Below are 101,987 nucleotides of genomic sequence, written 5' to 3'. Positions count from 1 at the left end.
CAGCGCTTCAACCTGCCCAAGGGTAGATCACCAGGTTTCGCGTCTACTACTACCAACTATTTGCGCCCTATTCAGACTCTCTTTCGATGCGGATTCGTATCTGAAATACTTATCCTCGCTGGTAACAGTAACTCGTAGGCTCATTATGCAAAAGGCACGCCGTCACAGCCTAAAGCTGCTCCGACCGCTTGTAAGCGTATGGTTTCAGGGTCTATTTCACTCCGTTATTCACGGTTCTTTTCACCTTTCCCTCACGGTACTAGTTCACTATCGGTCTCTCAGGAGTATTTAGCCTTACCGGATGGTCCCGGTAGATTCAGTCAAGGTTCCTCGTGCCCCGACCTACTCAGGATAACCATAAGATTTATAAAACTGTGCCTATACGAGACTTTCACTCTCTATGGTGTGCCTTTCCAAACACTTCTAATCCAGCTTTACAACCTATATCTGGGTCCTACAACCCCCACCCTGCCGTAACAAAGTGGGTTTGGGCTAATCCCATTTCGCTCGCCACTACTTTGGGAATCACTTTTGTTTTCTTCTCCTCCGCCTACTTAGATGTTTCAGTTCAGCGGGTTTGCCCACCTTTACGGTGTAGTACATCTTCAATGTACTGGGTTGCCCCATTCGGAGATTTGCGTATCATATCGTATGTGCCAATACACGCAACTTTTCGCAGCTTATCACGTCCTTCTTCGCCTCTGAGAGCCTAGGCATCCCCCATACGCCCTTACATAACTTTTCGCGCTTGTAGTTTTATTCAATTAACAATTATCTATTATCAATTAAATAAATACCTCGTTCTCTTTGATTCTTTTTAATTCTTTCGTTAGATTATCAATAATCTATTATTGATCTCTTATGCTTTTTATCCCAATATGTCAATGTACGTTTGTTGTGGAGAATAAGGGATTCGAACCCTTGACCCCCTGCGTGCAAGGCAGGTGCTCTAGCCAGCTGAGCTAATTCCCCCTGTCTCTAGGTAAGAGATTGTGGTAAGAGGTAAGAGGATCCTTCCTCTAGCTCACTCCTAGAAATTTCCTTCTTTTGCTTGTAGTCCCAGGCAGACTCGAACTGCCGACCTCTACATTATCAGTGTAGCGCTCTAACCAGCTGAGCTATGAGACTTTGTTCTTTTAGGTAAGAGGTAAGAGATAAGAGGTATTTTTCTCTCTATCAATTACTCTGTACCTTAATTTTATTGTTGTCAGCAAGATTTAAAGAACCAAGTCCTTATTAATTACAAATTTAATCGATAAACTAACTGTTCGTCATTTGTAATTCGTAATTCGTCATTAACTTTCGGTCTTCTCTAGAAAGGAGGTGTTCCAGCCGCACCTTCCGGTACGGCTACCTTGTTACGACTTAGCCCCAGTCACTAGTTTTACCCTAAACAGCTCCTCGCGGTAACCGTCTTCAGGTACCCCCAGCTTCCATGGCTTGACGGGCGGTGTGTACAAGGCCCGGGAACGTATTCACCGGATCATGGCTGATATCCGATTACTAGCGATTCCAGCTTCACGGAGTCGAGTTGCAGACTCCGATCCGAACTGTGACCGTCTTTATAGATTCGCGCCTGCTCACGCAGTGGCTGCTCTCTGTAACGGCCATTGTAGCACGTGTGTAGCCCAAGATGTAAGGGCCGTGATGATTTGACGTCATCCCCACCTTCCTCTCGGTTTGCACCGGCAGTCCCATTAGAGGGCTCGACTCAACTCGTTAGCAACTAATGGCAGGGGTTGCGCTCGTTATAGGACTTAACCTGACACCTCACGGCACGAGCTGACGACAACCATGCAGCACCTTGAAAACTGTCCGAAGAAGGGCGTATCTCTACACCTGTCAGTCTCCATTTAAACCTTGGTAAGGTTCCTCGCGTATCATCGAATTAAACCACATGCTCCACCGCTTGTGCGGGCCCCCGTCAATTCCTTTGAGTTTCATTCTTGCGAACGTACTCCCCAGGTGGGATACTTATCACTTTCGCTTAGCCACTCAGATTACTCCAAACAGCTAGTATCCATCGTTTACAGCGTGGACTACCAGGGTATCTAATCCTGTTCGCTCCCCACGCTTTCGTCCATCAGCGTCAATTAATTGTTAGTAATATGCCTTCGCTATCGGTGTTCTGTGTAATATCTAAGCATTTCACCGCTACACTACACATTCCAACTACTTCACAACCATTCAAGACCAACAGTTTCAAAGGCAGTTGCTTAGTTGAGCTAAGCGCTTTCACCTCTGACTTACCAGCCCGCCTACAGACCCTTTAAACCCAATGATTCCGGATAACGCTCGCATCCTCCGTATTACCGCGGCTGCTGGCACGGAGTTAGCCGATGCTTATTCGTAAGGTACCGTCATCAAAGTACACGTACTCCTTATTCTTCCCTTACAAAAGCAGTTTACAATCCATAAGACCTTCATCCTGCACGCGGCATGGCTGGATCAGTCTTCCGACCATTGTCCAATATTCCTCACTGCTGCCTCCCGTAGGAGTCTGGTCCGTATCTCAGTACCAGTGTGGGGGACATCCCTCTCAGAACCCCTATCTATCATCGCCTTGGGGAGCCGTTACCTCTCCAACTAGCTAATAGAACGCATACTCATCTTTCACCACCAAGGCTTTAATAGTCGTGTGATGCCACACTACTATACTATGGGGTATTAATCCAAATTTCTTCGGGCTATCCCCCAGTGAAAGGCAGATTGTATACGCGTTACGCACCCGTACGCCGGTCTCAGTTACCCGAAAGTAACCTCCCCCTCGACTTGCATGTGTTAGGCCTGCCGCTAGCGTTCATCCTGAGCCAGGATCAAACTCTTCATCGTTAAATTCTTTTATATCTTCTAACCGATCTTCAAGTTATTGACTTCAGGTTTCACTCAATCCTTTAAATCTTTTTTTGTGCTGTACAACATTATGTCAAGGTACGTGTTGTTTCTTTCTTTTGGGCGTATGCTATAGCCCCTACAAATGTGCCTTATCGTCTCATTTGCGGGTGCAAAGGTATAACCTTTTTATTTACCTACAAAATTTTTATACATTTTTTTTGAAGAAAGTTTCATATGTTTTGGTAAGTGGTTGATTATAAAGTTTATAAAATTTTATATATTTTATTTTCTTATTATCAATGTAACACTTTTTTATATTTTCTAAGCATTAATACTTTTCAAATACATCATTACTACAACAGTTTATGTGCGATGAGATACTCAGCAATCTGTATGGTATTAGTAGCAGCTCCTTTGCGCAGGTTATCAGCTACTACCCATAAGTTAAGAGTATTAGGTTGCGACTCATCGCGACGGATACGTCCTACAAATACGTCATCTTTGCCGTGAGCGTACAGTGGCATAGGGTAAGTATTCGTATCAGTATTATCCTGCACCTTAATTCCAGGTGATTGTGCTAAGAGCGCACGCACTTCATCAATATTAAAATCCTTTTTCAATTCTACATTCACCGCTTCACTATGTCCGCCTACTACCGGTATGCGCACCGCTGTAGCCGTTACTGCAATACTGTCGTCTCGGAGTATCTTTTTAGTTTCACGCACCAATTTCATTTCTTCCTTGGTATAACCATTATCTTCAAACACGTCACAATGAGGAATCGCATTGCGGTGTATTTGGTAATGATAAGCCATCTCGCCTTTTTCTCCTTTGTATTCGTTTTCTAACTGGCGTACGGCTTTCACTCCTGTACCTGTAATCGACTGGTAAGTAGAAACTACCACACGCTTGATACCATATTTCTTTTGTAAAGGGGCTAAAGCTACGAGCATCTGTATCGTAGAACAATTAGGGTTTGCAATAATCTTATCTTCTTTGGTAAGCACATCGGCATTAATTTCAGGGATTACCAATTTTTTAGTGTCGTCCATACGCCACGCCGATGAGTTATCTACCACTGTTGTCCCTACTTGGGCAAACTTAGGTGCCCATTCTTTAGAGACGGTAGCTCCTGCTGAAAAAAGAGCTAAATCGGGTTTGAGCGATACGGCTTGTTGTAAGCCTATCACAGTATATTCAGTTCCTTGAAAAGTAATTTTCTTCCCTACTGACTTCTCTGATGCTACGGGAATTAATTCGGTTACAGGAAATTTGTGTTCTGCAAGTACTTCTAACATCACGTTACCTACCATTCCGGTAACGCCTACTACTGCTACTCTCATTTTTAATTATAATTTTGTTTTATTTTAATTCTTTTACTTCCATATTGTCATACTGTACAATATATACGCCTTGGTTTTCATAGCCACCACCTTTATAGAAATTTTTTAGGTAAGCAAATTTATTCTCTAAGTAAGAAGTCTCTCCTATACGTGTATTGGCACTAGTAAGATTACCCGATACTCCCAAACGCAATACAGCATCCATAGTAAGGTCAAATCCGCGAATAGCATACTTATTAGGTAGAATACCATAAGTCTTTAAATATCGTGCAGAAAAACTATCTGTACCATTAGAATATTTATTTACAGTAGGATAAGTAAAACGTAAATCGGATAGCTGGTTGTTAGAAAGGTTATTAGAATCGTATACTGAACCTCTATCCACAGTCGCCAAGATAATCTTAGGGAAGGTGTTGTTCCTTTTAGATTTAAGCGCATTGTGCAACAAACGCACTGCCATCGACACGTAACCTATATCATTCGACTGTAATAACACTACATTTTCCTTGTTGTAGTTTAGAGCATTAACAAATCCATTAGCCGACATTTCGGTTACTACCTTAGCATTAGGGAATGAACGCTCTAATTTCTCACGCAAAGAACTATTCTTGCTATCAGCTAAGATAATCATATTCTCATCTGAATAGTTTTTGTTCAGATAGTCAATCATTTGCGTTTGCAACACCTCATCGTTCGGTAAGGTCTGATACACATTAGGATTGAGAGTTATATTCTTATTAGATAAGGGGGCTAATAATATCGTATTATTACTTGTAACCAATGATGCTAAAGTATTAAACGATTTGGTGGTAAAAGGACCTATTACCACTTGTGAGTTCTGTACTGAGGCGTTAGAAGCTATCTTCTTTAAGTCACCTTCACTATCGTATACATTCACTTTAAACTTATATCCCATTTTTTGAAGGGAGTCCAAAGCTATTAGGGCTCCTGAATAGAAATCGGTAGCCACAGGCGTTAGTTTATTTTCAGTAAGTCGAGATTTTATAATAGCAATTTGTCCAGTGCTAACATCCGATAGTTTAAAAGGTAAAATATAAGATATCTCCTTCACATTGGCTGGTGAAGATGCTGAACGCAAGGTATTGTTAGAATTCTGGAAGTTGTAGTTTGCTGTATTATTCAGTGAAGCACTTTTATATTGTTCATAATTCTCTTTGGGTATCCATATTTGTGCATCGCTTTTCAATCCATCTTTAAGACTAGGATTTAGTTTTACAAGCTCAGCTTCCGATAAACCGAACTTGCGTTCTAAGCTGTAAAATCCTTCCCCTCTCTCCACAAGGTAAAGCACCACTTCTTTCTTAGTATTAGGGCGAGCTGGTGGTTCAAGCTCTGTACTATCGGTAGAAGAGGCTGGCACCCAGATTTCTTGCCCCTCTCTTATACTATTAGGGTTGAAACCTTTTTCGTTTTTGTTCAGCTTTTCCAATTCCTCTACACTCACATTGTGGTTTTTAGCAATACGCCAAAGTGTTTCTTGTGGTTTTACTACGTACCGTTTTTGTCCTTGTACGCTTTTTTGTACCATTTCAGCTGTTTTGCTAAATAGCGGAATAGTAATGCGCTCACCCTCTTGTAACTCTCTTATATAGAGGTCTAAATTATAGCGCTTTAAATCATCAATAGTGATGTTGTATTTTTGCGACAGACCAAAAAAAGTCTCACCTCCTTTTACCAAGTGAGTCGTAAAACCTACAGGACGTTGGGTATTGTAATGCTTCACTTTACTGATAGGAATATTGATAGTCATTCCCTTTTGTACTCCATCTTTAAGCCCTGGGTTGAGTTTTAAGATGTCAGCAGGCGAAAAGCGATAGGTCTTAGCTATATTTTCAATACTTTCATAGTTATTTGCTGTGTACGTTTGCGGTTGTGCATAGGCAACTCCTAAGCACAATAACAAAGCTAATGTAAAAAGTTGTTTCATAATATTGTCTTATGATTTAATTTTTTAGTGTTAATTGATAATTCTAAATTGTTACTTGTCTATTCCCATTCTATCGTGGCAGGCGGTTTACTACTGATATCGTACACCACACGGTTTACACCTTTCACCTTATTGATAATATCGTTAGACACTTTTTGCAGAAATTTATAAGGTAAGTCTACCCAATCTGCCGTCATACCGTCTATGCTTTCCACAGCGCGCAAGGCTACCACACGCTCGTAGGTGCGTTCGTCTCCCATTACTCCCACACTGTTGATAGGTAGTAAGATAGCCCCTGCTTGCCACACTTTGTCGTATAGATTATTTTCTTTCAGTGCGTTGATGAATATGGCATCTACTTCTTGCAAAATGGCTACCTTTTCGGCAGTGATATCTCCCAAAATGCGGATAGCCAATCCAGGTCCTGGAAAAGGGTGTCTGCCTAATAGTTCATCACTGATGCCCAAACTGCGTCCTACTCTGCGCACTTCATCTTTGAAGAGCATACGCAAAGGCTCTACTACTTTCAATTTCATATAGTCGGGTAAGCCTCCTACGTTATGATGTGATTTGATAGTCGCTGAAGGTCCCTTTACTGATAGTGATTCAATCACGTCAGGATAGATAGTGCCTTGTGCCAACCATTGAGCATCGGTAATTTTATGAGCCTCATCATCAAATACTTCAATAAAAACGCGCCCTATGGTTTTGCGTTTTTCCTCGGGGTCGGTTTTGCTTGCTAAGGCAGCAAGGAAACGCGCTGAGGCATCTACACCCTTCACATTCAGTCCCATACCCTCATATTGTTTCAGTACGTTTTCGAACTCGTTCTTGCGCAAGAGTCCATTATTTACAAAAATACAATGTAATTGCTTGCCAATCGCTTTGTTAAGTAATACAGCAGCTACCGTAGAGTCTACTCCTCCCGATAAGCCTAATATCACTTTCTCATTACCCACTTGTGCTTTTAGCTGGGCAACCGTCATCTCTACAAAGTTGTCGGACGTCCAATTAGGGGTAAGTTTCGCTATTTTGAAAAGGAAGTTAGCTAATAGCTTCATTCCATCGGCTGAGTGGGTCACTTCGGGGTGAAACTGAATCGCGTAGGTTTCTTCTCCTTCTATGCGATAAGCCGCGTTCACTACATCAGGAGTGCTCGCCAAACAAACCGCCCCAGTAGGCAATTGTTTGATAGTGTCACTATGGCTCATCCATACTATACTCCCTTCTGCAATCCCTTCAAAAAGAGGTTCATTAGGCTTAATATAGGTGAGGTGAGCTCGCCCGTACTCTCGTATGTTCGAAGGGGCTACTTCACCACCGCCAAAGTGTGCCAAATACTGTGCTCCGTAACATACTGCCAAAAGGGGCATTTTACCTTTCAGTGCTGATAGGTCTGGGTGTAAGGCTTCTGCACTACGCACCGAATAAGGCGAACCTGAGAGTATCACTGCCGAAAAGTCTTCTAAGTTCTCAGGCAAATGGTTGTAGGGATGCATTTCGCAATACACGTTCAATTCGCGCACACGGCGTGCAATAAGTTGGGTGTATTGCGAGCCAAAGTCTAATAATAAAAGACGTGAGCCCTGAAAAGTATCTTTATTCATCGTCGAGGGTTGCTGCGGCAGTAAGCACCGCTTGTTTCAAATTTTCTTTATAATCAATCATTTTTTGCAAGAGCTCAGCGTCGGCACTTGCCAATATTTGCACGGCTAATAAACCTGCGTTCTTAGCAGCATTTAAAGCTACGGTAGCCACAGGCACTCCGCCAGGCATTTGTAGGATAGAAAGGATAGAATCCCAACCGTCAATAGAGTTACTGCTTTTCACCGGCACACCTATCACAGGCAAAGGCGACATCGAAGCGACCATACCAGGTAAATGGGCTGCACCTCCCGCTCCCGCAATGATTACCTGAATGCCTTTTTTATGAGCGTTCTGACTGAACTCCATCAGCTTTTCAGGCGTGCGATGCGCCGATACGATATCTACCACAGTTGTGATACCAAAGGACTTGAGAATATCAATAGCGTCCTGCATCACAGGCAAATCACTCTTGCTTCCCATTACCACAGCTACTTTCATTTTGTCTATATTTTGGTGCAAAGGTACAAAAAAATATCAATTCGCAATATAAAGGCTTTATATTTTGTTCCCCCGTGCTACTTCCCTGCAACCTTGTCATTCGCCATTCACAACTCGTCTTTAATTTGGTATTATTAGTATTTGGGGTATTGTAATATTAAATTCGTCTTCGCACTTTCTTCTAGTAAGCCTTGTCTTTTAGTCTAATAGCTATCTATATTTTTTTCTCTTGAAGAATGTTTATTTTTCTATTTACCTTTGCTCATCTCACATTTTTGTATCGCCACACTCTCCTTTTAAAAAGATTAATTCTTTCTCTTATTTTCGTTTTTCTTCTACTTTAAATCCGCTTAAATCTCTTTTTTCTACTCATTCTTAACCCCTCATTATTAACTACTTATATACCCTTTCTATATCTATCTTCCAAGATTCGTATAAGCTTCCTATAAGCTCTCTATAAGCTACCACCACCCTCTCAACAGCTACTTTACCTCTTGTTTTTTACCTTTTACCTAAATTTTCCCTTCCGAATCCCTCCGTTATCTTTCGAAACCTCCAACCTGCCAAGTAACTTTTTTCATTCCACCTCATATTTTCGGTAAGTGTTTTGGAGCAGATGATCTATTACTTTTTAGCTTCAAAAATAGATAGGTATCAGTACCTACTCGTTAATGAACAGAGATTCAATTAGTCACCGACATTTTGTCACTTGCTACACATTTCTTATCAAGTAGTTATTATTAAATGCTAATCACATTGTTAATTATTTTTAGATTTCTGTTTAATATTCTATTTGGTATAAAAATCCTTTTAAAAAACTGTCTTTTTGTCAGTTAAAAGCTGTTGGCACAACTCTTGCCCTATTGGGAGTGAACAAATCATAAAATGTTGAACACACTAAATTGAAAATATATGAATTTTAATAACTTTACTATCAAAGCGCAAGAAGCGGTACAAACCGCTCAGCAAATAGCCCAACAGTATGGGCACCAGGAATTGCAAAACGAACATTTCTTCAAAGCTATTGAGCAGGTAGATGAGAACGTATTGCCTTTCCTATTCAAAAAATTGAATATCAACCGCGAGCAATTAAATAAACAGTTAGAAACTGCTTTGCAAGGCTTTGCCAAAGTAAGCGGTGGCGATATGGGGCTCTCACGCGAAGCAAACACTATGCTCAACGAAGCTGCTAACATCGCTAAAAAATGGAACGACGAATATGTATCCTTAGAACACCTTATATTGGCTATCTTCAAATCAAACAGTAAAATCGCCCAAGCCCTCAAAAACCAAGGCGTGAGTGAAAAAGAGTTGGAGAAAGCCATTCAAGAATTGCGCAAAGGCGAACGCGTAACTTCGGCTTCAGCTGAAGATACTTATAATTCGCTCAACAAATACGCCAAAAACCTCAATCAGTTAGCTGATAGCGGGAAACTCGACCCTGTGATTGGTCGTGATGAGGAAATACGTCGTGTATTGCAAATTCTTTCACGTCGTACTAAGAACAACCCTATGTTGGTGGGTGAACCTGGGGTAGGTAAAACGGCTATAGCCGAAGGCTTAGCACACCGTATTGTGAAGGGTGACGTACCTGAAAACCTAAAAGACAAGATAATTTACTCTCTCGATATGGGTGCCCTTATCGCTGGTGCGAAGTACAAAGGTGAGTTTGAAGAAAGACTCAAATCAGTAGTGAAAGAGGTTACCTCTTCCGATGGCAATATCATTCTGTTTATAGATGAAATTCACACCCTTGTGGGAGCAGGAGGAGGCGAAGGTGCTATGGACGCTGCTAATATCTTAAAACCAGCCTTAGCACGTGGTGAACTCCGTGCCATTGGTGCCACTACTCTCGATGAGTACCAAAAGTACTTTGAGAAAGACAAAGCTCTGGAACGTCGTTTTCAAAAGGTAATGGTAGACGAACCAGATACCGAAAGTGCAATTTCTATCCTTCGGGGTATCAAAGAAAAGTACGAAACCCACCACAAAGTACGTATCAAAGACGAGGCGATTATCGCAGCAGTAGAGCTTTCTGAACGCTATATCACTAATCGTTTCTTGCCCGATAAGGCAATAGACTTAATGGACGAGGCAGCTGCCAAGCTCCGTATGGAAATCAATTCTAAACCCGAAGAGTTAGACGTACTCGACCGTAAGATAATGCAACTCGAAATAGAAATTGAGGCTATCAAACGTGAGAAAGACGAAGATAAGCTCAAAATGCTATATGTAGATTTGGCAAATCTTAAAGAAGAACGTAACGCTATCAATGCTAAATGGCAGAGTGAAAAAAGCGTAATTGATGAAGTACAAACCACTAAGGAAGCTATTGAGAAATACCGTTTGGAAGCCGATAGAGCTGAACGTGAAGGCGACTACGGTAAAGTAGCGGAATTGCGTTATGGCAAAATCAAAGAAGCGGAAGACAAGTTAGTGGAATTGCAAAAGAATTTAGACAGCAAGTCACACGAAAATGCTCTTGTAAAAGAAGAAGTAACCGCCGAAGACATCGCTGAAGTAGTAGCAAAATGGACAGGTATACCTGTAGCTAAAATGTTACAAGGCGAACGCGAAAAACTCTTAAACTTAGAAAAAGAATTGCATCGTCGTGTAGTAGGTCAAGAAGAAGCCATCGAGGCAGTTTCCGATGCCATACGCCGTAGTCGTGCTGGTTTGCAAGACCCACGTCGTCCTATAGGTTCTTTTCTTTTCTTAGGAACTACGGGGGTAGGTAAAACCGAACTTGCCAAAGCCTTAGCCGAGTATCTATTCGACGATGAAAATGCAATGACGCGTATAGATATGAGCGAATACCAAGAGAAACACGCTGTTAGCCGATTAGTAGGTGCGCCTCCAGGATATGTGGGTTATGACGAAGGTGGTCAGCTTACTGAAGCTGTGCGTCGCCGTCCATATTCCGTAATACTTTTAGACGAAATCGAAAAAGCTCACCCCGATACTTTCAACATCTTGTTGCAAGTACTCGACGAAGGTAGGCTTACTGACAACAAAGGTCGTACCGCCGACTTTAAGAATACGATTATCATTATGACCTCCAATATGGGTAGCCATATCATTCAAGAAACTTTTGAGAAGTATCCTAAGGATACCGAGCGCGCTATCGACGAGTCACGTGACGAGGTGTTACAACTCCTCAAACAAACTGTACGCCCTGAGTTTTTGAACCGTATAGACGACATTATAATGTTCACACCGCTCAACGCCAAGGATATCCGTAGTATTGTGCGTTTGCAATTGCAATCAGTGTTCCGTATGGTTGCCAAAGAAGGCATCTTGCTCGATGCCACCGATGAGGCTATTGATTACTTAGCACAAAAAGGTTTTGACCCTCAGTTTGGTGCTCGTCCAGTGAAACGTATCATTCAGAAAGAAGTGCTTAACAAGCTTTCTAAAGAAATTTTGAGTGGCACAGTACAACGCGATGCTGTCATCTTATTAGATGCTTTTGATAACCAATTGGTATTTAGAAATCAAACATCAGAAGATAAAAAATAGAAATTAGTTGTTAGTCGCTTACTAACAACTAATGACTAAAAATGACAATTTGTCAGTTTTTATCCCTTTGGCACAATCATTGACTGCTACTAGCTACGTAAGCGTAAGGCTTACAAAAATAATGTTGAACTTAAAAAAACGATAATATTAATATGAGTAAGATTATAGGTATTGACTTAGGAACCACAAACTCTTGTGTTTCTGTAATGGAAGGTAATGACCCCGTGGTGATTACCAATGCCGAAGGTAAACGCACAACCCCTTCAGTGGTAGCTTTTACCGAAGGTGGCGAAATAAAAGTAGGTGACGCTGCCAAACGTCAGGCAGTTACCAACCCTAAAAACACGGTATATTCTATCAAGCGTTTTATGGGGAACAAGTTTTCTGAATTGGAAAAAGAAATCGCTCGTGTGCCTTATAAAGTAGTACGTGGCGACAACGATACTCCTCGTGTGGACATAGACGGACGTTTGTATACTCCACAAGAAATCTCAGCTATGATTCTTCAAAAGATGAAGAAAACTGCAGAAGACTTCTTAGGACAACCCGTAACAAGCGCGGTAATTACTGTACCAGCTTACTTTAACGACGCTCAACGTCAAGCTACTAAAGAAGCAGGTGAAATCGCAGGCTTAAAAGTAGAACGTATCATCAACGAACCTACTGCCGCTGCATTGGCTTATGGCTTGGATAAAGACCATAGCGACCATAAGATTGTTGTATTCGACTTTGGTGGTGGTACTCACGATGTGTCTATCTTGGAACTTGGCGACGGTGTGTTTGAAGTACTCGCTACTGATGGTGATACCCACTTAGGAGGTGATGATGTTGATGAAAAAATCATCAACTGGCTTGCTGAAGAGTTTGAAAAAGAAGAACAAATCGACCTTCGTAAAGACCCTATGGCGTTGCAACGTCTTAAAGAAGCTGCTGAAAAGGCTAAGATTGAACTCTCTTCAACTACTGAAACCGAAATCAACTTGCCTTATATCACTGCTACAGCTTCAGGTCCTAAACACTTGGTGCGCAAGCTCAGCCGTGCTAAATTCGAACAACTCATCGACGACCTAGTAAAACGCACAATTGAACCTTGCAAAAAAGCGTTAGAAAATGCAGGTCTCAGCGTAAGTGATATCAACGAAGTAATCTTAGTAGGTGGTTCTACTCGTATTCCTGCCGTACAAGAAGCCGTTGAAAAATTCTTTGGCAAAAAACCTAATAAGAGCGTAAACCCTGATGAGGTAGTAGCCATTGGAGCCGCTATTCAAGGGGGCGTACTTACTGGTGATGTGAAAGATGTATTGCTTTTGGACGTTACTCCTCTTTCTTTGGGTATCGAAACTATGGGAGGTGTGATGACTAAACTGATAGAAGCCAATACTACTATCCCTACTAAAAAATCGCAAGTGTTCTCAACTGCTGCCGACAATCAGCCGAGTGTGGAAATTCACGTATTGCAAGGTGAAAGACCTATGGCAAACGACAACAAGACTATCGGTCGTTTCCATTTAGATGACATTCCACCTGCCCCACGTGGCGTACCACAAATTGAGGTTACCTTCGATATCGATGCTAACGGTATTATCAACGTATCGGCAACTGATAAAGGTACAGGCAAGTCTCACAATATCCGTATAGAAGCATCTTCTGGACTTTCAAAAGAAGATATTGAGAAGATGAAACGCGAAGCCGAAGCCAATGCCGAAGCTGATAAGAAAGCCAAAGAAAAAGTAGATAAGCTCAACGAAGCTGACGCGATGATATTCCAAACTGAAAAACAACTCAAAGAGTTTGGCGATAAAATCCCATCCGACAAGAAAGGCGCTATTGAGACTGCTCTTAGCGAACTTAAAACAGCTTACGACGGCAAAGACCTCAGCTCTATTGAGACTGCTTTGGGCAAAATCAATACTGCTTGGCAACAAGCCTCTGAGGACATCTACAAAGCCCAACAGGGAGGCGGTAGCTCTACCGCACAAGAGCAACCTAACACTGGTGGGGCACAAGACGTCAATACAGACAACGTTCAAGACGTAGATTTCGAAGAAGTAAAATAGCGGAGAGCCTCCGCAGGCAAATAATAACAGCCCCATCTAATAAATAATTAGGTGGGGCTCTTTATATAGCTTTTGCAGAAAGAATACTATACAATAGTTTTATTCGTGTAATATTCTTGTAATTCTACAATAATCCTATCCCCCACTCTGTTTTCTCTTTATCATCAATTGATAATTATCTGTTACACCAGCGGAACTAGTTGTTATCAAATGATAATTACTTATTATCGCTAAGAGTTCATTATCAACGAATATCCATTAAAAAACAAAATTATTTTTTTGTCATTAAAAATTAATTACTACCTTTGTCCTGCAAATTAATCATTTCTTTTTCAATTTTAAAATTTTTCAGATATGAAAACATTAAGAACAAATTAATGTCGTACTTTTGCACCCTATGAATATTTATGATATAGAAAACGTTAAGCTACTACTTAAAAAACAACTGAAAATAAGTATCATTCCTCACAAAAGCCCTGATGGAGATGCCATAGGGAGTTGCTTGGGACTATACTTGTATTTAAAGCAATTGCATCAAGATGTAACGGTGGTGTCGCCCAATGATTTTCCTGATTATTTAAAATGGTTACCCTCAGCTGATGAGATTCTCATCTATGACAATGCTCCTGAAAAGGCAAAAAAACAAATAGAAAACTCTACACTCATCTTTACGCTTGATTTTAATTCGCTTAAACGCGCTGATGGGCTCACACCTTTATTAGAAAGCTCGGTAGCTACGTTTGTGATGATTGACCATCATCAAGCGCCTGAGGCTTATGCCAAAGTAACTTTCTCTAACCCCAATGCCAGCTCTACCTGTGCAATGGTATATTCGTTTATTGATGCAATGGGCGATAAAAACCAAATAGATAGAGAAATAGCTACTTGTTTGTACACAGGAATAATGACCGATACGGGAAATTTTAAATACCCCACCACTACTAGCAATACGCTAAAAATAGCAGCTTTTCTTATCGAAAAAGGAGCTAAAAACAGTCTGATTAACAGTAATGTGTTTGATAATAATTCATTTAACAAATTGCAATTACTGAGTGTAGTTCTGAAAAATATGATGTATTTAAAAGAGTACGACACGGCTTACACAACGCTTAGTTCTGAAGAACTACAACAATACGACTGCCAAAAAGGAGATACTGACGGTTTCGTAAATTATGGGCTTACCATTAAGAACACTAAGCTGGCAGTAATCTTCATTCAAGAAGGCGATTTTATAAAAATGTCGTTGCGTTCCAAAGGTAATAACGATGTAAATCTGTTTGCACGCAAGTATTTCAACGGTGGAGGGCACATCAATGCTGCAGGAGGTAGATTTGACGGTACAATGGAAGAAGCCGTAACTTATTTTAAACAAGTTTTGCCAGATTTTATTCACAAGAATATTTAAAATACAATGAATATACTCAAAAAAATAGCAATAATAATGGTTGCTGGCATAGTTTTCATAAGCTGTGCCGACCGACAAGCACGCCACCCTGTAACCAAGAAAACAAGTACCTTTTTAAAGGAATCGGCTAAGAAAAATAAAGCACTATTAGCTTCAGAAGAAGCTCTTATTGATTCTATTATCAAAAAAGATACGCTCCACACCTTTGTAGATTCACAACACGGTTTTAAATTCTATTACCTAAACCAAAATCCTAATACTGACTACACAGCACAGTTTGGCGATATCGTAACCTATGATTACAGTCTTTCGGATTTGCGGGGTAACGAACTCTACCAAGAGAAACCTGATGGTGATTATAAGTATAATGTAGATAAAGAAGAGGTATTCCAAGGGTTGCGTTCAGCACTAAAATTGCTAAAAGAGAAAGAAAGTGGTGTTTTCTTTTTCCCCTCGAGCGTAGCCTATGGTTATCGTGGTGATAAAGATAAAATAACTTTCAACCAGCCTATTATTGCCAAGATAGAGGTTTTTAAAATTGAAAAGAACAAAGAGAAAATAGAACCACGACCTGAATAAGTAGAAATTTTAATTAATTTTATATATGAGACGACTCAATTTTATCGCATTGCTTTCTGCAATGTTTGTATTTTTCAGTTGCAATTCGCAAAAGAAAGCCTATAAAGATTTAGGCGATGGCTTATTTGCGGATATCGAAACTACTCAAGGAAATATTATTGTAAAACTAAACTACAAAGAAACTCCTGTAACAGTAGCCAACTTTGTTACTTTGGCAGAAGGTAAAAACACTTTTGTAAAAGCTGAATACAAAGGTAAACCGTTTTACAACGGAACAATTTTCCACCGAGTAATTAAGGATTTTATGATACAAGGAGGTGACCCTACCGGCACCGGAATGGGAGAACCCGGTTACCGATTTGAAGATGAGATAGTGCCTACTTTAAAACACGATAAAAAAGGAATCTTGTCAATGGCAAACGCAGGACCAGCTACCAATGGCAGTCAGTTTTTTATTACCCAAGTGCCTACTCCTCATTTAGATGGTCGCCACACAGTATTCGGCGAAACGGTGAAAGGTTTAGAAGTAATAGATGCTATTGCTAATACTAAAACAGTAATGAACGACAAGCCTGAAAAGGATATCAAAATCAATAAGATTACTATTATTGCCAATGGTAAAGATGCTAAAAACTTCAATGCTGTAAAAGTTTTTGAAGATTACTTCAAAGAAATTAACAAGAGAGAGCGAGAAAAAGAAGCTAAGACTAAAGCCGCTGCAGCTAAGTTCTTAGAAGAAGTAAAAGTACAGGAACCACAAGCTAAAGCACTTCCTTCAGGAGTAAAAATCTTTAAGTTAGTTGATGGCAAAGGCAAACAACCTAATCACACACATCAAGTAATGGTAAACTACGCAGGTTATTTGAGAAACGGAACCCTTTTCGATTCTAACGTAAAAGAAATTGAAGAGGCTTATGGTAAGTACAACTCATTACGTGAACAACAAGGAGGATACCAAGCCTTCCCTATGCCTTACAACACTTCTGCACAACTTATACCAGGCTTCAGAGATGCTTTACTTACAATGAAAGTAGGTGATAAAATACGCGTATTTATTCCTGCTGCTTTAGGATATGGCGAAAGAGGTGCTGGCGATGTGATTCCACCTAATAGCGACCTTATTTTCGATATTGAAATTACAGATATAGCTAAATAAGTATAGAAAATAAGAATATACAAACTTTGTCAAAGTCTCTAACAGCCTGTCGTGCTACGACCTTTGACAAAGTTTTTTACTGACAACTAAAATAACTAAAAACTAAAAATGGTATACAAATTCAGAGTGATACTCGACGTTAAAGAAGACGTTTTTAGAGATATTATCATTCAGGGAGAAGCTACTTTAGAAGATTTACACAATGTAATCAACCAATCATTTGGCTTTGCCGGTGACGAAATGGCTTCTTTCTATCTTACCGATGAGGATTGGAATCAGGGAGAGGAAATCACCCTTTTTGATGTATCAGAAAGTGGAGAAATGCGCTTGATGGAAGAGACAACCATCGAATCGGTAGTAAGTGAAGAAGAGCCTAAACTGTTGTACGTATACGACTTTATGTCGATGTGGACGTTCTTCGTAGAATTAGTAGAGATTGATGAAGAAGAAACAGGCGCCTCTTATCCTGCTTTGATATACGCTCACGGTTCTATTCCTGCTGAAGCTCCCGAGAAATCATTTGTAGCTGATGATTTTGATGAGTTTGAAGATGAATTTAACGATTTTGACCTCGATGAAGACGATTATGGAAGTTTCAGTGAAGAAGAATACTACTAATTACGTAATAGTAACAGATAACAAGTAACTATGCTAAATTTATATACAACAAACATTGAAACACTTTCTATTCACAGGGTAGGTAATCTAAGCAAAGGAGAACCTCTATTCCTTTCAGAAAAACCATATGCACTAAACGATGAGATTATAGGGCTACTGAAAGAATACTTCTTTAAACCTTTCCGTGAAAAAGAAGAAAACTACTTTCACTTAGTACACGATACCGATGTTGAGTTCAATGAACTTTACCAGCTGGTAACTCCTATTTTTGAGGACGAGAGCTCTATTCACGAGCAATCTAAGAAGATTGCGCAACACTTGTACAATCAGTCTAATCACCCACATATCAAAAGTGGAGAGGTGTATGTAGCGCTTCTTCACGATAGTTATTTAGATAATGAAAAGGTAAAAGCAGTAGGTATCTTCAAATCGGAGATGAGGAACAGCTTTTTGCAGTTTGAAGAACAGGCTAACCAGTTGGAGATGATTATCCAAGAGGGAGTGAACATTCACCGATTGGATAAAGGTTGTATTATCTTTAATGTGAATAAAGAGGACGGATACAAAATACTTTCCATCGATAGCAATCGTTACGACACTAAGTATTGGTTGGAGAACTTTCTAAATGTCGATGCGTTAATAGACGATAATTTCTATACTAAAAAGTACTTAAAATTCAGCCAAGACTTTGCCAAAGATGTAATCTTGCCTGCTGAAGATAAAAAAGAAGAGGTTTTGTTTATGAACCGTGCTATTAATTACTTCGCTAAGAATGATGATTTTGAAGAAACCTCGTTTATGAATGAAGTGTTTGAAAATCCTGAATTGATACCAGAGTTTAAGCACTACAAAGTAGAGAAAGGACCTAAGTACCAAATAGAAGATGTATCAACCTTTCCGATTGTTAATAAGGCTGTATCGGATGTGCGCAAAAAAATTAAAAATGTGATTGATTTAGACACTAATATCCAAATACGTATGGACTTTATCAATCCTGAATCAGCTGATAAGTTTATTGAGAAAGGTTGGGACGAAGAAAAACAAATGTATTACTATTTGGTGTACTTCAATAAAGAACAAAAAAGCTAGATTTTAAATGGTAATAGTATAAAAAAGAGTCTGATGTACAGACTCTTTTTTTATGCTTCTATCTATGTATCTTATATTCCTTCTACGAAAGGTGTATAAACTTAAATTCAGTAAAGAAATTGTATTCTTCTTTAGGTCTTAACACTACATTATTGAACTGTGGATGTTTTGTAGCATCGGCATAACCTTGTGCTTCAAAACAAATCCCTCTGCTTTGCCCTATAGTTTTGCGATGAGGTGGTTGCAACTCAGGCAAATAATATCCTGCATAGATATGCAACACAGGATGATTGGTACGCACTTCCATTGCCAATGAACCTTCTCCGTTAGTAAGTGTAGCCATTACTTCCTCAGAGGGAATCTCACGTACAAACGAATTATCAGTATGAGCATATACCTTTTGCCCTTTTCGGTAATCCAAACGTGTGCCAGCCACAGGAGGACGTTCACCTGTAGGAGTAAAGAACCCTTCTTCTAACGGTACGTACTTATCGGCTTTTATTTGTAAGGTATTGTTAAGCACATCGGTATTGCTTTCATTGACGTTAAAATACGTATGCTGAGTGAGATTTAAAATAGTAGGTGCATCGGTGGTGCCGTGATAATCAATGCGCAAACGGTTATCGGAAGTAAGCGTATAGGTTACACGCACCGTTACCTCACCTGGGTAACCCTCTTCGCCATCTTTAGAAACATATTGTAAGGTTACTGAAGAATCATCATCTCCCCTATTTACTGCCACTACGTCCCAAAAGACACTATCAAAGCCTACTGAGCCTCCGTGTATTTGATTTTCTCCTAAATTGCAGTTCAATTGTATTTCCTTGCCATCGATAATAGCTTTTCCATACTTTATACGCCCTGCATTACGCCCTATAATCGCACCAAGATACGGATACTCTTTGCGGTAAGCCTCACTTACGTACTCTTCAAACGTGTCGAATCCCAATACACACTCTACTTTTTTCGCCTTTATAGGCACTTTAATAGAGCTAATCACACCACCAAAATTAAGTACGGTTACTTCCATACCTCCCTTATTAGAAAGTACAATAGTTTGTAATTTTTCTTTATGATATTCTTTTTTCATCAATAATTATTTTTTTAGATAAAGATATTGAAATAATGCGAATCAAGAGTTGAATTGAGTTGTATGTAAATAAAGTATATCCATTAAAATATATTCACTTCAAACTCCAAGGCAATACCAAACTTTTCTTGCACTTGAGCTTTTACATAATTAGCCACCGCTAAAATTTCCTCACCCGTAGCTTCACCATAATTCACCAATACCAATGCTTGATGCTTGTGCACTCCTGCATCTCCTTTCCGATAACCTTTGAGCCCTGAGCGATCTATAAGCCAACCTGCTGGCACTTTCACTTCGGTTTCATTCACTGGATAACAAGGAATTTCAGGATATTGCTGTTGTAGCTTTTCGTAATCAGTTTTTAGAATAATTGGGTTTTTAAAGAAACTGCCACAATTACCCAAAACATTAGGGTTAGGCAATTTACTTTCGCGAATGGTAATAATCGCATCGGACAACTCTTCGGGGGTAGGTTTAGTAATTCCTCGCTCTGAAAGGACTTGCTGAATAGCTCCGTATTGCGTATGCAATTGGTGGTTCTTTTTAGTAAGTTTAAAAGTAACCGAAGTAATGATGTAATTGCCCTTCTCTTTCCCCTTAAAAATAGATTCTCGATAAGCAAAAGCACATTCTGCATTTGTAAATATGCGTTTTTGCAGTGTATGAACCTCAATAGTCTCACAACTCTCCATCACATCTTTTATTTCCACCCCATAAGCCCCTATGTTCTGTACAGGAGTGGTACCTACATTGCCGTAGATCAGTGAAAGATTTTCAAGTCCGCCATAGCCCTGTTGTAAGGTATAACGCACAAATTGGTGCCAATTCTCTCCAGCTTGTGCTTTAAGCCATATGTATTCATCAGTTTCTTTTACAGTGCTAATGCCTTTAAGCAAAATGTGAAACACAGGTTGCGTAATATTCTTAGTGAGAAGCATATTGCTTCCACCCCCTAAAACAAATGGATTGTGATACTCTTGTAACGCACTGATGAGTTCCTTTTCGCTATGGATAGGAATATATTTTTCAGCTTGAACTTTAAGGTTAAAAGTGTTAGGTATTTGCATAACTTACGGTCTACTTACAAGTGCAAAGGTATGCAAAAAAAATGAATTAGCAAATGTGAAAAATTAGTAAATTAGCAAATGGAGATTGATGGCTTAGTGATAGGGTCACGAAGAAACGGAAGATAACGGAGAGGTTCGGAAGATGGTTGAAGGGGATTTTGGTGAAAAAAGGTTATTAGGAGGGTATACTTAGCTTATAGGAAGCTTATAGGAAGCTTATACGAATCTTGGAAGATTGGTATACAATAGCTATGTAAATAATTAAAAATGAGGAGTTAAGAGTTAATGAAAAACCGTAGTTTTGAGGGAAATAAAGCGATGTAAAACGAAAGGAAAGACCGTTATTTGCTCTTAGTCTGTAAATCTCATAAGGTTATTAACAAACCCTTTTATTGCACTAAAAATAAATTTGTTACCTAATAAATTTTGGCTTTTCAACTTTTTTTTCTACCTTTGTGCCTTGAAAATGCCAACTACCTATCGAATAAGTAAAACACTACTAACAGCTTAAAACTAATAACAAATGGCTAAAATAGATTCTTTTAAAGAAACAATGCTCGCCGGATACTCCTTTAAAGGTGATTACATTACCTTAGGAGGGGCTATCTACGAAGGGCAACCTATTGAAAACGTATTGGTAAATTTACCTTTAAAAACACTTAACCGCCACGGGCTTATCGCAGGAGCTACGGGTACAGGTAAAACTAAAACTCTGCAAGTTATCGCCGAAAACCTTTCTAAAAAAGGTGTTCCTGTATTGCTAATGGACTTGAAAGGTGACCTCAGTGGTATTGCTGAATCTGGTGAAGTAAAACCTTTTATCTTAGAGCGTTTAGGTAAGATAGGCTTAGACTTTCAACCACAGGCATTCCCCACCGAACTACTGACCATTTCGGAGCAAAAGGGTGTGCGTATGCGTGCTACTGTATCAGAATTTGGCTCTGTGTTACTTTCACGTATCTTAGACCTAAGTGATGTACAAGAAGGTGTTTTGGCAGTGGTTTTTAAATACTGCGATGACCACGCACTACCCTTGTTAGACCTGAAAGATTTAAAGAAAATACTTCAATATGCCACTGATGAAGGAAAGACCGACTTCGAGAAAGAGTACGGAGCGGTTTCTAAGTCCTCAACAAGTGCTATCTTGCGTAAAATTGTGGAATTAGAGCATCAAGGTGCTGAACTTTTCTTCGGCGAGCGCAGTTTTGAACCAGCTGACTTAATGAGAACCAATGCTCAGGGCGAAGGTTATGTAAACATCATTCGCCTTACGGACATTCAAGACCGTCCTAAGATGTTCTCGACCTTTATGTTGAGTCTTTTGGCTGAAATTTACACTACTTTCCCCGAAGAAGGCGATATGTCGAAACCTAAGTTGGTTATCTTTATCGACGAAGCGCACCTTATTTTCAATGAAGCTTCCAAAACGCTTCTCAACCAATTAGAGAACATTGTAAAGCTCATACGTTCAAAAGGTGTGGGACTTATTTTCTGCACTCAAAACCCTACCGATATCCCCGATGCGATACTCTCTCAGCTGGGTATGAAGGTACAACACGCTCTGCGTGCTTTCACCGCTAAAGACCGTAAAGCCATTAAGTTGATTGCGGAGAACTATCCTTCATCAGAATTTTACGACACTACCGATACGCTTACTTCCTTAGGAACAGGAGAAGCACTGGTAACAGTACTGAACGAAAAAGGAATACCTACCCCATTGGTAGACACAATGATGCGCGCACCGATGAGTAGAATGGATATCCTTAGTGATAGTGAAATTGAAGCGTTGGTAGGGCGTTCGGAGTTAGTGCGCAAATACAACGAAGTTATCGACCGTGAAAGCGCTTATGAAATCTTGAATAAGAAAATAGAGGACGTGCGAAAAGAGGAAGAGAAGCAAAAAGAAGCTAAGGAAGCCGAAAAAGCTTCTGCTCCTAAGCCCAGTACACAAAAAACCACTACTAAGCGTTCGGGTACTAATCCTTTGATAAAAATGGTTACAAGTGCTTCGTTCGTAAGAGGAGTTTTAGGAATATTAAATAAAATCATCAAGAAATAATGAAAAAATACTTTATCATCATTACTGTTCTTTTAACTATTGTGGCGTGTAACAATAAAAAGAATGAGTTCCTCATCACTAATAACAGTGTAGGAGTCCTCCAAAAAGACACCCCCATACAAAAGTTAGATTCTATCTTTGCTAAGGACTCCATAGTAAACTCGACTATGGAAGGAGAGTTGCGTTATGCAAGTGCTGAGCGCATTACTATTTTAGACAAAGAAGGTAAAGAGCTTCTTGAAATTACTCCCACTACCAATGATAAGGGGGACAAAATAGTAGAAAGTGTATTGATATTGTGCGATAAATACGCTACCGAAAAAGGGATTTCGTTACAGAGTACTTTTAAAGATGTAAAGAAAAAATATCCCGATTTAGAAATTGAGCCCTCTATCAGTAGCGTAATGGTTACTCCAAAAGGAAAGAATTACTACTTTACTTTCGACAAATCGGCTCTTAAAACAGCTTTTGACCTTACCGATAATATCTCAGAAGGAGATATTGAGGAAAGTGCCAAAATCGCTCGTATTACAGTTAATTTTTAAGTTGAACGAAGATTAATAACTATTTATAATTTTAACACGAGTAATGCACTCGTGTTCATTTTGTATAAAATCAATTGATAAAGATGAACAATATTAAACTAAACAGCATTGAAGAAGCTGTTGAAGACATAAAAAAAGGAAAGGTCGTTATAGTAGTAGATGATGAAAACCGCGAAAATGAAGGCGATTTTATTGCTGCTGCTGAAAAGGTAACTCCTGAGATGATTAATTTTATGATTACCAATGGTCGCGGGTTAGTCTGTGCTCCTCTTACTGAAAAACGTTGTGCAGAGCTTGACCTTCCGATGATGGTGCAAAACAACACCGTACTACACGAAACTCAGTTTACTGTTTCAGTAGATTTGAAAGGTCAGGGTTGTACTACCGGTATTTCAGCTTTCGACCGAGCTAAAACTATTCAAGCATTAGTAGACCCAAAGACCACTCCTTTCGACTTAGGGCGTCCTGGACATATATTCCCTTTACGCGCCAAAGAAGGCGGAGTGCTTCGCCGTACAGGGCACACAGAAGCAGCTATTGACCTCACTCGTATTGCGGGACTAAAACCTGCGGGTATTTTAGTAGAAATCTTAAATGAAGATGGTACGATGGCACGATTACCTCAGTTGGTGGAAGTAGCTAAGAAATTCGACCTTAAAATCATTTCTATTGAAGACCTTATTGCCTATCGTATGCGCAAAGACACACTTGTGATAAAGAAAGAAGATTTCTTGTTGCAAACTCCTTATGGAGAATTCCGCTTGCGCGCTTATGAACAAACTACTAACAAGCAAATACACTTAGCCTTTACACAAGGCAATTGGAAAGCAGATGAACCTGTGCTTACGCGCGTTCATTCATCGTTTATCAGCAATGATATTCTGGAAGTTATAGCAGGAGATAAGGACAACCCTCTTGAGCGCATTTTCAGAAAAATTAATGAGGAAGGCAAAGGAGCTGTGATAGTAATTAATAAAGAAGGTTATTCGAAAACGTTATTACAGCACATTACTGAAATCAAAGAACACCAAACAGGGCACCCTCTTCCTCAAGTAGGTAAAGATACCAAAGATATTGGGATGGGAGCTCAAATACTCAACGATTTAGGTATTAGGAAACTTCGATTGCTTACCAACTCTAAAAATGCGTCTAATTACGTAGGAATGTCAGGCTACGGTCTTGAAATTATGGAAGAGATACCATATTAATTAGATTGGGGAGATAGAAAAATAATTAACCTATGACACATATCACATATCATTATGAAAAAAATAATACTTTTTTTAGCCCTAATTGCCAGCTCATTTTCTTTCTCACAAGAGTTAAATGCCGTGGTAACGGTCAATACACAACAGGTAAATTTAAGTAATCGCTCAGTCTTTAAGACCTTAGAAAAATCTTTACAAGAATTTATCAATCAAACCCGTTGGACAGATTTAAAAGTGCGCGAAAACGAACGTATCCGTTGTAGTTTTACTCTGGTGATTAATAAGTTTGAAAATTCGCATTATGAAGCAAGTCTTTTGGTGCAATCTTCTCGTCCTGTATACAATTCAGCTTATCAATCTCCTGTATTTAACTTGCAAGATAAAGAAGTAGCTTTTGACTATCAAGAGTTTGCTCCTCTTACTTTCAATGAAAATGCCTTTGAGTCGAACCTCACTTCGGTAATAGCTTACTATGCCTATTTGCTATTAGGGTTCGATGCCGATACGTTTGCTGAAAATGCTGGGAGACCTTATTTCTTAAAGGCACAACAAATTGCTAATATAGCACAAAATAGTAGTTATACAGGTTGGGCTGATAATGGTAAAAACAACCGATTCTTGCTAATAAATGAGCTCATTTCAGAAAATTACACTGATTATCACAAAGCTTTATACCAATACCATCGTTTGGGCTTAGACACAATGAGTACCGATGAAAAAGGCAGTAAAGAAGCTATCCAGAATGCTATTATTTTACTTGAAAAAATACCAAGCCTACGATTGAGCTCCTATGCAATGATATTGTTCTTTAATGCAAAAACTGATGAAATTGCCTCTATTTACTCAGGTGGAATGATTTTTAATACCAAAATGCTAAAAGAAGCCTTAATGAAATTAGCTCCCACCCAAGTAACTAAGTGGAATGAAATAAAATAAGGAATATGCTCAACACTCTATCTATAAAAAATTATGCATTAATTGATGACCTAAAAGTTGACTTCCCTAAAGGCTTTATTATTATCACAGGCGAAACAGGTTCAGGAAAATCTATAATGCTTGACGCTCTTTCCTTAGTATTGGGGAAACGTGCCGATATGTCTGCTTTGAGGAATAAAGATGAAAAATGTGTAATTGAAGCCGAATTTTCTTTACAAAATTATGAATTTCAATCTCTCTTCAATGAGCTAGAAATAGATTATGACCCTCAAACTATTATACGTCGTGAAATTCTTCCTTCGGGAAAATCTCGAGCTTTCGTGAATGATTCTCCTGTAACATTAGACGTGCTTTCACGTTTAGGCGAAGTACTCGTAGATATTCATTCTCAGCATCAGACGCTTTCTTTAAGTGACACAGCTTTTCAGTTTGAAATTATAGATGCGATGGCTGAAAATAAATCTTTGTTAGAGGAATACCAACGCCTTTTAGTACTACTTAAAAACGAACAAAAAAAACTACAAGAGCTCATAGATTTCCAACAGACAGCTAATAAAGAATATGATTACAATCTGCACCAACTCAAAGAACTGAAATCGGTTACTTTAGAAGAAGGCATTTTGGAGGAATTGGAAGAAAGCTATGAAGAAGCCTCTAACATCGAAGAGATAAAAGAAAGTGTAGCTGAAAGTTTATATTTGCTCAACGATGAGGACATAGGTATCTTGAATAATTTGCGTGAACTGCGTCGCGCTTTTTCAAATCTTACAGAATATAAACAGCAATACCGCGAATTGTACGAACGCATTGACTCAGCTTTCTTAGATTTAGAAGATTTGGGTAGAGATGTAGCTGAGATTGATGAAAACATAGAAACAGACCCAGAAAATTTAGAGGAAATATCTAAGCAACTCAATAAAATCTACTCACTTCAGCAAAAGCACAAAGTAACAACTGTTGAAGAGTTGATGAGTATTCAAGAGCGTTTAGAGAAGGCTGTTTCTAAAACTGAAAGTGCAGATTTCGATCTTAAAGAACAACAAGAGTTAGTTGCAAAACATCAAGCAGAAACTTCTAAAAAAGCAACTGAGTTGCACAAAACTCGTGAAAAAGTAATTCCTACTCTCACTAAACAATTAGAGAGCTTTATGCACGAATTAGGAATGCCTAATGGGCGTTTTGATATCAAGCTAACACCTACTTCACATTTTTTTAATAACGGAAATGATGAGCTTTCATTTTTATTTTCTGCCAATAAAGGAGGAGATTTTGGACCATTAAAGAAAGTAGCTTCAGGAGGAGAATTATCACGTATAATGTTAGCTGTAAAAGCTATAATGGCAGCACATACAGCGCTCCCTACTATTATGTTCGACGAAATTGACACAGGAGTATCAGGTGAAATTTCTCAAAAAATGGGTGATATAATGAAACAAATGAGCAAAAACAGACAGGTATTTGCTATTACCCATTTACCGCAGATAGCTGCTAAAGGTGCTTATCATTTTAAAGTGTTTAAAGAAGATATAACAGGTAAGACAACTACCCATCTTAAAATGCTCACCGAACAGGAACGCATTTCAGAACTCTCAGAAATGCTTGAAGGAAAAAATAGTGGTGAATCAGCTCGTAATCACGCAATAGAGCTTTTAAGAAAAGGATAAAAAACAGACAAGTATTAACTTTCTAAACTAATAATAAATTATTATGCTTCCCATTGAAGAGTATAAAACAGCTTTTTTACAGCATATAGAAAAAATTTTTACTCCCAAAGAGCCTATTCACCTCTATGAACCTATTCAGTACATTCTTAACTTAGGGGGAAAGCGTATTCGCCCTATACTTACCCTTATTGCAACCAATATTTTTGGTAAAGACTATCACAAAGCACTTAATGCAGCTACTACCATAGAGGTTTTTCACAACTTTTCACTTATCCACGACGATATTATGGATAATGCTTCTCTAAGACGTGGCAAGTTTACTGTACATAAAAAATGGGATACAAATGTAGGTATACTTTCAGGAGATGCTATGCTTATCATTGCCTATAAATTATTAGAGGATTATCCTTCAAAAATATTTCAAGAATTAGTAAAAACATTAAGTGAAACAGCCCTTAAAGTATGTGAAGGACAGCAAATGGATATGGATTTTGAAAAGCTACAAGAGGTAAGTATTGAGGCATATATGCAAATGATTTCTTATAAAACTTCAGTTCTTATAGGAGCTGCTTTACAAATGGGTAGTATTATCTCTGAAACCACTAAGGAAAACCAAATAAATATGTATAATTTCGGTTTAAATTTAGGAATAGCTTTTCAGTTACAAGATGATTATTTGGATACTTTTGGAGATGCTTCATTTGGTAAAAAAATAGGAGGTGATATTATAGAGAATAAGAAAACTATACTCTATTTAAAATCTTTAGCACTAAGCAATGAAAAACAACGTGAAGAACTATTGAGAGCATATGCTTTAAATGAAGTTGATAATAAAATAGCAAGAGTAAGAGAGATTTTTCAGATAACAAATGCAGATAAAGCAGTTCGCCAGCTGATAGAAAATTATACTCAAAAAGCTCTTATGATATTAGAGAAAATAACTATAGGAGATGATAAACGAGAATATCTCAAAACTTTTGCCCTACAATTAATGGATAGAAAAATATAAAACGGTATAGATTTTGTGCTTATAAAACAAGAATTTATAACCTTTTAAATAACTTATGATATGAAAAAAACAACTTTTTTTATACTCCTAATTATGGCTGTTGTTCTTAGTTCTTGTGCTAGTGTATATGTAGCTACAGATTATGACCAACAGGCCGATTTTTCTGCATACAAATCATTTGCTTTCTTTAAAGAAGGTATTGATAAAGTTCCTATCTCAGATTTAGATAAGAAACGTATCTTACGAGCTATTGAGCGTAATTTAATTTCTAAAGGAATAACACTTTCTGAAAAACCAGACGTTTTAGTAAATATCTTTACACGTGAACAAGAAAATGTAGATGTATATAACAATTCTCCATACTATTGGGGCTGGGGAATGGGTTGGGGGCCTTTTTGGGGAGGCGCAACCTATAATGTAGCTCGAAGTACAGAAGGTTCTCTTTATATTGAAATTATAGACGCTCATAAACGCGAACTTATTTGGCAAGGTAAAGGTATAGGTAAGCTACCTCAAACAACGGAACGCAAAGAAGAAGCTATTAATAACTTTGTAAATAAAATATTAGAAAAATATCCCCCAAAACAGTAAGTCTCACAAATTATTCAATTACTTACTCATAATAAAAGTTTCCAAAAATATGGAAACTTTTTTTGTTTATTAAGTTTTTTATCGTACCTTTGCCCCCGATTTAGAACAAACAAAAGATGGATTTAATTAAACTTTCTATTAAGCGTCCCAGTGTACTTATTGTGATGCTCTTGTTGTTGCTACTTGGTGGCTTCTATTCGTATAAGTTATTGAACTACGAGCTCATTCCTAAGTTTGAAGTGAATGTAGTTACAATCTCTACTGTGTATGCGGGAGCCTCTCCTTCGGAGATTGAGAGCACCGTGACAAAGAAAATTGAGGATGCCGTTTCGGCTTTGGAAAATATCAAAAAGATACAATCATATTCGTATGAAAGCCTTTCGGTGGTAGTAGTACAACTTACTAACGATGCGAATGTAGATAACACCCTTAATGAGGCACAGCGCAAAATTAATGCAATAAGAGCTGATTTGCCCGATGATGCTAAAGAGCCATCATTGAGTAAATTCTCTCTTTCCGATTTGCCTATTGTGTCCATAGGGGTTACCTCTAACCTATCGGCACAAGAATTGTACGATTTGGTAGATAAAAAAATACAGCCAGAGTTATCACGTGTTCCAGGAGTAGCACAAGTGAATATAATAGGTGGTCGCAAACGCGAAATACGCGTGAGCATTGATGCTAAGAAGTTAGAAGGTTATGGTCTTTCTATTGCTCAAGTACAACAATTGATTGCAGCTTCGAATATGGAAATTCCTGCGGGTAAAATTAAAACTCGTGAGAATAGCACTTCTATACGTTTGCTTGGTAAATTACAAGATGTAGAACAATTGCGCAACCTTATACTTGCTTCACAGAATGGAGTAGAGATACGACTTTCGGATGTAGCTGATGTACAAGACACCGAAGAAGAAGCTACCAAAATAGCGCGTATAGACCAAGAAAATACTCTCTTGTTACAAGTATTGAAACAAACCGATGCCAATGCAGTATCGGTGAGTGAGTTGGTGCGCAAAAAAATGGCTCAAATAGAACAAACGTATAAAAATGAAGGTGTAAAGATGCTATTGGCAGAAGATACCAGTGAGTTTACCTTAGAAGCAGCCAACTCCGTAATGTCCGATTTGATATTGGCAATTGTATTGGTAGCAGTAGTGATGTTCTTCTTCCTTCACAGCCTACGTAATGCTATTATTGTAATGGTATCTATACCTACTTCTCTCATCGCTACTTTTATAGGTATGTATTTCTTTGGTTTTACACTGAACTTGATGAGCCTTGTTGCCCTTTCGATGGTGGTAGGTATCTTGGTGGACGATGCTATTGTAGTATTAGAAAACATTCACCGCCATATGGAGATGGGTAAGAATAAAGTGCGTGCTGCTTTTGATGGCTCTAAGGAAATTGTGCTTACTGTAATGGCAATTACCTTAGTAATTGTGGTAGTGTTCGTTCCTATTTCATTAGGTAATGCTATTGTAGTAAAAGTATTGCGTGAGTTTTGTTTGACTGTAGCTATTGCTACAATGCTTTCATTATTGATGTCTTTTACAGTAGTTCCTTGGTTGTACTCTAGGTTTGGAAAATTAGAGCACGCAAATCCCAATTCATTTTTAGGAAAACTAACCATAGGCTTTGAAGGATACCTCAAACGCTTTACACAGTTCTTCTCTGACTTATTGGTATGGGTATTTGCCAATAAATGGAAAACTATTATTTTGGTATTTTTCCTTTTTGTAGGTTCTTGTTCATTGATTCCTACTGGATTTATCGGATCTGAGTTTATGCCTAATATGGATAGAGGAAAGTTTTTAGTGCAGTTTGAATTGAATAAAGATGCTTCCTTAGAGCAGACTAACTTTATGACCCAAAAAGCTGAAAATTATCTTCGTAGCTTAAAAGTAGAGGGTACCAATAAACCTTTGGTAGAGAGTATGATTACTACTGTAGGACAGTCTACCAGTGGTATGGGAGCTTCACAAGCAACCCCTTACAAATCGGAAATACAGCTTACTATTATCGATAAGAAAGAGCGTAATGAATCGACTAACGTAATTGCGGCAAAGCTGAAACGTGAACTGAGTCAGTATTTAGTAGATGCTAAAGTGAAGACTGTACCGGTAGGATTGATGGGAGCTGAACAAGCACCAATTGCTTTGGTTGTTACTTCTGACAATGTGGAAGTAGCCCAACAGTACGCTGAAAAAACAGCTGAGCTTCTTAAAACTGTTGAAGGTGCTACTGAAATTAAGCTTTCCTCAGAATCTGGTAATCCTGAAATAAATGTGCAGATAGACCGCGATAAGATGGCAATGTTAGGACTTAATATTGCTACTGTAGGGGGAACGATGCGAACCGCTTTTAATGGTAATGACGACAGTAAGTTCCGTACAGGAGATTCAGAATACAATATTAATATAGTGTTTGAAGAAGGTAGCCGTCAGTCTATAGACGATATAGAAAATATGATGTTTATCAACTCGGTGGGACAACAGGTAAAACTATCACAATTTGCTAATATTGTTTATGCTTCAGGACCTACACAGCTAGAACGTTATGACAAATCGCCTTCGGTAACCGTAAAAGCTCAATCGGTAGGTCGTCCTACAGGTACTATAGTTTCAGAATGGAAAACTAAGATAGACCAATTAGAAAAACCTGCTAACGTACACTTTGTGTTTACAGGTGACCAAGAGATGCAAGACGAAGGGTTCGGCACCTTGTTTATATCGCTCTTTGCAGCTATTCTCTTAGTTTATATGGTAATGGTAGTGTTATACGACAGTTTTTCACGACCTTTTGTGGTATTGTTCTCTATACCGCTTTCGTTCATTGGAGCTTTAGTAGCTTTGGCATTAGCCAATATGTCACTTAATATCTTTACTCTTTTAGGTATCATTATGCTTATCGGGTTGGTTGCTAAGAACGCAATTATGTTAGTAGACTTCGCTAACCACCGCAAGCAAGAAGGGGAAGATACTGTAACTGCATTAATACAAGCAAACCACGCCCGTTTACGCCCTATCTTGATGACGACTATCGCAATGGTAGCAGGTATGATTCCGCTTGCTATTGCCAATGGAGCAGGTGCCGAAGTGAACAATGGTTTGGCGATTGTAATTATAGGTGGACTTATTTCCTCATTGTTCTTAACACTTATTGTAGTGCCTTTGGTATACCTTATTTTTGACAATATTGGCAGACGTTTCGGTAAAGGTACTAAGACTGATTACGAAAAACTGATGATTGCCGATTACGAGCACAGAGACATCAAAGGCGAACACGAAGTATAACTATAATTCATCTTATTTTTTACTTATCTCTTAGACGGTGCGAGGTCGTAGCACGACAGGCAGATAGAGCGAGACGCATAGGCAGATAGGAAAAAAACGAACGAAGGAATGACGAACAAAAGACGAAGGAATGACGAACAAAAGACGAAGGAATGACGAACAAAAGACGAACAAAAGACGAAGGAATGACGAACAAAAGACGAAGGAATGACAGACCTAAGATGATATTAAGTTGAACTAATGTTAGTCAGTTCATTTATTACCGCAACGGTATGACAGGCTACTATGGCTGCTGTTTCGGTGCGTAAGCGAGTATCTCCTAATGAGATAGGCACAAATGCTTGTTGCAAAGCGGTGTTTATCTCATTAGTAGAGAAATCGCCTTCAGGACCTATAAGCACGGTAATACGCTCAGGAAAGGGCTTGAGTGTGCGAGAGAGTAAGTGCTTTTCATTTTTTTGACAGTGAGCTATATATTTAGCTGAACTATCTGTCAGCATCGTTTTGAAAAACTGAGCTGATGCAATAGGCGCATTCAGTTTAGGCAAATAGCATTGCAACGATTGTTTCATTGCTGAAAGGAGTAACTTTTCAAAACGTTCTACTTTGATAGTGGTACGCTCAGAATGTTCACAGATAATAGGAGTAATTTCATCAACGCCTATTTCGGTGGCTTTCTCCAAAAACCACTCATAACGTTCATTCATCTTGGTAGGTGCTACCACCAAATGTAAGTAGTAAGGACGGGGAAGCTGAGGAGTACATTTCAGTATAGACACCTCACATTGTTTAGGTGTAGCGAAGTCTAATTTTGCTTCAAAAAGAAGTCCTTTACCATTGGTAATATGGAGTATATCGCCTGCTTTTTTGCGCAGTACTTTTACTATATGTTGGCTTTCTTCCTTATCAAAAAAGCAATTTGTGCTACTTGAATGAAGGCTGGAATGGAAAAATAATTGCATACTCATAATTTTATTTTCTTAGAAAAAATGGGCTTTATTGCGGGACAAAGATACAACAAAATAAAAAAAAGTAGATTTTTTATTTTGTAATTATAAAAATTAACTTACTTTCGCCCCGTGAAAAGTAATATTAATATGAAACGTGTAATAGTAGACTACAACAAACTAACTAATGAGATTCTCTCAATGTTGGTAGAGAAATACCCCGAAGGGTATACAGATGCAGATGTGATTCGTTTTAAGAATGCTAAAAATGAAACAGTTGATGCCTTGGAAGTCCGTACTGATGACACTATATATTTAGTGAAAGTGAGTACCCGCTTAGCTGACACTATGGAAAACTTCGACGAAGATGATGACTTTATGAATAACGAAGAAGATGATATGAGTGTAAGCAATTTAGATATACCTGATGACTCTTCATTAGACGACGAATAATAAAACACTAAAAAGCGTATGATTACCGCTTATATTCCTTATCAAGATATTCGTTTTTTCTCTAAACTCATCACTGATTATGTAGGTGAGAATAAAAAATTACGTCCTTTTTATCATAATTTCCCTTCATTGTTAGAATTTAAAAAGCAAATAGAAGAAAAAGCTCTTGATTTTACTGATGAGAAACGCCATATTTTGGTCAGTAGTTTAAAAGAACAATACGCTGAGGTAAAAACTACTCCGAAAGTACTTAAAAACATCGAACTTTTATCCAAAAGTAATACTTTTACCATCACTACGGGACATCAATTAAGTCTTTTTACAGGACATCTTTACTTCATTTTCAAGATAATTTCGGTAATTAATACTGCTAAACAGCTCGCCGAAAAGTACCCTGATAAGCACTTTGTACCTGTATATTGGATGGCTACAGAAGACCACGATTTTGAGGAGATTAACCACTTTCACTTCAACAATCGCACAATTTGCTGGAATAGCGACCAAACAGGAGCCACAGGCAACTTTGCTACTGACACACTTGAAGCGGTGTTTCAGACTTTTGACAAAGCCATAGGTCTAGGCAAAAATGCTAATACTTTGCGCACACTCTTCCACGATAGTTATCTAAAAAATAAAGATTTAGCCTCTGCTACTCGTTACTTAGTAAATGCTCTCTTTGAAGCATACGGAGTTGTAGTAATAGATGGCAACGATAAAGCCCTAAAAAGGCAATTTATCCCTTACATAAGCAATGATTTACTGCATAGTGTGGCACATACTGAGGTTACTAAAAGTATTAAGGCTTTACAGACTGTAAATAGCTCTTATCCCGTGCAAGTGAACCCTCGTGAGGTGAATATGTTTTATCTTACAGAAGGAGGACGACATCGCCTTGTGCGCACTGCGGACGGCTTTGAGGTACACGGTACGGATATTCGTTTTTCTGAGGAGGGGATTTTAGAGGAACTACGCACCTATCCAGAACGATTCTCGCCCAATGTAATCTTACGACCTTTATATCAAGAGGTAATATTACCCAATTTGGCATATATTGGTGGAGGCGGTGAAATAGCCTATTGGCTCGAATTAAAAAGCTTTTTCAATAAGGAGAAAGTACTCTTCCCAATACTAATGTTGCGCAATTCAGCAATGCTTATTTCGCAAAGACAAGCCGAAAAACTACAAAAACTACAACTTTCAGTAGAAGACTTATTTCTAAAACCAGAAGATTTAAAAAACAAGAAAGTAAGACAGTTAAGCGAAATTCCTATAGATTTTACTCCTGAAAAAGAATTACTACACAGGCAGTTTGAGCATTTATATGAGTTAGCTAAACACACTGATGTTACTTTTGAGAACGCTGTAAAAGCACAAGAAGTAAAACAGCTGAAAGGGTTAGACAAACTGGAAAAACGCCTCTTAAAAGCCCAGAAAAGAAAGTTTGCAGAGGAATTGGAACAGACTATTTTTTTACAAAATGAACTCTTCCCTAACGGAGCCTTACAGGAGCGTTTTGCTAACTTCACAGATTTCTATTTGATGAAAGGAGAAGAACTCATTCCTGAGTTAATAAAGGACTTTAATCCGTTTGATTTTAGGTTTGTGGTAATACAATAAAAATGTTGTATCTTTGCACCCAAAATAACGAACAATGAAAAGTATTCTTGAAATAAGAACAGACTTCCCTATACTCTCACGCACTATTCATAACAAACCTCTTATCTATTTTGATAATGGAGCAACTTCGCAAACACCTACACAAGTGATAGAGGCAATAGTGCATTATTACAGTTACCAAAATGCTAATATACACCGTGGAGTACACACTCTCAGCCAAGAAGCTACCGATGCTTATGAAGAAGCGAGGAAAAAACTACAACGCCACTTCAATGCCCGTAAAAGCTCTGAAATTCTTTTTACTGCGGGAACTACCCACAGTATTAATTTAGTGGCTAATGGTTATGGCGCACTGATGCAAGAGGGAGACGAAGTAATTATTTCGGCTTCAGAACACCACAGCAATATAGTACCTTGGCAATTAGCTTGTCAACGGAGTGGGGCTACCTTAAAGATAATCCCGATGAATGAGAAGGGAATTTTGGACTTAAAGGTATATAACCAACTGCTAAATAAGCGTACGAAGATAGTGTGTGTACAGCACGTATCGAACGCCTTAGGAAATATTCACCCTATAGAAGAAATTATAGAAAAAGCACACCGCGTAGGAGCAGTTGTATTGGTAGATGGAGCACAAGCAGCCCCACATTTGCAACCCGATATGCAAACTCTCGATGTTGATTTCTATGCTGTCTCAGCTCATAAAATGTACGGACCTACGGGGATAGGAGCGTTGTATGGTAAAGAAGAATTACTATTACAATTACCTCCTTATCAAGGAGGGGGAGAAATGATAAAAGAAGTGCATTTTGAAGAGAGTACTTATGCCGACCTCCCTTATAAGTTTGAAGCAGGTACTCCTAATATTTGTGGAGGTATTGCGTTTGGAGCAACAATTGACTATATACAGCAATTGGGAATGGAAGCTATTGCTACACACGAACACAAATTATTAGAATATGCTATCGCTAAATTACAAAATATAGAAGGCATTACTCTTTACGGTAATGATGATTTGAGTAAGCGTACCGCTGTTATATCATTTAACTTACAAAACATTCACCCTTACGATGTAGGTGTAATTCTCGACCAATTTGGAATTGCTGTGCGTACGGGGCATCATTGTGCCCAACCTATTATGGACTTCTACTGTATACCAGGTACAGTTCGTGCCAGCTTTGCTGTTTACAATACCTTTGAAGAAATAGATACCTTTGTAGAAGCTGTAAAAAAAGCTCAGAAAATGTTAAGTTGATAAACACACAAAAGAAATATAAGATTCAAACACTATACTTTCTCATAAAAAGGTCTCTCTATATCAAAGATTTCGCACAATAGTTCTTCGGTGTATTCACTGTACAAAGCGAGAGTTTGAGCGGTTACATCATAGTCTTTTACCTTGTCGATATAGGTATGGAAAGGCAAGAGACCTTTTTGCAAACGCTTGAACGATAGGTTAGCAACTATCATTTTTTCATTGATATTTAAGTGCTTAGTAATCATATAAGCATAAGTGAGCAGCTGGAAGGCTTTGCCGTACTTAATATCGGTAATGAGGTTATTCCAATCTTTGATGCGCACATCGGTTTCTTCTACAATACCCGTTTTGTAGTCGATAATGTGCAACACCCCATTGCGTCTGTCTACACGGTCGATAATTCCCTTGAAATAGATAGGGAAGGGGAGGTGAGGAGCTTGGAAAGGTATCTTTATCTTCTGTTCTAAATACAGAGGAATGATTTCGGTACCACTTTTTATTTCGTTGAGTTCTAAAGTTAAAAAACTACGCACATACTTCTCTATTACATTGAAAATAAGCAAGTTTTTACCAGTCCTAAAATCAGTACTTCTGTATTCTTCCTCAAAGCGTTTTTCGATAGTAGGGAGTACCAAAGGTTGCATTTTTTTGAAGTGCTCTTCGGTGAGTATTTCGTTTAAGAAAGGCGTGTACAAATCTTCTAAAGTTCCGTGTACTATATTTCCAAAAGTGCGTGCTTCAACAGTTTCTTCTACCTCTTTTTCCTCGTATACTTGTAGCACTTGTTGCTCGTAGAAAGTAAGCGGATTGCGAATGTAGGTAATTAGTGCTGAAGGTGAAATGCCTTTCTCGGCAAGGGCTTTTAGTGCATCGATTACAGAGGTCGTTTTTTTGATGTTAAGAGGTCGCAACACAGTAGGATATACCTCTGGAGCTTTGATTTGGTGTACAACATCGTGATTAGGGAGTTTCTCGGCTAACAATTGGAGGATAAACCTACTCTTTTCCTTACTTTTTAGGCTACCCATCTCGGTGTCGTAGAATAAGTGTACTTGTTTGGCACGCTGCAAAATACGATAGAAGTTGTAACTATACACAGCATCACGCTCTTTGTAGGTAGGCAGTTCTAATTCGTGTTTCACGTCATAAGGAATAAGTGAATCGCCACTTTTGCCTAAGGGTAATACCCCTTCGTTTACTGAAGTGATAATCACGCGCTCAAAATCTAAACTACGACTTTCCAGTACCCCCATCACTTGCAAGCCTTCCAAAGGCTCTCCGCGGAAATTGAGAGCATTTTTTTGCAATACATCTAAGTAGAAATGATAAAGCGTTTTCACCGAATCTATATAGTTGTACTGCTCTTGCAACTGCTTCAACTGATTGAATAACTGAAAGAAACGATAAGCGTACTCTCGAGTTAGTAGGTGAGTATTGCTCTCAGGGTCGATTTGTGCTTTTAGGCGATAGATAAGTGTAATAGCATTGTCAATAAGGATAGTGATGAGTGCTTTGCCTTTGGCATCGGGGAATAGTAAAGTAAGCATTTCGTGTTCGGTTTCATCTACCGACTCAAATAATTTTTTACGAGTGATATAGGTGAGGTTGTGTTTTTTGATGAACTCCGAAATATGGTGTACCACTTCTTCTTTTAGCAAGGTGTGCAAGAAAGGTTGAGAGAGCAGGTTCAGTATATCTTTATAGTAAAAACTCTTGGAAAGATGCAAGCGGAAATAGGCAACAAAAAGGTCATTGAGAGGGGTTTGCTGCAAAGGGTAACCCATTGTGATGTTTACACTTGTTTTGGGTTGTACAGCTTGCAGTACAGGGATGAGCAGATTCTCATCGGCGATGATGAGGGCGGTTTTTTCCAATGCTTTGGCAGGGGTATTTTTGAGCAGTTCGGCTACACTATGCGCCTGATTGATGCTTTTAGGTACCCCTGTGAGATAGAGTTCTTTTTCTTTTTCGTAGTTACTTTGTATAAACTTAGGTTTATGGGTTTGGTAATAACGCCAGCTTTTTATATACTTGCGCAAGAAGAAACCCGCATCGTGGGCTGGATTGTTCAAAAAATAAGTATCGCCGTCCCAATAAATTTCGCCACCAATATCTATTAGTATCGATTGTATAACTTTCTGTTCGGCTTTGGAAAGGGCATTGAAGCCGACGAATATATGAATGGTATTAGTGTGTGTTTGCAGGTATTCGAAGAGTTTTTCTACCGCTTTTTTAGCAATGAAACCGCCATAACCTTTACCCATTTCGGTGAGTTTGCTGTTGAGAGCGAAATAGTAATCGCCGAGGCTATTCCAAAACTCTAAGTGTTTTTTCTGCATCTCGCTAAGTTCGTCCATACCTGACCAATGTTCGACTTCTTTGAGGGCGTGGATATAAGGAAATATCTTATCGGGGTTTACCAAATATTGATCGATTTCACTAAAATCTTTGAGAGCTGTTTGTCCCCAGCTGAGGAACTCTTCAAAACTATCGGGGGTTGTTTTGCAAGTCTTTACATAGCAATCGTAAAACTCAAAAAGCAAAGGCAAATTGCTGATAGGTTGCACGTCCGAAATACGCGTAAATAGGTCGGCTATCCCGATGAACTCAGGGGCAATAGTAGCGTGCTTTACTTGCTCGGCAAAGTGTTTTTTGAGGAAGAGTGCAGGGCGTTTACCCGTAGTAACAAACACAAGACGCTCTATCTTATCAGAATAGTTTTCTAAAACATCGGTAATAACTTCTTGTAGATAACTCATAATGATTTGCTAATCTTTTAATTCCCTCATTTCTTCAGCAACCGTACTCCCATATAGCCCAAAGGCAATGCCATTATTCCCAAATAGAAAGCGTGGCGTATCACTACCTCAGGAGCGTAGACTATTACTACTGCCAAGCCAAAGAGTGCCCCACCTAAATGAGCTGCGTGCCCTAAATTGTCTCCTTGTTGTGGGTTGAACATCATAAATACCGAATACCCAAAGTATAATGCTCCAAAGAGCCAACCCGGTAAGAAGTTTACACTTAACGCTGTAGGATATAGAGCAATAGCTGCAAAGATAATCCCCGATACAGCTCCCGAAGCCCCTATGGCGGAGTAATAGGGCTGTTTTTTGTAAATGTACAAACTGAACACACTCCCCAGTAGCATTGAACCAAAATAGATAAGCAAGAACATTAGGTTCCCCATAGAACCGATAATCACATCTTGAAAGAAGTAGAGTGAAATCATATTAAAAATGAGGTGTTCCCAGTTGGCGTGCAAGAAGCCTGAGGATACCAATCGCACATAATCGCCCTTTTGCACTGCTCCTACATTGAACTTATAACGGTTGAAAAAAGTAGGATTCTTAAATCCATAATAACTCATTGCTATAGTCGCAAGAAGAATGATAATAAAAGTGATATTCATAAGTTTTATATTTTAAATCCACAATAAGATAGTAAGTACTACTGCAAAGATAATCACCAATGGCATACAAAACTGCAACCATTGTTTGTAGTTAATATTCACCATTGCTAGTGAAGGTAAGATAAGTCCCGTAGGGGTGATAAGCCCCATAATACCCATTCCAAAAAGATAAGCATTCACCACACTGTGCCCTTCTACTCCCACAACCGAAGCCAGTGACCCTATGATAGGCATCGTGAGTACCGCCATTCCTGAGGAAGAAGCTATAAATAAACTCAGTACACCAAATACTAACATCAGCATTGGCAAAAAGACCATTGGCGACATTCCTTGTACAAGGTCGGTGGCGTAATGCAAAATCGTACCCGATATTTGTCCGTCGTTCAGTATAAACGATACCCCTCTGGCTATCCCTATGATAAAGGCTACGCTCAGCAAATCGCGTGCTCCTGCCATAAACTGACTGATAAACTGTTGTTCACTACTGCGTTGTAAGATAGCAATCACAACAGCAGCTACCAAGAAGAGAGCTGTCATCTCTTGAAACCACCATTCCCATTGCGATACACCTACAATCATCACTATAAACGAGAGCGCAAATACTAAGAGCTCTATTTTAGTAGAAAGCTCTAAGGAAGTAGTCTTTTCAGGGGCATTGGCATTGTAAATTTCAGGGAGGACTACTCCATACACAATTGACTTCTCGGGGTGTTTGCGTACTTTCTCGGCATAACGAATAATATAAATAATGCTTATCAGTACACATACCGCTAAAGCTATCACACGTATGCTAAGCCCCGACGTCCAATCTACTCCGGCGGCATCTGAGGCAATAATTACCGCAAACGGATTGGTAGTCGATGCCATAGAGCCTACATTTGAACCTATGTAAATCACTGCTAAGGGTACCATTAAGTCGTAGCCCGCTGCTAAAAAAATAGGCACTAACATAGGGTAGAAAGCAAGCGTCTCTTCGGCTAATCCAAAGGAAGTGCCTCCCAGCGCCAACAGAGTAGTGAGCAGAACGATAAGGATACCCTCGCGCCCTTTGAGTCGGTGTGCCAAATAGCCTACGCCCATATTTAGTGCTCCCGAACTGTTGAACACCCCTATAAAGCCCCCTAATATGAGTACGAAGAGAATCACCTCTATACTGTCGTAGATTCCTCGTATAGGTGCAAAAAGCACAGATTTAGCTCCTTGCGGGTGAGGTACACTCTGCACATAAGTATTAGGTATCGAAATAGGTTTCTTAATTTTTTCATCTTTAAATTTGCTCAACTGAATATGAATACCCAAGCCGTCGAGTTGTTCTTGAGTAGCAGGTACAGTATAAGAATTATTTGCAGTGTGTATCACAAAAGAGTCTTGTTGCTTATCATATTGCAAAGTGCTATATGACCCCGATGGCAACAAAAAAGTAAGGCTCGCAGCCAACACTATCACCAGCATCAGTACGGTGTAAGGGGTAGGAAATTTGAGTTTTTTCATCAGTTCTGTTCAAGATTATTAAAAATCGACTTGCCTCCAAATATTCATTAGGCAAAGATATGGTTTATTTTTTTATTTGAGCAAATTTTTAATACTTTTCTGAACCAAGTACATTAAATTTGCTCCAACTTATCTTTGCGTTAGATTCACTTTATTCCCATCCTTTCTTCGTTCATTGTTCGTCTTTTGTTCGTCTTTTGTTCGTTCTTTGTTCGTTCTTTGTTCGTCTTTTGTTCGTCATTCCTTCGTCTTTTGTTCGTTTTTTATTCGTCTTTTCTCCATCTGCCCGTGCGGCTCGCACCGTCTTTTGTTCGGGCTTTATTCGTCTTTTCTCTATCTGCCCGTGCGGCTCGCACCGTCTTTTGTTCGTTCTTTATTCGTCTTTTCTCCATCTGCCCGTGTGGCTCGCACCGTCTTTTGTTCGTTCTTTATTCGTCTTTTCCCCATCTGCCCGCGTCGCTCGCACTCGTAGAATATACTTTTTCACTTTTCACTTTTCACTTTTCACTTTTATTCGTACCTTTGCCACCCAAAAATATATAATTCAAAACTCAAAAAATGTCTAAACGTTATACCATTACGGCAGCCCTACCCTATACCAATGGACCTATTCACATCGGTCATTTGGCGGGAGTATATGTGCCAGCTGATATTTTTGCACGTTATCAACGCTTAAAAAACAACGATGTAGCCTTTATTTGCGGAAGCGATGAACACGGAGTAGCCATCTCTATCAAAGCCAAAAAAGAAGGTACTACCCCACAGGCTATTATCGATAAATACCACGCGATTATCAAGCAATCGTTTGCTGATTTTGGCATTTCATTCGACAATTATTCGCGTACTTCTGCTCCCATTCATCATCAAACAGCTTCCGATTTCTTCAAAAAACTGTATGAACAAGGTGATTTTATAGAAGAAATATCCGAACAACTCTATGATGAAGAGGCACACCAATTCCTTGCCGACCGCTTTGTGATTGGTACTTGTCCGAAATGTGGTAACCCCGAGGCTTACGGCGATCAATGCGAGCGTTGTGGTAGTTCACTCAACGCTACCGACCTCATCGACCCTAAATCGTCAATCACAGGAAGCAAACCTACGTTAAAAGCTACCAAACACTGGTTTTTACCCCTCAATCGTTACCAAGAGTTTTTGGAAAAATGGATATTAGAAGGTCACAAATCCGATTGGAAACCTAATGTATATGGGCAGGTGAAAAGTTGGTTAGACGACGAACTCAAACCGCGTGCTGTAACCCGCGACCTCGATTGGGGAATTCCCGTACCTGTAGAAGGCGCTGAAGGCAAAGTGCTCTACGTGTGGTTCGATGCGCCTATTGGTTATATATCTTCTACTAAAGAGTGGGCTGAACGCGAAGGCAAAGACTGGCGTCCTTATTGGCAAGATTCTAATACCCAATTGGTGCATTTCATTGGGAAAGACAATATCGTATTTCACTGCATTATCTTCCCAGCGATGCTCAAAGCCGAAGGCAGTTATATATTGCCTACTAACGTGCCTGCCAATGAGTTCCTCAACTTAGAAGGTAACAAACTCTCTACCTCCAAAAACTGGGCAGTGTGGTTACACGAGTATTTGCAAGATTTTCCTAATCAGCAAGATGTATTGCGTTATGTTCTTACCGCCAACGCTCCGGAAACCAAAGACAACGACTTTACTTGGAAAGACTTCCAAGCGCGTAACAACAACGAACTTGTGGCTATCTTTGGAAATTTCATCAATAGAGTGGTAGTGCTAACACAGAAATATTATGAAGGAGTAGTACCACAAGCAGATACTTATAATAACGTAGATACTGAAACACTTCGTCAAATCACAGAACTTACCGATAAGATAGAACAATCATTAGAACGTTACCGTTTTCGCGAAGCCCAACAAGAGTTGATGAATATGGCACGCTTAGGCAATAAATATTTAGCTGATGAAGAACCTTGGAAACTCATCAAAACTGACCCAGAGCGCGTAAAGACTGTAATGTACATAGCTTTACAAATTGCAACAGCTTTGGCAGTTGCCAGCGAACCTTTCTTGCCTTTCACTTCCGAGAAACTGAAACGTATGTTACAATTGGGATCTATCACTTGGGAGAACCTAAAAACAAATGCTACTGAGCTCCTCAAAACAGGTCATCGCATAGGGGTTGCAGAACTTCTTTTTGAAAAGATTGAAGATGCCGCTATCGAAAAGCAATTACAGCGTTTAGAGAACACTAAATTAGCTAATAAGCAAGAAGCCCAAGCCAATGGTGAAACTGAAGTAGCTCCACAAAAAGAACTCATCAGTTACGATGATTTTGCAAAGATGGACATTCGCATTGGTACTATCTTGGAAGCTGAAAAGATGCCTAAGGCAGATAAACTTCTCATTTTAAAAGTAGATACAGGTATTGATAAACGCACTATCGTTTCCGGTATAGCCCAAAGTTTTGCTCCTGAAGAGATTATAGGTAAAAAGGTAACCGTATTGGTAAACCTTGCTCCACGCAAACTACGCGGAGTAGAAAGCCAAGGAATGATACTAATGGTAGAGAACTCCGAAGGCAAATACACCTTCATCAATCCTGATGCCGATGGAATTACTAATGGTACAGAAGTAAAGTAAGAATATTATAAAAGTAGAGATACAATGTAACTCTACTTTTTTCTTTTTAAGATATCTATCATTACCGCGATGATAATGAGTAGCACTCCTATAATAAGATTTGTTGTAAGACTTTCTTGTTGAAATATCCAAATACTAATAGTTACTGCTACAATGGGTTCCATTACCCCAATAATAGCCGTAGGAGTAGAACCTATCATTCTGATAGCATAAATAAGGGTGATGATAGAAAACAAAGTAGTTACTATACCAAAACTTGTGAGTAGTAAACTCATCTTTACCTCGGGGATAGGGAGAGGGGTACCTATAACCCATAGTTTTACAAGAAAATAAACTGAAGAAAATAAGGTAGAATAAAACGATACTTTTATTCCTGAAGCTGATATTTTTGACTTATTGACAATAAGCATATAGAGTGCATACGAAATTGCCCCAAGTAATGATACTCCTGCCCCTACATAGTTGATTGAAAAGTTTGTTACATCTTTTACACTGAGTAAGAAAACCCCTATTAATACAATAAAAAGTGCTAAAATCGTAGGAAAAGTAATATGTTCTTTGAAGAAAATACCCAAGGCAAGTGCTACTATAAGCGGATACATAAAAAATATAGTAGAAGCAATTCCTGGGGAGAGCAAATCGTAGGCAAGAAAGAGAAATTCAGCTGAAAGGGCGTACAGCAATCCTAAAACAAGAAAGATAAATACTTCGCGCGGGGTAATGCACAGTGTCTCTTTTCGGTAGAAAAGATACCCCATAATAAAGAGACTTGTAGTAATGAAACGATAGAAAAGTGCTGCATCTACTGAAAAACCTTGCTGCTTGATAGGAATCATAAACAGCGGAATCATACCATAAGTAACCGCCGAAATAAAAGCTGCTAAATACCCTTTTACTATATCTTTCATAGTAAAAATTAAAAGAGTCCCATTACATAAGGATAATAGATGACACAAAGCACAATGCTTACAGGTATCACAGCAAAGCCTACACTTCCAGCAGCTACATCTTTGATAATCCCAATAGTTTTATGATGATCGGGGTGAATAAAGTCGCATAGCTTTTCAACGGCTGTATTGAGTCCTTCAACTGATAACACTATAGCGATACACAACAGTTGTACAATCCACTCATTGGTAGTAATGCCGAAACAAAAGCCTAAAATCACCCATACTAAAGAGATGACGATGTGTACCATCACTGGGGGTTCATTCTTTATTAAATAAAACAAACCTTGAAATACATATTGTAAGCTTTTGAGTCTTTTTCTTATAAATTCCATAATTCTTTATGCTGATTTATTTCTTAAATCGCATTCCGATAACGCCAAAGATAGCTTCACGGATAATGCTTTTATTCATTTTTGATTTTCCTTTAATTCTATCGGTAAAGATGATAGGTACTTCTGTAATTTTAAACTTCTTGAGATAAGCGCGATACTTCATCTCTATTTGAAAGGCATAGCCCACAAATCTAATAGTTTTGAGGTTGATATGCTCTAATACCCTTCGGTGGTAACACACAAAGCCAGCAGTAGGGTCTTTAATTTTCATTCCTGTAATCACCCTCACATAGATAGAAGCCCCATAAGATAACAAGATGCGCTGCAAGGGCCAATTCACTACATTCACACCTTTTACATAACGCGACCCAATCGCAACATCAGCACCTTGCTGACAAGCCTCATAAAGTCGCAAAAGGTCAGTGGGGTTATGAGAAAAATCGGCATCCATCTCAAAAATATATTCATAGTTATGTGTCAATGCCCACTGAAATCCGTGAATATAAGCTGTTCCTAAGCCCTTTTTCTCTGTGCGTACCTCTAAAAAAAGTTGGTTAGGGTAAATATTTTGTAATTCGCGTACCTTATCGGCAGTACCATCAGGAGAATTGTCGTCTACAATAAGAATGTGAAACTCATCACTTTGGGCAAATACTGCTTTTATGATAGCTTCTATATTTTCAATTTCGTTATATGTAGGAATGACAATTAACAATGAACAATTAATAATTTAACAAGGTGGGCATACACAAAAACTTTGCCAAAGTTGGTCGTAGCACAGTAAGCTATCTCACTTTGGCAAAGTATTTTTTTCAATTTAATAATTAATTACATATCTCCCATTTCTTTAGTAAGTTCAGCATTCATAGCGCGGTATACGCCTGTTTCGAGTTTCTCACGAATCGCTGAGAATGCTTCCAAAGTACGGTCGATATCTTCTTTACTATGTGAAGCGGTAGGGATAATACGCAAGAGTATCATTCCTTTTGGAATCACAGGATAAACTACTATTGACAAGAAGATACCATAGTGCTCGCGTAGGTCGTTTACCATCGCCATTGCTTCAGGAATACTACCGTGCAAGAATACAGGCGTTACGCAAGTATTGGTATTACCGATATTGAATCCACGCTCTTTAAGTCCGTTTTGCAAACGATTTACATTGTCCCATAACTTTTGTTGTAGTTCGGGCATTGTTTCCATCATTTCCAAACGTTTCAAAGCACCTTTTACATAAATCATCGGAAGTGATTTAGCAAACATTTGAGAGCGGAGATTGTATTTAAGATAATCTACTACTTTGGCATTTCCAGCTACGAAAGCCCCAATACCTGCCATTGATTTGGCAAAAGTAGAGAAATAAACATCAATTTCATCTTGTACGCCTTGGTGAACACCAGTTCCTTCTCCACGAGGGCCTAAGGTACCAAAACCGTGCGCATCGTCTACCAAAAGGCGGAAAGGATATTTCTTTTTAAAGGCTACGATTTCTTTAAGTTTGCCTTGTTCGCCACGCATCCCGAAAACACCTTCTGAAATCACCAAGATACCGCCTCCTGTAGTTTCAGCTAATTTGGCAGCACGCTCTAAGTTTTTCTCAAAGCTCTCCATATCGTTGTGTTGATAGGTATAGCGTTTACCAAAGTGCAAGCGTACCCCATCGATGATACAAGCGTGTGCATCAACATCGTATACAATCACATCGTTTTTGGTAACCAAAGCATCGATAATAGACACCATTCCTTGGTAACCGAAGTTGAGCAAATAAGATGCTTCTTTGTGTACAAATTTGGCTAAACGTTTTTCGAGTTCTTCGTGCATAGTAGTATGCCCGCTCATCATACGAGCCCCCATAGGGTAAGCTGCACCATACTCGGCAGCTGCTTCGGCATCTACTTTGCGGACTTCAGGGTGGTTTGCAAGTCCTAAATAGTCGTTGATACTCCAGTTGAGGATTTCTTTTCCTTGAAATTTCATATGAGGGCCTAATTCGCCTTCCAATTTAGGGAATACATAATATCCCTCGGCGTGGTCAGACCAGCGCCCTATACTTCCTTTATTTGCATAAATATGCTCAAATAAATCTTTCATTCGTTCTTTATCTTATTTTGTTAATTGATAATTGTTAGTCAATAAATCCTTGTTTTTTCATCCAGTCGTCGCTGTAGATTTTGTTCATATAGCGCGAACCGTGATCGGCGAGGAGGGCAACTACAATACTATTTTCGTCGAATTTACCTGCCTCAGCATATTGTTTTACCGCTTGTATTGCAGCCCCACTAGTGTAGCCCATAAAAAGTCCTTCAGTACGTGCCAATTCACGAGCGGTGAGTGCCGCATCTTTATCGGTTACTTTGATGAACTCATCAATAACATCAAAATCAGTAGCAGTAGGAATCAAGTTTTTACCCATTCCTTCTATTTTGTATGGATATACTTCAGCAGGGTCAAACTCTCGGGTTTCGTGATATTTTTTAATAGCTGAACCATAGGCATCTACCCCTAATACTTGCACTCTTGGGTTTTGCTCTTTTAGGTAGTGAGCAATACCTGAAATGGTACCGCCTGTTCCACTACATACCACCACGTGAGTAATCTCGCCTTGTGTTTGTTCCCATATCTCACGACCAGTAGATAGATAATGAGCCTCAGGGTTGAGCGGATTGAAATACTGATTGATGTAAATTGAATCGGGGATTTCGCTGTGTATGCGTTTTGCGACTTCATAATAAGATCGAGGGTCATCGGGAGTAACATTTGCAGGACACAAATGCACTTCAGCCCCTAAGGCTTGGAGCATTTCCACCTTGTCGTGAGACGATTTATCGCTAATAGCGATGATACAGCGGTAGCCTCTTAGGGCACTTATCATTGCTAAACTGTAGCCTGTATTGCCAGAGCTAGTTTCTACGATGGTACTACCTGGTTTAAGTAATCCCTTGCGTTCGGCATCTTCTACAATGTACTTAGCCACCCTATCCTTAGCAGAATGACCCACATTGAAAGCTTCGAGTTTAGCAAAATAACGCCCTTTGAGACCTTTGGTAATTTTGTGCAATTCCAATAGAGGTGTATTGCCAATGAGTTGTAGTAAGCTGCTATGTACGTTCAATGATTCATTTATTTTCATTGGTTACTTTCTTTATTTTTGAGTGGCAAAAGTACGAATAATTTGTCAATTAGCAAATTTGTCAATTAGCAAATTTCGATAAGCCCTTGAAAGTTGAGTTTATAAGGTTCATCTTTATATAGAGGGAGGGTTTCATCTGCTACATTGCTAAGCCCTACACCTGCATAGAAAGTGCGAGCGTTGTGTTTTTCGGCGTGTTTGCGCACCACTTCCATAAATACGATATCATACTCGGTAGGGTCGTCGCCATAAGGGACAGCCCGCACAATGATGAAGTACTTTTGGTTGTTTTTATCTACACATACAAACTGAGGGTCGCGTTTGAGTTCACTATTCACTAATAGAAATTCCCATTGTAGTTCCTTTTGTAAGGCTTCACCTACAATGTTCATCGCTAAATTGTGGAGTTCTTGACCTGTGAGAGGTGTCATATTCACTTTTATATAGCGACTATTTTGCCAATTGTTCTAAGCCATATACTATCAAATCTTCTACTACTTTTTTAGTATCCTTAGTGAAAGTACCTGTAGGGCGGTTGGCAATGATAGCATTGAGCGAAACAGCTTGGTGTCCTAAGAGTTTAGAAAGCCCATAGATGGCTGAGGTTTCCATTTCGAGGTTCGTCATACGATGCCCATTGTGATTGAAGCTGTGGAGTTTATCATTAAGTTCAGGGTCTTGCACTGGCAAGCGCAATACGCGTCCTTGAGGACCGTAGAAGCCTGGAGCAGTACCTGTAATACCTTCGAATACTCTATCGGTGAGGAGGCGTTTTTTGAGTTCTTGTCCGCAAGCGATGATATAAGGATGACCTTTGAGAGGATTCCAACCTGTATGAGCAATAAAAGCCTCTTCCATAGCGAGTTCACGTACCTTAGGACTATCTTTATACGAATGGAACATATTGTCCATACCCAATCCGTGAGAAGATAGCACAAAACTATCTACGGGTATATCGGCTTGTAGAGAGCCCGAGGTACCGAAACGCACTATATTGAGCGATGTGAGCTGCTCTTTGGGCTTACGGGTGTTCAAATCAATGTTGGCAAGGGCATCGAGCTCGTTGATAACAATGTCGATATTGTCAGGACCTATACCTGTAGAAATTACAGTAAGGCGTTTACCTTTATAAGTACCTGTATGGGTGCAGAATTCGCGTTTTTGGGTGCTAAATTCTATATTGTCAAAATAAGCACTCACACGAGGCACACGGTTAGGGTCGCCTACCAAAATAACAGTATCGGCTACTTGTTCAGGTCGCAAATTGATGTGGTAAATACTACCATCGGGATTCAAGATAAGTTCAGATTCTTTAATCATAGTATGGTGGTTTTTTAATTCTAAAATATTATTATTTATTATATTTAACTTATTGCATTATTTTCTTTAAATAACTTTCAATAGCTGGTTTACATTCATTGTTAAACAGCTGTTCTAACTTATGAATTTGAGAATGTAAATCTGAAATGCTTTCATTAGTTACCTTATTTAAGTAGATAAGTATTTCGGATTCACGCTTGGCATTTATTTGTGCAAACATACTGGTCATTTTATGAGCTATTGCCTTAATACCTTTGTAATCCTTATTATCAACATAGATTTTTAAGTTTTCCAAGTTAGTATCTGTTTCGGCTAAGAAATGTTGATAAATATTAACAATACCTTCTATATCATCTCCCATAAAGTTCTCCAATACCTTAGGAGTATATCCTCCTGTGGTAACATTATCGGTTAAGATAATTGTCTTTTGTTCTACTTTGGTGTCGAGCTTAGGGAAAAAGACTTTTAGTTTCTCATAAAACTGCTCAGGAGTAAACGGTTTAGGAAGGATACCGGAGAAGCCACTCTTCATATAAAAACTTTCGGGCACGTCTCGTCTGCCTGTAATGGCTAATACAGGAAGCGGGTTGTTCTTATACTGTTCATTGAAGAGCGTTACAAAGTGGAAGCCATTCATTTCGGGCAATTGTATATCGGTAATTACCAAGTCGAAATTATGGTTAGTCATTTGAGTAAACGCATCTTTACCATTGTTAAACGTAATAGCGTTAATGTCTTTCTGCTTCAAGAGTTCTTCAATGAGACTAAGGATAGAGAAATCGTCATCAATTACTATAATTGTAATCTTATTGGCGGGCTTGTTCGAGGTTATAATTTGAGGTGCTTTGGTTCGCTCTACTACTTTTTCGGCTAAGAAGCGTAAGGTAAAGGTACTGCCCTTGCCTTCGTTGCTCTCTAAATATATCTTACCTCTGAGCAGATGTGCTAATTTTTGAGAGATATGCAAGCCTAAACCAGAACCTCCATAACGCTTAGAAATCTCATCGTTGGCTTGAGTAAACTCATCAAAGATGTGTTGTTGCTGTTCTTTCTTTATACCAATACCCGTATCGGTAACGGCAATACCTATTTCATACACATCGTTGCTTAACGGACGTGCATCGGCTTGTATGTGTACGTTGCCACGTTCGGTAAACTTAAAGGCATTAGAAATGAGGTTATACAATATCTGCTTCACACGATAAGCATCGCTTGAAAAGTTTAGATTATTTACCGTTTCGGAGAAAGTGAAGGTAAGGTTTATTTCCTTAGTTTTATAAGCTGACTTCACATTATTGGCTACCTCATCAATAATTTCGGCGGTATTGAAAGGAACTTTTTCAACAGATATTTTTCCTGCCTCGATACGAGTATAATCTAATAGTTCATCTACTAATTTAGATATATATTCTGATGAATACTTGATATGTGAAAGATAATTCTTACCCTTATCGGAGATTTTCAGTTTGCTAAGCAATTCGGAATATCCCACAATAGAACTCAATGGAGTACGCAAATCGTGGCTTACCATAGAAATGAGTTGCTCACGGTTTTTCAGTAGGTTATACGATTTCCGGTTAGCGGTTTCGAGTTTGCGACGATAACGTTGAGAGGTAACAAAATCATTGATAATCACAATAGAAGAAATGGCTATAATGCCCAAAGCTACCAAAAAGGCTAACATCAATAGGTTTTTACTATTCTCAAAAATAGCTCGACGCTCTTGACTTAGCTTTTGTGAATTAGCTAATACCTCTTCTTCAAAATTATGTAATAGGTCGTCAAGTTTTTGAGATAAACGCACATCGTTTTGCCAAAGGCTTTGCATTCGTTCATTAATTTGGCTTTTAGACTCTTGCGTATCTTCATTTACCTTATTGAGCAAGGTAAGCGTTTCCATTACTACCTTATCGAATTTGGTATTTTTGAACGTTTTTGGAATCTTGATATTCTTATATTTCTTTAAGATAGAAGCAATATCAGTAGCGGGAACAGGGGTATATTCTCTATTTTTACGTCGGGAATAGGTTTTGTTATATACTTCATAACCTAAATAAGGTTCCAAACTTGAGAGCTTACTGATGGCACTGCGAATAATGATAGAAGTACTGTCGCTTTCTTGAAAAGCTTTTAACTCCTGCAAGTTTTCACTTTTAAGATTTAGCAAAGAAGTAATAGTATCAAGGGTTAAGAGCTGTCTTTCGGAAGTAATATCACGACGAAATTTTAGTACCTCATTCTGTAAAGTAACATTCTTTTCTAAGAAAACTTGAAGCGCTTCTCTATCATCGGTACGTATAGCGACCCTTCCTGCGCTTTCGGTATCGTTCATCAGGGTGAGTATCTTGCTAATTTGTATAATTTTATTTCTGTCTTGCTGGTTAATTTCTTCTTGGTGTGAGAGTTTTTGTATTTCTTTATAAACTACATATCCAGCTACAATAGACACGCAGATGAGCAATACATAGCTCACAATAACTTTAAGAGTTACTTTGTTTGACTTCATTTTGAGTATTTTAGTGCGTAAAAAAGACATTTATTAACCGACAAAAGTACGACTTTTTTTTAAATGTACAACTATAATAGGAAAAATCTATGTTTTTAAGAAGTAAAAGATAAAAAAATGGTTAATGGTTAATGATTAATGATTAATGGTTAATGATTAATGGTGAAATTGGGAGAGGATTATAGAAAGCTTATAAGATAGTTGAACAATGAGAGGCTTTTCAGTGGCTCTACAGTGGCTCTACAGTGGCTCTACAGTGGCTCTACAGTGGCTCTACAATGAATAAAAGCCAGTGCGAGTTGCACGGGCAGATAGAGAAAAGACGAACAATGAACGAAGGAATGACGAACAATGAACGAAGGAATGACGAACAATGAACGAAGGAATGACGAACAATGAACGAAGGAATGACGAACAATGAACGAATAAAAGACGAATAAAAGACGAACAATGAACGAAGGAAAGATGAAGGTAAGTTAACGTTAAAACAGAGATAAAAAGAAGGTTATTGGAGGACTTCAACTTTGCCAAAGTTAAACCTTGGCAAAGTTCATAACAGTAAAGTGAAGATGAGATTGAGAGCAGAAGATAATTTGTTGTAGAACTGGTGTTTATAAGAAATGATTTATACAAGGGGGTTCGCAGGATGAGAAAAAAAGAAGAAAAATTTATTTTTTTTATTGTATGTATTAATATTTTTTCTACTTTTGTGGCATTAACTTAAATATTCAATGTTTATGGAAACAAAAAATGTAAATTTCCTAAGTATTGCACTTAGAAACGGTATTTTATTAGGGGTTGCTTGTGTAGTTTTAAGCGTATTACTGTACGTAACTAACCTTTTGTACACTGGAAGTTTTTTGATAGGTGCTATCACTTGGCTATTGAATTTAGCTATCTGTGTAGTTTTTATCGTGATGGCTGTTCAGCAGTACAAAACGGCTAACGACGGGTTCTTAACTGTAGGAGAAGCTATTAAAGTGGGGGTAGTAACCGCTCTCGTGGGAGGGGTAATCGCTGCTATTTACAGTGTAATCTACACTACTGTTATTGACCCTAACTATTATGAAAAAGTAGTAGAGGTTACAATGGAAAAAATGAGTGCCTTTACCTCTAATTTCAGTGAAGAGCAAATGGAAGAGCTTCGCGAAAAAACACTTCAAAGCAAGCCTTCTGTGGTATGGACATTCTTTTCATCGATATTGGGCTCTGCCATTGGAGGGGTTATTATCTCGGCTATAGTAGGGACTGTGAAGAAGAAAGAACGCCCAATGCCTCTTTAGTAGTTAATGCCTTTCAATAGATAAAAACAACTGATTAACAGTAATAAAACTTTGCCAAAGATTGTAGCACAACAAGCTATTGAAACTTTGGTAAAGTTCTTTTATTATAAAAGAGCTAACATTGCTCGTTGCTTTTTGATACTATTAAGTCAAACACATAAAATTTCGTTTTAAAAAGAAGAAACAGAAATTGAAGCAAGTCAGTTTCAAAATTTTAAAAAAATCGGTAGCAAGCTACCTAAAATACTTTGCTAAAACCTTTCACACAAGGGAAAACCTCAATTTTTGTTTAATTCATAATGACGTAAGCCACACTTCTTTACTTATTAAATTCCGTGCGTTTTCCTTAGTTAGTTCTTAACTATTACTTGCTAATTGTTATTTATTTTGTACCTTTGCACCCTCTTTATGATATTAAGATTATGGAAAAAATAAAGAAATTCAGACTTGACTTCATAGATGTGATTCGCGCCTTTGCTATCTGTATGATGCTACAAGGGCATTTTATAAATGGACTACTTGCTGACCGCTACCGCGACGAAAATAACTTTATATACTGGCTATGGCACTACTGCACTGGTATTACCGCTCCTGTGTTCTTCACTGTTTCGGGGTTTATCTTCACTTTTTTATTGGTAAAAGAAAGTGATGCAACCAAAATAGGCTGGAATAACCCTCGCGTGAAGAAAGGTATTAGGCGTGGACTGATGCTCATCGGTATTGCTTACTTCTTGCGTATGAGTTTCCAAAGTGTAGATGTACTGCACTGTATTGGGCTTTCACTCTTGTTGCTCATCGCTACTTACTTACTTTCATATAACCGCAAGTCGTGGGTAATGCCTACGATATTACTCACCACTACCCTACTGGCGTTCACTTTTGAGCCTTTTTACAAGGATTTGCGCTTTGATTCACTACCCTTGCCGATTGCTAATTACCTGACTCGTGCACACGGTAGTTTCTTTCCTATTTTCCCTTGGTTTGGTTATGTGTCGTTTGGAGGGTTTATGGGATATCTATTTCAGCGATATAAAAATCACCCTCACCTATACCGTAATGCTATTCTGCTATTTCTAAGCGTAGGAGCATTCTTGTTGTGGGGTTTTCACTTTATGATAGAACAACTGTTCTATATTAACCATTCGCCATTTTTTGAGCAACTAATGCAGGATTTTGCTTATTTACGTTTGGGGAATGTGTTACTCGTGTTTGGTTTCTTTGCCCTAATGCGCAATGTGATTACTTCACAACTGATTAAAACTATTGGGCAAAACACCCTATCGATTTACGTTATACACTGCTTTATCATATACGGTAGTATTACCTCACACGGGCTTATACAGCACTTCGGAGGGCAGTTGAAACCTTATCAAGTGGTATTAGGAGCGCCTGCCTTTATAGCCGTGTGCGTATGGTTATCGTTTATTTACAACCGTATAAAACCTGTTATCAAATCGGGTATTGGCTTTGTATTAAAAGAAATCAGAGCGTTTTTAGTAGAGAGTTACCAATTTATTGTAAAACTATTAGGAAGGCTTGTTGCCTTATTTGTTAAGGAATGAAAAAACATCTTATTATTTTAGCTTCGGTTATGGCATTTAATAGCATACAAGCACAACAACCTCTCACCCCCGAAAAACTATGGGAACTACATCGCGTGAATGGTTTAGGTATTACCCCCGACCAGCAATATGTATTGGTGAGTGTGAGTACTCCAAATATAAAGGAAAATACTTTTAACAAAGAATACTATAAACTTGCCGTAAAAGGAGGTGTACCTATTCCTATAAGCAAAGAAGAGGTAGAAAAACTCACAGCTAAATACAATACCGATAAAAGCCTAAAACTCACTCATAAGGAAATAAAATTAAAGTCGGTTTTAGGGAAAGACTTCTATACCGACTTAGAAAAATCATCAGGAAAACTGTACAGTAGCTTAGACCACCGTCATTGGGATACGTGGAATGAAGGCAGTTACAATCACGTGATGATAGAAGATAGTAATGGTAAGCAAACCGATATAATGGAAGGACTGCCCTATTACTGTCCGCAGTTGCCTTTTGGAGGTGATGAGGATTATATATGGAGTCTCGACGGTAAAAAGGTACTTTATGTTACCAAAGCCAAAGTAGGTACTGATTATGTACTGAGCACTAATACTGATATCTATGAGTACGACCTCACCTCGAAAAAAACAACAAACCTCACCAAAGGAATGATGGGGTATGACACCAACCCTCAGTATAGCAAAGAAGGCGTACTTGCGTGGCTGAGTATGGCACACGACGGTAATGAAGCTGATAAAAACGACCTTTATATATTGAAGGACGGCAAGCGCATTAACCTTACAGCTAATTGGGATAATACTGTTTTCAGTTACCGATGGAGCAACGATGGGAAGCAAATATACCTAATTGCGGCTACCCAAGGAACAGAGCAAGTATTTGTAGTAGCTCCTTTTAGTAAAGATACCACCCCAAGACAACTCACACAAGGCGTTTTTGATGTGAATAGTATAGTAGGACAAGCAGGTGACCAATTGGTGGTGATGCGCACGGATATGAACCACGCAGCTGAACTGTATACTATCAATTTAAAAGAGAAAAAAGGACGCATAACACTATCACAGCTTTCACATTTTAATGATGAGCTATATAAAGGGATTGCTGAATGTCCTATTAAGGAGCGTATCATCAAAACTACTGACGGCAAGAGAATGCACGCTTGGGTAATTTACCCACCCAACTTTGACCCTAACAAGAAGTACCCTACCCTACTCTACTGCCAAGGAGGACCACAATCTGTTGTGAGTCAGTTTTACAGTTTCCGTTGGAACTTCCAAGTAATGGCTTCGCAAGGTTATATAGTGATAGCTCCCAACCGCAGAGGATTACCAGGCTTTGGGGTAGAATGGAATGCGGAAATTAGCGGAGATTGGGGCGGACAGCCTATGCGTGACTACCTATCGGCTATTGATGATATTGCTAAGGAACCTTATGTAGACAAAGAACGATTGGGAGCTATAGGAGCCAGCTACGGAGGATATTCAATCTACTACTTAGCAGGTATTCACCAAAAACGCTTTAAGACGTTTATTGCCCATTGCGGAGTATTCAACTTACAAAGTATGTATGGCACTACCGAAGAGCTCTTCTTCAACAACAACGAAATAGGAGGTGCTTATTGGGATAAAAAGAACGCTGTAGCGCAAAAATCGTATAAAGAGTTTAATCCTATAGAAAAGATTACAGAATGGGACACCCCTATTCTCATCATTCACGGAGGGAAAGACTACCGAGTACCCGAAGAACAGGGATTCCAAGCCTTTACAGCAGCTCAACTGAGAGGCATCAAAAGTGAGTTACTTTATTTTCCTGATGAGAACCACTGGGTATTACAACCTCAGAATGGACTCTTATGGCAGAGAACGTTCTTCAAATGGCTAAAAGAAACATTATAAAGCTAAAAGAGGCTATCCTAATCGGATAGCCTCTTTTTTCTATATATTAGAAGAGTCCTTCTACTGACCAATAGCGTTCGCCTGTATCATAGTTTACAGTAAGGACACGTGCCTTAGGGTCTTTTTTGAGTACTTTGGCTACGGCTGCCAAAGAAGCTCCCGTAGAAATACCAGCTAAGATACCTTCTTCTTTCGCTAACTTGCGGGCATATTCAAAAGCCTCATCTTTACTTATTAATAGAATATCATCTACAAGCTTAGCATCATAGTTCTTTGGCACAAAACCAGCGCCTATCCCTTGTAGAGGGTGAGGACCAGCTGCCCCTCCACTGAGTACGGGTGATAGTTCAGGTTCTACGGCTATGGTTTTAAGATGAGGGAAGTGTTGTTTAAGCACTTTGGATACCCCAGAAATATGTCCACCAGTACCGACTCCTGTTACAAAATAATCAAAGCCATCGGGGAAGGATTGCAAGATTTCTTGAGCAGTAGTGCGCTCGTGTACCTCAGGATTAGCAGGGTTCTCGAACTGTTGAGGCACCCAATAGTTAGGTTTACCTTCGGCTATTTCGAGGGCTTTGGCAATGGCACCTCCTGTTCCTTTTTCTTTTGGAGTTAATACAACCTCAGCTCCATAAGCCGATACCAGTTTACGGCGCTCTATACTCATAGATTCGGGCATTACCACAATGAGCTTATAACCTTTTACAGCAGCTACTAAGGCAAGTCCAACCCCTGTATTACCTGAGGTAGGCTCTACAATCACAGTATTTTTATTGAGGATACCTTTGTTTTCAGCATCTTCAATCATTGCGAGTGCGATACGGTCTTTAATACTACCGCCTGGGTTCAAGCGTTCTAACTTGATAAATACATTGGCATCTTTACCAAACAATCGATTAATTTTCACTTCGGGAGTACGCCCGATAAGTTCTAAAACATTTTTGTACAACATTATATAATTATTTATTAGTTACGTGTTTGTTAATGGTTAGTGGTTAATGATTAGTGAATTGGTATTAGGGACTAATGTTTAAAGACTAAATTACAAAATTAATAGGTTCTTCATACACTTCGTTGTCTTTTACTATAATTTGACTCTTGTGAAAAACTTTAGTAAAAGGTTCTATACTATGGGTAAGCCATACGTTTCCACCAATAACACTATCGTGACCTATTACGGTTTCACCCCCTAAGATTGTGGCACCTGAGTAAATTACCACATTGTCTTGAATAGTGGGATGACGCTTAGTATGAGCCTTATCTACCGATACTGAGAGTGCCCCTAAGGTAACCCCTTGATATACTTTTACGTGGTTACCTATAACCGTAGTTTCACCAATAACGATAGCCGTACCGTGGTCTATCATAAAAGGGACGCCAATGGTTGCTCCTGGGTGAATGTCGATACCTGTTTTGCTATGGGCGTATTCGGTGAGTATACGGGGCAAGAGTGGTACTTCGCGCGTCCATAGTTCGTGAGCGATACGATATACCATAATAGCAAAGAAACCAGGATAGGTAACTTGTACTTCTCTCAGAGAGGTAGCTGCTGGGTCACTATCGATAAAATACTGAGCATCTTGTTTTAATTGAGCATAAATTGTGGGCAAAATACAATCGTAATAATCAGTCAGTTGCTCTTTTTGAGGTTCGTTTTGCAAAAAATCATCTACAATACTGATAAAATCATAACGCAATTCCTCATAGCGTGCTTCTATATTCGCTTTAGAGAGACAAGTACGCTCATCTATGAGAAATAAGAACTGAAAGAGTTCTTCTACAAAGGCGTTAATACGCTGTTTGCTTACGTGATGTTTGATATTTTTACTTTCTTGATAGAGTTCGATAATGAAACTCTCGGTGCAATTTACTTTTGTCATTATTATAAAAAAATAGCCCCACTACCTAATATGAGCAGTGGGGTGTTGTTATTTCGTTTACTAAAAAATATATATACTGATACTTTCAAGAAATAACGAGACTTGCACCGCTCACAGGGAAGGTGCAACACATCATCATTATTTGAAAAGTATACAGTTTCATACAGTACTATTCTATTAATCGGGGCAAAGGTAAGAATATTTTTCTAACTACCAAAGAAAAACTGAAATATTTTTATTTTTTTTTGTTGTACAAAAAGATATAATCGGAGTTCTAGGATTGTCTTAGAAAAGAGATGAAGAAGCAGAAAGATAACGAAGAGGAACGGAAAAGGTAATTCAGGTAAAAGATAAAAGATGAGAGGTAAAAGGTTAAATGTATTCGACGAGAGGTAATATAGTGGTGCAAAAGCGATTGAAAAAATAGTATTCTGTTATATTTAACAGATGTTAAATTAAGCATTTTTATAAGTTTGATATTAATATTATTTAGATTTGTTTTATATAATTCAAAAAAAGTACTATCTTTGCAGTCCGATTTAGTGAAGAATGAAAAGTGAAAAGAAATATACACAATCATTACGATACCAAAAGTTCATCTCTTTGGTACTCATTGCTTTTCCTATTTTTTGCTCAGCTCTTTACGCTCAAACTGCAACTCTCACCACTGTTTCTCCTACTACTATTTCTGACACTACACAGCCTATTCAGTTAGAAGAAGTGGTAGTAACTGCCAAAGAACTTCCTGCTCCTACCTCTACTTCGCTTATCGACCGCAAGGCTATGCAACACCTCCAGCCTTCCAGCTTTGCCGATTTGGTGAGTTTGCTCCCTGGTCGGCAAGTTACGACCCCCTCGTTAAATTATGCTAATACGCTCACTCTCAGGCAAACAGGAACGCCTATGGACGGCTATAGTATTTCCTCTTTAGGCGTAGGCTTCAATATTGATGGTGTTCCCTTAGATGTGAATAGCAATATGCAATCTACGGTAGGTACCGGAATGATTATCACCCCTCAATCGAATTACGCCGATAAGAAGCGCAACACTACCCGCTCGGGGGTAGATATGCGCACCATTGCTACCGATGATATTGAAACAGTGGAGATTATACGTGGTATTCCATCGGTGAAATTTGGTGACATCAGCAGTGGAGTAGTAACAATTCACCGCCAAAAAGGCTATACTCCCCTTAGGGCGCGAGCCAAAGCCGACGGTTTTAGCAAACTTTTCTATATAGGCAAAGGCTTCAGTTTTTCTGAAAATAGCCTCAAACTTAACTTCAGTTTGGATTATTTAGATTCCCAACCCGACCCGCGTAATAGCTTTGAAAACTACAAACGCTACACTGCTTCGGCTCGTGCCGAAAAACACTTCGATACCGAAAATCCGCTTACGTGGAATTTCAGCATTGACTATACGGGCACTATCGACAAGGAAAAACGCGACCCCGATGTAGGTTTTGATCGCTATGATGCTTATCAATCTACTTACAACAATATCCGTATCGCTAATGGGCTGAGTTGGGAACTCCACAAAACATTCTTCAAAACATTGGTACTCAAAACTAGTTACTCGCAGAGTTTTGACCGTATTGAACAAGACAAATGGGTGCAAATCACCAATGCGCGCCCTGTCTTCACAAACACAGAAGCAGGTGAATTTTATGGGGCATTTTCCGACCCTAACTATGTGTCACACTTGCTCGTAGATGGTAAACCGCTACACCTTTATACCGACTTTGCAGCAGGAGGTTATAAACGTCTTGCAGGATTCCTTAACGAGTTTCTTATAGGGCTTACTTACAACTACAACAAAAACAACGGTCTGGGTCAGGTATACGATTTGGCGCACCCACCTTCACCCGAAATGACTACACGTCCGCGTGCTTTTAAGAGTATTCCCGCGATGCAGGATATGTCTTTTTATGTTGAAGAACAGTTAGAAAAAATCTTTTGGCATACCGATTTCTTCTTGCGTGCTGGTTTGCGTGCCAACACCCTTTTAGGACTCGATTCACGCTACGCATTGCATAACAAGGTGTGTTTCGACCCACGTGTGAATATGAAAGTTACTTTCCCTAAAATTGAGTTTGCTAACCAAAAAGCTCTCAGTATCAGTCTTACAGGTGGTTGGGGCAAGCATAGCAAACTCCCTACTCAAGAGATGCTTTACCCTCAAGAAAAATACGAAGATTTTGTTCAGCTAAATTACTATCACAACCAAAGGGCATACCGCCAATTACACTATAAAACGTATATTTTCCCGCAAGTGAACTACAGCATTATGCCCGCCGTGAACAGCAAAGCCGAAGTGCGCCTTGGCTTGGAATACGACCACCATTCGCTGTTTATCACCTATTTCGACGAGCGTATGCAATCGGGTTTTCGAAAGATGAGCGATTATCACAAGGTATTCTATAAAAAATACGATGCTACAGGGCTCAATCACAATACGATTACTGCCCCTCCTTTGGTAGAAAACCTGCCCTATACTGTGCAAGACGCCCTGATACTCTCAGATATGGAGAGCAATGGCTCAGCTATCGATAAACAAGGGGTGGAATTTCAGTACAGTAGCAAGCGCCTACAATTGCTCAACACTCGCTTTACCCTTAGTGGCGCGTGGTTTCACAGCTTGTATTACAACTCATTGCCTGTATATCGTCCTGCCGATAAAGATATCATTAACAACCGCAAATATTACAATCTGGGAGTATATCCTGAAATGGAGAAGTACGACTGTGAACAGTTACAAACCAGTCTCGTAGCCGACACTTACCTTCCTGAACTGCATCTCATCACCTCTGTGCGTTGCGACCTCACTTGGTATGTTATCAACAGCAGTCCATCTCTTAGTCGTGTGCCCACTCACTACATCAGTGAAGATGGTGTGCGTCACCCATATACAGCGACAGAAGCAAGTGATCCCGTATTGCAATGGCTCATACGCCCTACAACTATAAGTCTCAGTGATAGAACTCCACTATCAATGAACATACATCTGAAAATATCAAAAGAATTTTATAAATACTTTACCCTTTCGATATATGTAAACAATCTGTTCAACTTTTACGAGGACTACCGTGTGAACAGACAATACATCAACCGTCGCGGACTCATCAACCCCTATTTTGGAATGGAGATGAACATTTCTTTAGGGAAGAGTAAATTAGCAAATTAGTAAACTAGCAAATTAATAAATTAACATATTATGAGACATTTAAAACAACTTTTAGCTTTAGCACTTACTTTAGTGCTCCTAAACGCTTGTAAGAAGGATGATGATAATATCAACACCATTGTTACAACACGCAATCTTACCCTTCAGCTACAAAATCCTGATAAGGTAACCAATGTTCGGTATGGTACGCTCACCCTTACTCTTACAGAACTCAACAAGAATGAGAAAGTAGAACGTATTTTTACCAATCTTTCTCAAAATGAATTAACCCTTCCTCTTTTGATGGGAAGTTATGAACTGCGCATTGCCACCACTGCTACTTATACCCTTGATGGCAAGACCGTAGCAGGTGAACTCAGTGCTTTCGTTAGCAAAATAGATGTGCTTAGCGATAGCTCTTTTAAAATACCTTTATCTATCAAAGCTAAAGGTAATGACTTTATTATAGAAGAAATCTTTTTTGTTGGCACTTTAACTCCTGAAGGAAAACAATACTTTGGTGACCAGTATATCAAACTTTATAACAATACCGATAAGGTGCTTTACGCCGATGGTTTGGTATTAGCAGATTCTAAGTTTTTAACGGTAACGAAAAGAGATTACACTCCCAATATAATGAAAGAAGCCTTTGCAGTAGAAGGTATGGTGCAAATACCTGGTACAGGCACTCAATATCCCGTGCAACCAGGTGCTTCTATTGTTATTGCTGAACAAGGAATTAACCATAAAGAAAACAATCCTAATTCTTTAGATTTGAGCAAAGCTAACTTTGAGAATTATTACCCTCCAAGAGTAAAAGATATAGATAGCCCTACTGTTACCAATAATATCAATTTGTATGGTATTCTCATATTCAATAATCGAGGTAATAGAAGCTATGTGATAGCGCGTTTTCCAGAAGGTACTGCTACTTCTACTCTTAGATATGACTATGAATATGAAGTTAATGTTAAAGGTAAAATAGTTAAGAAGACAGGAAGTACGTTGAAAATTCCTAATGAGTGGATAGTAGATGCCGTAAATCTAAGTACTGAAAAAGGTTTTGAATGGTTGGTGACCGATACTTCTTTGGATTCAGGCTATACTTATGTAACTAAAGATGAGGAAGACAAAACTCGTTATGGCAAATCTGTACGCCGTAAGGTTCTTTCTGAAAACAATGGTAAGCCTATCTTTAAAGATACTAACAACTCTACTGAAGATTTTGAAATCCTCACTACACCTACACTTAAAAAGTGAAAAGTGAAATATTGCTTTTGCAGATTTAACTTTGCCAAAGTTAAACTTTGGCAAAGTTTGTAGCGTTTTTTATTGACAAATCAATGAATTAGAATTGACACATCGTCCACTCAACATATTATTTTTATTTTTTCTCTGCGAGATGATTGCTTGGGGGCAAGACACTATTGATACTCTCCTGCTGAAACTGAAAGAGCAACAAAGTGTTCAACGCATTTACAACACTTACTTTCAGAATCCGGCAACAATGACAGATTGGGGGAAATATCGCTTTTCGTCGGTGCAAACGACTTACGAGGGAAGCGATAAGCAGGCGTATGCCCAGCAGTATCCTGAAGGTCATACTGCTTTCTCAGTAAAGGCGAGCTCTTATTTTCCTTATGACAGCACGCGTACACTTTGGGGTGATGCGTCGTATATAAATCGAACCCTAAAGCACATTCGCTGGAACGAGTCGTTAGATGGTGAGTTGCTGTATCCTTACTTCACTGCTGATGCTATAGGGGGAGATTTGCACAGCGAACAATACGCCTTTACGGGTGGTTTTGCCAAACAATGGCAACGCCTGCATTGGGGTATCTCCTTGAATTACCAAGCTGAATTAGCAAGTAGGGATAAAGACCCGCGTCCTAAGGATATTACTTCGCAATTGCAATTGCAATCGGGTTTTATGTGGAAGGTAATGCAGTGGAAGATGGGTGTTTATGGCACTTTTGTGAAATATACCCAATCAAACGAACTGAGGTTCTTTAACGAATTAGGGGTGCCTACAGTGTATCACCTCAATGGCTTGGGGTATTACAACCATTTGCTGAAAGGCAATAAACTGAGGGCTTTTTACGAAGGTTATGGTTATGGTGGAGGAATGACAATCAGCAGGACGGACGACTTTTTTCTCACAGGGGATTACCATCAACTGACGATTGAGAAGTATATGACTGATGATAATGGGATTGTTGCAGTAACCCTGACCAATAGGGTACTCAATACAGAACTTACCAAATTGTTCCGTCGTGCTCACTATCACTACGGATTTAAATTAGGATATTATCAGCAAAGTAAAAAGGGCGTAGAGCCTATCCTCTCGGGGCGCAATAACAATTGGACAGAGGTTATTGCGAAGAACAAAAACTATACCCTTAAATGCGAGCAATATCAGTTAGGTGTGCTTTTTGGTTTCGACAATGCTGTGCAGTATCGTATAATGCCTTATGTGAGTTATGAAACTTATCGTGAGGATTATACTTTGGTGAGGAGTTTTCAGCATTTTGATTATATGAATGTTGGAATGACGATAAGTGTTGTAGCACCCTTAGGGGAGAAGAGTATAGGGGTAACAGGCGTGCAGTATCGGTATCGGAAAGTATTACACGAGAATTATCTATTGCGCAATGACCGCAATGAAACTGAGCTCAGCGCAATGCTTTTGCACAATGCCCGCTTTCTTGCTTCAGATAGACAGCGTTTTGAGGTGAGTTTGCAATACCATCACAAACTTTCGCCTTCATTAAGCTATTTTGTAGGGTTTAACAGTGAAATAGGAGTATTTACGAGTCAAAAAGTGAATACTTTTCATCAATTTAGTTTAGGACTCACTTTCTGAGCTTGATGTAAGGGGGAGTGCTATGCGAGCAGTGGGTTATTAATTAGGAAATTAGAAAATGAGGAAATTAGGAAATGTGGAAATTAGTTGGAGAATTTCGGAGAGACTCAGGGAAGGAGTTTAGACTTCGGAGGAAAACGAAAAATATCAGAAGTAGACTGAGAGGAATTTTTAAGGGAAAAGGATATTAGGAGGGTGTGGTTAGCTTATAGAGAGCTTATAGGAAGCTTATACGAATCTTGGACGATTGGTATAGAAAGGGTATATAAGTAATTGATTAATAGTGTAATACAACAACGCTAAAAATGTTAAAAACAGGGTTTCGAGACGAAAGAAAGAGAAATAGGTGATAGGACTTAGGCCGTAGGTACTAGGAGGGAGTATGACGGAAAAAGGAAGAAACGACGAGTGACAAATGAGAAATGACAAAAGTAGTGGGAGAGTGTAATTGGTGCAACAAGAGATAAACAAAAAGGTAAAGCGAGGTATGTTTTGGCTCATAAAATAAAAAAACACATCAAGATACTTGCAATTACGATTAATATTCGTACCTTTGCACCCTGAAAAGTTAGAAGTTTTTATACCTTAATACATTTAGTGATAAAAATGTTTAGTGAAACCACCCCTAATTCAAAAATCTTTGCTTGCTCTAAAAGCATAGAGCTGGCTGAGAAAATTGCGCAAAAATACGGTACTCAGCTCGGTGAAGTTAAACTTTCTTATTATAGTGATGGTGAATTTCAGCCCTCTTATGAAGAATCGATTAGAGGGGCACGCGTTTTCTTAATATGCTCTACTTTCCCTAATTCGGATAACTTGATGGAGCTTTTACTAATGATTGACGCTGCCAAACGCGCTTCGGCAAGGCATATCACAGCAGTAATGCCTTACTTTGGGTGGGCTCGCCAAGATAGGAAAGATAAACCCAGAGTGCCAATAGGGGCAAAATTGGTGGCTAATCTTTTGCAAGCGGCAGGTGCTACTCGTATTATGACGATGGACTTGCACGCTGACCAAATTCAAGGATTCTTTGAGCGCCCTGTAGACCATCTTTTTGCTTCGAGCATTTTCTTGCCTTATTTACAGGGGTTGCACTTAGACAATTTGTGTATTGCTTCGCCCGATATGGGAGGCTCTAAAAGGGCTTATGCTTATTCTAAGTTCTTGAAATGTGATGTGGTGATTTGCTATAAACAGCGCAAACAAGCCAATGTGATTGAAACAATGGAGCTCATAGGTGAAGTAGAGGGTAAAAACGTAGTATTGGTAGACGATATGGTAGACACGGCAGGTACTTTGGTGAAAGCTGCCCAACTGATGAAGGACAGAGGAGCTGTAAGTGTAAGAGCGGTGGCTACTCACCCTATACTGAGCGGGAACGCATATGAGCGCATAGAGAATTCGGCTTTAGAAGAGCTTATCGTGACTGATTCGATTCCACTAAAGCAGCCTTCGAGCAAAATAAAAGTACTGAGTTGTGCTGATCTTTTTGCTGATGTAATGCATCGCGTACATCACAACGAGCCTATCAGTTCTAAATTTATAATGTAGCAAGGTGAAAGGTAAAAAGTAAAAGGTAAGCATTGATGTTTAATATCTAACAAAACCTAACACCTAAGAACAAGTAACTTAATAATTATTTATAAATAAATGAAATCAATTACAATCAGAGGATCTCAAAGAGAAAGCGTGGGCAAAGCTGCAAGCAAAGCCTTACGTAATGCTGGACAGGTTCCTTGCGTACTATACGGGGGAGACAATGTTCTGCATTTTTCAGCACCTGAATTAGCATTCAAAAACATCGTGTACACTCCTAACGTATACACCGCTGCGATTGAATTGAATGGTAAAACCTATAACGCCATTCTGCAAGACATTCAGTTTGACCCTGTATCTGATAAAATTATCCACATCGATTTTTATCAGCTTCACAAAGACAAAGAAATCACTATTGAAGTGCCAATTCAAATTGAGGGAACTTCACCAGGTATTATGGCTGGGGGTACTTTGCGTATTGTGAACCGCAAACTAAAAGTAAAAGCTCTTCCTGACAATTTACCTGATTTTGTTCCTGTAGATATTTCGGGCTTAGAAATGGGTAACAAGCTATACGTTACTAAATTAGCACAAGATAAATACAAGATTATGCACCCAGATAATACTGTGGTTTGCCAGGTGAGAGTATCACGTGCTGCAATGAAAGCCGCACAAGATGCTGCAAAAGCTGAAAAAGCTGCCACTAAGAAATAACTTTTAACAAATAGACTTTCTACAAAAAAGCCATAACAAACAATTGTTTGTTATGGCTTTTATATTGCAGTTTAGCAAGTTCTCTTTTTCTCATAGCATTCATTTAGTTACTTTTTCTAAAAGTAATACCATAAAATTTATTATCCCAAAACAATTCTGTTTTCTTTTCAGCCACTGAAGTAGGAATACATTGTTCTATGGCATTCAAATCGACTGTTTTGTCTTCAAAATAAGATTTGGAGAAGACACTTTTCTTGTATTGGGTCTGCACAAAGTCGGCTGTTTCATCTGCAATAAGCAATTTGCTTCCTGCTTTAGCCACTCTAAGCATTTCACTCATTGCACGAGTTTTGTCGTTAAAAAAGTTAATGCCCCCAATGTGAAAAACAATATCAAAGGTATTATCAGCAAAAGGAAGATCTTCAGCGGGGCATTGTACAAGCGTTAAATTAGTCTTCTTTTGCATTTTTTTCTTGCACTTTTTGAGCATTCCCATCGAAATATCAACTCCTACAAGGTCTATCGTTTTCAAATCAATCCCTTGTGGCAGGTAATGCAAGTCAGCTCCTGTACCTATGGAAACATAAAGTACCGAAATATTGTTCTTCCATTCCAAACGGCTTATCAACTCGGTACGTAGATGGTCAATAGCGTGTCCATACTTGAGTCTTCCTATCCATTTCTCTCCAAAATCATAGAAAAAAGACATCCAATCGTACATTTTCATATACTTTTGGTTATCTCCACTAATGAAATAGTCATTCATATAGCACAAAATACCATTTTCTTGTTTCAAATCTTCTACTTTTATATCAGATTTTAGCTTTTGAGATATATCTGTCATCATACTTATTTATTTAAATTGAGTTTTATAATCCGTATTTTTCCCAGCCTCCATCACGCCATTGGCACTCGTCAATCTTCCATATACCATCTTTTCGGATAATCAGGAAGCGATACTGAAAGTTTAACTCGTCTTGGGTGTAAATATATATCTTATTCTTGGTAAGGGTTTCACTATCTATAATTTGATGATTGCCATAGGTCCCACCTTTTGTCATAGAAAAGCTAATCCACTCAGGACGATAGCCTATGCGGCGTTTGTCGGTGCAATATTTTTTAAAAATCGTTTTACATTTTTCTTCTATCAAAAGGTCATCCTCTTCTGTTTCATCATTTTTTGTAGCGAATTCTTCCCACTGGGTCATCGCCGAGAAAAAGTCCAAAAGCAATTGCTTTACTACGGGTAAATCATCGGCAGGGGGCGCCGTACGCTTCTTTTTTCCTGCGGTGCGTTGGGCTTGCTCAAAGGTTTTTATTTGTTCCTCGCTGAAAAACTTATCGAGATAGAACTTTATTCTGCTATAATGCGCCACAGCCATTAACCCCTCGAAAGAGATGCGGGTACGGCGCAATGAAATAGACTTCAAGCGAGGCACTTGCAAGACAATTTTCAAGTTTTCATCGGTTACGGGGCAACCGTCCAACGAAATGTGGTCAACAGGTTTCTCGACAAAGTATTTGAAGCCTTCACCTGTAACTTGTTTATTACCTTCTAAGAAAAGGAGTTTTAGTTTGGGCAAAGTAGCCAAGTATTTGAGGGCTTCATCAGTAATATCCGTATTGATAAAACCCATATTTACTAAGGATTTTACTTGTACTATCTGCTCTACCATCGCATCGGTGAGGGCAACGTCTTTATAATGATGTCCTTTGCAAAAGCGCTCTTCGGTTACTTCTTTTAAAGCGGCTTCTAAGGTAATAGCGTGTTTGTAAGCTGCCATAGTAATGTGATTGTTATGAGTGCAAAAGTAGACAAAATAGCATTTAAAAACAAAAAAATATGAATAGTTTCTTGTTAATACTTAATTATTTGCTATCTTTGCGGGCGTGATGAATATGAAGATATTAGAAACACCTTATGGAATATGCCATTTGAGCGTTGTTCCCGTACGTTTAGAGCCCTTTGAGGGGGCTGAGATGATTACGCAATTACTCTTCGGAGAGTTGTTGCAAGTAATTGATAAAGAAGAGCATTGGAGCTATGTACGCTTGCTGTTCGACAATATTGAAGGCTGGGTAGCTAACAGTCAGTTTACGGAAATTTCGGATAAAGACTACAAAAAATCTCTAAAAAAGAAAGAAAAATACGCTCACCGATGGATTACAAAACTCCGTTTGAAAACTGGAGACAACCTCTTTCTACACATACCCAAAGGTGCTACCTTTTCTCACAATCATCTATTACAAACTTCACAATCTACCCAAAGAATACCTCATCAAGGCATTATTCCCACTGCTTTGGAATATTTAAACGTGCCTTTCTTAACAGGAGGCAAAACTCCCTTTGGGATAGATGCCGCCGGACTGGTGCAAATGGTTTTCAAACTCAACGGCATACACCTACCTCGTACGGCTAAAAAACAGGCTACTTGTGGTGTTTCTCTTAGTTTTATAGAAGAATGCCAAGCAGGTGATTTAGCTTTTTTTGACGACGAAGAAGGCAATATCATTCACGTGGGCATTCTCTTAGGCGACAACAGGATTATTCACTCTTTTGGCAAAGTGCGCATCGACCGTTTAGATCATATCGGTATTTTTAATAGTGAACTGCGCAATTACACTCACCAACTACGACTCTTGCGAAGAATCTCAACGACTGAAAAGTAGTATAAATTCAAGATTCCTACATCTTAGGTTCGTTTATCGTTCATCTGTTCGTGCAGTTCGTACCGTCTTTTGTTCGTCTTTTGTTCGTCTTTTGTTCGTCTTTTGTTCGTCTGCCCGTGCGGCTCGCACCGTCTTTTGTTCGTTCATTGTTTATCTGTCTGTCTTGCTACTACTACTTCGCGTGTTTTAACAGAAGAAATAAAATATTTAATTTATAATAGTCAATTATGAAAATAGCTTTACTCGGATATGGCAAAATGGGTAAAACCATTGAACAAATAGCCATCGCTCACGGACACGAAATCGTGTTAAAAATAGATAATGCCGAAACTTCTTACGACATTACAATAGCCGATGTGGCTATAGAATTCAGCACCCCCAGCAGTGCCTTTGCTAATATTAGTAACTGTCTCACACACAAAGTACCCGTGATTGCAGGTACTACCGGTTGGTTAGCCCAATACAACGAGGCAGTAGCTTTGTGCCAAAAGCACCAAACCGCTTTTCTCTACACCTCTAATTTCAGTATAGGGGTAAATGTATTCTTCGCACTGAACAAAACCTTAGCCAAACTGATGGCTAAACTCAAAGACTATGACGTAGCTATCGAAGAAATTCACCACACTCAAAAGCTCGATGCTCCCAGCGGTACTGCGATTACTTTGGCAGAAAGTATTATCGCTGAAACTGATAAAACAGGTTGGCATTTAAACACAGCTACCGAGAACGAAATCCCTATCGTAGCCAAGCGCATAGATAGTGTCCCAGGCACTCATATCATTACCTATACCAGTGAGGTAGACACCATAGAAATCAAACATACCGCTCACAATCGCAAAGGCTTTGCTCTCGGTGCTGTTATGGCAGCCGAATGGATTGTAGGTAAGCGAGGAGTATTTACGATGAACGATGTACTCAATCTTCATTAAGCGTATTTTTTAATCAAAAAACTACTTATCTTAAAAAAAGGCATTATCTTTGCACTCTAATAACTCATAATTTTTAACATAGGACTCTTAACTAAAAGAATGTATAAAATTATCTTTTCTGATATCGATGGCACTCTATTAAGTGGTTCGCGAACCCTTACGCAGAACACCATTCACGAAGTAAAACAACTGAAAGACAAAATACCTTTCATTTTAGTATCTTCACGTATGCCTGAGCAAATGTATCACATACAAAAAGACTTAGGCATCGCAGGCTTACCACTTATCGCTTATAATGGCGGACTAGTGCTCAATGGCGAAAAGGTACTGCACTCTACTACTATCCCCTACCCTATTCTCAAAGAAGTAGTCGCTCTCAACGAACAAGAATTCAATGCCCAGATACACGTCAGTTTTTACTATAACGACGAGTGGTATGTACCCGCTAACGATGAATGGGCACAACGTGAAGAAACAATTACCAAAGTAACTCCTACCGTGCGACCTAATCGCGAAGTACTTACTGAGTGGAAACAAGCAGGACACGGCGCTCACAAGCTAATGTTGATGGGAGAAGAAACTCTTATAGAGCAAATGTTCAGGCTACTAAACGAGAGATATACAGAGGTAATGCAAATCTATCGCGGTAGAGAAACTTATATAGAACTATCAGATATCAGTGTTTCTAAACTCACAGGAGTGAAAATAGTATCAAACGAGATTTATCACTTGCCTTTGAGCGAAGCAATAGCTTTTGGCGATAACTATAACGATTTGGAGATGCTCAAAGGCGTAGGTTGTGGCGTAGCAGTTGCTAATGCTCGCGACGAAGTAAAAGCAGTAGCCAAATACATAACACTTCACCACTCCAAAGACGGTGTGGCAACATTCTTAAAACAGTTAAGAGAACAAAAAGTAATGAACCTTTAAACGTTAATCATTCATCATTATGATATATTTATATATTTTAATCATTGCACAGCTCATCAATGGGCTATTCTTTTGGAAAGGATATGAAAAAGCAGGTTACAAAGCGTGGCAAGCCTTTGTTCCCTTCTACAATACCGTTATTTTCTTACGTATCATCTCTCGCCCTTGGTGGTGGGTATTCCTGCTGTATTTGCCTGTAATAGGTAATATTATGGTAATTGTGATGACTTACGAATGGTTACACGTATTTAACTATCGCAAGAAGCGTTACACCCTGCTATCAATAATTACTTTGGGACTTTTTGCCGCCTACATAACCTATTTACCTTCTACACACTACGTAGGTAAAGATGTAGAAGCCATCAAAAAGAATGTTTCCTCTTGGGTGAGTGCTACTATCTTTGCGGTAGTAGCAGCTTCGGCTATTCACACCTACTTTATACAGCCCTATATGATACCTACTTCCTCCTTAGAAAAAACCCTCTTGGTAGGCGATTTTCTTTTTGTAAGTAAGTTTCACTACGGCGTGCGTGTGCCTATGACTCCACTATCATTACCTATGGTACACGATTCAATTCCTATAATAGGCACAAGATCGTATATCAAAACGCCTCAGTTACCTTATTTGCGTTTACCTGCTTTGCAGAAAGTACAGCGCAATGATATTACGGTATTCAACTGGCCTACCGATACAGTAAGGTACTTCCGAGACAATTCGGGTATTCACGTAGATAAGCCCATAGATAAGAAGTCTAACTATGTAAAACGCACAGTAGCTATCCCTAACGATGTATTAGAAATCAAAAACGGCGATGTATGGATAAATGGCAAAAAAGAAATCTATCCTGTACGTGCCAAGTTACAAACTTCTTATATAGTGGTTACACAACCCAATTTATTCAGCCATCCTGATGAGTTTAGAGTAGTGATGTACCAACAGTACGGTGTTACCGATCCCGCTTATCCCATCAACAACGACACTTATATCTTTACTTCCCTTACAGATGATGTAGCTAAGGCTTTGGAAGCTAATACAAGTATTGTGTCAGTTACTCGCAATATAAATAAAGCTGGGGTCTACAATCCTGCAATCTTCCCTCACAGTCCTACTTTTGCTTGGAATGAGGATAATTACGGACCTATTACCATTCCTGCCAAAGGAAAAAACGTAACACTTACTAAAGAGAATTTGCCTTTGTATAAACGCATTATTAGTGAATATGAACACAATAAATTAGAAACAAAGGGTGATGATATTTACATCAATGGGCAGAAAGCTTCCTCTTATACCTTCCAACAAGATTACTACTGGATGATGGGAGATAACCGTCACAATTCAGAAGACAGTCGTTTTTGGGGTTTTGTACCTGAAGATCACGTGCTTGGTAAACCCGTACTCATCTGGATGAGTTTAGACAAAAATGCCTCAGGATTTAAGAAAATACGTTGGCAGCGTTTGTTCACTACCGTAAATGGTGAAGGTGAACCTGTGTCCTACCGATATATTGTATTTGGGTTACTTGGTTTGTGGCTGCTATATAGTTTGGTTAAAAAGAAAAAAGTAAAAGAATAATATGGTAGAACAAGTATTATTACACCCTACTTATTTTCCTTCCATTGCTCAATTTCACTTGATGTTGAACAAACCTTGCGTTTTAGAAGTCTCTGACAACTATCAGAAACAAACCTTGCGTAATCGTACATATATTTACGGTGCCAATGGCAAGCAATCCTTAAACTTACCTATTAAGCACGTAGGAGGTAATACCGGGCGACAGTTGTTCAAAGATGTGAAAGTAGAGAATAATTTCCTATGGCAACGTCTGCACTGGAAAAGTTTAGAGACAGCCTATCGCACATCTCCTTATTTTGAGTATTATGAAGACGATTTGGTGCGTATTTTTGAAAAGCAATATACTTACCTACTCGATGTAAATATCGACACAATTGAGACCATTTTAGCCTGTTTGTTAGTACATATTAACTTTGACAAGACAAAAACGTATGAAGCCGAGCCACAAGGAGTGAAAGACTATCGTTTTTTGAGTAGTGCTAAAAAAAAATACTCTGTAACAATGCCCCCTTACCACCAAATATTCTCAGATAAATATGGTTTTATTCCTAACTTATCTATTTTAGATTTGCTTTTCCACGAGGGACCTAATACACAAGAGTTTTTAACTAAGGTAAAAGTGTAGTGCTATAAAGTGTGTAAATAGACATCAAAAACGTGTAATTACACAAATAAAAAGAAGGTTACAAAAAATAATTACTTTTTTATTATCAAAATATACTCTCTTATAATCAGTAATTTACAAAATGTAATATAAAGGAATGTTTTTTTGGCACAGAGTTTTCAATGTAGTAAACAGAAGATTGCTAAAAGAAACATTGTTAAAACAAGAATTAGAAAAAACATTTTCATTAAAACTATCAAACTTAAAACAAAATCTTATGTAAAAAAACTTTATTACTGAGAACAGTAATAGAGATTCTAAAACTGAAAAATTTTCTTCATTTTTGGAGTTAGTAGTAGTATTTATATGCATTGTGAAAAAGGCTCTCTAAGAAATTAGGGAGCTTTTTTTATATTTAGAATGCTATTACTAACTTCTTTTTATATAAATACTCATAATAGAATATTTTTTTCTTAATTAATTTGGTACTTTAAAAAAGTCGCTGTACTTTTGTGGTTCATTTTAACACCAATTCATTTATGAAAAAATTCGTATTCTTCTTTGGGCTTTTATATGCCACAACAGTTTTTGCACAAAGCAAACCTAACATTATACTTATTGTTTCAGACGACCATTCGTATCAAACGATTGGAGCTTATAACAATGGGGCTACTAATGCAACTCCTGCAATTGATAAACTTGCTAATGAGGGTGTAAGGTTCAACAAAGCTTTTGTTACCAACTCCATTTGTGGTCCTAGTAGGGCTTGTATTCTCACGGGTAAGTATAGCCATAAGAATGGCTTTATGGACAATGAGACATCACACTATAATTCTTCACAACAACAGTTTGTGAATCTCTTGCAACAAGGAGGCTACCAAACCGCTTGGGTGGGAAAATACCATTTAGGCGATGACCCCAAGGGCTTTGACTTTTTCAAAATCTTAGTTGACCAAGGTCGTTATTTCAACCCCGACTTTATCATTGAAGGTAAAAAACGTGTAAACGAGCAAGGTTATGTAAGCAATATCATTGAAGATGAAGCCGAAAAATGGCTCGATCGTCGTGACCTTAATAAGCCTTTTTGCTTGATAGTGGGGCATAAAGCGGTGCATCGTACTTGGATGCCCGATTTACCTGAATTAGGAGCTTATGAACAGGTAAACTTCCCATTGCCCGATACTTTCTTTGACGATTATGCTACTCGCAAGCCCGCAAGTTTGCAAGAAATGTCCATTGGTAAGGATATGATAATGGGTTACGATTTGAAGATGTTCAAAGATGAAAAAGAAGAAGTGCAAGATGCAAACTTCTCTCGTATGACCGCTATTCAATTAGCACATTACAACGATTTCTATAACCCTATACGTCAACAGTATTTCAGCGCAAACCTCAGTGGCAAAGAATTAGCCCAATGGAAGTTCCAACGTTATATGCGTGATTATCTATCTACCGTAAGATCGATGGATAAGAACATTCAGCGTATGCTCGATTACTTAGAAAAACACAAATTGAAAGACAATACTGTGATTATCTATATGTCCGACCAAGGTTTTTATATGGGCGAGCACGGCTGGTTTGACAAACGTTGGATGTACGAAGAATCTTTCCGTACCCCAATGATTGTCTCTTACCCTAAACTTTTTCCTAAAGGCACAACCAACGATGATTTTGTGTTGAACATCGACTTGGCGCCTACTTTCTTAGAATTAGCCGGCTTGCCTATCCCTGCTGACATACAAGGCAAATCGTTCTTACCTTTGTTTGCTAAAAAAGCTAAACCTATACGCAATCAAATATTCTATCATTACTACGAAAACGGAGAACACGCAGTATCACCTCATTTTGGTGTTCGCACTGATCGTTATAAACTCATTCGTTACTACAAACGCGTGAATACTTGGGAGCTATTTGACCTCAAAACCGATCCTAAAGAACTCAACAACGTCTATGGCAAAAAAGAATATCTGAAAATTACTAAACAGTTAGAAGCTTTACTTTTAAAAGAAATTCGAGACAAGCAAGACGATTTGGCTGAGAAGGTATTTTTCAATAAAGAGTTTCCTGCGAAATGAATTTTATAAGGATTCAACTTTGCCAAAATTTGTAACATATTATTTGTATGAAGAACTACCTATACATTATCATACCATTTTTTCTAACTATAGTCTCTTATGCCCAACACTTGGATTCCATTTTCGAAAATCCAGCACTGCAAGAAATCAATCGAATGTCAATGCGTGCCTCCTACTTTCCGTTTGAGAATATAGCTAAAGCAAAAAATGGTACCATAGAGCAATCAGCACGTTTCCTAAATCTCAATGGCTTGTGGTCATTTCTCTGGAAGGAAGACTATCGTCAGTTGCCAAAAGACTTCTACAAAACCAATTTTAATGAAAGTCAGTGGAAGAAAATTCCTGTACCTTCTAATTGGGAAGTACAGGGATATGGCATTCCAATTTACGTGAACGCTTCTTACGAATTCAATCAAAAGAACCCTACTCCTCCCGATATTCCTGATAGTCTCCAACAAAATGCTGGTCTGTATCGCAAAACTTTCGATTTGCCCACTTCTTGGCAAGGAGAAAAGGTATACCTACATTTAGGAGCAGTGAAATCGGCATTTAAACTGTATATAAACGGTAAGTTTGTGGGTATGGGTAAAGACAGCAAGTTGGCTTCGGAATTTGACATTACACCTTATATCACTAAGGGCAAAAACCTCATTGCAATGGAAGTGCGTCGATGGACGGACGCAAGCTACCTCGAATGCCAAGATATGTGGCGCTTTTCCGGGATTTCTCGTGATTGTTACCTCTATATGCGACCTAATGTGCATTTATACGACCTTAGCATCAGCACTGGTTTAGATAAAAACTACACCAATGGCAAACTCACCACTTCGGTAGAAGTATGGAACGAAACTCCAAGCGATGCCTCTAAATATCAATTGGAAGTGAGTCTGTTCGACAAAGAACAACTGCTCTACCAAGAGCAAAAAGAAACTATCGGACTCAAAAAAGCCTTTGGTAAAACCGAATTGCAATTCGAAGCACAATTGCCACAAGTGAGAGCGTGGAGTGCCGAAACGCCTTATCTGTACCGTTTACAAATGGTGCTGTACGACGCTGAGGGAAAGGCAAAAGAAGTAGTAAGTCGTCCCATAGGCTTTAGAACGATTGAGATAGAAGGTGCTAACATTTTGGTAAACGGCAAACGCGTACTCTTCAAAGGGGTAAACCGCCACGAAACCAACCCGTATACGGGACAAGTAGTGAGTCAAGAACAGATGGAGAACGATGTAAAGCAGATGAAAGCCCTCAACTTTAATGCTGTACGCACTTCTCATTACCCTAACGACCCTTATTTCTATGACCTTTGCGATAAATATGGTCTTTACGTAATGGACGAAGCTAATATAGAAAGCCACGGTATGCATTATGAAATGGATAAGACTATCGGCAATGACCCTGTGTGGGAATATGCTCATTTGCTACGTATGGAACGTATGGTAAAGCGCGATAAAAACCACCCCTCGGTATTGTTTTGGAGTATGGGCAACGAGTCAGGTAACGGTTGGAACTTCTACAAAGGTTATCAACACATAAAAGGCTTAGACCCCTCACGCCCTATTCACTATGAATTAGCTCACTACGATTGGAATACCGATATCGAGTCACGTATGTACCGTCGTATTCCTTTCCTTATCGACTATGCGCTCAGCAATCATACTAAACCCTTCTTGCAATGTGAATACGCTCACGCAATGGGTAACAGTGTAGGTAACTTTCAAGAATATTGGGACGTGTATGAGCATTATCCTAAACTACAAGGTGGTTTTATTTGGGATTTCATCGATCAAGGGCTTTATAAAACCTTACCTAATGGCAAGAAAATAGTAACCTATGGGGGTGATTACGGTGATAAAAATACTCCCAGTGATAATAATTTTCTTATCAATGGAGTAATAGCTTCCGACAGAAGTTGGCATCCTCACGCCTATGAAGTACGCAAAGTGCAACAAGAAATAGGCTTTCAATATCAAAATAACCAACTGAAATTGCGCAACAAACATTTCTTTAAAGATTTATTAAACTACGAAATACATTGGCAACTGCTCAAAGAAGGTGTACCTGTTCAAAGTGGTAATATTACCAACTTAATAGTATTACCACAAAGCGAGGCCACTTTTTTACTACCTCCTCTTAAAACAGACAATAAAGCAGAATATATCTTGCAATGTACCGCCCGTCTCAAACAAGATGAAGGTCTTTTAAAGAAAGGTACAGAACTCGCTTTTGCCGAGTTTCCTCTCACCTCCTACACTCCTCAAAAAGCTATTGCTGATACAACACCTTTAGAGGTAGAAGAAACAGCCAGTCACATTCTATTGCATAATAAGCACTATACAGCCAAAATAGATAAACAAACAGGCAAATGGGTATCGTTTCAAGTGAAGAATGAAGAACTCTTTGCTCCCGAAGGCTTAGAGGTAAATTTATGGCGGGCTGGCACTGATAACGACTTTGGGGCAGGTTTACCTAAAAAACTGCAACAGCTACAAGAGGCAGAGAAAAAAGCTGATAGTGTCCGTATATCGGTAGAGAAACTAAACTCTGGTCAAGTGAAGATAACCCTACACAAGCGATTGGTAGAAGGTACAATTGATTACACTCAAGAGTTGCTTTTTGATGGCAAGCCTTCCGTAACGGTGAGCAATCACTTCAAACCGCTAAAGAATGACAAAACGCTTACTTTTAAGATAGGCAATCATCTTACACTTCTGCCTTTTCAGCGCATTCAGTGGTATGGTAGAGGTCCTTGGGAAAGTTATTGGGATAGGAAAACATCGGCTATGGTAGGCTTGTACGAAGGTGCTATTGTTAACCAGTATTACCCTTATGTGCGTCCGCAAGAGAATGGTAATAAAACTGACGTACGTTGGGCAAAGCTCAGTAAGAAAAAAGGAGTAAACATTGCCATTTATAGTACAGGTTCTTTACTAAATATAAATGCCCTGCCTTATAGTCCTGCACAGTTATTCCCTGGTATAGAAAAAGGACAAACACACGCAGGTGAACTCACCCCTGATAAGTATACTCACTTAGACATCGACTTGCAACAATTAGGTTTGGGAGGTGATAACAGCTGGGGCAACTTACCTATGGAACAATACTTACTGTATCTGTATCAGCCTTACAGCTATAGTTACAGAATAGAAGCTTTTTAATGGCATACCCTTATATAAGCAAAGCACAGATTTCTTGATAAACTCAAGTCGTCTGTGCTTTTTTGTTAAACCCCTTATAAAATTCTTTCCTTCTAATATATATCAAGTGTTCTTTCTTCTTCAAAACCGTCAGGAAGCGTAAATATAATAGTGTAGCGTCCTTTGGGTAGATATACTTTACCATCAGTAGCAATAGGTAAAAATATCTTTTGAAGACTCTTCTCATAGGCTGTCTTACCCGCATAAGACATCGTCAAGTCATAAGGTATATAATTAAACCCAACATTTGTCTTATAAGTAAATGTTTGCAAGGTAACACGTCCTTTCATCACTTTTATAGGTATTGATAAATTTTCCTTTGAAGCAAAAGCATAGAAATACACATTAGGTTTCACAGGTTCTTCCCATTCGTTATTGGCATTTCCCCAATTTGCAGAATAAGGAAGCGTAATAGGCGTTTCAAGTGGATAAAAATCTTGCGAGGTAATCGCTACTCTTAGCTCTTGCATCATCTTCACCGAGGTGCGAAAAATACCTCGTCCCAATGTCGCAACTGTCATTTCGCCATTTGTTTCGTCTATATAAATATCGTAAACACCTGTTTCGGGTAATCCTTTGCTGAATGGTTGCCAACTTTCACCTAAGTTAAACGAAATATACACCCCATTATCAGTTCCTGCATAAAGAATCTGACTGTTTTTAGGGTCTTCTTTGAGTACATTTACTTTGCTATCGGGCAGGTTAGAATGAATATCTGTCCAACTCTTGCCATTGTCATTACTCATAAAAATAATAGGGTCGATATTGGAATCATCAGTACTAATAAGGGTTGCCAATACGCGGTTACGCTGGTGTTTAGAGGCAATAAGGTTGTTCACTTTTAGCGGACGAGGGAAGGCGTTGTATATCTGTTTCCACGATACCCCTCCGTTATCGCTGGTGTAAATCATACCATCGTCACTACCCGTATAAAGCAAACCAAACATAAAAGGCGATTCAGCTATAGCCGAAATTGTACCATATGCCTTGTTGCCCTGCTTGTTACCATTGGTTACATCGTCCGAAATAGTCCGCCAATTCCGACCTTTGTCCATAGAAATGTGCAATTTGTCACTTCCTATGTAAATAATATCTTTGTTTTGTGGCGAAATAAGTAGCGGTGCATTCTTGCCAAAACGCAACGGTTCCTTGTTTTCACCGTAATAAGCACTTCCTAATGGAAAAAGCTGGTCTCTATCAGGCAAAAAAGTAAAGAACTTGCCATAAGGTTCTGCGGCATAGCTATCATTGCCAAACGATAGCGAATGAATAGCTTTTCTGAACGTATTCCAATGACTGTTATTCTGTGCCAATACCACTTGGTCACTCACATAGTAAGGCGTTTTGTTAGCTTTGTCGTAACTCAGCTGGGTAAAAGCCATTGCTTGTGGCACATTCTTAAAAGCAAAACTTTTTCCATTGTCGTAAGAGACCTGTAATCCACCGCGAGTTGTACAAAATAGAGTACCCTGTTGTAAGTAAAGTTGTTCATAGCTATTGTCCAACGAAATCGGTTGTTTGCTTTTCCACGTCCTGCCTCCATCGGTAGATTCCAATAAGGGATATCCTCCTATAAATAAGTGTTTTTTATTACTAAGGTCTACGCTGATACCCCCAAAACGCTCTCCGTTTTGGTAATACACATCATTCAGAGGCTGAATATTCGTCTTTTGCCAAGAATTACCCCCATCTTCGGTTACGTACACTTCCGCACCTATAACCTCTTGGATACTTACACCCAAATAACTCAGTAGTTTAGCAGGAGAGGTTACCTCTGCAGCTATCATATCTTTGAGATTCTGAGCTGTATATTTCTCGTCCTGACCTATATTGTGCAAAAACACATTTAAACGGTTGTTATCTAACGCGAGGAAATCGGCTTTGCTCATCATATCAAAATCTTGAGCGGAGAGATGAATGCGCACTACTTTCTGTACAGTGTTAATATTCTCTTTCTTTTTGGCGTTGCGATTATCTACTACTGCATAATAAGTCTGACTGTTAAAGCAACTCACCCCTATCTTACCAATGTTATTTCCTTTGAGAAATCCGTTGTTCACCGTGATTTTCGTCCACGTATTGCCTTTATCAGCGCTCTTGTAAATAGCACTATTACTGCCATAAGGAGCACTGTCCCACTGACTGTTATTCACTTCCCACGATACAGCCAAAAGCATTGCCCCATCGGGCGAAGCAGTAATTTGCGTAATACCCGCACGAGTGCTTACAAATAGTTTTTGTTGCCACGTTTTTCCGCCATCGGTAGTTTTGAAGATACCGCGTTTTTCATCGGCTTTATAAGGGTTACCCAGTACTCCTGCCACAAGTTCTTGGGGGTTAGTAGGGTTGATATACAAACTACTAATGCGTTGCATTCCTCCCAATCCCTTAAAGTCAGTTGTTTTGCCTTTATCGGTAGAGATAAAAACGCCATAAGGGGTCGCAACCGCCAAAGTCCCCGATTGCCAATCTACTGCCAGTGCTGTGATACTTTGTGTAGGAAGGGTTGAGCATAGTACTTGGTAGGTTTCCCCGCCATTTTGGGTAAGCCATACACCTCCGTTTTCTGGAGCAACTATAAACTCACTGCTATTTTTAGGGTTTACACTCAGCGCACTGATGCGGTTGCCTATCTCTTTTACTATCACTTGCTCAAAAGGCGTTTCGCGTACCCACGAACGCGCTTTGAGCTCCTCTTTCTGACGCAAAGGAAGCGGTAGCAGTTCTTGGGCAGTGAGAGTTGTTGTGATGATTAATAAAGAAAATACAAAAGTAAAGATTTTATTTTTCATATTTATTTGCAGAATTCTCTTTAAGTTGTTGTTTTTAGGGTGCAAAAGTACAACAATTTATTGAAATGAGCTAATATTCTAAGAATATTTATCCCATTGCCCTTTGTCATTCCTCATTCGTCCTCTCGTCATTTCTTCTTTTTTCCGTCTCCACATTCCCCCTCTCCGAGGGGGCTAGGGGGAGGTTTCTTTTAATTTTCCGTCACACTCCCCCCTATTGCCTATGACCTAAGGCCTATCACCTCTTCCTCTTTCTTTCGCCTCGAAACCTCATTTTTAACATTTTTAACCTTATTGTATTATACTATTAATCAATCACTCATACACCCTTTCTATACCAATCGTCCAAGATTCGTATAAGCTTCCTATAAGCTCTCTATAAGCTACCCCCACCCTCCTAATAACCTTTTTTCGCTAAAATCCCTCTCAGTCCACTTCTGATATTTTTCGTTTTCCTTCGAAGTCCAAGCCCCTCCGATATTCTCCAACTAATTCCCACATTTTCTAATTTTCTAATTTCCTCATTTTCTAATTTCCTCATTTTCTAATTTCCTCATTTTCTAATTTCCTCATTTTCTCATTTCCTCATTTTCTCATTTCCTCATTTTCTCATTTCCTCATTTCCTCATTTGCTCATTTGCTAATTAAGTTACGCTATCTATCTCTTACGTCAAACTCCCTGTCAATTCATAAAATCATTATTAATCATTAACCGCTAACCATTAATCATTGATATTTATTTTTGTAATTGTATATTATTTTGTACTTTTGCGCCCTCAGAAAATAAAGAGATATCAAGATGTTTAGATGGATAAAAGCCAGCTTCTGGGGTACCATTGCGGGCTTAATATTGCGCAACCGAATTGCTTTTTTACTACTCATAGCTGCTATCACTGGGGGCTTAGCTACACAGTGGAAGAACGTGCGCTTTACTTTTACCGAAGCAAATATGCTCCCCGATGATCACCCTGTGAATATGGAGTACAAGCACTTCCTCGATAAGTTCGGCGAAGAAGGTAACTTGATATTAATGGCGTTAGACGACAAAAAAATCTATACACCTGAGGTACTCAACAAATGGATTGCCCTTAGTAACGAACTAAAAAAGTTCAAACAGATAGACGCTGTTATCTCTATCGACAATTTGCCTATCTTAGTGAAAGACACTGCACAGCAACGCTTTGTTACCCATAAGTTTATTGAAGGAAAAGTAAAAAACCAAACTGAAGCTGATAGTCTCAAAAAAGTACTTTCCGAGAAACTGCCTTTCTACGAAGGTCTCATCTACAACAAGAAAACGAATACCTTGCAAACAGCCGTGTATATGAACAAAAAGATTGTCAATACACAAGCCCGCAAGGATTTTATCCTCAACGATTTTATTCCCATAGTCGAGAAGTTCGAAGCGCAAACCGGACTCAAAGTGCACACTTCGGGTATGCCTTATATTCGTACCCTCAGCGCTCAAAATATAATGGACGAGATAGGGTTATTCATCTTGGCTGCCTTACTCTCTACTTCAGCCATTTTCTTTTTCTTTTTCCGTTCATTTAGGGCGATGTTTATCTCTATGGGCGTGGTATCGATTGCAGTAATGTGGGTATTTGGTTTTCTAGGGCTTTTCGGCTACGAAATCACCATTCTCACAGGACTTATTCCGCCCTTGGTCATCGTAATTGGTATCCCGAACTGCGTATTCCTCATTAATAAATACCAACAAGAAATCAGTAAGCACGGCAACCAAGCTAAGTCGCTTATTAGGGTAATCCGCAATGTAGGCAATGTAACCCTGCTCACCAACCTCACTACGGCTATCGGTTTTGCTACCTTTATCTTTACCGAAAGTTCTTTGCTCAAACAGTTTGGGGTCATTGCTTCTATCAATGTAGTATCTATCTTCTTCATCTCTCTATTGGTAATCCCGATTATTTACAGTTATATGCACATACCTCAGGAAAAACACCTAAGGCATTTGCATCGTAACTGGATGGGCGGACTTATCAAGTTCATTGAGAATACAGTAAAGCATCACCGTATTGCAGTATTCACTACGGCTATTGCTCTGCTTATCCTCAGTATTATTGGTATTTACAAAATAAAGATTTCGGGTAGTCTCATCGAAGATATGCCTAAGTCAGCTACTTTTTTTGACGATATCACTTTCTTCGAGAAGAATTATGGCGGAATTATGCCTTTGGAAATCACTATTAATACGAAGCAGAAGAACGGTGTTACTCGGTTAGTGAATCTCAAACGCATTGACGAACTCTGCACTCATATCGAGGAAATCCCCGAAATATCCAAACCACTTTCGTTGGTAAACTTGGTGAAATACGCCAAACAAGCCTATTATAATGGCAACCCTAAATATTATAGCCTGCCCACTACCCAAGAGCAAAACTTTATCCTTTCATACGTCAAAAACTCTAAAGGTAATGCTAATATGCTCTCCGCTTATGTAGATTCATTGGGGCAAACGGCACGCATCACTACTTTTATGAAGGATATTGGTACTGAGAAGATGCAACAAATTGAGGACAATATTTACACCAAAGCACAAAAGCTTTTCCCAAGTAATAGGTATGAAGTGAAGATTACCGGTAAAGCCTATTTGTTTACCAAAGGTACTAATTATTTAGCTACCAACCTCATTTGGTCATTAGCCTTGGCTATTTTGCTCATTGCGCTCATTATGGCGTATATGTTCCGTTCGTTCAAGATGATAGTTGTCTCACTCATTCCTAACCTCTTACCGCTACTCATCACCGCAGGACTGATGGGCTATTTTGGCATTCCGCTCAAGCCTTCCACTATACTTGTGTTCAGTATTGCCTTTGGTATTTCGGTAGACGATACCATTCACTTCTTGGCTAAATATCGCTTAGAGTTAGTAGCGCGTAATTGGAAGATAAGCAAATCGGTATATGCAGCTTTACGCGAAACAGGAGTAAGTATGTTCTATACTTCTATCGTACTACTCTGTGGTTTCTCAGTGTTCTTGCTCTCCAGCTTCGGAGGTACCAAAGCACTCGGCGGACTCATATCAGCTACTTTGCTTTTCGCGATGATGACGAACTTACTACTCTTGCCAAGTCTATTGCTTTTCTTAGAACGCAGTCTGTCCAACAAAGAAACTATCAAAGAACCTAAGATTGAGATATTCCCTAAGGACGAAGAAGAAGAAAACACTGAAAAAGAAAATAAAACATTATAATTACACACTGTTATCAGCTGATTGACAAATTTGTTAATTAGCTAATTAAAATAATCATTATGGAAAACAAAAAGCATATCGTAATTGTGGGCGGTGGCTTTGCTGGCTTAGAGCTAGTAAAAGTGTTGAACCGCTCTGGTAAATATAAAATTACCTTGGTGGATATGAATAACTACAATTTCTTTCCACCCCTACTATATCAGTTGGCTGCGGGCTTTATGGAGCCTTCATCTATCTCCTACCCTTTCCGCCGTCTATTTCGCAAGTATAAAAATGCACGTTTCAGAATGGCTACCTTGCGAGAAGTCGTTCCATCGGAAAACAAACTCATCTTAAGCAATGGAGAACTGCATTATGATGTATTGGTAATGGCTACGGGAGCTGAATCAAACTTCTTTGGTAACAAAGATGTAGAAGAAAAAGCAATGCCTATGAAAACCGTAGGCGACGCCCTTATGCTTCGCAACTTAGTATACACCCGTTTGGAGCGCGCTACCCGTACTGAGGACAAAGAATTGCGCCGTAAGCTACTCTCTTTTGCTATTGCAGGAGCAGGTCCTACTGGGGTAGAGCTATCAGGTATCTTTGCTGAAATGAAACAGAACATTATGCGCAAAGATTACCCTGAGCTTACTTATGACGATTTAGGTGATATTTATCTCATCGACGGACAAAACACCGTACTTGCTCCTATGAGCAAAAAAGCCCAAGCATATACCGAAAAAATCTTGCTTAAAAAAGGTGTAAAACTCAAATTAGGAGTACAGGTAACCGATTTTCTGAATGACGAAGTATATCTTTCGGACGGTACAGTGCTCGATGCTCGTAACCTAATATGGGCAGCGGGGATTTCGGCTAAAACCTTCAAAGGTATTGACGACAAGCAACACTTGGGTCGTGGACGACGTATGAAAACCGATGCTTATAACAAAATGGAAGGCTTCGAGAACATCTATGCAATCGGCGATTCGTCTATTATGACCGCCGACCCTCACTTTCCTCAAGGGCACCCTCAGCTCGCACAAGTAGCCTTACAACAAGCCTGTAACTTAGGAAAGAACTTCAATAAAGATTTTGTAAACCCTACTCCTTTCAGTTATGTCGATAAAGGTTCAATGGCAATTATTGGTCGTAACCAAGCCGTCGCCGATTTGCCTAAACACATTTTCCTCAAAGGTTTCGTAGCGTGGGCTATTTGGGCGTTTATACACATAATGTCGCTGGTAAACTTCCGCAACAAGCTGAAAGCTTTGTACAATTGGGTAGGTTATTACATCAGCAAAGACCAGTCGTATCGTATGGTATTACGCCCTACCGAAAAAGCTAAAGGATAAAGTCTGGCTTTCCTATATACTTTGCCAATGTTTGAAACATTGTCAAAGTTGAACCTACATAATTACAAAAACATAATTTTTTTTAATTTTTAAAGAATTCTTATTCAATTTCTCTCCCGTAACGGAGGCTTCTTTCACTAAAAAGCAAAGAATGGAGAACACTGCTAAACAATGGAAACAACAACTGCAATACCTGCTGAAAGGGAGGGACTACGAGTCGCTTATATACACTTCAGCAGAGGACGTTCCTATCTTACCTTTTTACACTTCCGAGAACGTAAAAAGCCCTTATGCAGTTGATATCCAAACACAAGTAGCTATTCCTCTTTTTGTATCCAATAAAGAACAGACCCTCAAACGCATTGCTTTTTGGCAAAGCCAATCAGTTCACTTTTTTTTGCTCAACCTGCACACTGAGCTTATTCAAGACGAAGTACAACAATGGTTACCTACTGATTTACACTACTTGTTCACCAATGCCCTCACTGTAGATACCTCAACCTACCAAAACACAGGAGCTTCAATGGTGCAACAAATCGCTTTCGGAGTAGCCCAAATGCAGGAAATACTGACTACTTCAAAAGTAACCACTGCTTTTATAAAAATAGCAGTTGGAGGTAGCTTTCTGTTAGAAATTGCCAAACTGCGGGCTTTTCGTCGCTTATTTAGCGAGCTCTACCCTACCCTACCCTTCCATTTGATAGCCGAAGTATCTCATAGAGGTTTATCTCTTCTGAAATCGTCGCATAACCAAAACTATGTACAGTTAGCTTACGAGGCTACTGTATTAGGAGGTGCTGATTATTTATTGCCTAAAAATTCCCTTTTCTTTAAGAAGAACAGCGTAAATACCGAAAAAGCAAATGTAGCTACCATTCAGCAACTCACTGCTACCCGCAACGCAACACTGCTCAACGGAATGTATGCAATTGAGGCTATCAGCTACGAAATGTACAAGAAAGCTCTTGTGTTATACCAGCAAGTTCATAAACAAGGAGGTTTGTCGGTTATGCTAAAAAGCCACAGCCTGCAAAAACAAATAAAAGCTAAGGCATCGCAAGAACAACAGCTTTTTAATACACAGTGTACTACTTTCTTTCCTGAAAATAGTACCGTTGAAGTTTATCCACGTAAAGAATGGGATTTCTATCCTTTTACCAAAAATCACACCGCTGACTCATTAACACCTAAACGCCTCTGGGAACCCTTTGAAAAAAGAATAAAACAAGAAATGTATGAGCAAAAACAATGAAACTATGGCTGGTTTGCCACCTTATGAACGCGGGTATCGCGCAATGGGGTATTTAGAAGGAATGCCCTCTTTGCGCATCGTGGCTATGGAAGAAGAAAGCATTTCGCGTAGCGAACCCACTGAAATACTTTATCAGAACATCGAGAATTTTACACAAAGCAAAGCATCTTGCAAATCATTGGTAATAACTGCTATTGATACTTTGCCCCAAGCCCTATCGCTCAAAGAAGCTCAATACCTCTATATCCCTGCATCTCTTCTTTTAGAAAACACTATTAGGGAAACTTTTATTCACATTCTTACTCCTAACGACAAACTGCGTATTTTAGTAGATAGTGCTCATAATGGTTTTGAAATCATTGCAATGCTCCGTAGCTTGCGCGCTCTTGCCCAACTGCCTATCACCTGCTTAGTCCACTCTATCACCGATTATCTATACGCCCTCATCGCCCAATCCGACGATTTGATATGTGATATCAAAAACAAAGAGTTGGCTTCACCTGAAAACCAATTCCTAATAGAAAATAGTTTAGTTACCAAAACTATCGACCCATTCTTCCCCTAAGCCTCACTTTTATTAGGCAAAACGTTCAAAACAGTATTTCATTAGCTCCACTTTACCTTCACTTTGAGAGCAGTATTTCTTCGTTCATTCTTCGTCTTTTGTTCGTCTTTTGTTCGTTGTAGACCCACTGTAGACCCACTGTAGACCCACTCATTGTTCGTTTATCTTATAAGCTTCCTATAAGTTCTGCATAAGCCCCCACCTAATTAACCATTAATCATTAATCATTAACCATTAAACAAGGCTTTCTCCCTCCTAAGAGCCTTTTCTCTTAAAAATTACTCTTAGTGCACTTCTGATGTTTTTAGTTTTCTTCCGAAAACGCCACCTCCCTCCGACCAATCAAATAACTATTTTAATCTCTCCCCATCATTTGCTAATCCTCACATCTGCTAATCGGCTAATTCGCTAATTAATATTTTTAAAGATTTATACGTAATTCAGATTTTTAATGTATATTTGCAAAATGAAAAAGAAAAAGCTACAAAGAAGTAAGTCTCGTATATCTGCAAAAAAGAAATCTCTATTTGGGAACTTTTTTACTGTAAGCCTCCTATGCATTTTGTTGTTGGGAGTAGGTAGCGTTTTCTATATCAGAACCTATTATCCTGCCATTTACCAAAAAATACTAAACAAAATTACAGCCCGTAAAATAAACTCTACCTACGAAAGCAATCGTATTGAACATATCGTAAGCCTCTACTACGATAAAGTCTTCGGCATCGACCTTTCGCACTATCAAGAACGCGAAGAAATAGAATGGGATAGTCTCTACATCCGAAATAAAACTGCAAAATACCCTATCCAATTTGCCATTTTTAGAGCAACAATGGGGAACGATGGAACCGATAAGAACTTTGCTCACTTTTTTTCAGAAGCTAAAAAACACCAACTTATCAGAGGAGCTTACCATTACTATCGCCCAGACGAAGACCCTAAGCTACAAGCAAACTCCTACCTGAAGAATGCTCGGTTGGAAAAAGGAGATTTCTTACCCATTTTAGATATAGAACAATTGCCTAAAAAGAAATCCAAAGAACAGTTTATTAAAGATGTACAAACGTGGTTAGATATTGTTGAAAAACACTACAAACACAAACCTATTATCTATACTTACATCAGTTTTTACGAAGATTATTTGTATCCCACATTCAAGCAATACCCATTATGGATAGCCAATTATAATAATGTGTCAGTTCCCACCTCTGTTTTTTCTTGGCAGTTATGGCAATTCACTGAAAATGGTATTACTGCGGGAGCAAAAGTCAAAATAGATTTTAATATTTTCAATGGTGATAGTAGCGAACTGAACAAACTCTTATTGTAGTATGACAAAAAAAGAACTCAGGACACTCTATAAGCAAAAACGCAATGCCCTATCAGCTGAGGAGCGAGACCTCCTCAGCCAACAAATAGCTGAAAGGTTACTTCTTTTTCCTAATTCTTTATGGGAGTATCACACTTACCATATATTCCTCCCCATAGAACGATTAGCCGAAATAAACACAAATTATATATTGAACATACTGCGCGATAAGAATAAGCAAATAGTAGTCCCGAAAATGGATAGCAATACTCGCACACTGTCCTCTATTCTTCTCACCAAAGATACTCAGCTCATTAATAACGCTTGGGGAATTCCCGAACCTAAACAAGGTGTTATTATAACTCCCGAAACCATAGATGTAGTATTCGTTCCTCTTCTTGCCTATGATAAATATGGCAATCGGATAGGCTATGGCGGTGGCTATTACGACCGTTTTTTGAGTGAATGCAGAGGTGATACACTCAAAATAGGACTCTCCTACTTCCCTCCTGAAAATAACTTTTATGCTTTGAGAAATGCTACTGATGTTTTTTTAGATTATGCTATCACTCCTTCTGCAAATTACACCCTCACAAAAAGAAAATATTGATAAGTTTTTATTGAGGGAAAGTTTGCTTATATTGAACTTTTCAAAATAAAATACCATATTGTTTTGTATAATTCTAAATAAGTAGTATCTTTGCACCGTCAAATCAAAATACAAACAATATTATGAGATTAAAATTTTTAGCTCCTGCGCTTATCGCAGGAATGATGGTGCTTACTACTTCTTGTAGTAAAGACGACAATCCGACCCCTATACCTTCTACTGCTAAAGAAGTTAAAGAATTAAATGTTTCTTCACAAACAGAGTGGGTGTATTTTTCTTTTTCAGAAGGGAAACAAGTAGAGGTAAGCAATCCTCGCACAAGTGATAATTGGGATATCGCTTTCAATACCTATAATATAAAAACTAATGGTGGTACTTCAGGTATTGGAGGCGTGGAAGTAGCCAATACAGGAAGTAAAGATTTTAATACTGTTACACAGTACCCAGGCTTAGGCTATCAAAAAGATGAAATGATAACTACCATTGGTCGTCCGCAACCAGGACAAACAACTCCTACTACTACAACTATCTCAGCTAATCCAGTTATTACAGGTACTGTAATGAGTTCAGACCCTAAAGGTTTTTATAATTATATGCCTCCTACACCAGGAAGCAATACTCCTCATATTACACTTACCAAATATGTATATGTAGTAAAAACAGTAAAAGGAAAGTATGTAAAATTGCAAATTACTGAGTATACTAACGCTAAGGATAAATCAGGTTATCTTACTTTTAAATATGATACTCTTACCTCACAAGCTCCAGTAGAAAAAGTAAGCCTTACTTTTACCAAAGCAGTTGGAGAAGTACAATTAGATGCTACTACCGATTGGCAATACTTTTCATTGGCAACAGGAGCTGTAGTAAGCGTTACCACTCCAGAAACTGATACTACTTGGGATATAGCTTTCAAAGGTTATTATGTAAAGCTCAATGGTGGTGTGAATGGCAAAGGAAAAGGAGAAGCTCTTAAAACAGAATCAAAAGATTTTGATGCTGTGAAAGAAACTGTAGTAGTAGGTTTTGAAAAAGACAAAGAAGTAACTTTTACTGGTAGAAACAGCTCTACTAAAGTAAACGTTTCACCAGTACTTACAGGAGGCTTTGGTTCTACAACAGGTACTATAAACATCAGTCCTAGCAATATAAAGAAATGGGGAGATGTTTACGCTCCTAATGAATGGGTATACATTATCAAAACAGCTGATGGTAAATACGCTAAAGTGCAAGTAACTGATTTTTATAAGGAAGTAAACGGCAAAAAAGCACCTAATTACCCGAAACTAAAATATCAATTGAGTGACACTCAAAGCAAATAATAAAGATTATGAAAGTTAGATTATTACTATCAGTTTTAGCTATAGCCCTTACTTTTGCTTCTTGCAGTAAGGACAATGATAACTCACCTCAATTACCTCCTAATGTAAAAAAGGTAACTAACTTAGATGTAAATAATAAATGGGTTACATTTTCTTTTGAAACAGGGGTAGCTACAGCTACTACAGCTACCCCTACCACTACTAGTTTAGACTGGGATATAGCTTTCAATAGTTTTTTGGTAAAACTTAATGGAGGCGAATCAGGAAGTGGACAAGCTGCAGCTTTAAATACTCATAGTCAAGATTTCTTTTCTATCAGTAAAGCTCCTGTAGAAGGATACTCTGCTGATAATGTTATGCAAGTGTTAATAGGGTATCCAAATACACAAACAGTTACCTGCTCTCTTTCTAAACCTATGACAGGAGGTTTTGGAGTTACCGAAGGAATTATACACATTGCTCCTGAAAATATGGGGGCTGATAAATACCCTAGCGTATACCGCCCTACTAAATGGGTATATATTCTTAAAAGAGCCAATGGTAAATTTGTAAAATTCCAACTAACCGATTGTTATAATGACAAAGCAAAAGCTGTATACCTTACTTTCCAATATCAGTTAAGTGAGGATAGTAATTTTTAATAATATTTAAAATAGCTTCAAGAGGTTGTTCAGCTATAAGCGAGCAGCCTCTTTCTTATAAATTAAATTATCAATATGCGAAAGATTTTTATCACTGCTTTTATTTCATTATTCTACTCGCTATCTACTCTTGCTCAAAACGACAAGAAGGAAGATGAACCTATAAAACTCAATGAAATAATTGTAACGGCTACACGCGTTCAAAAGAACTTAAAAAACGTACCTATCACTGTGCAAGTAGTTACCGCTGAAGATATTCGTAAATCGCAAGCTACCGACTTTCAATCGTTTTTAGAAACGGAATTTGCAGGTATCAACTTTACTTACGATGGAGGTATGCCTAACATTAATATGATGGGATTTGGAGGTAAATATGTGCTCTTTTTAATGGACGGCGAGCGTATGGCAGGAGAAACTTTTGACAATATTGACTATAATCGCATTGACTTGGATAATATTGAGCGTATTGAAATCATCAAAGGGGCTTCTTCCTCTCTTTATGGCTCGAATGCGCTAGGAGGGGTGATTAATATTATTACCAAAAATGCTAAGAAACCTTTTGAAGGTAGCGCGAGTTATCAGTACGAGAGCATCAAAAGTCATAAAGCGAATGTAGGCGTGGGGAGCAAGCAGAAATGGGGTAGTATCCGCCTGACATCTTTTTACAATTTCCGCGAACCTTATGTTTTGGAAGACAGCGAACCATTAACTGTTTATAAAAATGGTACAGCTGTTACCTCTGAAAAAGGAGAACTCAATATTGCGGGGTTTACTACTTATGGAGTTACCCCCAAACTTACTTTCAACTTATCACCTAAAATAGACCTTGCTCTTACGCCTAACTACTACTTCAGCGAACGCAATCAAGGGACAGAATCTTCAAGGAAACTACGTGATAGATATTATAACTACACTTTATCGGCTAAATCTAACATTGCACTCACTGAGAGCAAAAAATTAAGCCTATCGGGGGCTTTTGACCGCTACGACAAGTTTAACTACTTCCCGTTATTAAAAGAAAAAGAAAAGAACTATGAAAACACCATATGGCGTGCAGGAATGCAATACAACCAATCGCTATGGGAAAAACATTCGTTAGTAGCAGGAGCAGAAATATTTTCAGATGAACTGCTCAGTTTCCGTTTTGATAATACAGGCACTGAAGCCAAAGAAAACGCACAAAACTACACTGCTTTCACCCAACAAGAATGGACTCTCTCACCTGCTTTCACCTTGGTAACTGGGGCACGTATAGATTATCATTCACTTTTTAAAGAACACTTTACCTATCGCTTGTCAGGGATGTTTAAGGTAGAGCAGTTTACTTTTAGAGGAGGTTTTTCCACAGGTTTCCGGTCGCCTACCTTGAAAGAACTCTACACTAATTGGTTTCACCCTTGGGGGGGTGGCTTCCAAATAATGGGTAACAAAGACCTTAAACCCGAAACCAGTAATAACCTTAACCTTTCAGTAGATTTCGACAGCAAGAAGGTGAATATTACCGCGATAACGCAACTCTCGTCGGTAAGAGATAAAATAGCCTTCCGCTGGACGGCTGCCAGCGATACTATTCGTTATGTAAATTTTAATGGCAATACTGAGATTGTAAGCTCTGAGATATCGGCGACTTATCACCCTACAAAAGCTTTCCGCTTTAAAGGTTCGTATGCTTACTACTACATTAGCAATAGTACGGGAGAAAACCGCCCACATACCTTCACTGTAAAAGCTGAATACATTCCTAAACGTGATGCCCTCTATATTCCTAACGTTGTGTTGAGTGGCAAATACGTAAGTGCTACCCGCATTCACGATACCGATAGTAATAACAATGAGCTCTATACCTATTATGAACCTTATAGTATATGGCATTTGCAACTATTCTCTAAACTTCCCTACCACCTCACCTTCACAGCAGGTATTGACAATCTTTTCGATTATGTAACTAAAACCACGAGTTTCTATTCCAGTATTTCTCCGGGGAGAACTTATCTGGTAGGATTGAAGTGGACCTATTGATTTTCAAAAATAAGTTAGGTTAGAGGTAAGAATTTATATAAATTTTCATTGTGCTTTGTTTTTTCACTCAAAATAACTCCATCTTTTTTTCGAAATATATCAGAAGGATTCGGAAGGAGAAAATTAGGTGAAGAGTATAAGATAAGAGGTAAATTGGGTATGGTTAGCTTATAGGAAGCTTATAGGAAGCTTATACGAATCTTGGACGATTGGTATAGAAAGGGTATATAAGTAGTTGATTCATACTATAATACAACAATGCCAAAAATGTTAAAAACAGGGTTACGAGGCGAAAGTAAGAGAAAGATAAAATCCTCTTAACACGCACTTACTCGGTAGTTGTTGAGAAACTCTCCTAAGGAGAGGGAGCTTAGCAATGCAAAGGTAAAGACAAAAATAAGGTAAAAGTGGAGTAGATTAGTAAATTTTACAAATTTGTTAGTTCATAATTATTTTATACCTTTGCACCAAAACTAAAAATAAAATGATGTCAGAAGCTTCTTTTTCAGGATTTATACAGACTATCCTTATTATTATATTAGTATTTTGGGGACTGAGAATCCTACTGAGAATATTAGCTCCTTATATGATGCGTTTTTTCATAAACAAGGTAAGTGAAAAAATGCAAAAAGAATTCGAGCGTACCCAAAATCAGTACCAACAAAATGCTTATGGGCGAAATCGCTCAGAAGAGAAGGAAGGCAAACAAACTATTATAAATAAGAATTCTCATTCTAAAAACCCTGAAGCTACCAAGCAAGTGGGTGAATATATAGATTACGAGGAAGTTTGATTTAAGTAAGAGATAAAAGGTAAAAAATAACCAAATGAAAAAAATAGTCCCTCACGTTGTAGTAATAGCGCTATTTGCTGTAATAGCGCTTGCTTTCTTTTATCCTGTATTACAGGGAAAAGGTATCTTCCAAAGCGATATTGTTCAGTATACCGGTATGGCGAAGGAGCGGAATGATTACCGTCAAACAGAAAACAAAGAGACATATTGGACAAACAGCGCTTTTGGTGGTATGCCTACCTATCAGTTAGGGGCACAATATCCTAATGATTTTGTAAAGCAGCTAGACAGAACGTTACGCTTTTTACCTCGTCCTGCCGATTATCTCTTCTTGTACTTTATAGGCTTTTACGTCCTACTTTTGGTGCTAAAAGTGGATTACAAGAATGCTTTCTTGGGGGCTATTGCCTTTGGTCTTTCTACTTACTTGATTATTATTTTAGGGGCAGGGCATAATGCCAAAGCACACGCCATTGCTTATTTTGCTCCTTTATTAGCGGGTATCTTATTGGTATTTCAGCGGAAATACCTTTGGGGAGGATTACTCACAGCAGTAGCGCTAGCGTTAGAAATCTGCGCTAATCACTTCCAAATGACGTATTACCTGCTTTTATTGGTATTGCTCTTAGGCATAGGCTTCCTTTATAAAGCTATCAAAGAGAAACAACTCAAAGATTTTGCAAAAGCTATGGCAGTACTACTTGGGGCTGTAGTGGTGAGTGTACTGGCAAATGCTACTTTACTGCTCACGACTCGCGAATACGCCGATTGGAGCACCCGTAGTAAATCGACACTTACTATTACTCCTGATGGAACTCCGAAAGAGCAGAACAGCGGTCTACCAAAAGAATATATCACCGAATACAGTTATGGCATCAGTGAATCACTAAACCTTATCGTGCCTCGTCTTTTTGGAGGTTCTAACCACGAAAACTTAGGAGAAAACTCTAAGACGTATCAGTATTTGGTACAATTGGGGGTACCTCCTATGCAGGCATTACAAGAAACACAACGTTTACCCACTTACTGGGGCGACCAGCCTATCGTGGCTGCCCCTGCCTATATAGGAGCTGTGGTGTTCTTCCTATTTGTCTTAGCACTTTTTGTAGTAAAAGGAAGAATTAAATGGTGGCTCTTAACGGGCTCAGTAATGGCACTCGTACTTTCGTGGGGCAAGAACTTCGGACTACTCACTGATTTTATGATAGACTACTTTCCGTTATACAATAAGTTTAGAGCGGTATCGTCTATACAAGTAATTTTAGAACTCTGCGTGCCTATATTGGCGATAGTAGGGTTACAACAGTTCTTAAAAACACCTGAAGAGGAGCGCAAAAAATACTTGCTTTACAGTCTTTATATTTGTTTGGGGGTAATGTTATTGCTTTTCTTAGGAAAAGGATTCTTTGATTTCCAAAGCGCAAACGATGTGTATTATGGCAACAGAGAGATTGTGCAAATGATAGTGGAAGACCGCAAAAGTATTTACACTGCTGATTTGCTAAGAAGCACCGTACTTATACTGCTCACGGCTTTGGCTTTGGTACTTTATCAGTACAACAAAATTCCTCTTAGGGGAATGCAAATAGCACTCTTAGCATTGCTTTTCTTTGATTTGGGAGGAGTAGCCAAACGCTATGTAAACAAAGACAATTTTGTAGATAAATACCTAATAGAAAATCCTTTTGAGGCAACTCCTGCTGATATAGCGATTCTTCAAGACAAGAGCTATTATCGCGTATACGAACCTCAAGTGGGTATCAATGGTGCACGTACTTCGTTTTTTCACCATTCGATTGGAGGTTATCACGCAGCGAAACCCAAGCGCTTGCAGGAGCTCTTCGATTACCAAATAGCCAAAGGAAATATGGAAGTGCTCAATATGCTGAATGTGAAATATATACTTTTGCGCAACCAAGAAGGAGAAATACAACCAATGCACAACGAAGATGCCTTAGGTAATGCGTGGTTTGTAAAGCAACTTAGCTCAAAAAACAGTGATGATGAGGTGATGAAAGCTTTAAAAGAGTTTCACCCTTCCGAAGAGGCTTTAGCAACGCTCAAAGATTTGAAAACAAACCTTCCATCACAATACATTGTGGATAGCACGGCTACGATTGCACTAAAACATATGCGCCCTGATGAATTAACTTACGAAAGTAACAATTCTCACGAGGGCTTTGCGGTTTTCTCAGAGATGTTCTACCCTCACGGATGGAAAGCGACTATCGATGGCAAAGAGACACCTATCTATCGTGTAGATTACACTTTACGAGGAATGTCTGTACCCGCAGGAAAACACGAGATACGATTTGCTTTTGAACCCGAAGTAGTGAAAACAGGTAGTAGATTAAGTCTTGTAGGGTGTATTTTATTGCTTTTATGGCTTGCAGGAGGTATTTTTGTACAATTTAAAAAATGAAAACACTTTTTACTACTATTGGACTACTGCTAATCAGTGTTATTCACGCTCAAGATTTTATAGGCAAAGAATGGCGCATTGATAATTTTTTAGGGGAGTTCCCTGATGTGACCGATGTATATTTCCTAAAAACGCCTGAGAGTAAATATACTTTTGGCGACCGTATTCTCTTCAATTCAGATGGTACTTTCTCCTCCTGGTTAGTAACCGAATGTGGTAATACCTGCTCTTCTCCTACTATAGGAACTTATCAAGCGGTAGGCAAGTATTTATCTATTCAGGTAGAGAAAATGGAAAAAACGAGGGGTGGAATGTGATAGTATTCCTATAGAGCTCAATCTTAATCTCGGTAGTTATTATCTCCACAAAATCTCCAACGATGAATACTACCTCATTAAAAGTACTGGTAATTTTGCTGCCGACAAACAGAAACTAAATGACGTAGCCACTTTACTGCGCTTTATTAAAATTTATGATATACGGGGCAAATCGCCTAATCCTTCTTTCCAACTGAAAAGTGATATTCCTAAAGACGAGCGCATTGGCAAATTCGTACGCAAACTATTCCATCTCACTACTTATGAAATTCTCAAAGGCTTCCCTGACAACCATAGTACTCATTACCTTGTAAAAGACCTTAAAACTAACACCTATTACTACCTACGAGAGGAATATTTTAGCAATAAAGTTACTGTTTACTACTTTACTGAAAAAGACTTAAAACAACGTGCTAAAGAATTGAAAAAGCAACGATAAATAAGGGAAGGGGAAAAGACAAAAGAAGTACCTAACAGAAGAAGCGAGAACTGAAGAAAAACCTAAAAAATAAATAGTTCTCAAAACTACTTTATATTAAAAAAACAAAAAGGAGCTACAATAATGTAGCTCCTTTTATTGTACCTGAGGAGGGAATCGAACCCTCACTCCGAAGAACACGAGTTTGAGTCGTGCGCGTCTACCAATTCCGCCACTCAGGCTCTTTTTTAATTCGGTTGCAAAAGTACATAAGTTTTTTAAATATACAAAAAAAACGAGTACTTTTTTACAAAATAATTTATAACAACCTATACTTCAATAGTCACTGCTTTGTTTTTTACAAGGCTATCTTCTTCAAAAAAGAAGTCTACTCTTCCCAAATTAATACCATAACAACCTACTTGATTTACCAAAGTAGTATTTCCTCTTTTATTTGTAACCAAAGTAGGGCGAGGTAAAAAAGTATGTGTATGACCTCCTATAATTAAATCGATATAAGAGGTTTGAGCAGCAACCTTTAAATCGGATACCTTAGGGCTATTTTTGTAATCATATCCTAAGTGGGACAGACAGAGAATTAAGTCACAATGTTCTTCATTATAAAGTTTGCGTTCCATATCTTGTGCTATCTCTATAGGGTTCAGATAAACTGTTTCGCCGTATTGTTTTTTATTTACCAAACCTTCCAATTCAACGCCCAGACCAAAAACTCCTATTTTAATACCATCTACCATATAAATTTTATAGGAGTTTGTGTACCCATTGAGGAGCGTTTTACTTACATCGTAATTAGAAATGATAAAATCAAACTTGGCGTGAGGAAGCTGTGCAAAAAGCCCCTCTACCCCATTGTCAAAATCGTGATTCCCTAAGGTAGCAGCATCGTATTTAAGCATTGACATTAGCTTAAACTCTAACTCACCTCCATAGAAATTAAAATAAGGAGTGCCTTGAAAAATATCCCCTGCATCGAAAAGCAAGGTATGAGGATTTTCTTTACGTACTTGGTCGATGAGATATGCCCTACGTGCTATTCCTCCTTTATTAGGGTTATGAGGGTCAGTAATAGGGAAAGGGTCGATGTGACTGTGTACGTCGTTAGTATGCAAAATAGTAATTTGTTTTGCATTGCTTGGCTTCATTGATAGTGATAGACCTCCTACCCCCATTAGCAAAGATGAAGCTCCTATGTTTTTAATAAAAGTACGTCTTTTCATAATCGTATTATAGTTTATATTCAAATCGGTTATCTTTTTTAGCATCTAATACGTCTATTTTTTTGAAATAGTCAATCAGTACATTGCGAAGTTTATAATCTGTTTCTTCCACTTTTAAAGAATTTTCGAAGAAGTACATCGCATCTCCCCCATTCATTAAATAATCGGAAGTAGCAACTATATAAGTAGCTTTAGAATCGAAAGGTTTCCCTTTGATATTGAAATGAACCACCTTACCATCTTTGGTGATTTGCAAATCTATTTGCTTTGACAGAGGGTGAGGTTTTCGCTCTTTAATCAAATAGTTAAGAAGTTCTTGTACTTTCTCTCCTGACATTGTAAGTACTACTACTTTATTCTCAAAAGGCATTATATCATAAACTGAACCTACTGTAACATCACCTTTGGGCAAATCGGAACGAATACCTCCCCAGTTGAGCATTACAAAGTCGATATCCTTACCTGTACGTTTTTTGTAAAGAGGATTTACAATTTCGAAGGTAGCATCAGCCATAAAATTACCAATAGCGGTATTTAATGCTTTTTCTTTTCTATCTTTCACCAAATCGGCTGGGTTTTGAGCTAAGACGGTAGACATCTCAGAGGATATATGTTCGCGATATGGTGCGATAAAGCTTTCTATTTCAGCTTTTTGTGAAATAGTATCGGTAATAGGAATGTTTATAGCTTTTACTCTTGTAAGCTGCGTTTTAGACGAAGAGCAAGAGGCTAAAAATCCTATTGTTACAAGCAATACAAAAAAATAATGCTTCATTACATCAAACTTTTTCATAAATATATTTCTATTTTAAAAATTATTTTTACCTTTGCAATCACACGCAAAATTACAATATATTTTGGACATCGTAAAAAATTATAACATAAAAAATAAAATTCGGAAGAATTTTAAAGCCTTAGAAAGTTATAACAAAAGGTTAGACAACAACTTAGCAAAAGTTGGTTGCATTGTGGATATGGATGTAGTGAAGAATGTAGACCCCTTATTGGAGCTTATAAAATACTATTCCATTCGCCCTGAGAACTATATTGTCTTAGGATATAAGCGTGAATCAGAAGAAACTCACGCTAATGGAACTCCTTTTCTGATTGATAAGGAAATTAATTGGCAAGGAAAGATTAGGAATTACCACGCCGATAGATTAGCTGAACAAGAGTATGACTTGCTCATTAATTATTTTAGTGAGCCTAAATTGCCTTTGTTGCTATTATCTTCATCTATCAAAGCTAAATTAAGAGCTGGTTTTGAAGGAATAGGACTACAGTACAACGATATTGTGATAGCTTGTTCTCCTGCTGATGAAAAGGTTTTTGCTAATGAATTAAAAAAAATATTAGAAACCATTATTCGCAAATAAAAAAATTATGACAAAACAACTAAGAGGAACTGGTGTGGCTCTTATCACACCCTTCACAGCTGAGAAGCGGGTGGATACTAAGGCTCTTACCCGTATAGTAGAATATGTAACTGATGGTGGAGTAGATTTCATTGTAGTTTTGGGAACTACCAGCGAAGCTCCTACTCTCAGTAAGGAAGAAAAGGCTCTTGTGCGAGAGACTATTATCAAGGCTAATAAAAAGCATTTACCCTTAGTATTAGGTATTGGGGGCAATAATACCCAAAGTGTTATTGAGGAAATCAAGAGTACGGATTTAACCCCTTTTGATGCGATTCTATCTGTAACACCTTATTACAATAAACCTTCGCAAAATGGTTTATATGCACACTTTGCAGCAATAGCCAAAGAGAGTCCTTTACCTATTATTTTATATAATGTACCTGGGCGCACAGGGGTATGTATGACCGCTGAAACCATATTGCGATTGGCTAATGACTTTAAGAATATTATAGCTATAAAAGAAGCTTCTGGCAATTTAGTGTTAGATATGAATATCTTAAAAGATATGCCTAAACATTTCACTTTCTTATCAGGAGATGATACTACAACCCTTCCTTCAGTATATATGGGTGGTAGTGGAGCAATTTCGGTGATTGGGATTGCTTTCCCTAAGGAATTTTCTGAGATGGTACGATTAGGGTTAGACGGTAATACTTCTAAAGCTAATGCTTTGCAATACGAATTGTTACCTATGATGGCTTTAGCTTTTAAAGAAGGGAACCCCACAGGAATTAAAGCTATTTTAGCTGCTCAAGGCTTATGTAAGCCCTATGTGCGTTTGCCTTTGGTAGAAGCTTCGGATAGTTTAAAAGAAGAAATAAAAAAAGCCTTAAAATAAAGGGCATTAAAATAAGTAACAAATAAAAAAAGCGGTTTGAAAGTTAACTTTCAAACCGCTTTATGTCTTTCAACTGTTCGTTATCAAGATCGTAGATATCATTCTTTATAGTTGCTTCGCCTTTCTTATCTACCGATATGGTGTAGTACAGAATATTAATCATATATTTTGTATTGAGTTTTACACGATACTGATTGCGCTTATTATTGTTCATAAAGTCTTTTACTTTCTCTTCTGTCCAAGACTTTCCATCACCTTCATTCTTTAGTAGATAATAGGCTAATTGCGAAGGATTTTGCACGCGTACACAGCCGTGACTAAGTGCACGTTGCTCACGTTCGAACAAATACTTCGATGGTGTATCGTGCAAATATATACTCATATTATTATTGAGCAGGAACTTCACTAAGCCCAATGAGTTGCGCTCGGAGGGAGCTTCTACAAAATAAAAAGCACGTTTATGCACTAAAGGATT

75 protein-coding genes, 3 tRNA genes and 2 rRNA genes (2 of these 80 only partly in view) are annotated in these 101,987 nt (G+C 38.7%); 49 read left to right on the top strand and 31 right to left on the bottom strand.

All coding sequences use genetic code 11. From position 1 onward, the window contains the following. From HMPREF1320_RS09420 to purE, 8 genes are all read right to left on the bottom strand, one after another. Positions 1 to 745, bottom strand: a 23S ribosomal RNA gene (locus HMPREF1320_RS09420) (it extends 2,101 nt beyond the left edge of the window). A gap of 153 nt (positions 746 to 898) precedes the next feature. Beyond that, positions 899 to 972 (bottom strand) — tRNA-Ala (locus tag HMPREF1320_RS09415). A gap of 82 nt (positions 973 to 1,054) precedes the next feature. Continuing rightward, positions 1,055 to 1,128 (bottom strand) — tRNA-Ile (locus HMPREF1320_RS09410). Between the two features lie 188 nt (positions 1,129 to 1,316). Then, positions 1,317 to 2,832 (bottom strand): 16S ribosomal RNA (locus HMPREF1320_RS09405). Together the 16S and 23S rRNA genes with 2 tRNA genes alongside form the textbook arrangement of a ribosomal RNA operon. 356 nt (positions 2,833 to 3,188) lie before the next feature. Then, the gene (locus HMPREF1320_RS09400; RefSeq protein ID WP_009418394.1) at positions 3,189 to 4,178 is read right to left on the bottom strand and encodes an aspartate-semialdehyde dehydrogenase; all 990 of its coding nucleotides are present in this window, start codon (positions 4,176 to 4,178) and stop codon (positions 3,189 to 3,191) included. Positions 4,179 to 4,197: 19 nt separating this feature from the next. Then, entirely contained in the window at positions 4,198 to 6,126 is a 1,929-nt protein-coding gene (locus tag HMPREF1320_RS09395; protein WP_009418276.1) for a LysM peptidoglycan-binding domain-containing protein, read from the bottom strand. A gap of 59 nt (positions 6,127 to 6,185) precedes the next feature. Further along, positions 6,186 to 7,733: a glutamine-hydrolyzing GMP synthase gene (guaA, locus tag HMPREF1320_RS09390; protein WP_009418317.1), complete on the bottom strand. Its 1,548-nt coding sequence runs from the start codon at positions 7,731 to 7,733 to the stop codon at positions 6,186 to 6,188. Further along, on the bottom strand, positions 7,726 to 8,211 hold the full coding sequence (purE, locus tag HMPREF1320_RS09385) for a 5-(carboxyamino)imidazole ribonucleotide mutase (RefSeq protein WP_002671807.1): 486 nt from the start codon (positions 8,209 to 8,211) through the stop codon (positions 7,726 to 7,728). Before purE ends, guaA begins: the two co-directional genes overlap by 8 nt. Before the next feature lie 912 nt (positions 8,212 to 9,123). Between purE and clpB the strand changes: the two genes are divergently transcribed. The 7 genes from clpB to HMPREF1320_RS09350 all read left to right on the top strand — a co-directional run bounded on the left by clpB (position 9,124) and on the right by HMPREF1320_RS09350 (position 18,634). Beyond that, the gene (clpB, locus tag HMPREF1320_RS09380) at positions 9,124 to 11,730 is read left to right on the top strand and encodes an ATP-dependent chaperone ClpB (RefSeq protein ID WP_009418417.1); all 2,607 of its coding nucleotides are present in this window, start codon (positions 9,124 to 9,126) and stop codon (positions 11,728 to 11,730) included. A gap of 152 nt (positions 11,731 to 11,882) precedes the next feature. Beyond that, on the top strand, positions 11,883 to 13,787 hold the full coding sequence (dnaK, locus tag HMPREF1320_RS09375; protein WP_009418367.1) for a molecular chaperone DnaK: 1,905 nt from the start codon (positions 11,883 to 11,885) through the stop codon (positions 13,785 to 13,787). 397 nt (positions 13,788 to 14,184) lie between these two features. Further along, on the top strand, positions 14,185 to 15,192 hold the full coding sequence (locus tag HMPREF1320_RS09370; RefSeq protein WP_009418314.1) for a DHH family phosphoesterase: 1,008 nt from the start codon (positions 14,185 to 14,187) through the stop codon (positions 15,190 to 15,192). A 6-nt stretch (positions 15,193 to 15,198) separates the two neighbouring features. Then, positions 15,199 to 15,771, top strand: coding sequence for a gliding motility-associated peptidyl-prolyl isomerase GldI (gene gldI / locus HMPREF1320_RS09365; protein WP_009418461.1), 573 nt, complete (start codon positions 15,199 to 15,201; stop codon positions 15,769 to 15,771). Between the two features lie 25 nt (positions 15,772 to 15,796). Continuing rightward, the gene (locus HMPREF1320_RS09360) at positions 15,797 to 16,927 is read left to right on the top strand and encodes a peptidylprolyl isomerase (protein WP_009418405.1); all 1,131 of its coding nucleotides are present in this window, start codon (positions 15,797 to 15,799) and stop codon (positions 16,925 to 16,927) included. A gap of 108 nt (positions 16,928 to 17,035) precedes the next feature. After that, complete coding sequence (locus HMPREF1320_RS09355) at positions 17,036 to 17,545, top strand: IS1096 element passenger TnpR family protein (protein WP_009418287.1); 510 nt, start codon at positions 17,036 to 17,038, stop codon at positions 17,543 to 17,545. Between the two features lie 30 nt (positions 17,546 to 17,575). Then, positions 17,576 to 18,634 (top strand): nucleoid-associated protein, encoded by a 1,059-nt coding sequence (locus HMPREF1320_RS09350; RefSeq protein WP_009418343.1) that lies wholly within the window; start codon positions 17,576 to 17,578, stop codon positions 18,632 to 18,634. Positions 18,635 to 18,716: 82 nt separating this feature from the next. On the opposite strand, the gene HMPREF1320_RS09345 is transcribed toward HMPREF1320_RS09350, so the two are convergent. Then, positions 18,717 to 19,724: an aldose epimerase family protein gene (locus HMPREF1320_RS09345; RefSeq protein WP_009418401.1), complete on the bottom strand. Its 1,008-nt coding sequence runs from the start codon at positions 19,722 to 19,724 to the stop codon at positions 18,717 to 18,719. A gap of 83 nt (positions 19,725 to 19,807) precedes the next feature. Then, positions 19,808 to 20,791, bottom strand: coding sequence for a UDP-N-acetylmuramate dehydrogenase (gene murB, locus HMPREF1320_RS09340; RefSeq protein ID WP_009418399.1), 984 nt, complete (start codon positions 20,789 to 20,791; stop codon positions 19,808 to 19,810). Between the two features lie 523 nt (positions 20,792 to 21,314). On the opposite strand from murB, the gene HMPREF1320_RS09335 reads away from it, so the two are divergent. The 8 genes from HMPREF1320_RS09335 (at position 21,315) to HMPREF1320_RS09300 (ending at position 32,096) form a co-directional block, all read left to right on the top strand. After that, the gene (locus HMPREF1320_RS09335; protein WP_009418300.1) at positions 21,315 to 22,850 is read left to right on the top strand and encodes a helicase HerA-like domain-containing protein; all 1,536 of its coding nucleotides are present in this window, start codon (positions 21,315 to 21,317) and stop codon (positions 22,848 to 22,850) included. Continuing rightward, entirely contained in the window at positions 22,850 to 23,395 is a 546-nt protein-coding gene (locus HMPREF1320_RS09330; RefSeq protein WP_009411807.1) for a hypothetical protein, read from the top strand. Before HMPREF1320_RS09335 ends, HMPREF1320_RS09330 begins: the two co-directional genes overlap by 1 nt. Positions 23,396 to 23,478: 83 nt before the next feature. After that, positions 23,479 to 24,603: a 3,4-dihydroxy-2-butanone-4-phosphate synthase gene (ribB, locus tag HMPREF1320_RS09325; protein WP_009418395.1), complete on the top strand. Its 1,125-nt coding sequence runs from the start codon at positions 23,479 to 23,481 to the stop codon at positions 24,601 to 24,603. A gap of 54 nt (positions 24,604 to 24,657) precedes the next feature. Continuing rightward, entirely contained in the window at positions 24,658 to 25,539 is an 882-nt protein-coding gene (locus tag HMPREF1320_RS09320; RefSeq protein WP_009418365.1) for a DUF4835 family protein, read from the top strand. Between the two features lie 5 nt (positions 25,540 to 25,544). Next, positions 25,545 to 27,203: a DNA repair protein RecN gene (gene recN / locus HMPREF1320_RS09315; protein WP_009418455.1), complete on the top strand. Its 1,659-nt coding sequence runs from the start codon at positions 25,545 to 25,547 to the stop codon at positions 27,201 to 27,203. Between the two features lie 43 nt (positions 27,204 to 27,246). After that, positions 27,247 to 28,212 (top strand): polyprenyl synthetase family protein, encoded by a 966-nt coding sequence (locus tag HMPREF1320_RS09310; RefSeq protein ID WP_009418342.1) that lies wholly within the window; start codon positions 27,247 to 27,249, stop codon positions 28,210 to 28,212. A gap of 60 nt (positions 28,213 to 28,272) precedes the next feature. Continuing rightward, positions 28,273 to 28,803, top strand: coding sequence for a DUF4136 domain-containing protein (locus HMPREF1320_RS09305; protein ID WP_009418281.1), 531 nt, complete (start codon positions 28,273 to 28,275; stop codon positions 28,801 to 28,803). Between the two features lie 116 nt (positions 28,804 to 28,919). After that, positions 28,920 to 32,096 (top strand): efflux RND transporter permease subunit, encoded by a 3,177-nt coding sequence (locus tag HMPREF1320_RS09300; protein ID WP_009418413.1) that lies wholly within the window; start codon positions 28,920 to 28,922, stop codon positions 32,094 to 32,096. Positions 32,097 to 32,323: 227 nt separating this feature from the next. On the opposite strand, the gene HMPREF1320_RS09295 is transcribed toward HMPREF1320_RS09300, so the two are convergent. Next, positions 32,324 to 33,064, bottom strand: coding sequence for a 16S rRNA (uracil(1498)-N(3))-methyltransferase (locus tag HMPREF1320_RS09295; RefSeq protein ID WP_034554470.1), 741 nt, complete (start codon positions 33,062 to 33,064; stop codon positions 32,324 to 32,326). A 129-nt stretch (positions 33,065 to 33,193) separates the two neighbouring features. Here HMPREF1320_RS09295 and HMPREF1320_RS09290 point away from each other — a divergent pair, with 129 nt between their 5' ends. Genes HMPREF1320_RS09290 through HMPREF1320_RS09280 form a run of 3 tightly spaced genes read left to right on the top strand, consistent with a single transcriptional unit; the run spans position 33,194 to position 36,368 of the window. Then, positions 33,194 to 33,496 carry a hypothetical protein gene (locus HMPREF1320_RS09290; RefSeq protein WP_002671767.1) on the top strand — a complete coding sequence of 101 codons (303 nt, stop codon included), beginning with the start codon at positions 33,194 to 33,196 and terminating at the stop codon, positions 33,494 to 33,496. Between the two features lie 18 nt (positions 33,497 to 33,514). Then, on the top strand, positions 33,515 to 35,113 hold the full coding sequence (gene bshC, locus HMPREF1320_RS09285; RefSeq protein WP_009418354.1) for a bacillithiol biosynthesis cysteine-adding enzyme BshC: 1,599 nt from the start codon (positions 33,515 to 33,517) through the stop codon (positions 35,111 to 35,113). Between the two features lie 34 nt (positions 35,114 to 35,147). Then, positions 35,148 to 36,368, top strand: coding sequence for an aminotransferase class V-fold PLP-dependent enzyme (locus HMPREF1320_RS09280; RefSeq protein ID WP_009418428.1), 1,221 nt, complete (start codon positions 35,148 to 35,150; stop codon positions 36,366 to 36,368). Positions 36,369 to 36,400: 32 nt separating this feature from the next. Here the strand turns inward: HMPREF1320_RS09280 and HMPREF1320_RS09275 are convergent, their stop codons facing one another. From HMPREF1320_RS09275 to HMPREF1320_RS09265, 3 genes are read right to left on the bottom strand one after another with little or no spacing between them, the layout of a single operon-like run. Next, positions 36,401 to 39,130, bottom strand: a complete 2,730-nt coding sequence (locus tag HMPREF1320_RS09275; RefSeq protein ID WP_009418284.1) for a PD-(D/E)XK nuclease family protein — start codon at positions 39,128 to 39,130, stop codon at positions 36,401 to 36,403. Positions 39,131 to 39,156: 26 nt separating this feature from the next. Further along, a complete protein-coding gene (locus tag HMPREF1320_RS09270; RefSeq protein ID WP_009418419.1) occupies positions 39,157 to 39,783 on the bottom strand; it encodes a rhomboid family intramembrane serine protease in 627 nt (208 codons plus the stop codon). A 12-nt stretch (positions 39,784 to 39,795) separates the two neighbouring features. Then, positions 39,796 to 41,274, bottom strand: coding sequence for a YfcC family protein (locus tag HMPREF1320_RS09265; protein ID WP_009418406.1), 1,479 nt, complete (start codon positions 41,272 to 41,274; stop codon positions 39,796 to 39,798). A 558-nt stretch (positions 41,275 to 41,832) separates the two neighbouring features. On the opposite strand from HMPREF1320_RS09265, the gene metG reads away from it, so the two are divergent. After that, a complete protein-coding gene (gene metG / locus HMPREF1320_RS09260) occupies positions 41,833 to 43,899 on the top strand; it encodes a methionine--tRNA ligase (protein ID WP_009418448.1) in 2,067 nt (688 codons plus the stop codon). Between the two features lie 32 nt (positions 43,900 to 43,931). Here the strand turns inward: metG and HMPREF1320_RS09255 are convergent, their stop codons facing one another. From HMPREF1320_RS09255 to HMPREF1320_RS09220, 8 genes are all read right to left on the bottom strand, one after another. Next, positions 43,932 to 44,807: a DMT family transporter gene (locus HMPREF1320_RS09255; protein WP_009418266.1), complete on the bottom strand. Its 876-nt coding sequence runs from the start codon at positions 44,805 to 44,807 to the stop codon at positions 43,932 to 43,934. Between the two features lie 8 nt (positions 44,808 to 44,815). Beyond that, entirely contained in the window at positions 44,816 to 45,181 is a 366-nt protein-coding gene (locus tag HMPREF1320_RS09250) for a diacylglycerol kinase family protein (protein ID WP_034554468.1), read from the bottom strand. 16 nt (positions 45,182 to 45,197) lie between these two features. Then, positions 45,198 to 45,896 carry a polyprenol monophosphomannose synthase gene (locus tag HMPREF1320_RS09245; protein ID WP_009418350.1) on the bottom strand — a complete coding sequence of 233 codons (699 nt, stop codon included), beginning with the start codon at positions 45,894 to 45,896 and terminating at the stop codon, positions 45,198 to 45,200. A 113-nt stretch (positions 45,897 to 46,009) separates the two neighbouring features. After that, a complete protein-coding gene (locus HMPREF1320_RS09240; RefSeq protein WP_009418449.1) occupies positions 46,010 to 47,272 on the bottom strand; it encodes an aminotransferase class I/II-fold pyridoxal phosphate-dependent enzyme in 1,263 nt (420 codons plus the stop codon). A gap of 34 nt (positions 47,273 to 47,306) precedes the next feature. Beyond that, entirely contained in the window at positions 47,307 to 48,311 is a 1,005-nt protein-coding gene (locus HMPREF1320_RS09235) for a PLP-dependent cysteine synthase family protein (RefSeq protein WP_009418286.1), read from the bottom strand. A 65-nt stretch (positions 48,312 to 48,376) separates the two neighbouring features. After that, positions 48,377 to 48,742, bottom strand: coding sequence for a hypothetical protein (locus HMPREF1320_RS09230; protein ID WP_009418312.1), 366 nt, complete (start codon positions 48,740 to 48,742; stop codon positions 48,377 to 48,379). A gap of 19 nt (positions 48,743 to 48,761) precedes the next feature. Then, the gene (locus tag HMPREF1320_RS09225; protein WP_009418444.1) at positions 48,762 to 49,631 is read right to left on the bottom strand and encodes a nucleoside phosphorylase; all 870 of its coding nucleotides are present in this window, start codon (positions 49,629 to 49,631) and stop codon (positions 48,762 to 48,764) included. Between the two features lie 49 nt (positions 49,632 to 49,680). Then, positions 49,681 to 52,137 carry a hybrid sensor histidine kinase/response regulator gene (locus tag HMPREF1320_RS09220; protein ID WP_009418330.1) on the bottom strand — a complete coding sequence of 819 codons (2,457 nt, stop codon included), beginning with the start codon at positions 52,135 to 52,137 and terminating at the stop codon, positions 49,681 to 49,683. 731 nt (positions 52,138 to 52,868) lie between these two features. On the opposite strand from HMPREF1320_RS09220, the gene HMPREF1320_RS09215 reads away from it, so the two are divergent. The 3 genes from HMPREF1320_RS09215 to HMPREF1320_RS09205 all read left to right on the top strand — a co-directional run bounded on the left by HMPREF1320_RS09215 (position 52,869) and on the right by HMPREF1320_RS09205 (position 56,880). Further along, complete coding sequence (locus tag HMPREF1320_RS09215) at positions 52,869 to 53,420, top strand: DUF4199 domain-containing protein (RefSeq protein ID WP_009418447.1); 552 nt, start codon at positions 52,869 to 52,871, stop codon at positions 53,418 to 53,420. A gap of 422 nt (positions 53,421 to 53,842) precedes the next feature. Then, entirely contained in the window at positions 53,843 to 54,982 is a 1,140-nt protein-coding gene (locus tag HMPREF1320_RS09210; RefSeq protein WP_034554464.1) for a heparan-alpha-glucosaminide N-acetyltransferase domain-containing protein, read from the top strand. Further along, a complete protein-coding gene (locus HMPREF1320_RS09205) occupies positions 54,979 to 56,880 on the top strand; it encodes a S9 family peptidase (RefSeq protein ID WP_009418372.1) in 1,902 nt (633 codons plus the stop codon). Before HMPREF1320_RS09210 ends, HMPREF1320_RS09205 begins: the two co-directional genes overlap by 4 nt. A gap of 46 nt (positions 56,881 to 56,926) precedes the next feature. On the opposite strand, the gene cysK is transcribed toward HMPREF1320_RS09205, so the two are convergent. Continuing rightward, positions 56,927 to 57,835 carry a cysteine synthase A gene (gene cysK, locus HMPREF1320_RS09200; RefSeq protein ID WP_002671722.1) on the bottom strand — a complete coding sequence of 303 codons (909 nt, stop codon included), beginning with the start codon at positions 57,833 to 57,835 and terminating at the stop codon, positions 56,927 to 56,929. Between the two features lie 85 nt (positions 57,836 to 57,920). After that, the gene (locus tag HMPREF1320_RS09195; protein ID WP_002671719.1) at positions 57,921 to 58,763 is read right to left on the bottom strand and encodes a serine O-acetyltransferase; all 843 of its coding nucleotides are present in this window, start codon (positions 58,761 to 58,763) and stop codon (positions 57,921 to 57,923) included. Between the two features lie 549 nt (positions 58,764 to 59,312). On the opposite strand from HMPREF1320_RS09195, the gene HMPREF1320_RS09190 reads away from it, so the two are divergent. The 5 genes from HMPREF1320_RS09190 (at position 59,313) to HMPREF1320_RS09170 (ending at position 67,038) form a co-directional block, all read left to right on the top strand. Continuing rightward, positions 59,313 to 61,946, top strand: a complete 2,634-nt coding sequence (locus HMPREF1320_RS09190; protein WP_009418274.1) for a TonB-dependent receptor plug domain-containing protein — start codon at positions 59,313 to 59,315, stop codon at positions 61,944 to 61,946. A gap of 30 nt (positions 61,947 to 61,976) precedes the next feature. Next, positions 61,977 to 63,185 carry a DUF4876 domain-containing protein gene (locus tag HMPREF1320_RS09185; RefSeq protein ID WP_009418374.1) on the top strand — a complete coding sequence of 403 codons (1,209 nt, stop codon included), beginning with the start codon at positions 61,977 to 61,979 and terminating at the stop codon, positions 63,183 to 63,185. A 94-nt stretch (positions 63,186 to 63,279) separates the two neighbouring features. Then, positions 63,280 to 64,788 (top strand): DUF6850 family outer membrane beta-barrel protein, encoded by a 1,509-nt coding sequence (locus tag HMPREF1320_RS09180; RefSeq protein ID WP_232207545.1) that lies wholly within the window; start codon positions 63,280 to 63,282, stop codon positions 64,786 to 64,788. 606 nt (positions 64,789 to 65,394) lie between these two features. Beyond that, positions 65,395 to 66,339, top strand: coding sequence for a ribose-phosphate pyrophosphokinase (locus tag HMPREF1320_RS09175; protein WP_009418739.1), 945 nt, complete (start codon positions 65,395 to 65,397; stop codon positions 66,337 to 66,339). Positions 66,340 to 66,438: 99 nt separating this feature from the next. Then, complete coding sequence (locus HMPREF1320_RS09170) at positions 66,439 to 67,038, top strand: 50S ribosomal protein L25/general stress protein Ctc (protein WP_034554463.1); 600 nt, start codon at positions 66,439 to 66,441, stop codon at positions 67,036 to 67,038. Between the two features lie 103 nt (positions 67,039 to 67,141). On the opposite strand, the gene HMPREF1320_RS09165 is transcribed toward HMPREF1320_RS09170, so the two are convergent. Together HMPREF1320_RS09165 and HMPREF1320_RS09160 are read right to left on the bottom strand one after the other, a co-directional pair. Then, entirely contained in the window at positions 67,142 to 67,885 is a 744-nt protein-coding gene (locus HMPREF1320_RS09165; protein ID WP_009418450.1) for a class I SAM-dependent methyltransferase, read from the bottom strand. A gap of 22 nt (positions 67,886 to 67,907) precedes the next feature. Beyond that, complete coding sequence (locus tag HMPREF1320_RS09160; protein ID WP_009418432.1) at positions 67,908 to 68,822, bottom strand: NTF2 fold immunity protein; 915 nt, start codon at positions 68,820 to 68,822, stop codon at positions 67,908 to 67,910. A gap of 109 nt (positions 68,823 to 68,931) precedes the next feature. Here HMPREF1320_RS09160 and HMPREF1320_RS09155 point away from each other — a divergent pair, with 109 nt between their 5' ends. The 7 genes from HMPREF1320_RS09155 (at position 68,932) to HMPREF1320_RS09125 (ending at position 78,974) form a co-directional block, all read left to right on the top strand. After that, entirely contained in the window at positions 68,932 to 69,708 is a 777-nt protein-coding gene (locus tag HMPREF1320_RS09155; RefSeq protein WP_009418334.1) for a C40 family peptidase, read from the top strand. Between the two features lie 227 nt (positions 69,709 to 69,935). Further along, a complete protein-coding gene (gene dapB, locus HMPREF1320_RS09150) occupies positions 69,936 to 70,637 on the top strand; it encodes a 4-hydroxy-tetrahydrodipicolinate reductase (RefSeq protein WP_009418430.1) in 702 nt (233 codons plus the stop codon). Positions 70,638 to 70,736: 99 nt separating this feature from the next. Next, positions 70,737 to 71,567, top strand: coding sequence for a Cof-type HAD-IIB family hydrolase (locus tag HMPREF1320_RS09145; protein WP_009418407.1), 831 nt, complete (start codon positions 70,737 to 70,739; stop codon positions 71,565 to 71,567). Between the two features lie 19 nt (positions 71,568 to 71,586). Continuing rightward, on the top strand, positions 71,587 to 73,140 hold the full coding sequence (lepB, locus tag HMPREF1320_RS09140; RefSeq protein ID WP_009418290.1) for a signal peptidase I: 1,554 nt from the start codon (positions 71,587 to 71,589) through the stop codon (positions 73,138 to 73,140). 1 nt (position 73,141) lies between these two features. Further along, a complete protein-coding gene (locus HMPREF1320_RS09135; protein ID WP_009418377.1) occupies positions 73,142 to 73,765 on the top strand; it encodes a WbqC family protein in 624 nt (207 codons plus the stop codon). A 518-nt stretch (positions 73,766 to 74,283) separates the two neighbouring features. Next, positions 74,284 to 75,819 (top strand): sulfatase, encoded by a 1,536-nt coding sequence (locus HMPREF1320_RS09130; protein WP_009418301.1) that lies wholly within the window; start codon positions 74,284 to 74,286, stop codon positions 75,817 to 75,819. A gap of 47 nt (positions 75,820 to 75,866) precedes the next feature. After that, positions 75,867 to 78,974 (top strand): glycoside hydrolase family 2 TIM barrel-domain containing protein, encoded by a 3,108-nt coding sequence (locus tag HMPREF1320_RS09125; RefSeq protein WP_034554458.1) that lies wholly within the window; start codon positions 75,867 to 75,869, stop codon positions 78,972 to 78,974. Between the two features lie 92 nt (positions 78,975 to 79,066). Here the strand turns inward: HMPREF1320_RS09125 and HMPREF1320_RS09120 are convergent, their stop codons facing one another. Further along, positions 79,067 to 81,805: a sialidase family protein gene (locus tag HMPREF1320_RS09120; RefSeq protein WP_009418429.1), complete on the bottom strand. Its 2,739-nt coding sequence runs from the start codon at positions 81,803 to 81,805 to the stop codon at positions 79,067 to 79,069. A gap of 799 nt (positions 81,806 to 82,604) precedes the next feature. On the opposite strand from HMPREF1320_RS09120, the gene HMPREF1320_RS09115 reads away from it, so the two are divergent. The 13 genes from HMPREF1320_RS09115 (at position 82,605) to HMPREF1320_RS11850 (ending at position 98,039) form a co-directional block, all read left to right on the top strand. Beyond that, positions 82,605 to 85,019, top strand: coding sequence for an efflux RND transporter permease subunit (locus tag HMPREF1320_RS09115; protein ID WP_009418328.1), 2,415 nt, complete (start codon positions 82,605 to 82,607; stop codon positions 85,017 to 85,019). A 59-nt stretch (positions 85,020 to 85,078) separates the two neighbouring features. Beyond that, the gene (locus HMPREF1320_RS09110) at positions 85,079 to 86,353 is read left to right on the top strand and encodes an NAD(P)/FAD-dependent oxidoreductase (RefSeq protein WP_009418346.1); all 1,275 of its coding nucleotides are present in this window, start codon (positions 85,079 to 85,081) and stop codon (positions 86,351 to 86,353) included. Positions 86,354 to 86,504: 151 nt separating this feature from the next. Then, positions 86,505 to 87,605: a methylmalonyl-CoA mutase family protein gene (locus HMPREF1320_RS09105; RefSeq protein WP_009418439.1), complete on the top strand. Its 1,101-nt coding sequence runs from the start codon at positions 86,505 to 86,507 to the stop codon at positions 87,603 to 87,605. After that, the gene (locus tag HMPREF1320_RS09100) at positions 87,589 to 88,170 is read left to right on the top strand and encodes a hypothetical protein (RefSeq protein WP_015782844.1); all 582 of its coding nucleotides are present in this window, start codon (positions 87,589 to 87,591) and stop codon (positions 88,168 to 88,170) included. The genes HMPREF1320_RS09105 and HMPREF1320_RS09100 overlap by 17 nt, the downstream gene beginning before the upstream one ends. Positions 88,171 to 88,636: 466 nt before the next feature. Further along, entirely contained in the window at positions 88,637 to 89,497 is an 861-nt protein-coding gene (locus HMPREF1320_RS09095) for a glycoside hydrolase family 25 protein (protein WP_009418337.1), read from the top strand. Between the two features lies 1 nt (position 89,498). Continuing rightward, positions 89,499 to 90,086, top strand: a complete 588-nt coding sequence (locus HMPREF1320_RS09090) for a 5-formyltetrahydrofolate cyclo-ligase (RefSeq protein ID WP_009418294.1) — start codon at positions 89,499 to 89,501, stop codon at positions 90,084 to 90,086. A 122-nt stretch (positions 90,087 to 90,208) separates the two neighbouring features. Then, entirely contained in the window at positions 90,209 to 91,408 is a 1,200-nt protein-coding gene (locus tag HMPREF1320_RS09085; protein WP_009418318.1) for an HmuY family protein, read from the top strand. Between the two features lie 8 nt (positions 91,409 to 91,416). Beyond that, the gene (locus HMPREF1320_RS09080) at positions 91,417 to 92,049 is read left to right on the top strand and encodes an HmuY family protein (RefSeq protein WP_009418443.1); all 633 of its coding nucleotides are present in this window, start codon (positions 91,417 to 91,419) and stop codon (positions 92,047 to 92,049) included. A 75-nt stretch (positions 92,050 to 92,124) separates the two neighbouring features. Then, the gene (locus HMPREF1320_RS09075; RefSeq protein ID WP_009418387.1) at positions 92,125 to 94,068 is read left to right on the top strand and encodes a TonB-dependent receptor plug domain-containing protein; all 1,944 of its coding nucleotides are present in this window, start codon (positions 92,125 to 92,127) and stop codon (positions 94,066 to 94,068) included. Between the two features lie 484 nt (positions 94,069 to 94,552). Then, positions 94,553 to 94,861, top strand: coding sequence for a DUF4834 family protein (locus HMPREF1320_RS09070; RefSeq protein WP_009419912.1), 309 nt, complete (start codon positions 94,553 to 94,555; stop codon positions 94,859 to 94,861). Between the two features lie 34 nt (positions 94,862 to 94,895). Continuing rightward, the gene (locus HMPREF1320_RS09065) at positions 94,896 to 97,283 is read left to right on the top strand and encodes a YfhO family protein (RefSeq protein ID WP_009418410.1); all 2,388 of its coding nucleotides are present in this window, start codon (positions 94,896 to 94,898) and stop codon (positions 97,281 to 97,283) included. Then, entirely contained in the window at positions 97,280 to 97,600 is a 321-nt protein-coding gene (locus tag HMPREF1320_RS11855) for a hypothetical protein (protein WP_009418466.1), read from the top strand. The genes HMPREF1320_RS09065 and HMPREF1320_RS11855 overlap by 4 nt, the downstream gene beginning before the upstream one ends. Further along, positions 97,590 to 98,039 carry a hypothetical protein gene (locus HMPREF1320_RS11850; RefSeq protein ID WP_009418323.1) on the top strand — a complete coding sequence of 150 codons (450 nt, stop codon included), beginning with the start codon at positions 97,590 to 97,592 and terminating at the stop codon, positions 98,037 to 98,039. Before HMPREF1320_RS11855 ends, HMPREF1320_RS11850 begins: the two co-directional genes overlap by 11 nt. Positions 98,040 to 98,180: 141 nt before the next feature. Here the strand turns inward: HMPREF1320_RS11850 and HMPREF1320_RS09050 are convergent. The 3 genes from HMPREF1320_RS09050 to HMPREF1320_RS09040 form a co-directional block, all read right to left on the bottom strand. Then, positions 98,181 to 98,260, bottom strand: a tRNA-Leu gene (locus HMPREF1320_RS09050). Positions 98,261 to 98,347: 87 nt separating this feature from the next. After that, positions 98,348 to 99,256, bottom strand: a complete 909-nt coding sequence (locus tag HMPREF1320_RS09045; protein WP_034554478.1) for a bifunctional metallophosphatase/5'-nucleotidase — start codon at positions 99,254 to 99,256, stop codon at positions 98,348 to 98,350. 7 nt (positions 99,257 to 99,263) lie between these two features. Then, complete coding sequence (locus HMPREF1320_RS09040) at positions 99,264 to 100,049, bottom strand: 5'-nucleotidase C-terminal domain-containing protein (protein ID WP_009418297.1); 786 nt, start codon at positions 100,047 to 100,049, stop codon at positions 99,264 to 99,266. 64 nt (positions 100,050 to 100,113) lie between these two features. On the opposite strand from HMPREF1320_RS09040, the gene HMPREF1320_RS09035 reads away from it, so the two are divergent. Beyond that, positions 100,114 to 100,632 (top strand): DUF6913 domain-containing protein, encoded by a 519-nt coding sequence (locus HMPREF1320_RS09035; protein WP_002675764.1) that lies wholly within the window; start codon positions 100,114 to 100,116, stop codon positions 100,630 to 100,632. 7 nt (positions 100,633 to 100,639) lie between these two features. After that, the gene (dapA, locus tag HMPREF1320_RS09030; protein ID WP_009418445.1) at positions 100,640 to 101,512 is read left to right on the top strand and encodes a 4-hydroxy-tetrahydrodipicolinate synthase; all 873 of its coding nucleotides are present in this window, start codon (positions 100,640 to 100,642) and stop codon (positions 101,510 to 101,512) included. A gap of 43 nt (positions 101,513 to 101,555) precedes the next feature. Here dapA and HMPREF1320_RS09025 read toward each other — a convergent pair whose 3' ends face one another. Further along, positions 101,556 to 101,987, bottom strand: partial view of a murein L,D-transpeptidase gene (locus tag HMPREF1320_RS09025; protein WP_009418453.1) — the 3' end only. The gene runs 1,284 nt beyond the window's last position; the window shows 432 of its 1,716 coding nt (coding positions 1,285-1,716); its start codon lies beyond the right edge, outside the window — the gene reads right to left on this strand; its stop codon occupies positions 101,556 to 101,558.

Origin of the sequence: Capnocytophaga sp. oral taxon 335 str. F0486 (assembly GCF_000277665.1) — a bacterium.
Taxonomy (GTDB): domain Bacteria; phylum Bacteroidota; class Bacteroidia; order Flavobacteriales; family Flavobacteriaceae; genus Capnocytophaga; species Capnocytophaga ochracea.
The sequence above is the reverse complement of the archived record's forward strand: the minus strand, read 5'-3'. Positions and strand labels throughout refer to the sequence as shown.

Excerpts from the sequence above, each read along its gene's own strand:
- HMPREF1320_RS09400 (WP_009418394.1), bottom strand. The coding sequence starts at position 4,178 with ATGAGAGTAGCAGTAGTAGGCGTTACCGGAATGGTAGGTAACGTGATG.
- HMPREF1320_RS09155 (WP_009418334.1), top strand. The coding sequence starts at position 68,932 with ATGAATATGAAGATATTAGAAACACCTTATGGAATATGCCATTTGAGC.
- HMPREF1320_RS09330 (WP_009411807.1), top strand. The coding sequence starts at position 22,850 with ATGAAAAAATACTTTATCATCATTACTGTTCTTTTAACTATTGTGGCG.
- HMPREF1320_RS09295 (WP_034554470.1), bottom strand. The coding sequence starts at position 33,064 with ATGAGTATGCAATTATTTTTCCATTCCAGCCTTCATTCAAGTAGCACA.
- HMPREF1320_RS09070 (WP_009419912.1), top strand. The coding sequence starts at position 94,553 with ATGATGTCAGAAGCTTCTTTTTCAGGATTTATACAGACTATCCTTATT.
- HMPREF1320_RS09265 (WP_009418406.1), bottom strand. The coding sequence starts at position 41,274 with ATGAAAAAACTCAAATTTCCTACCCCTTACACCGTACTGATGCTGGTG.
- HMPREF1320_RS09100 (WP_015782844.1), top strand. The coding sequence starts at position 87,589 with ATGAGCAAAAACAATGAAACTATGGCTGGTTTGCCACCTTATGAACGC.
- HMPREF1320_RS09160 (WP_009418432.1), bottom strand. The coding sequence starts at position 68,822 with ATGGCAGCTTACAAACACGCTATTACCTTAGAAGCCGCTTTAAAAGAA.
- HMPREF1320_RS09335 (WP_009418300.1), top strand. The coding sequence starts at position 21,315 with ATGGCTAAAATAGATTCTTTTAAAGAAACAATGCTCGCCGGATACTCC.
- HMPREF1320_RS09040 (WP_009418297.1), bottom strand. The coding sequence starts at position 100,049 with ATGAAAAAGTTTGATGTAATGAAGCATTATTTTTTTGTATTGCTTGTA.
- ribB (WP_009418395.1), top strand. The coding sequence starts at position 23,479 with ATGAACAATATTAAACTAAACAGCATTGAAGAAGCTGTTGAAGACATA.
- HMPREF1320_RS09220 (WP_009418330.1), bottom strand. The coding sequence starts at position 52,137 with ATGAAGTCAAACAAAGTAACTCTTAAAGTTATTGTGAGCTATGTATTG.
- HMPREF1320_RS09225 (WP_009418444.1), bottom strand. The coding sequence starts at position 49,631 with ATGATTAAAGAATCTGAACTTATCTTGAATCCCGATGGTAGTATTTAC.
- HMPREF1320_RS09395 (WP_009418276.1), bottom strand. The coding sequence starts at position 6,126 with ATGAAACAACTTTTTACATTAGCTTTGTTATTGTGCTTAGGAGTTGCC.
- HMPREF1320_RS09120 (WP_009418429.1), bottom strand. The coding sequence starts at position 81,805 with ATGAAAAATAAAATCTTTACTTTTGTATTTTCTTTATTAATCATCACA.
- HMPREF1320_RS09210 (WP_034554464.1), top strand. The coding sequence starts at position 53,843 with ATGGAAAAAATAAAGAAATTCAGACTTGACTTCATAGATGTGATTCGC.
- HMPREF1320_RS09170 (WP_034554463.1), top strand. The coding sequence starts at position 66,439 with ATGAAATCAATTACAATCAGAGGATCTCAAAGAGAAAGCGTGGGCAAA.
- HMPREF1320_RS09345 (WP_009418401.1), bottom strand. The coding sequence starts at position 19,724 with ATGAAAAAAGAATATCATAAAGAAAAATTACAAACTATTGTACTTTCT.
- HMPREF1320_RS09305 (WP_009418281.1), top strand. The coding sequence starts at position 28,273 with ATGAAAAAAACAACTTTTTTTATACTCCTAATTATGGCTGTTGTTCTT.
- lepB (WP_009418290.1), top strand. The coding sequence starts at position 71,587 with ATGATATATTTATATATTTTAATCATTGCACAGCTCATCAATGGGCTA.
- HMPREF1320_RS09175 (WP_009418739.1), top strand. The coding sequence starts at position 65,395 with ATGTTTAGTGAAACCACCCCTAATTCAAAAATCTTTGCTTGCTCTAAA.
- HMPREF1320_RS09130 (WP_009418301.1), top strand. The coding sequence starts at position 74,284 with ATGAAAAAATTCGTATTCTTCTTTGGGCTTTTATATGCCACAACAGTT.
- HMPREF1320_RS09350 (WP_009418343.1), top strand. The coding sequence starts at position 17,576 with ATGCTAAATTTATATACAACAAACATTGAAACACTTTCTATTCACAGG.
- bshC (WP_009418354.1), top strand. The coding sequence starts at position 33,515 with ATGATTACCGCTTATATTCCTTATCAAGATATTCGTTTTTTCTCTAAA.
- HMPREF1320_RS09320 (WP_009418365.1), top strand. The coding sequence starts at position 24,658 with ATGAAAAAAATAATACTTTTTTTAGCCCTAATTGCCAGCTCATTTTCT.
- HMPREF1320_RS09355 (WP_009418287.1), top strand. The coding sequence starts at position 17,036 with ATGGTATACAAATTCAGAGTGATACTCGACGTTAAAGAAGACGTTTTT.
- HMPREF1320_RS09145 (WP_009418407.1), top strand. The coding sequence starts at position 70,737 with ATGTATAAAATTATCTTTTCTGATATCGATGGCACTCTATTAAGTGGT.
- clpB (WP_009418417.1), top strand. The coding sequence starts at position 9,124 with ATGAATTTTAATAACTTTACTATCAAAGCGCAAGAAGCGGTACAAACC.
- HMPREF1320_RS09270 (WP_009418419.1), bottom strand. The coding sequence starts at position 39,783 with ATGAATATCACTTTTATTATCATTCTTCTTGCGACTATAGCAATGAGT.
- HMPREF1320_RS11855 (WP_009418466.1), top strand. The coding sequence starts at position 97,280 with ATGAAAACACTTTTTACTACTATTGGACTACTGCTAATCAGTGTTATT.
- HMPREF1320_RS09290 (WP_002671767.1), top strand. The coding sequence starts at position 33,194 with ATGAAACGTGTAATAGTAGACTACAACAAACTAACTAATGAGATTCTC.
- HMPREF1320_RS09280 (WP_009418428.1), top strand. The coding sequence starts at position 35,148 with ATGAAAAGTATTCTTGAAATAAGAACAGACTTCCCTATACTCTCACGC.
- HMPREF1320_RS09105 (WP_009418439.1), top strand. The coding sequence starts at position 86,505 with ATGGAGAACACTGCTAAACAATGGAAACAACAACTGCAATACCTGCTG.
- dapB (WP_009418430.1), top strand. The coding sequence starts at position 69,936 with ATGAAAATAGCTTTACTCGGATATGGCAAAATGGGTAAAACCATTGAA.
- gldI (WP_009418461.1), top strand. The coding sequence starts at position 15,199 with ATGAATATACTCAAAAAAATAGCAATAATAATGGTTGCTGGCATAGTT.
- HMPREF1320_RS09195 (WP_002671719.1), bottom strand. The coding sequence starts at position 58,763 with ATGACAAAAGTAAATTGCACCGAGAGTTTCATTATCGAACTCTATCAA.
- dnaK (WP_009418367.1), top strand. The coding sequence starts at position 11,883 with ATGAGTAAGATTATAGGTATTGACTTAGGAACCACAAACTCTTGTGTT.
- purE (WP_002671807.1), bottom strand. The coding sequence starts at position 8,211 with ATGAAAGTAGCTGTGGTAATGGGAAGCAAGAGTGATTTGCCTGTGATG.
- HMPREF1320_RS09110 (WP_009418346.1), top strand. The coding sequence starts at position 85,079 with ATGGAAAACAAAAAGCATATCGTAATTGTGGGCGGTGGCTTTGCTGGC.
- HMPREF1320_RS09080 (WP_009418443.1), top strand. The coding sequence starts at position 91,417 with ATGAAAGTTAGATTATTACTATCAGTTTTAGCTATAGCCCTTACTTTT.
- cysK (WP_002671722.1), bottom strand. The coding sequence starts at position 57,835 with ATGTTGTACAAAAATGTTTTAGAACTTATCGGGCGTACTCCCGAAGTG.
- guaA (WP_009418317.1), bottom strand. The coding sequence starts at position 7,733 with ATGAATAAAGATACTTTTCAGGGCTCACGTCTTTTATTATTAGACTTT.
- HMPREF1320_RS09230 (WP_009418312.1), bottom strand. The coding sequence starts at position 48,742 with ATGACACCTCTCACAGGTCAAGAACTCCACAATTTAGCGATGAACATT.
- recN (WP_009418455.1), top strand. The coding sequence starts at position 25,545 with ATGCTCAACACTCTATCTATAAAAAATTATGCATTAATTGATGACCTA.
- HMPREF1320_RS09275 (WP_009418284.1), bottom strand. The coding sequence starts at position 39,130 with ATGAGTTATCTACAAGAAGTTATTACCGATGTTTTAGAAAACTATTCT.
- HMPREF1320_RS09165 (WP_009418450.1), bottom strand. The coding sequence starts at position 67,885 with ATGATGACAGATATATCTCAAAAGCTAAAATCTGATATAAAAGTAGAA.
- HMPREF1320_RS09205 (WP_009418372.1), top strand. The coding sequence starts at position 54,979 with ATGAAAAAACATCTTATTATTTTAGCTTCGGTTATGGCATTTAATAGC.
- HMPREF1320_RS09255 (WP_009418266.1), bottom strand. The coding sequence starts at position 44,807 with ATGAAAGATATAGTAAAAGGGTATTTAGCAGCTTTTATTTCGGCGGTT.
- HMPREF1320_RS09115 (WP_009418328.1), top strand. The coding sequence starts at position 82,605 with ATGTTTAGATGGATAAAAGCCAGCTTCTGGGGTACCATTGCGGGCTTA.
- HMPREF1320_RS09240 (WP_009418449.1), bottom strand. The coding sequence starts at position 47,272 with ATGAAAGATTTATTTGAGCATATTTATGCAAATAAAGGAAGTATAGGG.
- dapA (WP_009418445.1), top strand. The coding sequence starts at position 100,640 with ATGACAAAACAACTAAGAGGAACTGGTGTGGCTCTTATCACACCCTTC.
- HMPREF1320_RS09135 (WP_009418377.1), top strand. The coding sequence starts at position 73,142 with ATGGTAGAACAAGTATTATTACACCCTACTTATTTTCCTTCCATTGCT.
- HMPREF1320_RS09090 (WP_009418294.1), top strand. The coding sequence starts at position 89,499 with ATGACAAAAAAAGAACTCAGGACACTCTATAAGCAAAAACGCAATGCC.
- HMPREF1320_RS09125 (WP_034554458.1), top strand. The coding sequence starts at position 75,867 with ATGAAGAACTACCTATACATTATCATACCATTTTTTCTAACTATAGTC.
- HMPREF1320_RS09085 (WP_009418318.1), top strand. The coding sequence starts at position 90,209 with ATGAGATTAAAATTTTTAGCTCCTGCGCTTATCGCAGGAATGATGGTG.
- metG (WP_009418448.1), top strand. The coding sequence starts at position 41,833 with ATGTCTAAACGTTATACCATTACGGCAGCCCTACCCTATACCAATGGA.
- HMPREF1320_RS09300 (WP_009418413.1), top strand. The coding sequence starts at position 28,920 with ATGGATTTAATTAAACTTTCTATTAAGCGTCCCAGTGTACTTATTGTG.
- HMPREF1320_RS09235 (WP_009418286.1), bottom strand. The coding sequence starts at position 48,311 with ATGAAAATAAATGAATCATTGAACGTACATAGCAGCTTACTACAACTC.
- HMPREF1320_RS09360 (WP_009418405.1), top strand. The coding sequence starts at position 15,797 with ATGAGACGACTCAATTTTATCGCATTGCTTTCTGCAATGTTTGTATTT.
- HMPREF1320_RS09185 (WP_009418374.1), top strand. The coding sequence starts at position 61,977 with ATGAGACATTTAAAACAACTTTTAGCTTTAGCACTTACTTTAGTGCTC.
- HMPREF1320_RS09075 (WP_009418387.1), top strand. The coding sequence starts at position 92,125 with ATGCGAAAGATTTTTATCACTGCTTTTATTTCATTATTCTACTCGCTA.
- HMPREF1320_RS09065 (WP_009418410.1), top strand. The coding sequence starts at position 94,896 with ATGAAAAAAATAGTCCCTCACGTTGTAGTAATAGCGCTATTTGCTGTA.
- HMPREF1320_RS09190 (WP_009418274.1), top strand. The coding sequence starts at position 59,313 with ATGAAAAGTGAAAAGAAATATACACAATCATTACGATACCAAAAGTTC.
- murB (WP_009418399.1), bottom strand. The coding sequence starts at position 20,791 with ATGCAAATACCTAACACTTTTAACCTTAAAGTTCAAGCTGAAAAATAT.
- HMPREF1320_RS09250 (WP_034554468.1), bottom strand. The coding sequence starts at position 45,181 with ATGGAATTTATAAGAAAAAGACTCAAAAGCTTACAATATGTATTTCAA.
- HMPREF1320_RS09370 (WP_009418314.1), top strand. The coding sequence starts at position 14,185 with ATGAATATTTATGATATAGAAAACGTTAAGCTACTACTTAAAAAACAA.
- HMPREF1320_RS09095 (WP_009418337.1), top strand. The coding sequence starts at position 88,637 with ATGAAAAAGAAAAAGCTACAAAGAAGTAAGTCTCGTATATCTGCAAAA.
- HMPREF1320_RS09045 (WP_034554478.1), bottom strand. The coding sequence starts at position 99,256 with ATGAAAAGACGTACTTTTATTAAAAACATAGGAGCTTCATCTTTGCTA.
- HMPREF1320_RS09310 (WP_009418342.1), top strand. The coding sequence starts at position 27,247 with ATGCTTCCCATTGAAGAGTATAAAACAGCTTTTTTACAGCATATAGAA.
- HMPREF1320_RS09215 (WP_009418447.1), top strand. The coding sequence starts at position 52,869 with ATGTTTATGGAAACAAAAAATGTAAATTTCCTAAGTATTGCACTTAGA.